The sequence below is a fragment of the Pseudomonas sp. NS1(2017) genome (assembly GCF_002269425.1).
Lineage (GTDB): Bacteria > Pseudomonadota > Gammaproteobacteria > Pseudomonadales > Pseudomonadaceae > Aquipseudomonas > Aquipseudomonas reactans.
Map to the genome: position 1 here is coordinate 4140699 of NZ_CP022960.1, position 84737 is coordinate 4225435.

Annotated in this window: 83 protein-coding genes; 41 read left to right on the plus strand and 42 right to left on the minus strand. The window is 60.6% G+C overall.

Features of this window, described 5'->3' with window-relative positions:
- Positions 1-83: 83 nt before the first annotated feature.
- From CI807_RS19535 to CI807_RS19545, 3 genes are all read right to left on the minus strand, one after another.
- Entirely contained in the window at positions 84-590 is a 507-nt protein-coding gene (locus CI807_RS19535; protein WP_256578545.1) for a hypothetical protein, read from the minus strand.
- A 128-nt stretch (positions 591-718) separates the two neighbouring features.
- Positions 719-3802: an efflux RND transporter permease subunit gene (locus tag CI807_RS19540; RefSeq protein ID WP_095015813.1), complete on the minus strand. Its 3084-nt coding sequence runs from the start codon at positions 3800-3802 to the stop codon at positions 719-721.
- Positions 3803-3804: 2 nt separating this feature from the next.
- Positions 3805-4911, minus strand: coding sequence for an efflux RND transporter periplasmic adaptor subunit (locus CI807_RS19545; protein WP_095015814.1), 1107 nt, complete (start codon positions 4909-4911; stop codon positions 3805-3807).
- A 102-nt stretch (positions 4912-5013) separates the two neighbouring features.
- On the opposite strand from CI807_RS19545, the gene CI807_RS19550 reads away from it, so the two are divergent.
- The 3 genes from CI807_RS19550 (at position 5014) to CI807_RS19560 (ending at position 8670) form a co-directional block, all read left to right on the plus strand.
- Positions 5014-6219 carry a multidrug effflux MFS transporter gene (locus tag CI807_RS19550; RefSeq protein ID WP_095015815.1) on the plus strand — a complete coding sequence of 402 codons (1206 nt, stop codon included), beginning with the start codon at positions 5014-5016 and terminating at the stop codon, positions 6217-6219.
- A gap of 76 nt (positions 6220-6295) precedes the next feature.
- A complete protein-coding gene (locus CI807_RS19555; RefSeq protein WP_095015816.1) occupies positions 6296-7156 on the plus strand; it encodes a pirin family protein in 861 nt (286 codons plus the stop codon).
- 68 nt (positions 7157-7224) lie between these two features.
- Entirely contained in the window at positions 7225-8670 is a 1446-nt protein-coding gene (locus tag CI807_RS19560; protein WP_095015817.1) for a mechanosensitive ion channel family protein, read from the plus strand.
- A 55-nt stretch (positions 8671-8725) separates the two neighbouring features.
- On the opposite strand, the gene CI807_RS19565 is transcribed toward CI807_RS19560, so the two are convergent.
- Positions 8726-9424 carry an SDR family oxidoreductase gene (locus tag CI807_RS19565; protein ID WP_095015818.1) on the minus strand — a complete coding sequence of 233 codons (699 nt, stop codon included), beginning with the start codon at positions 9422-9424 and terminating at the stop codon, positions 8726-8728.
- A gap of 106 nt (positions 9425-9530) precedes the next feature.
- On the opposite strand from CI807_RS19565, the gene CI807_RS19570 reads away from it, so the two are divergent.
- The gene (locus tag CI807_RS19570; protein WP_095015819.1) at positions 9531-9965 is read left to right on the plus strand and encodes a helix-turn-helix domain-containing protein; all 435 of its coding nucleotides are present in this window, start codon (positions 9531-9533) and stop codon (positions 9963-9965) included.
- A 69-nt stretch (positions 9966-10034) separates the two neighbouring features.
- On the opposite strand, the gene CI807_RS19575 is transcribed toward CI807_RS19570, so the two are convergent.
- On the minus strand, positions 10035-10877 hold the full coding sequence (locus tag CI807_RS19575; RefSeq protein ID WP_095015820.1) for an alpha/beta fold hydrolase: 843 nt from the start codon (positions 10875-10877) through the stop codon (positions 10035-10037).
- Positions 10878-11208: 331 nt separating this feature from the next.
- Between CI807_RS19575 and CI807_RS19580 the strand changes: the two genes are divergently transcribed.
- The gene (locus CI807_RS19580; protein WP_095015821.1) at positions 11209-11796 is read left to right on the plus strand and encodes a LysE family translocator; all 588 of its coding nucleotides are present in this window, start codon (positions 11209-11211) and stop codon (positions 11794-11796) included.
- On the opposite strand, the gene CI807_RS19585 is transcribed toward CI807_RS19580, so the two are convergent.
- The 8 genes from CI807_RS19585 to CI807_RS19620 form a co-directional block, all read right to left on the minus strand.
- On the minus strand, positions 11738-12631 hold the full coding sequence (locus CI807_RS19585; RefSeq protein ID WP_095015822.1) for an AraC family transcriptional regulator: 894 nt from the start codon (positions 12629-12631) through the stop codon (positions 11738-11740). The genes CI807_RS19580 and CI807_RS19585 overlap by 59 nt on opposite strands.
- Positions 12632-12694: 63 nt before the next feature.
- Positions 12695-15157, minus strand: a complete 2463-nt coding sequence (locus CI807_RS19590; RefSeq protein ID WP_095015823.1) for a TonB-dependent receptor — start codon at positions 15155-15157, stop codon at positions 12695-12697.
- Positions 15158-15255: 98 nt separating this feature from the next.
- Positions 15256-16206 (minus strand): FecR domain-containing protein, encoded by a 951-nt coding sequence (locus CI807_RS19595; protein WP_095015824.1) that lies wholly within the window; start codon positions 16204-16206, stop codon positions 15256-15258.
- Positions 16203-16715 carry a sigma-70 family RNA polymerase sigma factor gene (locus tag CI807_RS19600; protein ID WP_095015825.1) on the minus strand — a complete coding sequence of 171 codons (513 nt, stop codon included), beginning with the start codon at positions 16713-16715 and terminating at the stop codon, positions 16203-16205. The genes CI807_RS19595 and CI807_RS19600 overlap by 4 nt, the downstream gene beginning before the upstream one ends.
- Positions 16716-16996: 281 nt before the next feature.
- Positions 16997-17422: a GNAT family N-acetyltransferase gene (locus CI807_RS19605; protein ID WP_095015826.1), complete on the minus strand. Its 426-nt coding sequence runs from the start codon at positions 17420-17422 to the stop codon at positions 16997-16999.
- A 69-nt stretch (positions 17423-17491) separates the two neighbouring features.
- Positions 17492-17755 (minus strand): hypothetical protein, encoded by a 264-nt coding sequence (locus CI807_RS19610; protein WP_095015827.1) that lies wholly within the window; start codon positions 17753-17755, stop codon positions 17492-17494.
- Positions 17756-18060: 305 nt separating this feature from the next.
- A complete protein-coding gene (locus CI807_RS19615) occupies positions 18061-18552 on the minus strand; it encodes a GNAT family N-acetyltransferase (protein ID WP_095015828.1) in 492 nt (163 codons plus the stop codon).
- 159 nt (positions 18553-18711) lie between these two features.
- Entirely contained in the window at positions 18712-20127 is a 1416-nt protein-coding gene (locus CI807_RS19620) for a cytosine permease (RefSeq protein WP_095015829.1), read from the minus strand.
- A gap of 219 nt (positions 20128-20346) precedes the next feature.
- On the opposite strand from CI807_RS19620, the gene CI807_RS19625 reads away from it, so the two are divergent.
- Positions 20347-21258: a LysR substrate-binding domain-containing protein gene (locus CI807_RS19625; protein WP_033896676.1), complete on the plus strand. Its 912-nt coding sequence runs from the start codon at positions 20347-20349 to the stop codon at positions 21256-21258.
- Between the two features lie 43 nt (positions 21259-21301).
- On the opposite strand, the gene CI807_RS31330 is transcribed toward CI807_RS19625, so the two are convergent.
- The 7 genes from CI807_RS31330 to CI807_RS19655 form a co-directional block, all read right to left on the minus strand.
- Complete coding sequence (locus tag CI807_RS31330; protein WP_157742045.1) at positions 21302-21682, minus strand: hypothetical protein; 381 nt, start codon at positions 21680-21682, stop codon at positions 21302-21304.
- Between the two features lie 177 nt (positions 21683-21859).
- Positions 21860-22174 carry a hypothetical protein gene (locus tag CI807_RS19630; protein ID WP_157742047.1) on the minus strand — a complete coding sequence of 105 codons (315 nt, stop codon included), beginning with the start codon at positions 22172-22174 and terminating at the stop codon, positions 21860-21862.
- 228 nt (positions 22175-22402) lie between these two features.
- A complete protein-coding gene (gene argE, locus CI807_RS19635; RefSeq protein WP_095015831.1) occupies positions 22403-23545 on the minus strand; it encodes an acetylornithine deacetylase in 1143 nt (380 codons plus the stop codon).
- Positions 23542-24219: a DUF1028 domain-containing protein gene (locus tag CI807_RS19640; protein ID WP_016976114.1), complete on the minus strand. Its 678-nt coding sequence runs from the start codon at positions 24217-24219 to the stop codon at positions 23542-23544. Before CI807_RS19640 ends, argE begins: the two co-directional genes overlap by 4 nt.
- Positions 24220-24229: 10 nt before the next feature.
- On the minus strand, positions 24230-24640 hold the full coding sequence (locus CI807_RS19645) for a RidA family protein (protein WP_016969085.1): 411 nt from the start codon (positions 24638-24640) through the stop codon (positions 24230-24232).
- Positions 24641-24665: 25 nt separating this feature from the next.
- Positions 24666-25997, minus strand: a complete 1332-nt coding sequence (locus CI807_RS19650) for a flavin-containing monooxygenase (RefSeq protein WP_371857985.1) — start codon at positions 25995-25997, stop codon at positions 24666-24668.
- Positions 25998-26081: 84 nt separating this feature from the next.
- Positions 26082-26684, minus strand: a complete 603-nt coding sequence (locus CI807_RS19655) for a response regulator transcription factor (RefSeq protein WP_095015833.1) — start codon at positions 26682-26684, stop codon at positions 26082-26084.
- A gap of 116 nt (positions 26685-26800) precedes the next feature.
- On the opposite strand from CI807_RS19655, the gene CI807_RS19660 reads away from it, so the two are divergent.
- Complete coding sequence (locus tag CI807_RS19660; protein WP_095015834.1) at positions 26801-28414, plus strand: hybrid sensor histidine kinase/response regulator; 1614 nt, start codon at positions 26801-26803, stop codon at positions 28412-28414.
- Here the strand turns inward: CI807_RS19660 and CI807_RS19665 are convergent.
- On the minus strand, positions 28404-28739 hold the full coding sequence (locus CI807_RS19665; protein WP_016976110.1) for a hypothetical protein: 336 nt from the start codon (positions 28737-28739) through the stop codon (positions 28404-28406). The two genes, CI807_RS19660 and CI807_RS19665, sit on opposite strands and share 11 nt — an antisense overlap.
- Positions 28740-28914: 175 nt before the next feature.
- On the opposite strand from CI807_RS19665, the gene CI807_RS19670 reads away from it, so the two are divergent.
- Positions 28915-29385, plus strand: a complete 471-nt coding sequence (locus CI807_RS19670) for a GNAT family N-acetyltransferase (protein WP_095015835.1) — start codon at positions 28915-28917, stop codon at positions 29383-29385.
- Positions 29386-29507: 122 nt separating this feature from the next.
- On the opposite strand, the gene CI807_RS19675 is transcribed toward CI807_RS19670, so the two are convergent.
- Entirely contained in the window at positions 29508-29993 is a 486-nt protein-coding gene (locus CI807_RS19675; protein ID WP_095015836.1) for an HIT family protein, read from the minus strand.
- 91 nt (positions 29994-30084) lie between these two features.
- Positions 30085-31116, minus strand: a complete 1032-nt coding sequence (locus CI807_RS19680; protein ID WP_095015837.1) for an NADP-dependent oxidoreductase — start codon at positions 31114-31116, stop codon at positions 30085-30087.
- 87 nt (positions 31117-31203) lie between these two features.
- On the opposite strand from CI807_RS19680, the gene CI807_RS19685 reads away from it, so the two are divergent.
- Positions 31204-32136, plus strand: coding sequence for a LysR family transcriptional regulator (locus CI807_RS19685; protein ID WP_095015838.1), 933 nt, complete (start codon positions 31204-31206; stop codon positions 32134-32136).
- A gap of 24 nt (positions 32137-32160) precedes the next feature.
- Here the strand turns inward: CI807_RS19685 and CI807_RS19690 are convergent, their stop codons facing one another.
- Together CI807_RS19690 and CI807_RS19695 are read right to left on the minus strand one after the other, a co-directional pair.
- Positions 32161-32628, minus strand: a complete 468-nt coding sequence (locus CI807_RS19690) for a copper chaperone PCu(A)C (RefSeq protein ID WP_095015839.1) — start codon at positions 32626-32628, stop codon at positions 32161-32163.
- A complete protein-coding gene (locus CI807_RS19695) occupies positions 32628-33236 on the minus strand; it encodes an SCO family protein (protein ID WP_016976099.1) in 609 nt (202 codons plus the stop codon). The genes CI807_RS19690 and CI807_RS19695 overlap by 1 nt, the downstream gene beginning before the upstream one ends.
- Before the next feature lie 164 nt (positions 33237-33400).
- On the opposite strand from CI807_RS19695, the gene CI807_RS19700 reads away from it, so the two are divergent.
- The 3 genes from CI807_RS19700 (at position 33401) to CI807_RS19710 (ending at position 35068) form a co-directional block, all read left to right on the plus strand.
- Positions 33401-33784 (plus strand): DUF2946 domain-containing protein, encoded by a 384-nt coding sequence (locus CI807_RS19700; protein ID WP_095015840.1) that lies wholly within the window; start codon positions 33401-33403, stop codon positions 33782-33784.
- Positions 33785-33846: 62 nt separating this feature from the next.
- Positions 33847-34392, plus strand: coding sequence for a putative natural product biosynthesis protein (locus CI807_RS19705; protein ID WP_095015841.1), 546 nt, complete (start codon positions 33847-33849; stop codon positions 34390-34392).
- Between the two features lie 238 nt (positions 34393-34630).
- The gene (locus CI807_RS19710; RefSeq protein ID WP_016976095.1) at positions 34631-35068 is read left to right on the plus strand and encodes a carboxymuconolactone decarboxylase family protein; all 438 of its coding nucleotides are present in this window, start codon (positions 34631-34633) and stop codon (positions 35066-35068) included.
- 3 nt (positions 35069-35071) lie between these two features.
- Here CI807_RS19710 and CI807_RS19715 read toward each other — a convergent pair whose 3' ends face one another.
- Positions 35072-37222: a TonB-dependent siderophore receptor gene (locus CI807_RS19715; protein ID WP_095015842.1), complete on the minus strand. Its 2151-nt coding sequence runs from the start codon at positions 37220-37222 to the stop codon at positions 35072-35074.
- Between the two features lie 85 nt (positions 37223-37307).
- On the minus strand, positions 37308-38204 hold the full coding sequence (locus CI807_RS19720; RefSeq protein ID WP_095015843.1) for a helix-turn-helix domain-containing protein: 897 nt from the start codon (positions 38202-38204) through the stop codon (positions 37308-37310).
- Positions 38205-38344: 140 nt separating this feature from the next.
- On the opposite strand from CI807_RS19720, the gene CI807_RS19725 reads away from it, so the two are divergent.
- Genes CI807_RS19725 through CI807_RS19735 form a run of 3 tightly spaced genes read left to right on the plus strand, consistent with a single transcriptional unit; the run spans position 38345 to position 42105 of the window.
- Positions 38345-39703 carry a glutamine synthetase family protein gene (locus CI807_RS19725; protein WP_038843459.1) on the plus strand — a complete coding sequence of 453 codons (1359 nt, stop codon included), beginning with the start codon at positions 38345-38347 and terminating at the stop codon, positions 39701-39703.
- 24 nt (positions 39704-39727) lie between these two features.
- On the plus strand, positions 39728-40816 hold the full coding sequence (locus tag CI807_RS19730; protein ID WP_095015844.1) for a polyamine ABC transporter substrate-binding protein: 1089 nt from the start codon (positions 39728-39730) through the stop codon (positions 40814-40816).
- Positions 40813-42105 carry an FAD-binding oxidoreductase gene (locus tag CI807_RS19735; protein ID WP_095015845.1) on the plus strand — a complete coding sequence of 431 codons (1293 nt, stop codon included), beginning with the start codon at positions 40813-40815 and terminating at the stop codon, positions 42103-42105. The genes CI807_RS19730 and CI807_RS19735 overlap by 4 nt, the downstream gene beginning before the upstream one ends.
- A gap of 109 nt (positions 42106-42214) precedes the next feature.
- On the opposite strand, the gene CI807_RS19740 is transcribed toward CI807_RS19735, so the two are convergent.
- On the minus strand, positions 42215-43099 hold the full coding sequence (locus CI807_RS19740) for a LysR substrate-binding domain-containing protein (protein ID WP_095015846.1): 885 nt from the start codon (positions 43097-43099) through the stop codon (positions 42215-42217).
- Between the two features lie 113 nt (positions 43100-43212).
- On the opposite strand from CI807_RS19740, the gene CI807_RS19745 reads away from it, so the two are divergent.
- From CI807_RS19745 to CI807_RS19755, 3 genes are read left to right on the plus strand one after another with little or no spacing between them, the layout of a single operon-like run.
- The gene (locus CI807_RS19745; RefSeq protein ID WP_095015847.1) at positions 43213-44217 is read left to right on the plus strand and encodes an aldo/keto reductase; all 1005 of its coding nucleotides are present in this window, start codon (positions 43213-43215) and stop codon (positions 44215-44217) included.
- Between the two features lie 17 nt (positions 44218-44234).
- Positions 44235-45032, plus strand: a complete 798-nt coding sequence (locus CI807_RS19750) for an SDR family NAD(P)-dependent oxidoreductase (RefSeq protein WP_095015848.1) — start codon at positions 44235-44237, stop codon at positions 45030-45032.
- A gap of 29 nt (positions 45033-45061) precedes the next feature.
- A complete protein-coding gene (locus CI807_RS19755) occupies positions 45062-45478 on the plus strand; it encodes an SRPBCC family protein (protein ID WP_095015849.1) in 417 nt (138 codons plus the stop codon).
- Positions 45479-45598: 120 nt separating this feature from the next.
- Here the strand turns inward: CI807_RS19755 and CI807_RS19760 are convergent, their stop codons facing one another.
- On the minus strand, positions 45599-46990 hold the full coding sequence (locus CI807_RS19760; protein WP_095015850.1) for a HAMP domain-containing sensor histidine kinase: 1392 nt from the start codon (positions 46988-46990) through the stop codon (positions 45599-45601).
- Positions 46968-47651, minus strand: a complete 684-nt coding sequence (locus CI807_RS19765) for a response regulator transcription factor (protein WP_010211030.1) — start codon at positions 47649-47651, stop codon at positions 46968-46970. Before CI807_RS19765 ends, CI807_RS19760 begins: the two co-directional genes overlap by 23 nt.
- Before the next feature lie 315 nt (positions 47652-47966).
- On the opposite strand from CI807_RS19765, the gene CI807_RS19770 reads away from it, so the two are divergent.
- Complete coding sequence (locus tag CI807_RS19770) at positions 47967-48872, plus strand: hypothetical protein (protein WP_095015851.1); 906 nt, start codon at positions 47967-47969, stop codon at positions 48870-48872.
- Positions 48873-48970: 98 nt separating this feature from the next.
- On the opposite strand, the gene CI807_RS19775 is transcribed toward CI807_RS19770, so the two are convergent.
- On the minus strand, positions 48971-50182 hold the full coding sequence (locus CI807_RS19775; protein ID WP_095015852.1) for a multidrug effflux MFS transporter: 1212 nt from the start codon (positions 50180-50182) through the stop codon (positions 48971-48973).
- A gap of 92 nt (positions 50183-50274) precedes the next feature.
- Here CI807_RS19775 and CI807_RS19780 point away from each other — a divergent pair, with 92 nt between their 5' ends.
- The 5 genes from CI807_RS19780 (at position 50275) to CI807_RS19800 (ending at position 57713) form a co-directional block, all read left to right on the plus strand.
- Complete coding sequence (locus CI807_RS19780) at positions 50275-51696, plus strand: PLP-dependent aminotransferase family protein (protein ID WP_095015853.1); 1422 nt, start codon at positions 50275-50277, stop codon at positions 51694-51696.
- Between the two features lie 26 nt (positions 51697-51722).
- The gene (locus CI807_RS19785; RefSeq protein WP_095015854.1) at positions 51723-52061 is read left to right on the plus strand and encodes a hypothetical protein; all 339 of its coding nucleotides are present in this window, start codon (positions 51723-51725) and stop codon (positions 52059-52061) included.
- A 96-nt stretch (positions 52062-52157) separates the two neighbouring features.
- Positions 52158-53387: a TolC family protein gene (locus tag CI807_RS19790; protein WP_095015855.1), complete on the plus strand. Its 1230-nt coding sequence runs from the start codon at positions 52158-52160 to the stop codon at positions 53385-53387.
- Complete coding sequence (locus CI807_RS19795) at positions 53380-54558, plus strand: efflux RND transporter periplasmic adaptor subunit (RefSeq protein ID WP_095015856.1); 1179 nt, start codon at positions 53380-53382, stop codon at positions 54556-54558. Before CI807_RS19790 ends, CI807_RS19795 begins: the two co-directional genes overlap by 8 nt.
- Positions 54555-57713 carry an efflux RND transporter permease subunit gene (locus CI807_RS19800; protein WP_095015857.1) on the plus strand — a complete coding sequence of 1053 codons (3159 nt, stop codon included), beginning with the start codon at positions 54555-54557 and terminating at the stop codon, positions 57711-57713. The genes CI807_RS19795 and CI807_RS19800 overlap by 4 nt, the downstream gene beginning before the upstream one ends.
- On the opposite strand, the gene CI807_RS19805 is transcribed toward CI807_RS19800, so the two are convergent.
- Complete coding sequence (locus CI807_RS19805; protein ID WP_010211026.1) at positions 57643-58551, minus strand: MurR/RpiR family transcriptional regulator; 909 nt, start codon at positions 58549-58551, stop codon at positions 57643-57645. The genes CI807_RS19800 and CI807_RS19805 overlap by 71 nt on opposite strands.
- Before the next feature lie 284 nt (positions 58552-58835).
- On the opposite strand from CI807_RS19805, the gene iolC reads away from it, so the two are divergent.
- The 14 genes from iolC to CI807_RS19875 all read left to right on the plus strand — a co-directional run bounded on the left by iolC (position 58836) and on the right by CI807_RS19875 (position 74458).
- Positions 58836-60773, plus strand: a complete 1938-nt coding sequence (iolC, locus tag CI807_RS19810) for a 5-dehydro-2-deoxygluconokinase (protein ID WP_095015858.1) — start codon at positions 58836-58838, stop codon at positions 60771-60773.
- 149 nt (positions 60774-60922) lie between these two features.
- Positions 60923-61810 carry a myo-inosose-2 dehydratase gene (gene iolE / locus CI807_RS19820; protein ID WP_095015860.1) on the plus strand — a complete coding sequence of 296 codons (888 nt, stop codon included), beginning with the start codon at positions 60923-60925 and terminating at the stop codon, positions 61808-61810.
- 3 nt (positions 61811-61813) lie between these two features.
- The gene (gene iolB, locus CI807_RS19825; RefSeq protein ID WP_016975566.1) at positions 61814-62602 is read left to right on the plus strand and encodes a 5-deoxy-glucuronate isomerase; all 789 of its coding nucleotides are present in this window, start codon (positions 61814-61816) and stop codon (positions 62600-62602) included.
- Between the two features lie 29 nt (positions 62603-62631).
- Positions 62632-63447, plus strand: coding sequence for a TIM barrel protein (locus tag CI807_RS19830; protein WP_095015861.1), 816 nt, complete (start codon positions 62632-62634; stop codon positions 63445-63447).
- Between the two features lie 10 nt (positions 63448-63457).
- Positions 63458-65389, plus strand: a complete 1932-nt coding sequence (gene iolD / locus CI807_RS19835) for a 3D-(3,5/4)-trihydroxycyclohexane-1,2-dione acylhydrolase (decyclizing) (RefSeq protein WP_095015862.1) — start codon at positions 63458-63460, stop codon at positions 65387-65389.
- A 19-nt stretch (positions 65390-65408) separates the two neighbouring features.
- Entirely contained in the window at positions 65409-66419 is a 1011-nt protein-coding gene (locus tag CI807_RS19840) for a Gfo/Idh/MocA family protein (protein ID WP_095015863.1), read from the plus strand.
- Positions 66420-66573: 154 nt separating this feature from the next.
- Entirely contained in the window at positions 66574-67602 is a 1029-nt protein-coding gene (locus CI807_RS19845; RefSeq protein WP_095015864.1) for a Gfo/Idh/MocA family oxidoreductase, read from the plus strand.
- Between the two features lie 127 nt (positions 67603-67729).
- A complete protein-coding gene (locus tag CI807_RS31480) occupies positions 67730-67906 on the plus strand; it encodes a hypothetical protein (RefSeq protein ID WP_177004141.1) in 177 nt (58 codons plus the stop codon).
- A 48-nt stretch (positions 67907-67954) separates the two neighbouring features.
- On the plus strand, positions 67955-68884 hold the full coding sequence (locus CI807_RS19850) for a sugar ABC transporter substrate-binding protein (RefSeq protein ID WP_028615865.1): 930 nt from the start codon (positions 67955-67957) through the stop codon (positions 68882-68884).
- Positions 68885-68948: 64 nt separating this feature from the next.
- Positions 68949-70502 carry a sugar ABC transporter ATP-binding protein gene (locus tag CI807_RS19855; protein WP_025999676.1) on the plus strand — a complete coding sequence of 518 codons (1554 nt, stop codon included), beginning with the start codon at positions 68949-68951 and terminating at the stop codon, positions 70500-70502.
- Positions 70503-70528: 26 nt separating this feature from the next.
- On the plus strand, positions 70529-71551 hold the full coding sequence (locus CI807_RS19860; RefSeq protein WP_016975559.1) for an ABC transporter permease: 1023 nt from the start codon (positions 70529-70531) through the stop codon (positions 71549-71551).
- 407 nt (positions 71552-71958) lie between these two features.
- Positions 71959-72363 carry a TraR/DksA C4-type zinc finger protein gene (locus tag CI807_RS19865; protein WP_010564800.1) on the plus strand — a complete coding sequence of 135 codons (405 nt, stop codon included), beginning with the start codon at positions 71959-71961 and terminating at the stop codon, positions 72361-72363.
- A 543-nt stretch (positions 72364-72906) separates the two neighbouring features.
- Complete coding sequence (locus tag CI807_RS19870) at positions 72907-74139, plus strand: methyl-accepting chemotaxis protein (protein ID WP_371858012.1); 1233 nt, start codon at positions 72907-72909, stop codon at positions 74137-74139.
- A gap of 115 nt (positions 74140-74254) precedes the next feature.
- Positions 74255-74458 (plus strand): hypothetical protein, encoded by a 204-nt coding sequence (locus tag CI807_RS19875; RefSeq protein ID WP_010211013.1) that lies wholly within the window; start codon positions 74255-74257, stop codon positions 74456-74458.
- 7 nt (positions 74459-74465) lie between these two features.
- Here CI807_RS19875 and CI807_RS19880 read toward each other — a convergent pair whose 3' ends face one another.
- From CI807_RS19880 to CI807_RS19890, 3 genes are all read right to left on the minus strand, one after another.
- A complete protein-coding gene (locus CI807_RS19880; RefSeq protein ID WP_038848516.1) occupies positions 74466-74702 on the minus strand; it encodes a DUF2789 domain-containing protein in 237 nt (78 codons plus the stop codon).
- Positions 74703-74770: 68 nt separating this feature from the next.
- Positions 74771-75001 carry a hypothetical protein gene (locus CI807_RS19885; protein WP_095015866.1) on the minus strand — a complete coding sequence of 77 codons (231 nt, stop codon included), beginning with the start codon at positions 74999-75001 and terminating at the stop codon, positions 74771-74773.
- Positions 75002-75111: 110 nt separating this feature from the next.
- A complete protein-coding gene (locus CI807_RS19890; protein WP_095015867.1) occupies positions 75112-75387 on the minus strand; it encodes a hypothetical protein in 276 nt (91 codons plus the stop codon).
- Between the two features lie 417 nt (positions 75388-75804).
- Between CI807_RS19890 and CI807_RS19895 the strand changes: the two genes are divergently transcribed.
- Together CI807_RS19895 and CI807_RS19900 are read left to right on the plus strand one after the other, a co-directional pair.
- Positions 75805-76254 carry a hypothetical protein gene (locus CI807_RS19895; protein ID WP_050554011.1) on the plus strand — a complete coding sequence of 150 codons (450 nt, stop codon included), beginning with the start codon at positions 75805-75807 and terminating at the stop codon, positions 76252-76254.
- A 133-nt stretch (positions 76255-76387) separates the two neighbouring features.
- Positions 76388-77404 (plus strand): ABC transporter substrate-binding protein, encoded by a 1017-nt coding sequence (locus tag CI807_RS19900; protein WP_095015868.1) that lies wholly within the window; start codon positions 76388-76390, stop codon positions 77402-77404.
- A gap of 91 nt (positions 77405-77495) precedes the next feature.
- Here the strand turns inward: CI807_RS19900 and CI807_RS19905 are convergent, their stop codons facing one another.
- Together CI807_RS19905 and CI807_RS19910 are read right to left on the minus strand one after the other, a co-directional pair.
- On the minus strand, positions 77496-79622 hold the full coding sequence (locus tag CI807_RS19905) for a TonB-dependent siderophore receptor (protein WP_095015869.1): 2127 nt from the start codon (positions 79620-79622) through the stop codon (positions 77496-77498).
- 95 nt (positions 79623-79717) lie between these two features.
- On the minus strand, positions 79718-80107 hold the full coding sequence (locus tag CI807_RS19910) for a DUF2946 domain-containing protein (RefSeq protein ID WP_016975551.1): 390 nt from the start codon (positions 80105-80107) through the stop codon (positions 79718-79720).
- Between the two features lie 92 nt (positions 80108-80199).
- On the opposite strand from CI807_RS19910, the gene CI807_RS19915 reads away from it, so the two are divergent.
- Complete coding sequence (locus CI807_RS19915) at positions 80200-80637, plus strand: DUF3995 domain-containing protein (RefSeq protein WP_095015870.1); 438 nt, start codon at positions 80200-80202, stop codon at positions 80635-80637.
- Between the two features lie 34 nt (positions 80638-80671).
- On the opposite strand, the gene CI807_RS19920 is transcribed toward CI807_RS19915, so the two are convergent.
- From CI807_RS19920 to CI807_RS19945, 5 genes are all read right to left on the minus strand, one after another.
- Entirely contained in the window at positions 80672-81082 is a 411-nt protein-coding gene (locus CI807_RS19920; protein WP_095015871.1) for a hypothetical protein, read from the minus strand.
- Positions 81083-81187: 105 nt separating this feature from the next.
- On the minus strand, positions 81188-81598 hold the full coding sequence (locus CI807_RS19925) for a hypothetical protein (RefSeq protein WP_095015872.1): 411 nt from the start codon (positions 81596-81598) through the stop codon (positions 81188-81190).
- Between the two features lie 179 nt (positions 81599-81777).
- Positions 81778-82161, minus strand: a complete 384-nt coding sequence (locus CI807_RS19930; protein ID WP_095015873.1) for a hypothetical protein — start codon at positions 82159-82161, stop codon at positions 81778-81780.
- A 999-nt stretch (positions 82162-83160) separates the two neighbouring features.
- Entirely contained in the window at positions 83161-83577 is a 417-nt protein-coding gene (locus tag CI807_RS19940; RefSeq protein WP_095015875.1) for a hypothetical protein, read from the minus strand.
- 7 nt (positions 83578-83584) lie between these two features.
- Positions 83585-84737: RHS repeat domain-containing protein (locus CI807_RS19945; RefSeq protein WP_177409590.1), on the minus strand; the 1153-nt coding region annotated here is incomplete at its 5' end.

Genomic DNA, 84737 nt, shown 5'->3' on the forward strand with positions numbered 1-84737 from the left:
GCGCAACCGGTTGTCATACGCATCGCTGATCGCGGTCAGCACACCGTTGCGAAAATGGTAGAAGCGCGACCCTTGAGACAGGACTAACTCATCAGGCAACGACCCCAAGTAGATCGCCGCTTCCGCCAAGCGTAGGACGCAAACAACGCGTCCACTTGCTCAGTAGAAACGCCCCCCTGCACCCGCACTTGATAGCGCCCGCCCGCCGCGCAGTGGTGCGAGCCTTTGCCTTGTTCATCCAGCATGACCACCGCGGAACTGCCGTCACCCAGCCCGATCACCTCCACCGGGATGTTGCCAATCGGCACGTCATACACCGACTCGAACAGGCTCTCGATCTTCAGCTCGCCGCCCACCGCGCACGGGGCCACGGTCGAAAAGTCGGCATCCGCAATGCTCACCGCCCGCTGCGAATCCCCCATCCGCAACACCCGATCCATCCCCAGCAGCGACGGCATGTCCAGCGCATGGCTCACCGAATCCAGCGCACGCGAATACCACGCGTCCATTTGCTGGCGATAAATCACCAGGCTCTGATGGAAACCATCCAGCTCAAATTCGATCAGGGCAATGTGGGAGGGGTGGGTCATCGGCGCCGACTCCCTGCAGCTGATGCCCAGAAAGCCGACGCACCCGATAGAAAATTCATCTGCAATCCTTCGCACTGTGTGATCAGGCGAAGGACTTTGCAGAGGTTTTCAGGTGATATCTGTAGAGCTTATCTCGCTGTTACGTGGGAGGTTTCAGCAGTTTTTGTGCGCGTTCGCCGCAGCACCAGACTGCACAGCGCCGGCAGGAACAACAGCGTCAACAGCGTGCCCACCAACACTCCGCCGATCAGCACGTAAGCCAGGGACGACCAGAACACCGACAGTGTCAGCGGAATAAACGCCAGCGCCGCCGCCAGCGCAGTCAGGATCACCGGCCGTGCCCGACGGACTGTGGCTTCGACGATAGCCTCTCGAATCGCCATGCCGTGCTCCTGGTTCTGGCGAATCTGGTCAGTAAAGATCAACGTGTTGCGCATCAGGATTCCGCCAATCCCGATCAAGCCCAGGATCGCATTGAAGCCGAACGGCTGGTTGAACAGCAGCAAGGTCGGCACCGCGCCGATCAACCCCAGCGGCGCCGTGGCGAAGACCATGAACATCACGCCGAACGAACGTACCTGGAACATGATCACCGTAAGCGTCAGCAGGATCATGATCGGGAACAGCGCGGCCAGGGCGACGTTGGCCTTGGCGCTTTCTTCCACCGGGCCGCCGATGTCGATCTGGTAACCGGCGGGCAGCTTGGCGATCAGTGGTTGCAGGTCTTTGTACACGGCCATTTCCACGTCGGGCGGTTGCACGCCGTCGATGATGTCGGCGCGCACTTCCACGGTGGTCGCGCGGTTGCGGCGCTTGAGGGTCGGTTCTTCCATCACCGCCTGGAAATGCCCGACCTGGGCCAATGGCACTGAGGTGCCGGCGCTGTTGGTCAGGGTCATGTTGTTGAGGTTGCCGAGGTCTTCACGCTGGCTGCCCTGGGCACGGGCGACGACGGAGACGGTGCGGTTGCCTTCACGCACTTCGGTGATCGGGTTGCCGCTGAGCAAGGCATTGAGCTGGGACTTGACCTCGTTGGGTGTGAAACCCAGCAGGCGCAGCCGGTCTTGATCCAGCACCAGGCGATAACCGCTGGTGCGCTCGCCCCAATCAAGGAAGGCGTCCTTGGTCAGCTTGTTGGCGGCGACCACTTTGCGCACGTCTTCGGAGACCCCGCGCAGTACGTCCACGTCAGGGCCGGACACACGGAACACCACGGGGAACGGCACGGGCGGACCGAACAGCAACTGCGTCACGCGCACCCGCGCCGCAGGAAACTCACCGGCGGCAATGCGTTCACGCATGCGCAGTTTCAACGCGTCGCGAGCGTGGGAGTCCGGGGTCTGCACGATCAGCTTGGCAAACGCCGGGTCCGGCAGTTCGGGGTTCAGCGACAGGAAGAAGCGCGGTGCGCCGCCGCCCACATAGGTGTCGACCAGGGTGGTTTGCGGCTCTTGCAGCAAGGCTTTTTCCAACTGCGCGGCCACCGCTTCGGTGCTTTTGAAGGCGCTGCCGGGCGGCATGTACACCTCAAGAATCAGCTCGGAACGGTCGGAATTGGGGAAAAACTGCTTCTTCACCACGCCCATGCCCAGCACGCACAGCACAAACGCCGCCACCACCAGGCCGGTGACCAGCCAGCGCCCACGCACGCAGGCTTCGACCAATGCCCGCAGTTTCTGGTAATAACGCCCGGCGTAGATTGCATCATGGCCGCCAGGCACTGGCTTGATCTGCGGCAGCAGTTTCACGCCCAGGTACGGCGTGAACACCACGGCCACCAGCCAGGACGCGATCAGCGCAAAGCCGACGATCCAGAAGATGTTGCCGGCATATTCCCCGGCACCGGAGCGAGCAAACCCCACCGGCAGAAAGCCGATGATGGTAACCAGCGTGCCGGTCAGCATCGGCGCCGCCGTGGAACTCCAGGCAAAGGTGGCGGCGTGAATCCGGTCGAAACCTTCCTCAAGCTTCACCACCATCATTTCAATGGCGATGATCGCGTCATCCACCAGCAAACCCAGGGAAATGATCAGCGCGCCAAGGGTGATGCGGTCGAATTCACGCCCGGTCAGCAGCATGATCACAAACACCACCGACAAGGTCAGCGGCACCGCTGCTGCCACCACCAGGCCCACACGGAAACCCAGGGCCAACAGGCTGATCACCATCACCACGGCGAGGGCGACGAAGAATTTCAGCATGAACTCGTTCACGGCCAGGCTGATGTTTTTCGCCTGGTCGGAGACCTTGGCGAAGTTCACGCCCAGCGGCAGGTCAGCCTGGATCCTGGCTTCCTGGGCCTTGAGGCTCTTGTCCAGTTCGAGGCCGTTCCAGTGTTTCTCCATGATCACGCCCAGCATCAATGCCGGATCGCCTTGATGGCGGATACGGTAGCTGGGCGGGTCTTCATAGCCACGGCTGACGGTGGCTACATCAGCGATGCGCAACACGCGGCCATTGACTTCCAGCGGCACGTTTTCGATCAGCGACAGGCTGTCGAACGCACCGTCGATACGGATATAGGCGCGGGCCCCGGCGGTCTCGACGAAGCCCGATGGCGCCACGGCGTTTTGTGCGGCCAATGCAGCAAAAATCTGATCCGGCTTGATGCCCAGGGTTGCCAGGCGCTCGTAGGAAAACTCCACAAACACCCGCTGCGCCTGTTCGCCAAGGATATTGACCTTCTTCACCCCCGGCAGGTTGAGCAAACCCTGGCGCAGGCCTTCGGCCATCTGCACCTGTTGCCGATGGGGCAGGTGTTCGGCTTCCAGGGCGTACAGCGCGAAATACACATCGGAGTATTCATCGTTGAAGAACGGTCCGATCACGCCCTTGGGCAGCTTCGCGGCTTCATCGCTGAGCTTTTTACGGGTCTGGTAGAACAGGTCCTGGATTTCGCTGGGGCGCGTGGACTCCTTGTAGGTCATGCGCATCGACACGAAACCGGGTTGGGCGATGGTCTCGACACGGTCGTAGTAGTCCAATTCCTGCAGGCGTTTTTCCAGGCGGTCGGCCACCTGTTCCTGCATCTCCTGGGCAGTGGCGCCGGGCCAGGCGGCGGTGATGGTCATCACTTTGACGGTGAAGGAGGGGTCTTCCGCGCGTCCCAGTTTGCCGAAAGAGAAGATCCCGGCGGCGAGGATCGCGATGATCAGGAACAGGGTGACCGCGCGATGCTTGACCGCCAGTTCGGAAAGGTTGATACCGCGCATGCTCAGTTGTCCTGTTTGCGGTTGAGGGCCAGTACTTGCGCGGGCAGCAGGCGCACGCTGTCACCGCTGTGCAGCAGATGTGCGCCGAGGGCAACGATGACCTGGCCCGGGGCAACGCCACTGTTGAGCAGCGCGTCTTCCTGGCCGAGGCTGGCGACGCTCACCGGAGCAAAGCTGACTTTGTCATCTGCGCCGATCAGCCACACGCCGGTGCCTTGTCCTGCGTCCTGCAGTGCGCCGATGGGCACGCGGGTTTGCTGGGCCTGGCCGTTGCCTTGCAGGCGTACGGTGATGGTGGAGCCGAGGGCGAAACGGTCGACGGCACCGTGCAGCACGTAGCGGGCGCGGTAGGTGCGGGTGGTCGGGTCGGCGCTGGCAGAGAGTTCGCGCAACGTGGCGGTCACCGCTTGGTCCGGCGCGCCGAAGGGGAAGGCCAGGGCTCTCTGTGAGGCCTGTTCACGCTGGTTTTCCGGCAGGTTGACGATGGCTTCGCGGGCACCGTCATGGGCCAGGCGCGCAACGATCTGCCCTTCGGCGACCACCTGGCCGCGATCCACGCGCACGTCGGTGATGATGCCGTCGCCATCGGCCTTGAGCACGGAGTAGGTGCGCCGGTTTTCGATCTGGCTGGCGTCGGATTGCGCTGAGGCCAGTTCGGCTTCGGCCACACGCAGGTTGGTCGCGGACTGGTCGAAGATCTGCCGCGACACGGCGCCGGTGTTGGCCAGGCGCTGGTAGCGGTTTTCGTCGTCACGCCGCTGGCGCAGTTGTGCCTGGGCGGCGTTGACGCGGTTTTTCGCCGAGCGCAGGGCCAGTTCGAAGTCGCCGATGTCCAGCACCAGCAGGGTATCGCCACGGGATACGTGCTGGCCAGGGTCGACCTTGCGTTCGATGACCTTGCCGCTGACCCGGAAACCCAGGTCGCTTTCGGTACGGGCCGCGACCACGCCGGTATAGGCGCTTTGCTGAGTGCCGGCGGCTTCGACTTTGGCCGCGAGGACCGGGCGCGGTTGAGGGACTTCGGCGGCGGTGTCGGCTTTGCTGTTGCAACCATTGAGGACGATCAGCAGGGCCAGGGGCGTGAGAAGACGCAGGGGAAGAGGGTGCATGGCGGGCTCCGGGGGTAACCATTGGGCAAAAAATTATGGACATAATTTTTTATGCATATTATGGTCGAAATATAAATTAATCCAGCCCCCCGGATGCACCTCATGACAAACGTCCCGGTCCCCTCGCGAAGCCTGCTGTTTTTACTGGTGGCCCTGACGGCACTGGGTGAGGTTTCGACCCAATTGATCATCCCTGGCCTTGGCGCCATCGAGCAGGCATTGGCAGCGCCAGCCGGTTCGGCCCTGATGGCGCTGTCGGCCTTTGTGGCTGCTTTCGGCCTTGGGCAATTGCTGTTCGGCCCGCTGTCGGACCGTATCGGCCGGCGTCCGGTGCTGATCGGCGGCTTGGTGCTGTACGTGCTGGCGACCTTGTCGATGCTGCTGGTCCACGACATCCACCAGTTCATCGCCGCCCGCGTGCTGCAAGGCCTGGGCGCCTGCGCCGCGTTGGTACTGGCGCGCACGGTGGTGCGGGACGTGTGGAAGGCCGAGGCGGGGCCTGCACTGGCCTTGACCATGATCGGCATGCTCTATGCCATTGTGGTGGCACCGATGGTCGGTGGCCTGTTGATCAAACTCTTCGGCTGGCACGCGCCGATCGTCCTGGCGCTGGTGATTGGCAGCGTGGTGTTGCTGCTGGCGCTGCTGTTCTTTCGCGAGAGCAATCACTTCCTGGATCCCAAGGCCGGTCATTGGCGCACCCTCGGCGGGCAGTACCTGGATCTGCTCAAGGGCCGCCAATACCGCGCCTTCGCCGTGGCCTTGGCGTGCACCTATGGCGCGATGTTTGCGGTGATTGCCGGTTCTTCGGCGGTGTTCATCAATCTGCTGGGCTTCAGCGCTCTTGAGTACGGGATCAATTTCGGCCTGATCGTGTCGATGCTCATCGTCGGCTCCACCTATACCCGACGCAACATCATGCGCCTGGGTCCCCAGAGGATTGTGGCGATGGGCGTGACGATGGTGGCCATCGGCGGCGTGTCAGCGCTGGTTATTTATGCGCTGTTTGGCCTGTCGGTACTCGGCCTGGATATTCCGATCGCGCTGGTCACCCTGGGCGGCGGCCTGGTGCTGCCAGGGTCGGTGACGGGTGGCGTCATGCCCAACGCACACCGCGCCGGTCTGGCTGCAGGCTTGATGGGGTTTGCGCAGATGTTCGGCGCCACCTGCAGCGGTGTCTTGTTGAGCCAACTGCGCGATGGCAGTGCCGCGCCGATGATCATCATCCAGGCGTGTTTTGCGCTGGCGGCCTTTGTAGCGTTTCATCTGCTGCGTCAGCGCCAGGTCAAGGGATTGTCCTATACGTAGGACGATCCAGGCCGCTTTTGCCGGCTAGTGCCCAACGGTCAGCAGCCTTATGGTGTATGCACTTTGGAGGTACACCATGAAAAAGCTTATCGGCATCTACACTAGCCCTCGCGGCCATTGGGTCGGCGACGGTTTCCCGGTGCGCACGCTGTTTTCCTACGACACCATGGGCAAGCACATCAGCCCATTCCTGCTGCTGGACCACGCCGGTCCAGCGGATTTCACGCCGACCGAACAACGTCGCGGCGTTGGTCAACACCCTCATCGCGGCTTTGAGACCGTGACCATCGTCTACGATGGCGAAGTCGAACACCGCGATTCCACCGGCGCCGGTGGCACCATCGGCCCCGGCGACGTGCAATGGATGACGGCCGCCAAAGGCATTCTCCACGAGGAGTTCCATTCCGAAGCGTTTGCCCGTCGCGGCGGGGCGTTGGAGATGGTGCAACTGTGGGTCAACCTGCCGGCCAAGGACAAAATGGCCGACGCCGGTTACCAGACGATTGTCGATGGCGACATTCCGGTACTGCCGTTGGCCGACGGTGCCGGGCAACTGCGCCTGATCGCCGGTGAGTTCGCTGGCACCCAAGGCCCGGCCCACACCTTTACACCCATCGACGTGTGGGACTTGCGCCTCAACGCGAGCAAACCCGTCACACTGGGTCTGCACGAAGGGCGTAACACCGCCCTGGTGATCCTGCGCGGCACGGTCTTGGTCAATGGCGAGGAAGTCGCGCGCCAAGGGCAATTGGCGCTGTTTGAGCGTGATGGTCGCCAACTGATGCTGGAGGCCAATGACGACGCCAAGGTGTTGCTGCTCAGTGGCGAACCCATCGACGAACCCATCGTCGGGCATGGGCCGTTCGTGATGAATACCGAGCAGGAGATTCATCAGGCGTTTGCGGACTTTCAATCCGGTCGTTTCGGGCAGATGTAAGCACACCCGCTATACCCTGCAGCGGCATTTCATGCGATCTTCACGGCATTCGCCCTGGAGTCGCCTGGATGCCCTCATTTATCGCTGATCACCCGATGTTGTGCGCCCTGGCGCTGATCTTTATCGACATCGCCGTGTGGCGCCTTATTTCCGTCAACCTCGCCAACTGGAAGCTCGCGGCGCGGTTGGCGATCTTTGCCGTGTACAGCGCCGTGCTGTTCAACGACGGCATGAACCCCATGCAAATGGCACCCTATGCGGACAACACCGCATTGCACCTGGCGGCCACTGCCTTGCAGATCGGCTGGTGGCTGTTCGCGGCGCGTACGCTGACGGTGTTGCTCGGTGCAGTGATGATGCAGCGGGTCGGGCACACCGGGCGCCTGTTGCAGGACCTGGTCGGCGCCGTGATCTTCCTGATCGCGATCATTGCCGCCATGGCCTATGTGCTCGACCTGCCGGTCAAGGGCGTGCTCGCCACTTCCGGCGCGGTGGCGATCATTGTCGGCCTGGCGCTGCAAAGCACGTTGAGCGATGTGTTCTCCGGGATCGTGCTCAACACCACCAAGCCGTATCAGATCGATGACTGGATCTCCATCGACGGCACCGAAGGCCGGGTGACCGACATTGACTGGCGCGCTACGCGCCTGCAAACCTCACAGGGCAGCCTGGCGGTGATCCCCAACTCCCTGGCGGCCAAGGCCAAGATCATCAACTTCTCGCGCCCGGCGGACATGTTCGGCCTCTCGGTTAGCCTACAAGTCAGCCCCCATGCGCGCCCGCAAACCGTGATCGAGGCGCTGGAGCGGGCGATGCAGGGGTGTCGGCCGCTGCTGGGCAAGCCGGCGCCGAGTGTGGCGTTCAAGACCTCGGCCAGTGGTGGCGTCGAGTATGAAATCAGCGGTTTTGTACCGGCCATGGCCCTTAAGCGTGAAGTGCGCAACCAGCTTTACGATTTGGCCTTCCGTCACCTGCAAGCGGCGGGCGTCGGCTTGCTGTCGGCCACTGAAAGCAGCGCACCGCCGGCAATGTCTGCGGCGCGCGCGTTGCTGGAGCGTTCGTCGATTTTTTCCACCCTGCGTCAGGAAGAAAAAGACACCTTCAGCCAGAACATGACTCTGCACACCTACCGTGCCGGCGAGATGATCCTGCCGGCCGGGGAGGTCAGCGACCATTTGTTTATCGTCGAATCCGGGGTGGTCTCGGTGATGTTGACCAAGGGCGGACACAAGTTCGAAGCCGGGCGCATGGGGCCGGGGGAGGTGATTGGCGAGGCGGGTATTCTGTCAGACCAGGCGGCGCTGGCGGATTTCTCGGCCAAGACCTTCTGCACCCTTTACCGCATCGAAAAGGAATACTTGAAGCCTTGCCTGGATGCGCGGCACGACATCAGCGAGGCCATGAAAACCTTGCTGGATTTCCGCCTGCACGCCGCGCAGGCCTTGACTCAGGAAGCCCCGGTGGTGCCCGTCAAGAAGGGCTTCCTGCAATGGTTGCGCAATCGGGGGTTGTAGCCGATCAAGGCGTCATCATCCGCGCCCGCCGGAGCGGGCGCGCATTTTTCGTTGATCAACGGTTGAGGTACACCGGGCTGTCCGTGGACAACGAGGCTTTTACCGCATGGGTCATCTCGGTGATCAACACTTCCTCACGGTCTTCGCCAAGGGCCTGCAGGGTCAGGGCGACCACCTCTTGGGGCGTGCTCTTCGGTGCCTGTACATCGGCCACCATGTCGGTGTCGATATAGGCGGGGTGCACGCCGATCACCAGGGTGTTCTGCTCACGCAGTTCGCCACGCAAACCATTGGTGAGGCCCCATTGGGCGGATTTGGACGTGCTGTAGCCACCGGCACCCGGAGGGCTGAGCCAGCTTAATACCGACAGCACATTGATCAGCGCACCGCCGCCCTGTTTGGCCAGGATCGGCGCAAAGGCCCGGCTGACACGCAGGGTGCCGAAGGTGTTCACCTCAAAATGTTGCTGCAGGTTTTCGATGCTGTCTTCAGCCAGCAACGAGCCGTACTTGAGGAACCCCGCATTGTTGATCACCACGTCCACGTCGCCGCACTCTGCGGCAGCGCGCTGCACGCTGGCCTGGTCGGTAATGTCCAGGGTAACCGGTGTGCTGCCGGGGATGTTCACACTGCTTGGGTCCCGCGCGCCGGCGTAGACCTTGGCCGCCCCCCCTTCCAGCAAGGCGGTGACGAAAGCTTTGCCGAGGCCACGATTGGCACCGGTCACTAATACCACTTTTCCACGAATATCCATGATCAGCTCCAGGCAAAACAATAGGTTTAATTATGAAACCGTTTTTATCTTGTGCCTGTTAGTCCTATAATGCAACCTTATTTTACGAGCGCCTGGAGGGCTGACGATGAAACGCAAATGCCTGGAAGGCGATGGCTGCCCGGTGGCGCGCGCGCTGGACGTGGTGGGTGACTGGTGGACGCTGTTGATCATCCGCGATGCGTTCGCCGGGATGACGCGCTTCGGCGACTTCCAGAAGCACCTGGGCGTGGCGAAAAACATCCTCGCCACGCGGTTGAAGGACATGGTCGAGCAAGGCCTGTTGAAAACCAGTGAAGTCGGCGCACGCAGTGAATACCAACTCACAGACAAGGGCCGTGCGCTGATGCCGGTGTTGGTGACGCTGGCGCAGTGGGGCCAAGCCTACACCGAGCCTGAGGATGTGGGGGCTCAAGTGCTGGATGCGCGCACGCTCAAGCCGCTGCGCAAGGTCGAGATCGTCGCTGAGGACGGACGCGTGTTGGGCATCGGCGATATCGTCACCCAAATGCCCGTGGCTTGAAATGGCTCAGGCGTCCACCAAGCACTGGAACTGTGGGCGCGCGTGAGGCGCGCCCACGGGGTACAGCGTCTATTTGCTGTCGAGGAAGCCCAGTACTGCCGCATTGAACAACGCCGGGTCCTGCAGGAACGCAAAGTGGCTAGTGTTCGGCAGGATCAACAGGCCAGCACCTGGAATGGTCGCTGCCATGTACTCGGTGTGTTCGCGCTTGATCGCTTCGTCATGGTCGCCGTCGGCAATCAGGATCGGCGTCTTGATGCTCTGCAGTTGCGCGTCGGTCCAGTTCGGCTGGCTGGCCCACATATGGCTGATCTGCTCGACAAACGCGTCATACTCTTTCGGCGTCGGCGACAGCTTGGCGTACTCCTTGCCAGCGCGCTCGATAAAGGCGGCGAAGGTCGGATTTTTTTCCACGGCGTCCTTCACACCCGAGGTCTGGGTGTTGGCGGCGAAGGCGAATACTTTACCGATACGGTCCGGGTGACGCAGGGCCAGGTCGATGCCGATGATGGCGCCGTCGCTCCAGCCGACGATATCGGCGCGGGGGATCTTCAGGTGGTCGAGCACGGCCACCACATCGTCGGCCATCAGGTCATAACCGTAGGGTTTTTCATCCCGCGAACTGCGCCCGTGGCCACGGCTGTCGATACTGATCACCGTGTGCTTGGCTGCCAGCGCCTTGACCTGGTTGCCCCAGTAATCGGAGTTGGACAAACCGCCATGCAGCAGCACCACGGGTGAGCCATGCCCGGTGCGGGTGTAGTAGACCTTGATGCCGTTGACGGCAGCGTAGCCGGTTTTCGCGCCCGCCACGGCGGCGGGAGTCGGCGGCAGGGTTTCCCAGCGTTCAGCGGCTTGCGCAGCGGAAAAAGACAGCATCAGGCAGGCAGCTGCCAACAGGCGACGTGACATAGCGGTTCCTTCTTTGCGATGAGTAGGGGCTGAACTCTAGCACCGGCTCCTGCACGGGAAATACGCATTTTTGCCTATCAAAACCGGCAGTTTGAAAGAAAAAAATGCAGTTATATCAATGGAATAAAAGCGTCTAAACGACCTTGCGGGTGATCAGGCCATTGGCACAATCGATCAGGGTCTCGCTGCCGGGCGTGGTTGCCAGCCCAATAGCCGGTGGGCTTTTTCCGGTGAGTCGCTAATCCGACGAGGGTCATTTTGTTCAATACCCCGAGCAACGCGCCGTTTACCGTGGCCTCACCATCACGGTTTCGAATAAAAGGGAATTGCAATGAGCTTGATCATTTCCATGGCCGCCTTCGCTTTGGCCACCTCCATCACGCCGGGACCGGTGAATGTGGTGGCGCTGAGTTCGGGGGCGCGCTTCGGTTTTGTCGCCAGCCAGAAGCATGTGTTCGGTGCTGCCGTCGGCTTCACGCTGTTGCTGGTGTTGATTGGGCTGGGCTTGCATGAGGTGTTGGTACGCTGGCCGATTTTGACCCAGTTGATCCAGTGGGGCGGGGTGGCCTTCCTGCTGTACATGGCCTGGAAACTGGCTGCGGACGATGGCCGGCTGGACGCCGAGGGCGCCGCAACGGCGCCGTCGATGCTCTATGGCGCGATCATGCAATGGCTCAACCCCAAGGCGTGGCTGGCCTGCGTGGCGGGGATGGGCTTGTTTGTGGCGGATGGCGATGCCGCACAGGTCTGGCTGTTTGCGGCGCTCTATCTGGTGATCTGCTACCTGTCGGTGGCGTGCTGGGCCTACGCCGGCACCTTCCTGCGCCGCTACCTCGGCAACCCTCAGGGCGTTCGTGTGTTCAACCGCTCAATGGCCGCGTTGCTGGTGGCCAGTGTGGGTTATTTATTGATGGCTTGAGTCGGTCGCGGTACTGTCCCGGCGTGGCAGCGAAATGCTGCTTGAAGGTGCGCTGGAAGTGCGCCTGGTCGGCAAAGCCTGCGGCCAGCGCGACGTCGGCGATCAGTTCACCCTGGCGCAATTGCGCGCGGGCAAACTGGATACGCTGGTTGACCAGGAATGCATGGGGCGTCAGGCCGTAATACTGCTTGAACGCACGGATCAGGTAGGACGGTGAAAGCTCGGCTGCCACACAGATATCTTCCAGTTTGAGGGCGTCGGTGCAGTGTTCGCGGATGTAGTCGGCGGCGCGTTCCAGCTTGTGGTTGACCTCACGCAACGGCGTGTCGGAGGGGTTGAGGCGCTGTTGAACTTCAGTGAAGTAACTCACCAGCGCGCTCTGTTTTTGCAGGTACTCGGCCTGTTCATCCGCCAGTATCCCGTACAACTCCAACAGGCCGTCGTAGAGCACGGTGTCCCGGGTGTAGGGCGTGCTGAATGGGCGGTAACCCTGGTCCGTGCCGAACCCCAACTGGTGCTGCAAGTCCGTCAGCCAAGGCGTGTCGACGTACAGCATCTGGTAGGACCACGGCTCATTGGCGATGGGGTTGCAGGCGTGTACGTCGCCAGGGTTCATCAACACCACCGTGCCGGCGCTGATCTCAAACGTGTCGGCGCCGTAGTGGTAATAGCTGCGTCCAGTGGTGACCACGCCGATGGAGAAATGCTCATGCGCGTGACGGCTGTAAGTCACCTTGCGCCCATCGGCGATGGTGCGCGCTTCGATGAAGGGCAGGCGCTCGTCGCGCCAGAAGCGCGGCGAGCGTGAGGGGTGAGCGAGGCTGTTCGGCGACATGGCGGCGGGTCCCTCCCTTGGGCGAGTGAAGCGATCATTGCACAGACCTCCACCGTCGTCATCTCAGAAGTCCCACTTGGTCGCCAGTTGCAGGCTGCGGGGTTCGCCGTAGAAACCGGTGCCGAAGTTGCCCAGGCCGGTGTAGTACTTTTTATCGAACAGGTTCTTCACATTCAGCGTGGTGCTCAAGTGCTCGTTGAAGCGGTAGCGCGCCATCAAGTCAACCAGGTAGTAGCTGTCTTGGGTGATGCGCGAGTTGTGGCCGAAGTTGACCGTATCGTTTGGATCGGGCTGGAATACATTGCCAAAGAACTCGCTTTGCCAGTTCACACCGCCGCCCACGGTGACGTTCTCCAGCGCGCCGGGCAGGCGGTAGGTGCTGAACAGGCGCACCACTTGCTGTGGCGTGGTGGTCTGTAGCACCGAGCTGTACACGTAGCCGTTGTTGGCATCGCGGGTGTGCTGGTAGGTGTAGCCCGCGGAGAGGTTCCAACCGTCCAGCACCTCACCCGACAGTTCCGCCTCGAAACCTTTGGTAGTCGCACCGGCAATCGGGCGATACACCGAGTCGGTCTCGAAGCCTGAGACGTACTCGGCCACATTGTCCTGCTCGATGCGGAACGCCGCAAAGCTGGCGTTCAGGCGGCCCTCGTAGAACGCGGCCTTGATCCCCGCCTCGTAGGTGTCGCCTTCGATGGGGTCAAGCAGCTTGCGGTCGGCGTCCTTGCTGTTTTGCGGACGGTAGATCTGGGTGTAACTGGTGTACACCGACCAGGTGTCGTTGAGGTCGTAGACGACTCCGGCATAGGGCGTGACCACGCCGCTCTGGTGATAAGTGGTGCGGTTGTCGGCTTTGCTCGGGTCGTAGAAATCGGTGTTGTCGGTGCCGCTGAAGTTGCTGACGCGGGTGCCGAGGATCACCGACAGGTCATCCGTGGGTTTCAGGCGTGTGGCCAGGTAGGCGCCGGTCTGGCGCTGCACGATATCGTTCTGGCCGCTGCGCGGTATGTCGGGTTTGGCGTATTCGCCGTGCCAGTCGAAGATGCTGCCGCCCACGGGCGGGTACACCGAACCGTACACCGGCACATCCTGTTTGGAGCGAGTGGCCATGAAGCCCATGATCAACTCGTGTTCTCGGCCGAATAGGTTGAACGGCCCGCTAAGGTTCACGTCCAGGGTGTTCTGCACCTGGTCGCCCTTGTACTTGCCCATGAACATGTACATGTTCTCGCCGCTGACCGGGTCTGGGTTGCCGCCGCTGGCGGAGGCGAGCAGGGTGTCGTGCTGGCTGCGCTTGCGGTCGAGGCTGACTTTGAGCGACCAGTCATTCGCCAGCTTCTGTTGCACCGAGGCGAAGATAGTCTGGTTGTTGAAGTCGCGACGGCTCCAGTCGGCGGCCGGGTTGAATGAGCGCGAGAAGTTCGTGCGCGAGCCGTCGCTGAAGTACATCGGGAAACCGGTCCAACTGGCGCCGCGGGAGCGGGTGTCCTGCTGGTCGATACCGAAGGTCAGCAGTGTGTCGGGCGTGAGGTCGGCTTCGAGGATGCCGTAGGCGATGTCCTTGGTGTGCTGGTAGTGGTCCAGGTACGACTGGCGATCCTGGTACACACCGACGAAACGGCCGCGCACGTTACCGGACTCGGTCAGCGGGCCGGAAATGTCGCCTTCGGTGCGGTAATTGTCCCAGGAACCGAAGGTCTGGGTCACTGAGGCTTTGAACGCTGCCGTGGGCTTTTTGCGAATCAGGTTGACCGTGGCCGAAGGATCGCCGGAGCCGCTCAGCAGGCCGGCAGAGCCCTTGATGATTTCCAGGTGGTCGTACACCGCCATGTCGGTGCTGGTGGTGCCATAGTCATACACGCCGTCGTAGGTGGAGTTGACGCCGTCGTACTGGAAATTGGTGATCGGCAGGCCACGGCTGGAGAACTCCCAGCGCTCGCTGTCGTAGTTTTGCACGCTGACGCCGGGGGCGCGGCGCAGGGTATCGGCGATGCTGTTGCTGGCCTGGTCGTCCATCTGCTGACGGGTGATCACCGTCACCGATTGCGGGGTTTCACGCATCGACAGCGGCAGGCCAGTGGCCGAGGCCATGGAGCCGGTGGTGTAGGAATGGGTTTCTTCGGTGGTGGCGCCTAGGTCTTGGCCGGAAATCGTGGTAGCGCCCAGCTCCAGCGCGCCGGTGTTGGCGGGGATCAACTCCAGCACGTAGCCGTTGTTGCCCTGAGGTAGGGCCTGCAAACCGCTGCCCTGCAACAGGCGCTGCAAGCCGGCCGCCGGGGTGTAGGTGCCGTTCAGGCCGGGGCTGGTCTTGCCCGCGGCGAGGCTGTTGTGGCCGGCGATGAAAATGCCTGACTGCTCGGCGAAGCTGTTCAACACACTGACCAGGGAGCCGGCGGCGATGCGGTATGGGCGGGCGGCTTCCTGGGTCGAGGGCGAGTCGGCGGCGTGTACCATCGGTGCGCCGAGGCAGAACAGCGAAGTGGCCAGCGCCAATGGGCGCAGCGCGAAGCGAGCAGGTTGCGACATGGATGTTTCCCTTTGGATCAAATCGATCGGCGAATTCAAAGCGTCTGCAGGGTTAACCGAACGAGTGTTGAAAAAGGGAACTGGCGGTTGAAGATTTTTTATTGCGGCCCGACCGATACCCACCACGGCAACGGCCGGTCGACCCGAATCGGGAGCGCCGCCTGCAACAGGTGCAGGGCATGATCGCTGTCTTTGAGCGGGAACGAACCCATCACCGGCAAATGCGCCACCGCAGGGTCGCACCCCAGATGGCCTGGGCGATAACGGTTGAGTTCGGCGATCAACTGCCCAAGCGGCATGTTGTCCGCCAACAGCACACCACGGCTCCACGCTTCCCGCGCAGGGGAGGCCGTTGTGATGGGCTTGAAGCTGTCGCGGGTGAAGGATGCTTGCTGGCCCGCTTCGATGATGCGCACCTGCCGGTCTTGGGTGGTGACCTGCACGCGGCCTTCGAAGACATTGAGCTGGGTGTGATCTTCGCCTTGCAGCACACTGAAACGGGTACCCAGCGCCTGCATACGCCCGTATTCAGTGTCGACCAGGAACGGACGACTGGCGTCCTTGGCCGTGTCGATCAATACCTCGCCAAAGCGCAGATGCAGCAACCGTTGCCTCGTATCAAATCGCACATCCAGCGCGCTCAATGCGTTCAGCCACACATGGCTACCATCGGCCAGCAGCGCATCGCGTGTCTCGCCGCTGGTGGTTGCATAATCCGCGCTCCAGCCACCCACCAGCCGCGGCAGGGCGGTGTTGCGCCAGCTTCCCCAGGCCAGCGCCGAGCCGCCGCACAGCACCAACAGGGTCTTGAGCGTCTGACGCCGCGAACTGCGCAAGGCCCGGCTGGCACTCTGGGCTTGTTCCTGCAGCGGGGCAAAACGCTGACTGACCCGCTGCACATACTGCCAGGCCGCCAGGTGTTCGGGGTTTTGCGCGACCCAAGCTTGCCAGCGCAGTTGCTCCAGCGTGCTGCCCTGATCCTGCAGGCGCACATACCAGTGTGCCGCCTGCTCCAGGCTGGCGTGACTGAGCTTGCCGGAGGGGGTCATAGCACCAGCATTCCGTCGAGTTCGGCTTCCAGGATCGCGCAATGCAACAGGGCCTGGGCCATGTACTTCTTGACCATGCGCTCGCCCACGCCAAGCTGCTCGGCGATCTGCTTGTAAGGCAGGCCATGCAGTTGGGCGAGCAGGAAGGCTTCGCTGACTTTTTTCGGCAGGCGCGCGAGCATGGCGTCTACCTCCACCAGCGTCTCGACGATGATCGCCCGCTGTTCCGGCGACGGTTGCAGCGCTTGCGGTTGTTCGGCCAGGGTTTGCAGCCACGCGCGTTCGAGCTGGCGCCGGCGCCAATGGTCGATGCACAACCCGCGGGCGATGGTGGCCAGGTAGGAGCGCTGGCGTACGGGGTCGGTTTCGGCCGGTGGGCGGCTGAGAATCCGGACAAACGTGTCGTGGGCCAGGTCGGCGGCATCGCAGCGGTCGTTCAGGCGTCGGCGCAGCAGGCCGAGCAGCCAGCTGTGGTGGGTGCCGTAGAGGTGGGTGAAAGAGGTCGACACACTGCCCGTCCAGCTCAAAAGCGTGTAAATAAGAATTGGTCGCGATTAAAGCAAAGCATGGGGCTGCACGCAAATGATATTGGTTTGCTATCGGGCTAGAGAAAAGGGTCAAAAACCGCTCCGCCAAACGAACGAAGCTTCACTGTAGGAGCGAGCTTGCTCGCGAAGAACGTGAATGATGACGCAGTGCTGTCAGGCTGCCCGTGTCGCCTATTGGTTTTTCGTGAGCAAGCTCACTCCTGGAAACCAATCCGCACCGCTATCGCTGTTGTAAGCGGCTCTCACAGCGGTTTAGACAGAAACACCCGGCTGCTGCCCTCTGGTTCGCAGGGCACTTCACCGAATTTCACCCAACCGTACTTCTCGTAGAACCCTGGCGCTTGGAAGCTTAGGGTATACAGCACCGCATTGCGGCAACCCCGTCGTCGGGCTTCGTCTTCGAAGATTTGCAGCAATTGGCGGCCCACCCCCGAGCCACGCAGGTGTTCAGGCAGGTGGAAGAGGTCGAGAAAGGCCATGCCCAGCGTGGTTTTACCAGTGATGCCGCCGAGGATCTGATCCGTTTCGGGGTCTTTGATCAGCACCATCAGCGGCCTGCGATCGTTGTAGCCGGTGATGCTTTCGTTAAATGCCGCCAGCCCGTTGCCGAGGATGCGCTCGGCTTCGGGGTTGGGTTGGTCGCTTATTTCAATTGAAGGTGCAGTCATCGTTGCATCTCACCAGTTGCTTGTTGAACGGCCCGGGCAAGTGCGCACTGCCTCGGGCCTCCAATGGTCTTACGCCCGCTGCCAGCCTCCCTCGTCATCGGCCTTGATCTCGAAATCTATAGGCTCGCGGTAAGGATCACCAAGGGGCGCATAGTGTCCGTTGCCGGCTGACTGCGTCGGTTGCCAGCTTTGGGTCTTGTGATCGAAGTATTCGGCATCATCTCCCGCTGACTGATCAAGGGGGTTATGCCTGGGTTTGTCGCTATCGATCCCGCCGATTTCGAATGCCTGATACTTCGAAGCGAAAGGGTTAAATCCACCGATTGAAGACATGCGTACACCTCTGTGATGAAGATAAAAATACCCTGATGGGCGCATCGCAGGCTATCGAGCACCGGGAAGGCATTCAATGAGGTGTTTTCACGGGGATGTAACGGGCTGAAACCAGCCTCGGGTCCGTTCACGAAGTCGGTTGTGAGACTGTAGGCCATGTCTTGTTTATCGTGTGTGGACTCAAGTCTGGCGTCAGAGATTGGAGCCGCGCCCCAGCTTTTTTGCGGATTGAAATACATTGATCTCTGGAGCTGTCGCCACGCCTTAGATGTCTCGACACACAACCGGAACCCACCTTCGGTGCTCTAGAGCGCCATCACCATCTCATGCCACGCCATTGCGCCATGGTCGGAAGGGGAGGGTTTGGTGTAGTGGTAGCCCATGCGCTCGTACAACGGCACATGCTGCTCCTTACACATCAAATGAATCGTCTGCTTGCCCATGTCGCGCATGCGCTGCACAAACTCGGTCATCAACAGTTTGGAATAGCCCTTGCCCTGCTGCGCCGGGTCGACCACCACCGACATGATCACCACATTCGGCGCTTCGGCCGAATGGCCCACCAACTCCTTGAACGCCTCGTCCGACATCACCACGTCATAGGCGCAACCGCAGTTGATGAAACCCACGGTTTGGCCCTCGGCCTCCAGGATCAAAAAACCTTGCGGGTACTGCGCAATGCGCGTGGCGATCTTTTCCAGTGTCGCGGCTTCGTCGCCTTCGTAGGCGGTAATCTCGATTTCAAAGCACCGGGCAGCATCGGCGGGGAGGGCATTGCGGAAGGTGAGGGCGGGCATGGGCGTTTCCTGAGGCACTAAGCGAAAGCTTCTATCATAGAGAAACATCACGTGCCTGGCACTGAAACGCTATCGCCGGTAGGAGCCAAAGCACACTCATTGCAACCAGAAAACCCGCCAAAGCGGGTTTCCTTCACAGCTCAATCCAAAACAGCCGGATTAAATCCCCCCCACCAATTTTCCTCCCTCCATCCGGCGCTTATACGCACTGTCCCGGCTCGCCAACCAGAAATACAACGGCGACGTCACCACCAACCCCACCACCCAGGACAAGTCCGCCCCATTGATGTGCTCCGAAATCGGCCCCACATACAGCGGCGTGTTCATAAATGGAATCTGCACCACAATGCCGACCGCATACGCCAACAGCGCCTGCGGGTTGTACCGCCCGTAAATCCCGCCATCCACGCGGAAGATCGAGGCAATGTCGTACTTGCCCTTATGGATCGCGTAGAAGTCGATCAGGTTGATCGCCGTCCACGGCACCAGTACCACCAGTAGCACCAGCACCATATCGACGAAGTGGCCGATGAAGTCCTTGGAAGCAAACACCGCGGCGATCGCACAGGCCGCCAGCACCAGGATCGAGATCACCGCGCGGCTTCTGGCCGTTGGAATCCAGCGGTAGGCAAAGGTCTGCACCAGGGTGATGATCGACAGTACGGCACCGTACAGGTTAAGGGCGTTGTGACTGATCACGCTGAGCAGGAACAGCACCAGCATCAACGGCCCGATGGCGCCGGTGGCGAGTTTGACCGCGTCCATGGTGTCCATGCCCACTGGCGTCGCCAGCACGGCGACGGCGCCGAAGATGAACGACAGGCTGGAGCCCAGGGCCGAGCCGAGGTAGGTGGTCCAGAAGGTGGACGCAACCGGCACGTCAGCCGGCAGGTAGCGTGAGTAGTCGGAGACGTAGGGAGCGAATGCGATTTGCCACAACGCTGCTAGAGACACGGTCGCCAGCACACCTGCGATGTTGAAGCTGCCACGTGTCAGAAAATCCGTGGTCTGCACATGGGTGAAAATGTAGCCGAAGCCCAGCACGATACCGGCGCCGAGCACCCAGGTGCCGATGCGGTTGAGCACGTGGATGAAACGGTAGCCAATGATGCCAATGATCCCGGAGCCGATGGCGCCGATCACGATGCCCACCGGCACCGGTACTGCGTCGACCACGCCGTGCAGGGATTTACCCGCGAGCACGATGTTGGAAGCGAAGAAACCGATGTACATCACGCCGGCGATCACCACCACCAGCAGGGCGCCGAGTGAGCCGAACTGGGCGCGGCTCTGGATCATTTGCGGGATGCCCATTTGCGGGCCCTGGGCTGAATGCAGCGCCATCAGCACGCCGCCGACCAGGTGGCCGACGAGGATGGCGACGATGCCCCAGAGGAGGTTGAGGTGGAACAGTTGCACACCCAGCGCACCCGTGACGATCGGCAGCGGCGCAATGTTGCCGCCGAACCACAGGGTGAACAGGTCTCTTACCTTTCCATGGCGATCTTCCGGAGGCACGTATCCAATCGTGTGTTTTTCGATAAGCGGGGCGGAGGATGTTGCAGTGGTGACCATGACGAACTCCAAGGCAAGGTGAGTACGTTGACGTACTTCGCTGTGCGCCACGTGCGCGGCGCTTTGTTGTTGGAGTGATGATCTGCAATGGACGCAGGGAGGTAAATTAGTAAGTTTGTTGCTATAGACCTTAAAAAATATAGCTCGCAGCCTTGCTGCGCTCCGGTATGTTGCCTACACCTGTTGTGCGGGCGAAGTCCCACGTTTTTGGAGGTCCCGATGGCTGCGTATAATCTGCGCCAACTCAGATATTTCGTCACCACGGCCGAATGCGGCAGCGTCGCCGAGGCCTCGCGCAAGCTGTATATCGCGCAACCGTCGGTGTCTACGGCGATCAAGCAGTTGGAAGACAGCTTTGGCGTGCAACTGTTTATCCGCCATCACGCCCAGGGTGTGTCACTGACCCCCAGCGGCGCACGCTTCTATCGCAAGGCCCTGGAGCTGCTGCGCGTAGCCCATGAGTTCGAGCAGAACGCCCTGGCGGACAATGACGTGGTGGCGGGGCAGATCGATATCGGCTGCTTCGAAACGGTTGCGCCGCTGTACCTGCCGCGCCTGATCGCCGGCTTCAAGGCGCGCTGGCCAGGGGTGGAGATCCGCATACGTGATGGCGAGCAGCAGGAGCTGGTGCAGGCGCTGACGGCGGGCAGTATCGACGTGGCGATGCTGTTCGAACATGACTTGGGCGCGACCATCGAGACCACGCCATTGATGCCGCCACAGCAGCCTTATGCGCTGTTGCCGGCGGATCATCGTTTCGCGCAGCAGGCCAAGGTCTCACTGGCGGACCTGGTGCTGGAACCGATGATCCTGCTGGATGTGCTGCCGAGCCGCACCTACTTTGTGAGCATCTTTGAAGAGCGTGGACTGACGCCGAATATCGTGTTCAGCTCGCCGTCGATCGAGATGGTGCGGGGGATGGTCGGGCGAGGGTTCGGGTTTTCGATTCTGGTGACAAAACCGTTCACCGAGTACACCTACGATGGGCAGAAAGTAGTGTGCGTGCCGTTGGCAGAAACGGTGACCGGCTCAGGCTTGTCAGCCGTCTGGCTTCGCCGCGCACCGCTGACCAAGCCGGTGCAGCTCTTCGTCGACTACTGTCGTGAAGAGCTCGCCCGATTGCTCGGCTGACATGATCGCTCTCATGCAGAACATGGGAACGATCAATAAATGATCAATTTTCGGGGCCGTAGTTTCTGATACCTTCTACGCGCAGCCAATCATCAAACAACTGGGTCGTCTTGTTCACGCTTTCCCGATATGTTGGACTATAAGTACCGTCGGCTTTGTCTGGGTTGAAGTTGAAGCTGAAAGTTTCAGATGTCATCGGCCCATCCCCATAATCCTGGTTGCTTGATGTCGGTTCATGAATCGACACTTGGGTATCATTGCGCCTAGCGGCTTCCGTCAGCAGTTCAATCACCCTAGGGAAGTCTTCTTTCCTTACGGTGATGCGATTGTGTTCATTCAAAGGTTTGTCAGGCGCCCACTTTTCAGGCGTTGCCTGAGGTGGCACAGGGTTTAGGAAAAATGAAGAGGGTTGAATGTTTTGCATAGTGAACTCTTATGGGGTGCTTTAATTATAATGGTCGGACCGCTACTGAAATATGGATCAAATCCGTCCTGAGGATGCGTTGCTTTGCGACACGTGGGGTCAATCAACCTTTATTCTGCGGGGGCGTAATTCCTGATACCGGCCTCATCAAGCTTCTCTTGGAACTCTCGATGGAAATCACTGATTCTCATCTGTAAGGCGGGTGAAAGTGCCGTCAGGGTTGTTGGGTTTGAAGCTAAAATGAAGTGTGTCGTACATACCAACCCCACCACCAAAATAATCCAGATGAAAGATGTCAGATTCTTGTTTGACACCGATGTTTTTTGACCTGGCGAGTTCATTGAAGATCTTTGTCGCGCTGAAGTAGTCATGTGCCTGTATCGTATAACGTATCTCGGTGTTGTGCGGCATATTGTCATGAGTGCGCAAGTACAACGCCTGAGGTGCTCCCTGGAGTGCCGAGGGGCTGGAAGATGAATGGATACTTTGCATAGTCTTTACCTACGAGATGATTAAGGCTGCGCCGTTGAATCGGTCGCTTCAATGTGTGGGAGGCTCAGCACACTCAGTTCCGGGATATTGTTCTACGAGTTAATCGAAATATTTCTTACCGTTAACGGCGAAGTTTCCACACTCAGGGTAATAGCGACTGCAGTACCGCTTCCGGCCACGCTGTAGCGGGGGAACAATCCGGTGCGAAGGCGCGGAGGGAGATGTGCACTACACCATCGTCGCCAGCATCCGCTTGAGCATTTGGTCGCAATCGCTCAATTGCTTCACACTCACAAACTCATCCGGCTTATGCCCCTGGTCCATGCTCCCGGGTCCGCAGACCACTGTGGGAATGCCCACTGCATCAAACAACCCACCCTCAGTACCAAACGCCACCGTGCCGAATTCCCGCGAGCCTGAAAACGCCGCGATCAACTCCGCCGCCTGGCTGCGCTCATCGGTGACCAGCCCTGGGTAGGCCGACAACTCGGTAAACCGTATTGCACTTTGCGCACTCACTGCCTGCATGCGCGGCAACACCTGCTGCTCGGCGTAGGCCTTCAGTTCATCCGCCACCTCGGCCGGGTCCTGCGACGGCAACGCACGCACCTCAAAATCAAACCGACAATCCGCCGGAACGATATTCAGCGCCTTGCCACCGCTGATCACGCCGGTTTGCACCGTGCTGAACGGCGGATCAAACCGCGCATCCTGGGTGTCCCGCAGGCGCTGCCCAATCCGCCCCAACTCGCCAATCAACTCGGCAGCATGCTCAATCGCATTCACCCCATACGGCGCATAGGCCGAATGACACGCCTCGCCATGCACATCGCAGCGCATCGCCAGTTTGCCCTTGTGGCCGAGCACCGGCTTGAGTTCGGTCGGCTCCCCGATAATGCATAGCATCGGTTTCACCGGACGTTGCTCCAGTACCGCGAGCAACGAACGCACGCCCAGGCAACCGACTTCCTCGTCGTAGGACAAGGCGATATGCACCGGTATCCGCAAGGGTGCCTCGACCATCGCCGGCACCATTGCCAACACACAGGCGATATAGCCCTTCATGTCGGCGGTGCCACGGCCAAACAGCTTGCCGTCGCGTTCGGTCAGTTCAAACGGCGGTACGGTCCAGGGCTGGCCGTCCACCGGCACCACATCGGTGTGCCCCGACAGCACGATCCCCGGCAACTCAACCGGGCCCACGCTGGCAAACAAATTGGCCTTGCTGCGATCTTCGTTGTAGACCAACTCGCTGGATACCCCGAAACCGGCCAGGTAATCGCGTACAAACTCGATCAGTTGCAGGTTGGACTCACGGCTGGTGGTATCGAACCCCACCAACGTCTGCAGCAGTTCGCGGCTGGTGTTCATCGGTCGTCTCCGGCCACGCCGTAGCCAGGTGAACGGTCCGGGGCGAGGGCGCGGTCGATGTAGTCCTGCACTTGCGGGCGATAGGCGTCCCAGAGCTTTTGCAATTCAAGGATCGGTTGTTCGTCAGCCCAATCCACGCGCAGGTTGATGATCGGCCAGGTCAGTTCGCCCACCACCACCAGCGCGGCGGAATGCACCGGACCGGCTTCGCCGCCGGCGGCAATGGCGGCGTGCATCGCCGCCAGCAGGCGATCGGCCAACTGGCCTTCGCCTTGCTCAAAGGCGGTGACCATCGCTTCGATCACTGCACGGTCAGCGAGCATATTGCCCGCCGCCACGCACTGTTCGCCCGACACGGCATTGTGTGTACCGAGGGTTTCGCTGCCGCTGAAATGCACGCTGCGGCCCAGGTGATCAATCGCCGTCAGTTGTCGGTACTGGCTGTAGCCGTTGCGCGTCAGGGCCTTGTCGATCGCGTCGGCAGGGGCGAGGCCTTGTTCCAACAAATCCAGCACGTCCGGGCCCAGGGCCGGGAGAGTGATGTTCTGGGTCGACACCGCGCCCACACCAGGCCGCAACCATGGGCAGCGAGCCCCCACGGCAATGCTCGATGAACTGATGGCGATGCCCAGTTGACCGGTTTCGGCGCAACGGCCGACGATTGAAAAAGTCATGTGCGGCTCCTTACTCGGGAATAACGGCGATCACGTCGATTTCCATCAACCACTGCGGCTGGCCAAGCGCCGATACCACCAGCCCGGTGGAAATCGGGAACACGCCCTTGAGCCATTTGCCGACTTCCTGGTACACCGGCTCGCGGTAGCGCGGGTCGATCAGGTAGGTAGTGGTCTTGACGATGTGCGACAGGTCGCTGCCGGCTTCTTCCAGCAGTTGCTTGACGTTTTTCATGGCTTGCTCGGCCTGGGCGCGCGGGTCGCCAAGGCCGATCAGGTTACCTTCGAAATCCGTGCCTACCTGGCCGCGCACGTACACGGTATTGCCGGCACGCACGGCCTGGCACAGGTCGTTGTCCAGGCTCTGGTTAGGGTAGGTTTCCTTGGTGTTGAACATGCGGATGCGAGTGTGAGTAGGCATCAGAAAAACTCCGGCAATAAAGGGATCAGGCGCTGACAGGGGATGGACGAACCACCGTGGCGGTTTCGCGGTATTCAAGGTATTGGCGTTGGATGGCAATGTGGTCGGCCACATACTTGGCGTCGTGCCAAACACCCCAGATAAACGACGAACCCCGGCGCGATTGCCATGGCAAGCCGAGGAAGTAGATCCCCGCCTCGCTGGACACGCCACGCTGGTGCTGAGGCTTGCCGGCTTCGTCGAAGGCGGCGACCTTCAGCCAGCTGTAGTCCACGGCAAACCCGGTGGCCCAGATGATCGAGGTGACACCGGCCTGGGCCAAGTCCAGTTCCAGGATCGGATTTTTGATGCAGTCGGCGTCAGGGAACACGCGACGGGCTTCGGGTTCCAGCGGCAGGTCGACGCCGTTGCGCTCGATATAAGCGTCAGCCGCATCCAACAGGGCCAGGTAGTTTTCATCGCCGCGTGCCAGGTTTTCCACCAGGTTTGGTTGGAAGCGGGCGACGCTGCCATCGAACGCTTGCGTGAGGCCGACCAGGGTCATGCCTTGCTGGGCCAGCTCACGGAAGTCGATGGTCTTGCCGCCATGTGCGCCGCTGACTGCGATGGTCACGTGCTCGCGGCCGGGTTTCATGGCCGCCTGGTCCCACTCGCCCAGTACACCCAGCCACCAGCAAAAGTCGCGGTTGCGGTAGGCGCGGGGCGGGCGGTCGTGGGCGCCGACCGAGAGGTATACCTGACGCCCCGAGCGCTGCAATTCATCGGCGATCTGCACGCCGGAGGAACCCGCGCCGACCACCAGCACCGCGCCGGCCGGCAGTTGTGCGGGGTTGCGGTAGTCGGCGGAGTGGATCTGATGCAGCGTGGTGTCTTTCGGCGCGATGGCCGGAATCACCGGTTTCTGGAACGGGCCGGTGGCGGCGACTACACGGTTGGCCTCGATCACACCTTCGCTGGTGTGTACGGTGAAGCCAGGGCGGCCGACATTACGCACCACAGACAGCACCTCCACGCCGGTACGGATCGGTGCATTGAACTTGCGGGCATAGGCCTCAAAGTAATCCGCCACACGCTCTTTCGGTGCAAACCCATCCGGCGCGACCGTGTCGAATTCCAGCCCCGGAAAGCGGTCATGCCAGGCCGGCCCGTTGGCCACCAGCGAATCCCAACGCCCGGTGCGCCAGCGCTCGGCGATACGGCTGCGCTCCAGCACCAGATGGGGCACACCTTGCTTGCTCAAATGCTCGCTCATGGCCACGCCAGCTTGGCCGGCGCCTACCACCAGCGTGTCTGTTTTTGTTATTGCTTGAGTCATGTCTCTGTCCTTGCGTAATGCAGTTGGATTCAGCGTTTGCATGACTTCAAGGCTAGGGGGAGGGGGGTTATAAATAAAATATTATTAAGCTGGGAAGTGAGCATAAATATCGGATGCAGAGCTCATCTAGAACTCCCCGGAATACTTCACCGCTGCCGCGGCCCGCGACGGCACATCCAGCGTACGCAACAGCGACGACACATGGATGCGCACGGTAAACGGCGAGATATCCAGGGCCTTGGCGATTTCCTTGTTGGTCTTGCCTTGGGCAATCAGGCGCAGCACGTCCTGCTGGCGGGCGGTGAGGGTGTGAGTGTCCAGCGGCAGCAGGCCGGAGGGGGCGAACTTGACCAGCACTTCGCCTTCACGGATGGCCAGCAGGGCCTGGCCGATCTCGTCGGGGGCGATGTTCTTGCCGATGAAGCCATCTGCGCCCAGGGCCATGACCTGATCGATCAATGCCGGGTCATCCACCATCGACACCACGATCAACGTGGTGCGCCGTAGTTGCTGGCGCAGGTCGACCAGTTGGCTCATGCAGGTCAAGCCAGGAAAACGCAGGTCGAGGATCAGGGTGTCGACCTCGCTGCCTTCGCCGATCAGCGCGAGCACCGTGTCCAGATCGCCGGCTTCCTGCACTACAGCGTCCGGTAGCAAGCGCTGCACCGTGCGCAGCATGGCTTCGCGAAACATCGGGTGGTCGTCGGCGATGATGATGCGACCGGTCATGTGGGTGCTCCTTCCTGGGGCAAGGGTGTGCGGTTGCATGCTACCTTACCACTGCGCCCAGGGGCTGCCTGTGGCACATGTTGGATTTGTTGATTGCCGCACAAGGACGTAACCCCATGAGTCTTGAGACCAACTCCGAACTCGACCAGGCCAACCTGCGCATCGTGGTGGCCAGCATCGCAATCGTCTACATCGGCGCCTTGGGCTTCCTGCCCGGACAGTCGGTGGACACCTACCTGCCGGTGATCCTGTATATCTTCCTGTTCCTGCTGGCTTCCATCGTATTGCGCCAGGTGATCGCCCGATGGCCCGGGCATTATCCGGCGCGGCGGATCTTCGGCATGATTCATGACTACACCGGCACCTCGTTCGGCATGGTGGTCGGCGGCGAGGCGGCCTTGCCGCTGTATGCGGTGATGGTGTGGGTCAACCTCGGCAATGGCATGCGCTACGGCTCGCGTTACCTGGCGATTGCCACGGCGCTGGCACTGCTGGCGTTGCTGATCGTGTACCGCCTCACGCCGGTGTGGCAGGCGCAGCCGTTCATGGTGCTGATGCTGATGATCACCAGCACGGTGATCCCGGTGTACGCGCATATCCTGCTGGAACGCACACGCAAGGCGTCCGAGCAAGCCATCGCTGCCAACCTGGAAAAGTCGCGTTTCCTCGCCCAGGCCAGCCACGACCTGCGCCAGCCCATTCACTCCATCGGTTTGTTCACTGCGTGCCTGCGCGAAGCCCGGTTGGGCGATGAAGAGCGGAGGCTGGTGGACAATATCGACCGTTCGCTGCTCAACGTATCGCAACTGTTCCGCTCGATTCTGGACCTCTATACCCTCGACAACGGTCGCCTGCTGCCCAAATACCAGGCGGTGCACCTGGGTGAATTCCTGGCCGATCTGGTGCGCCAGAACGCCGAGGCCGCGCGCTGGGCCGGTGTGGAGTTGCGCTTGCGGCCGTGCGCGCACTGGGTGCTGGTCGACCCGGCGCTGTTGGCAACCATGGTGCAGAACGTGCTGTCCAATTGCTTCAAATATGGCGCGCATCGTCCGGTGCTGATCGGCGTGCGCATTCGCGACGGCGGCTTGGCGGTGGAGATTCATGACCGAGGGCGAGGGATTGCCGAGGAGCATCTGTCAAAGGTCTTCGAGGAGTTTTATCGGGTACGCCACCTGCGTGACAAAGACGTCGAAGGCGTGGGCCTCGGGCTGTCCATCGTCAAGCGCCTGGGGCAGTTGATGGGGGTTCAAGTGAGCCTGCGTTCACGCGTGGGTCAGGGTACTTCCGTGAGCTTGTATGGCCTCACCCTGGCCACCGCGCCGCGAGCAACGGTACCGCGTGATGACACGCGCCAGGCCGGGTTGCTCACCGGTTTGAAGGTGTGCCTGGTGGAAGATGACCACAACGTGCTGCTCGCCACCCAGGCGCTGCTGGAGCGCTGGGGGTGCGACGTGCAGGCGGAGTCTTCGGGGCGTGACCTGGTCAGCGACTGCGACATCATCGTCGCCGACTACGACCTGGGTAACCACGCCACCGGTATCGAATGCATCGACGCTCTGCGCGAGCAACGTGGCTGGGCGGTCCCGGCGCTGATCCTCACTGGGCACGATGTGGAGAAAATCCAGGCCGCGTTGCACGACCGTCAGATCGCCATTCTCTCCAAGCCGGTGCGCCCCGCTGAACTGCGCGGTGTTCTGCGGGACCTGAGCCAGGAGGCGGTTACTGGGTGAAGCCCTGCAGTGGGTTGCCCCGTGCACCTTTGGGCTGGCAGTAGGCGGCAGGTTTCATCATGCCGAAGCTGGCAACGGCAAACATGCCGCCGCTGGCACCGCTGGGCACCGAGCAGTTGTACTCCCCGGATGCCGCACTGGCGACGTAGTAGGTGGTCATCGAGTCGCTGCGCACGTTGGAGATACGCTTGACCGGTTCGCCCAGGTTGGTTTCCGACAGCGTCTTGAGGTGGTCTTCGGTGGGCTTGATGTTGCTGCAGCCGGCGACGCCGATGAACAGGGCACCCAACAGGGTAAGGCGGGTAACAGAGGATTGCAGTTTCATGGTGCTTCTTCCTTGGGGTTGTTATGGTTTTTCCAGCGCACAACACGCCCACGCGCAATAGATGCACGGTGCCGAAGGAGCGTTGGAAGTGCCGGGGAATATAGCGCCGCAGGGGAGTAGGGTCGATTAGCACAAGTGTGCTAATGGCACGATGATTTCATGGAAGGAGCGTGAAATGCTGGAGATAAAACGGGCCACTCCAGAGGATGCCCAGGTAGCGTTCGACATCCGCTTGCAGGCCATTCGAAGCCAATGCATCGGCGCCTACACTCAGGAGCAGATGATGCTGTGGACGCGGGGTAAGGCCGAGGATGGTTACAGCGCGCTGATGGATAAACCGTTTTACCTGGGGTGGGTGGACGGTCAGGCGGTAGTCAGCGGAATGCTTGATCTGGCCAATAACGAGGTGGGGGCGCTGTTCGTCCTGCCGGATTACACCGGGTGCGGCTATGGCAAGGCGATGCTGGATTTTCTAGAGGACCAGGCGCATGAGCGGGGCATCCCCACATTGGTGCTGGATTCGACGCTGAATGCGGTGGGTTTCTACCGCGAGCACGGGTATGCGGGAGATGAGCAGGCGGTCTATCACTCGCCATCAGGCTTGCAGTTGGCCTGTATCCCGATGACTAAACACCTTACGACCTGACACCCAGGCCCTGTAGGAGCCGGCTTGCCGGCGAAAAAATCACGGACGCCGCACTCATCCAGAACACCCGCGTCATCGTTGACGATTTTCGCTGGCAAGCCAGCTCCTACAGTCGAACTGTTTCAATCATCAAAATGTGCCTGTAGGCTTTCGATGACCTGCGCCACCGAGGCTCCGTGGATGACCGGTGGTGTGAGGCTCTCGCCAAACTCACGCCACACAAACAGCGTTAACTCAGCGCCATCGGTCAACGTTTGCGCCGGGGGCTGCGAGCCAAAATCCTGCAGCAACCGATACCGATCATCCCGCCAGAATGCTTCCTCCACCCAGTCGTACACCGGGATGAAATGAAAATGCAGCGGGAATCCCGGCATGTGTCCATAGCGGCTGATGTACAGCCATTTTGGCTTGAGCTGCGTCTCTATCACGCGCTGGGTCTTCGCCAGCAATCCACCCAGTTCCGCTAACGCCGCGTCCGGCATAGCCGCCAGGGAGTGGATCGGTGCCCTGGCGCCCAGCATCAGGTAGCCCGGCAGTGCTGAATCCACATGATGGTTAAGCCGCCAGTGTTCGGTTTCGAGAAGAATGTAGGCCGGGTCGATCTGCATAAGCGTATCCATGAGAGCTGTGTCTGCAGAATACCTGTATATCGGTGTCGACGGTCCCTCGTTCCGGGTGGATAGCCTCAAGCGACTCCGGTTATTGTGGATTGAGGCGCACGATCAATTTGCCGAAATTGCGCCCTTCCAGCAGCCCAATAAACGCCTCGGGTGCCTGGGCCAGTCCGTCGACAACATCCTCGCGCCATTTGAGTTTGCCTTCGGCGATCCACTGCGCGGCCTCGTGCAGGAATGTGTCCTGCTGCTGATCGACAAACTCGGTCTGGATAAACCCACGCACGGTCAGGCTCTTGGCGAGAATGTCATGCATCGTTGCAGGCAATCGGTCCATCGTTGCTTCTTGAAGGGCGCCATCGTTGTAATGAGCGATCAGCCCGCACACGGGTATACGCGCAAAATCATTGAGCAGCGGTCGCACGGCATCCCACACAGGCCCGGCGACGTTCTCAAAGTACACGTCGATACCCTGGGGGCACGCCTTGGCCAACTGCTCGGCAAAGTCGGGGGCGCGGTGGTCAATGACCGCATCAAAGCCCAAGTCGTCTTTCACGAATGCGCACTTGTCCGCTCCACCGGCAATACCCACGGCACGAGCACCGTGCAGGCGGGCGATCTGGCCGACCACTGAGCCGACTGCACCGCTGGCGGCTGCGACGACTACGGTGTCGCCGGGTTTGGGTTTGCCGATATTGAGCAGGCCGGCGTAGGCCGTGAAGCCCGGCATGCCCAGCACGCCGAGGGCGGTGGTCAACGGTACGCCGCCTGGATCCAGGCGGCGCAGGTCTTGCCCGTCAGACAACGCGAAGCGCTGCCATCCCGCGTAGGCCAAGACGATATCGCCTGCGTGCCAATCGGCGTGACGTGAGTGCTTGATACGCGCCACGGTGCCGCCCACCATCACTTCACCGATGCCCACCGGCTCGGCATACGATTTGGCGGCACTCATGCGCCAGCGCATGTAAGGGTCGAGAGACAGGTAAAGGTTTTCCAGCAGCACCTGTCCATCGTTCGGCTCGGGGATCGGTGCGTATTCAAGGCGGAAATCGGTGGTTTTCGGGCGACCTTCGGGGCGAGCGGCCAATACGATGCGCGGGTTCTGGAGGTTATCCATGATGTTTCTACTCACTGATTGAACAGGCTGAGCAGCGTAGTCATACGGTGGCTATCAAGGTAGGCTGATAGCGGTTGATTCAGAGTTATGCCAAACATGATATCCGACGCGTTCGAACCTTATTTGCTGCGCACCTTTGTCGCGGTGTGTCATCACGGCAGCCTCAGTGGCGCCGCGCAACAGGCGGGCAGGGCGCAATCGGCGCTGAGTGCGCAGATTCGCCGCTTGGAAGAGGTGCTCGGGCAACGCTTGTTGCGGCGCACCGGGCGTGGCGTGGTGCCGACCACTGAGGGCGAACTGTTGCTCAGCTATGCCACACGCATCCTGGCGTTGGGCGAAACAGTGGCGACACGCTTGAAGGAGCGTACGGTAATGGGCACGGTGCGCGTCGGCCTGTCGGAAGACGTCGCCGTCTCGGCGTTGCCCGCCGCTCTGGGCCGTTTACGCCGTGCCAGCCCCCATGTACACATGGACATCACCGTGGACCACGGCGATGCGCTCGCTGAACGCTGGCACGACGGTTTGCTCGACGTGGCCATTGGTGTGAGCTCGGTATTTGCTGCCGACCCCGTGCATACCTGGAATATGCCGTTGTATTGGGTGTGCGGGATCGATGATCAAATCGACCCGGCGTTGGCGTTGGATGTCATCGTGTACGCCGAACCTTGCGCGTGGCGGCGCCTGATGTTCGACGCGTTGTTGACCGCCGGCCGCGATTTCCGTGTGACCGTCACCAGCCCGAATATCGGCGTAATCATGGCGGCCGTGGAAAGCGGCCTGGGTGTCGCGTTGCTGCCGGCTGAAAATATTCGCCCCGACACCATGCGCGTAATCGCATTGGGCCCCAGCGGCAGTCCAGTGTTGAGCGTCAATTACGGATTATTCGCGGTACCGCGTCAGACCGACAGCATTCGCGCGACGGTCGAGTTGCTCAGCGAGAGTTTTCACCTGATGACGCAGCCAAGGTCAGGCGGCCTGATCCGTTGCGATACACCCCACCCAACGCTCGCACCCACGTGATCGGCGCCAGCCGCTTGCTGTGACTCAATGCATCTTGCTGTGGTCCATCCCATCCACGCCACGGGCCGGCGCGTTCACTTCAATCGCCTGCTTCTCGCCCTTGGCGTTTTGCACGGTCAGGGTCAGCGGCACCTGGTCGCCTTCCTTGATCTGGCCGGTCAGGCCCATCAGCATCACGTGGTAGCCGTTGGGGTCGAGGCTCACAGCCTTGCCGGCGGGCAGGGCCACGGAGTCCACCGGGCCCATGCGCATGACGTCGTCCTTCATGCTCATTTCATGGATCTGCACGTCCTTGGCCACCGGCGAGGCCACGCTCAGCAGTTTGCTGTCAGTGTCGGCGGTGACGGTCATGAACGCGCCGCTGGACGGCTGGCCCGGCACGGTGGCGCGTACCCAGGCGTCGGTGACTTGCACCTGGGCGCTGGCGTGGGCGGCGAGGCCCAGCAGGGTCATGCCGATGAGGGTGCGTTTGAGGTGTTGAACGGCAGTCATTAGCAGACCTCCATGACGGTGAGCAGGTCTTCTGCGCACTCTTTAGCGGTAAGGGATGCCTGCAGGCCCAGGCGCAGGTTGCCACGGGTGTCGAACACGAAACTGGTGGCGGTGTGGGACAGGGTGTAGGTGTCGCCGGCGGGGATCTTTTCATAAAAGATCCCGAACTCCTTGGCGGCCACGGCGATTTCTTCCGGGGTGCCGTACAGCGCTTCGAAGCTCGGATCGAAAGCCTTGACGTACTTGTCGAGAATCTCCGGCGTGTCGCGTTCCGGGTCCAGGGTGATGAACACCACCTGCATGATTTCGCCGTCGCGGCCCATCAGCTTCTTGGCCTGCGCGGCGCGCGCCAGGGTGGTCGGGCACACGGCCGGGCATTGGGTGAAGCCGAAGAACACCACCGGCATCAGGCCACGGAACGAACTCAAGGTGACGGTTTCGCCGTCGGTGTTCTTGAGCTTGAAGGTACGGCCCATGATCTTGTCGCTCAGGTCCTTGCCGTACTTGAAGTTCAGCTTGGGGCTGTAGTCACAGCCGCCCAGCAGGCTGCCCAGGCCCAGCAGGCCCATTCCGGTCAGCACTTTGCGGCGGGTGAATAAGGTACTCATCAACTGTGCATCCTGTGAAACGCCTGCATTGCTCTGGATCAATACGTCAGGCTTTGAGGGCGCCCAGTCTACCAACCCTGGGAAGTGCACGTAATCTGCGACGTTCTGCCACAGGGGCCTGCGACATTTCATCATTTGGCGGCTCTGGTGGTAGAGTCGCCGCCATGAAATTGAGCCACCCCGACCGTTCCCTGATTGCCTGGGCCCTGTACTTCTGCGTGCTGATGAACCTGTTCGTCTGCGGTTTGGGGCATGGTCAGATGATGGGCCAGGAGCTGAATGGCATCGGCGGGGCGTTCTGTTCGGTGGACGGCAAGCCGGCGCCACTTTCCGACAAAGGGTTGGGCAGCCCGTCTTCCAGCAACATCTCGAACTACTTTGCTTGCCCGGTCTGCAACGCCTTGACGGTTGCCCTGGTGTTTCTGGTCGGCCTGGCCTGGTTGCTGGGCCTGGGGAAAACCCCGCGCCCGGCTCACGAACGGCGCAACAAGGCGCCGCCGCGCTATTCCTGGCCCTCGGCCAACCCCCGCGCTTCTCCCGCATTCTGACGTATGCCTTGGGCCTCCCGTGATCGGGCGGCATTCCCTCGTCATGACTGTGAGTGCGTTTCATGAATCACCTGTTGCCCGCAGGCGCCAGCCGCCTGGTCAGCAAGGCGTCCCGCCGCCTGCACGCGGAACCAACGCCGCCGGAATACCCGAGTAACTCCCGCAGCTTTGTGCACCTGGATGCGCGATTGTTGCCGTATTGGCACACCTTGTTCGATATCTGCCCGGCGCTGCTCAAGCTGGATCCGCCCGAAGGATTGAACCTGTTTCGCAGCTTCATGACCTGGGCCTATCGCAACCGGCCGCCGCTGGATTGGACCTATCACCTGAATGTCTGCCGTTGGCTGCTGGGCTCGCCATATCGGTCGCAGATCGACGACGAGCCGATCGAGGCGTTCATGGCGGCGGCTGCGGCGCGGTGGGTCAATACGGATGAGAGTCAGGCCCAGGGTGTGGCCCTGGCCTGGCAGTCGTCACGGGTGGTCGACTGGAAAGACGCCCGCGCAGTCGGTACCGAACCGCAGGCGTTGCCGCCGTCATCCTGGGATTTCGCCTGGTGCCCGTTAAAAGCGCCGGGCGGTTTCAGTGGGTGGTTGTCGGTGCCTTGAGGTGCTCTCGGATCCATGGTTCGACGCCTGTCACCGCGATGTGGTGTTCGGCATTGAAGGTTGCGGCGGGGTCCCAGGCCACGCCGTTGCCTTGGGCGAATACCGCGCGCTACTGCTTCAGGTTGTTATCGACACTCCAAACCAATTGGTCACCCATTCTTCCCCCAAATTGGATATTCCTCCCCCAAGGCCCGATGACTAACCTAGCCATCAATCCGCACTGCCCTGGAGCAACATCATGCAAACCCGTACTGATTTCTACACCGCCTCCCCAGACGCCATGAAAGCCATGCTCGCCCTGGAAGCGGCCGTTGGCAAACTGTCCATCGAACTGCCCCTGTTGGAACTGGTCCGCCTGCGCGTCTCGCAAATCAACGGCTGCGCCTTCTGCCTCGACATGCACACCGCCGACGCCCGCAAAGGCGGTGAAACCGAACGCCGCCTGTACACCGTCTCGGCCTGGCGCGAAACGCCATTCTTCACCCCGCGTGAACGCGCCGCCCTGGCTTGGGCCGAGAGCCTGACCCTGATCAGCCACACCCACGCCCCGGACGAAGACTTCAACGCACTGGCCGCCGAGTTCAGCGCCCAGGAGCAGATCGACCTGAGCGTGGCCATCGCCACCATCAACAGTTGGAACCGTCTGGCCGTGGGCTTTCGCAAGATGCCGAAGTAAGCTTTAGAAGTTGACCGAAGCACTCAGGCGTGCCGTCAACGGCGCGCCCTGGAACAGATAGTCATCGCCCATGTACTCGCCTGCGTCGCGCCAGTAACGCTTGTCGAACAGGTTGTCGACGCTCAGGCGGAACACCGTCTCATAGCCGCTCACTTTGGTGGTGTAGCGGCTGCCGACGTTCACTACTGCGTAATCCCCCACCTCCACATTGCCGCTGCGGTTGGCGTACTTCTTGGCGCTGTATTGCACGCCGCCGAGTAGCGCCAGGCCGTTCACCCATGGCAATGCATAATCGGCATACACACTGGCGCGCAGCTTGGGCACGTTGATCGCTTGGTGGCCCTCATAATCCGCAGTACCGCTGCCGGTCACCCGCGCCCGAATCGCCGCCACGCTGGTTGCGATCTGCAGACGCTCGGTGGCCCAGCCATTGGCCGACAGTTCCAGGCCGGTGTTCTTCTGTTCGCCTTGTTGCACGTAGTCGAAGTTCCCCGTGCCGTCCGGCTTGGCGTACTGGTAGGCCTGGCGGGTCTGGAATACAGCGGCGGTGAAGCTCATGCGGCGCCAGTCGTATTTAACGCCCGCTTCGATTTGACGTGAGGTGGTGGGGGCCAGGGTTTCGCCGTCGTTGCGGGTTGTCCAAGGTGCCTCACCGCCCAGGGACAGGCCTTTGCTGTAGCTGGTGTACAGCGACACATTTTCCACCGGTTTGTAGATCAACGACGCCTGGGGCAGGAACTCGTATTGCTGGGTGTGACGTTGTTGATTGCCGTTTTGATCGAAGGCTTTTTCATCCAGGCGCACCTCACGGCCGCCGAGGATAGTCTGCCATTGCTCGTTGAAGCGGATGCGGTCCGTTACGAACAGGCCGTATTGGCGGCTGTCGAGACGCCGGTGCTTGTCGTTCAACGGCACGTCGGTGGGGGTGAAGGTTGGGGCGTCGACATTGATGTTGGCGCTGCCGATGTATTCGTTGACCGACTTGCGCTTGTCGACTACTCGGCGAAATGCGCTGGTGCCAACGGTCAGTTCATGGCCCAGGCTACCGGTGTCGAACAGCCCAGTCATGGCCGCCTGCACTTCGTCGTCACGGCGGGTGTCGTCGGGGCTGCGGTAGTCGTAGATGTCGTAGTCGCCGGTGGGGCTGAAGAAAGCAGTGCCGCAATCGGTCACATAGAAGCAGCCATAGGCAAACGAGCTGTAATCATCGATCACCACCTTGCTGCGCGCCGCGCTGACACTGCCTTTCCACTGATCGCTGAAGCGATACTCGAACTTGCCGTTGAGGTTCAGCGAATCAATGCCCACTTGCTTCGACCCACTCTGGTGGCCCAGCAGTTTTTTCGGTGAAGCATCGTGGGGTACTTCGGTGCCGCCGAGCAATTGGTAGCCCGGCACCGAACGCTGTTGCTTGTTCTGGTATTCCGCATCCAGCTGCAACACTGCATCGGGGCTGATGTTCCAGTCGAACGCCAGGGACACAAAATCGCGCTGGCCATTGGCGTGCTCTACATAAGAATTGAGGTCTTCATGGGCCACGTTGGCGCGCAGGCCGAATTGCTGCTCGCTGCCAAACCAGCCGCCCACGTCGGTGGCGATGTAGCCGCTGCCGCGATCGTCGGTGGAGACGGTCACCGAGCGCACGTCTTCCGGGCGCTTGGTCACGTAGTTGATCACGCCGCTTGGCTCGGAAATCCCGCTTTGCAGGCCCGCCAGGCCCTTGAGCACTTCGACCTGCTGTTTGTTTTCCAGGGCGACGTTCTGCTCGCCCGTGATGGTGCGCCCGTTGATCTTGTAGCTGCTTGCCGCGTTCAGCGAGAAGCCGCGCACCACAAAGTTTTCGTAGTAGCCGATGGGTGCGTAGCTGTCGCCCACCGAGGCATCGTTGCGCAGCACTTCGCTGAGCAGGCGCGCCTGCTGGTCCTTGATCAGCGCGGCGTTGATCACTGTGATCGACGCCGGAGTGTCCAGCAGCGGCGCATCATCGAAGCCGGCCACCGAGGCGGTTTCACTGCGATAGCCGGACTCTTCCTGGCCCTGGACGTTCACCGCCGGCAGCTCGATTTCAGCCGCCAGGCTGCTGCCGATGCCGCCGCTGAGCAGCAAGCCGAGGGCGAAACGTGAGGAAACGACGGGACGAAAACGCAAAACCATGGGGCAGGGCCTTAAAGCGCGGGCGGGGGGCGCATAAGCTAGGCATATCGGCCAGGTTTTACAAGGTATTGAGAAGGCTTCTCCGTTAGTGGCGTTGCTTCAGCGTTTCGCTCGGCAGTTCTTTGAACAACGCCCGGTAACTGTTGGAAAACCGCCCCAGGTGCCAGAACGACCAATTCATCGCCACCTCGGCCACGGTGGCGTTCGGTGAGCCCAACAACTCCCGCCGCGCCCCATTCAACCGGCGCAACCGCAACCACTGCGCCGGGCTCATTCCGGTGTAGGTCTTGAAACCCTGCTGTAACTGACGCAACGGCACGCCGGCAATCCGCGCCAGCTCCAGCAGGTTGACGGTCTCATCCGGTGTATCCGCCGCCCATTCGCCGATGCGCGCCATCAGCCGGCGTTCTTCGCTGCGTCGCTGCAACGAATGGCGGTCGAGGCACACGCAGGCGTTGTCGAGGATGAACAGGCAATCGTCCAGCAACTGCTGGGTGAGGGCGTCACGGCTGGCGGGGTCGATTTCGGTGGACAAGCGGGTGAGGGTGCCACTCAGCCAGCGGCTGAACAGCCCATTCTGCTGGCAGGTCAGCGGCGCCATGAACAGGCCTTCGAGTTTCGCCACATCCAGCCCATGGCGCTGCACGAATTGCGGCCCGAACACCACCGCCACTTCTCGGTAGTTTTCCGGGGTGATCCAGGTGTTGTGGCTTTCGCCGTTGAGCATATACAGCGCGTTGTCGCTGCCGTCGAAACAGAACGCCAACGAGCCTGGAGGTGCATTGAAATGCTGCTCCACGCGGGTGTTCATGCACTCCTCGTAAACCTCCACACCCTGCAAGTCCAGATAGCGGATCCGCCCGGCAAAATGCCCTGGGGACATTTGCTGGTACTGCTGCACCCAACCGGGTGTCGCATTGCATTGAGCGGCCACATCACCGGTGGTGAAGGCCTGTACGCGCAAAGCTGTTGCCTGTGTCATGGGTAACCTGGGCGCACTCTATTGGTGCGTTGTGGTTCGTGCAAAGTGGATAGATGCCGCAGGGGCGGCGGCATCAAGATAGACCTCAATGCGCCAGGAGTACAAGCCGGCGCATGCACCCAACCCATGACGAGGTCCTTATGAACGCCCCCTTCGATCAGCTGTCCGCCTGGCTGAAAGAACACAAGATTACCGAAGTCGAATGCGTGATCAGTGATTTGACTGGCATCGCACGCGGCAAGATTGCGCCTACCAACAAGTTCCTGCATGAGCGAGGCATGCGCCTGCCGGAAAGTGTGCTGCTGCAAACGGTAACCGGGGACTTTGTCGACGACGACATCTACTACGACCTGCTCGACCCGGCCGATATCGACATGGTCTGCCGCCCGGTGTCCAATGCCACCTATGTGGTGCCGTGGGCGATTGAGCCCACCGCGATTGTGATTCACGACACTTTCGACAAGCAGGGCAACCCCATCGAACTGTCGCCACGCAACGTGTTGAAGAAGGTCCTGCAGTTGTACACCGACCAGGGCTGGCAGCCGATCGTCGCGCCGGAAATGGAGTTCTACCTGACCCAGCGCTGCGAAGACCCGGACCTGCCGCTGAAAACCCCGGTAGGCCGCTCCGGCCGCGCCGAAACCGGGCGTCAGTCGTTTTCCATCGATGCCGCCAACGAATTCGACCCGCTGTTCGAAGACGTCTACGACTGGTGCGAAGCCCAGGGCCTGGACCTCGACACGCTGATCCACGAAGACGGCCCGGCGCAGATGGAAATCAACTTCCGCCACGGCGATGCCCTCGACCTGGCCGACCAGATCACCGTGTTCAAGCGCACCCTGCGCGAGGCCGCGCTCAAGCACAACGTCGCCGCGACTTTTATGGCCAAGCCGGTGGCTGACGAGCCGGGCAGCGCCATGCACCTGCACCAGAGCGTGGTCGACATCGCCACCGGCAAACCGGTGTTCGTCGACGCTGATGGCAACAAGAGCCAACTGTTCCTTCACCACATCGGCGGCTTGCAGAAGTACATTCCCAAGCTGCTGCCGATGTTTGCGCCCAACGTGAACTCGTTCCGCCGCTTCCTGCCGGACACCTCGGCACCGGTCAACGTCGAGTGGGGTGAAGAAAACCGCACCGTCGGCCTGCGCGTGCCCACCTCCAGCCCCGACGCCATGCGTGTGGAAAACCGCTTGCCCGGCGCTGATGCCAATCCCTACCTGGCGATTGCCGCTAGTCTGCTATGTGGCTACCTCGGGATGATCGAGCAGATCGAACCCAGTGCGCCGGTGGAAGGTCGCGCCTATGAACGCCGCAACCTGCGCCTGCCGTTCACCCTCGAAGATGCGCTGGCGCGCATGGAGGATTGCGACACGGTCAAGCAGTACCTGGGCGACAAGTTCGTGCGGGGCTACGTCGCGGTCAAGCGCGCCGAGCACGAGAATTTCAAGCGGGTGATCAGTTCCTGGGAGCGTGAGTTCCTGCTGTTGAGCGTCTAAAAAAACCAAAAAAGGGGTGTCGATATGCGTCTTGTGAAACAGCTTCTCCCGCTGGCCCTAGTGGCCGCGTTCAGCAGCGCCAGCCAGGCGGCGCAGACGGTCAGCGTCTACAACTGGACCGACTATATCGGCGAGACGACCTTGGCCGATTTCCAGGCCAAGACCGGGATCAAGCCGATCTACGACGTGTTCGACTCCAATGAAACCCTGGAGGGCAAGTTGCTCGCCGGGCGCACCGGCTACGACGTGGTGGTGCCGTCCAACCACTTCCTGGCGCGCCAGGTGAAGGCCGGTGCGTTCCTCAAGCTCGACCGCGCGCAACTGCCCAACTTCAAGAACCTCGACCCCAAGCTGCTCAAGCTGCTGGAAAAAAATGACCCAGGCAACGCGCACTCGGTGCCGTACCTGTGGGGCACCAATGGCATCGGCTATAACGTCGACAAGGTCAAGCAGGTGCTGGGCATCGACCATATTGATTCATGGGCGGTGCTGTTCGAGCCCGAGAACATCAAGAAACTCAACCAATGCGGCGTGGCCTTCCTCGATTCGGCGGACGAGCTGTTCCCGGCGATCCTTAACTACATGGGCAAGGACCCGCGCAGCGAGAACCCCGAGGACTACAAGCAGGCCGAGGCCAAGCTGCTGACGCTGCGTCCGTACATCACGTACTTCCATTCCTCCAAGTACATCTCGGATTTGGCCAACGGTGATATCTGCGTGGCCTTCGGGTATTCCGGCGACGTGTTCCAGGCTGCCAATCGCGCCAAGGAAGCCAAGAATGGGGTGAACATTGCTTATTCGATTCCCAAGGAAGGCTCCAACCTGTGGTTCGACCTGCTGGCGATTCCCGCCGACGCGAGCAATCCGAAAGAAGCCCATGCCTTTATCAACTACCTGCTCGACCCTGAGGTGATCGCCAAGGTCAGCGCCTCGGTGGGGTATGCCAATGCCAACCCGGCGGCCAAGGCGTTCATGGACCCGGAACTGGTGAACAACCCTGAGGTGTACCCGTCCCAGGCCGTGCTCGACAAACTCTATATTTCCACCACGCCGACCCCGGCGACCATGCGCCTGATGACCCGGGCCTGGAGCAAAGTGAAGACCAACAAATGATGCAGTCGACTGACCACGCCCGGTCCTACTACCGGGCCACGGCCAACGCCCTGACGGAGCGCCCCGCATTGGGCGCCGACCTGACCGCCGATGTGTGCGTGATCGGCGGCGGGTTCACTGGCGTGAATACCGCCATCGAACTGGCCCAGCGCGGGCTTTCGGTTATTTTGCTGGAAGCCCGGCGCATCGGCTGGGGCGCCAGCGGGCGCAACGGCGGGCAGTTGATTCGCGGTATCGGCCATGACGTGTCGGGATTTGCCAAATACGTGGGCGAGGAGGGCGTGCGTTACCTGGAGCGTGCCGGCATCGACTCGGTGGCGTTGGTGGGCGAGCGTATTCGTGCGCACAGCATCGACTGCGACCTGCGCTGGGGCTTTTGCGAGTTGGCCAATACGCCCGCGCAGTTCGCTGCATTCAAAGGCGAGCAGGCGCACCTGGCGGAGCTGGGGTATACCCACGAAACGCGCCTGGTGGGTCCGCAGGATATGCGACAGATCGTGGGTTCGGCGGTATATGCCGGTGGTCTCGTCGACATGGGCTCTGGCCACTTGCATCCCCTGAATTTGGTATTGGGTGAAGCGCAGTTGGCCGAGTCTCTCGGGGTGCGGATCTTCGAGCACACTGAGGTGCTTGAACTGAACCACGGCGACACGGTGCAAGTGCGCTGCGCAGGCGGCACGGTACGCGCCGACTACCTGGTGCTGGCCTGCAATGCCCATCTGGAGGAACTGGAGCCGCGATTGAGCGGCAAGGTACTCCCGGCGGGCAGCTACATCATCGCCACCGAGCCGTTGTCGGAAGATGTGGCCAACCAGTTGATCCCGCAGAACCTCGCGCTGTGCGACCAGAAAGTCGGCCTGGATTACTATCGATTGTCCGCTGACCGCCGCCTGCTATTCGGCGGCGCCTGCCATTACTCCGGCCGTGATCCGGCGGACATCGCCGCCTACATGCAGCCGAAAATGCTCAAGGTGTTCCCGCAATTGGCCAATGCCTCCATCGAGTTTCAGTGGGGCGGCAAGATTGGCATCACCGCCAACCGCTTCCCGCAGGTGGGGCGCCTGAAGCAGTACCCGAATGTGTTTTATGCCCAGGGCTATTCCGGGCATGGGTTGAACGTAACGCACTGGTGCGCAAAGTTGCTGGCCGAAGGCATCCACGCCGGACACAGCACGGGCCTGGATATTTTCAGCCGGGTGCCGCACATGACCTTCCCCGGCGGGAAAACGCTGCGCTCGCCGCTGCTGGCGTTGGGGATGTTGTGGTACCGCCTGAAGGAGTGGGTCTAGCACAATCCCCTGTAGGAGCTGGCTTGCCAGCGATAGCGGTGGTTCAGTCGACGCATCCGGTGGATGACCTGCCGCCATCGCCGGCAAGCCAGCTCCTACAAGTGGGGGTTCAATCTGTGAGCACTTTGCGGAAGGTTTCCACCAGTGGCCGCAGGTTGATCCGATGCCACGCTGCCCATAATGGCGTGGTGTAGCTCAGCCACGGCAACTCCCGCAACACCACGCCGGGCGGGGCATTGCGGCTCAGGCCCTTTTGCACCATGGCGACGCCCAGCCCCGACGCGACCAACCCCAGCGCGGTAAAGGGTTCGCCGGCTTCCATGGGGATCTGCGGGGTGAAGCCGGCGCGGATGCAGGCGGCGACAAAGTCGTCGGTCGGGTGCGCACCGGGTTTGCGCTGTACGCCGATCCATTCCTGATCGGCCAGATGCTCGGGCAGCAGCTCGCTTTGGCGTGCCAGTGGGTGGTGTTCAGGCAGGGCCAGCAGCATCGGGTCATCCAACACTTGGCTCGCGATCAGGTCCGGGTCATCGGCGGCCGGTGGTTCGCTCACCAGTGCGATATCCAGGCTGCGTTGGCGCAGGCCTTCCAGTTGTTCGAGAGAGGGTAGGTTATACAGCTTGATATGCACGGTGGGGCGGTCGTCGCGCAGCACGCGCAGGGCGTTGGGCAACACACCGGCATGCATGGCGTTTTCGATATAGCCGATGCACAGCCCACCTTCTTCGCCCCGGCCCAGGCGCTTGCCCAGGGATTCCAGGCGGTTGGCGTGGGTCAGCAGCGCTTTGGTTTCAGCCAGGAAGGTCTGGCCGTCACGGGTCAGGCGGATACGTTGCTGGCTGCGTTCGAACAAGGTTAGTCCCAAACGCTCTTCAAGCTGGGCTATCTGCCGGCTCAGCGGCGACTGGGAGATGTGCAGACGTTCGGCGGCGCGGCCGACGTGTTCTTCTTCAGCGACCACTTCGAAGTAGCGCAGTTGGCGGAGATCGATCATGTTAGACCTTCGAGGACTCAAGTTGGTCGCAGTATGTCTTGGACGGTCCGATCTCTGCAATCTAGGATCTGCTCAACGGTCACAGCGACCCCTGAACCCATTGAGGATCCACCATGAGCTTGAAAGATAAACTCCCAGGCCAGCTCGGCTTCGGCACTGCACCGTTGGGCAACATGTTCCGCGCCATTCCTGAAGACGAAGCCCAGGCCACCGTCGAGGCGGCCTGGAACGCCGGCGTGCGTTACTTCGACACCGCGCCGTTCTACGGCTCGGGTCTCTCGGAAATCCGCCTGGGCCAAGCCCTGTCGCAGTACCACCGCGATGATTTCGTGCTCAGCACCAAGGTCGGTCGGGTGATCCTCGACGAAGTCGAAGACAGCGCCCGTGACCTCGGCGAAAAAAGCGGCGTGTTCGAACACGGCCGCCCGAACAAGATGCTCAACGACTACAGCGCCGACGCCACCTTGCGCTCCATCGAAGACAGCCTGACCCGCCTGAACACCGATCGCCTGGACATCGTGTGGATTCACGACATCGCCCAGGACTTCTACGGCGACCAGTGGCTGGAGTACTTCAACCAGGCCCGTACCGGTGCGTTCAAAGTGCTGACTCGCTTGCGCGAAGAGGGCGTGATCAAGGCCTGGGGCCTGGGCGTGAACCGCGTCGAGCCGTGCGAGTTGACCCTGGACCTGACGGAAGCGCAACCCGACGGCTTTTTGCTGGCCGGCCGCTACACTCTGCTGGACCACGATCGCGCCCTGCAACGCCTGATGGACGCGGCTTCGGCCCAGAACGTCGAGATCGTCGTCGGTGGCCCCTACAGCTCCGGCATCCTTGCCGGTGGCGAACACTTCGAATACCAGAAAGCCAGCCCGGCGATCATCAGCAAGGTCGAGCAGATCAAGGCGATTGCACAGGCGTTCGGCGTCAGCGTGAAAGCCGCCGCCCTGCAGTTCTCCCTGGCCCATCCGGCCGTGGCGGCGGTGATTCCCGGTGCCAGTCGTCCGGGGCGGATTGCCGAAGACGTCGCGGCGTTGTCAGAAAAGATTCCGGCAGCCTTCTGGCAGGCCCTGCGCGATGCCCGATTGATTTCGGATCGCGCACCACTGCCGCTTTAACTTCAGGAGTTTCAACCATGAAAATTGATGTAAGCGGCAAAGTAGCGATTGTCAGCGGCAGCACCGCCGGTATCGGCCTGGGCATCAGCCAGGCGCTGGCGCAGTCCGGCGCCACGGTGGTGGTGATCGGGCGTGACGCGGGCAAAGTGGATGACGCCTTGGCGAGCATCCGCCAGGCCGTTCCCGGTTCTGACCTGCGTGGTTTGGTGGCGGATCTCGGCACGGCCGAAGGCGCAGAAAAACTCTTCGCCGCCGAACCGCGTGCCGACATCCTGGTCAACAACCTGGGCATCTTCAACGACGTGGATTTCTTTGAGGCTCCGGACAGCGAGTGGACACGCTTCTATGAGGTCAATGTGATCTCCGGTGTACGCCTGGCGCGGCATTACACGCCGGGTATGGTCGAGCAGGGCTGGGGGCGAGTGATTTTCCTGTCGTCGGAGTCCGGTGTGGCGACCCCGGCGGACATGATCAACTACGGCGTCACCAAGAGCGCTAACCTGGCGGTGTCCCATGGTTTGGCCAAGCGCCTGGCGGGCACCGGTGTGACAGTAAACGCGGTGTTGCCTGGCCCGACCTTTACCGACGGCCTGGAGCAGATGCTCAAGGACGCCACCGCACAATCCGGGCGCAGTGCGCGGGACGAGGCGGATGTGTTTGTGCGCAACGCACGGCCGACCTCGATCATCCAGCGCGCGGCAAATGTGGATGAAGTCGCCAACCTGGTGGCGTACATTGCTTCACCCCTGTCATCTGCCACCACCGGTGCCGCGCTGCGGGTCGACGGTGGTGTGGTCGACAGCATGGCCATCTGAATTGTTTTTCATTTTCTGGAGTAATTAACGTGGCAACAGCGTCTTCTGTGATTGAAATCCCGGTTTCGGCCGATCAGGTCTGGCAATTGGTCGGCGGCTTCAACAGCCTGCCGGACTGGCTGCCTTTCATTGTCAAAAGCGAGCCAAGCGATGGCGGCCGCGTGCGTCACCTGCAAACCGCCGACGGTGGTGTGGTGGTGGAGCGGTTGCAGAGCTTTGATAACGTTGGGCGCACCTACAGCTACACCATCGAGCAGTCACCGTTTCCGGTGAGTGCGTACCTGGCGACATTGCAGGTTGAGGCCTTGACCGAAACGTCGGCGAAAGTGACCTGGTCGGGTGTGTTCACGCCAGCGGCGGGGACTACGGATGCGGCGGTGGAGGAATTGTTTGCCGGTGTCTACAGCGGTGGGCTGGAGGCGTTGCGCGCCAATTTCCCAGGCTGATACACGTCAACTGTAGGAGCCGGCTTGCCGGCGATCGCGGTAGATCTGTCAACATTTCCAGTGACTGATACACCGCTATCGCCGGCAAGCCGGCTCCTACAAGGTTTTGTGGTGCTTGTGTTATTCAGGCATGAGCTGTTGGCGGCATTCCAGGACTAATCTGGCACCGCCTTGTTCACTGGTACCCACTTCCAACCTGAACCCATGCAAGTTGATGATCGCCGCCACAATCGACAAGCCCAACCCGAACCCGCCTTGCTGGTCGCTTTCATCTACGCGATAGAAGCGCTGGAACACTGCGTCACGTTCCGCCGCGGGGATGCCGGGGCCGGAGTCGTGCACTTCAATGCGTGTGCTGCCGGCGTCGTTGACCCCGCGCAGAATCACTTCGCCGCCCGGTGGGGAGAACTTGATCGAGTTGCTCAACAGGTTGGCCAGGGCTTCGAACAGCAGCGCGCGGTCGCCGGTGATCCACGGCAGGGATTCCGGGGTTTCGAGGCGCAGTTGCAGTTCGCCTTCTTCGGCCAGGGGCAGGTAGAAGTCGTGCAACTCGCGCAACAGCGGCAACGGGTCCATGACCAAAAAACCGGAGCGACGCTGGTGGTCTTCCAGTTCGGAGATACGCAACAGCCCGCGAAAGCGCGCCATCAGCGTATCGGTTTCGGCAATCGCGTCATCCAGTTTCACCGCGTAGTCCGACTCCGCCTCGGCCTCCTGCTTGATCCGGTACAACTGCGCGCGCAAGCGTGTCAGCGGGGTGCGCAGGTCGTGGGCGATGTTGTCGCACACGCCCTTGACCTCGTTCATCAGCTTCTCGATGCGATCCAGCATGGCGTTGACGATGGCCGCGAGCATGTCCAGTTCGTCGCGTCGGTTCGACAGTGGCAGGCGGTGGGTCAGGTCGCCGGCGACGATGGCTTCGGCGCTGGCCTGGATCCCGCGAATTCGCCGCAATGGGCGTCGACGCAGTAAGTGCCAGCCGGCAGCGCCGGGGATAATCGTCAAGGACAACGCCCACAGCAGGGCATGCCAGATGATCCGGGTCACGCCAAACAGCGAACCGTTGGCGCGCACCAGCACCAGCCAGCGACCGTCTTCGGTGTGGGTGGCGACAGCGTCGCAGCTGTCCTTGGGCAACTTGGGATCGTCGGAGTCAACGCAATTGGCCAGGGCGTGGATCTTGCCGTCCAGCGGCAGGTCCGGCGGCACCGCGCGGATCGGCCCACTGAGCGGGCGGAACTGCTCATCGAATAGACCGTAGGCGTCCACGCCCTTCATGTCGAAGGTCATGCTGGTGGTCAGGGCTTCCACCAGTTCCTCGCCGTCGAAGCGTTGGAACAGGTGCTGGCGCTGCATCAGCGAATGGCGCGACAGGTCGCCCAGGTAACCCGACACCTCGTAATACAGCACCCCCATGAGGATGCAGCTCCAGGCCACGAACAACGAACTGTACAGCGCCAGCAAGCGGCTGCTGGAAGAGCGCCAACCTTTAGAGGGGTTCAGCAATGACATAACCGGAACCTCGTACCGTGCGGATCAGCGGCGTGAGGCCCGGTGGGTCGATCTTCTTGCGCAGACGGCCGATGTGCACGTCGATCAGGTTAGTGCCGGGGTCGAAGTGATAGCCCCAGACTTCTTCGAAGATCATCATCCGCGACAGGATCTGCCCGGTGTTGCGCATCAGGAATTCCAGCAGCTTGTATTCGGTGGGCAGCAGGCTCAGGGGCTGATCGGCGCGACTGGCTTCGCGGCTGATCAGGTTCAGCTCCAGGTCGGCCACGCGCAGGGCGGTTTCGAACTCCTGGACCGTGCTTTTGCGCCGCAGCAGCACTTCGACGCGGGCGGCCATTTCATCCGAGGCGAACGGCTTGGTGAGGTAGTCATCCCCGCCGGCACGCAGGCCGCGCACGCGTTCGTCCACGTCGGAGAGGGCGCTGATCATCAGGATCGGCGTCGACACACCAATCGTGCGCAGCGTGGTGACGATGGCCAGGCCATCGAGTTCCGGCAGCATGCGGTCGAGGGTGATAAGGTCGTAATCGCCACTCACGGCGCGGACCAAGCCTTCACGGCCGTTGTCTACCCAATCTACATCCAGTCCATGGCTACTCAGCTCGGCGACGATCTCGCGGGCCGTTACGGCGTCATCCTCGATGGTCAAAATTCGGGTCATGGGATTACCTTTCACACTGGAAGACCGCAATCGCCGGCAAGCCGGCTCCTACAGAAGTACGGGCATTTTGCCAAGAAATGGCTGAACGCTTCCTAAATAAAACTTCATGTTGGCAAAACCGCCAAATTTTCCTTCAGGAATGCATAACGCCCGCCTGCCATTGGCCTTTCTTGCAACTTGCATGGTCCTGGGAAGTTCAAGTTATTTAACCTGTTGAAATATATAGATATTTATTTTTGTGACGACTGGCATGGTGCCTGCACTGTCCCTTTTGAGACTTGTAACACTATTTTTCTGCCTTGGAGCACAACAACAATGATCACATCCTCATCCACGCTGCAAGAGTCGAGCGCGCTCTCCGGGGTTTCCTGGGGGGCGATTTTTGCTGGGGCGGCCGCTGCGGCCGCATTGTCCCTGATTCTGGTGCTGTTGGGCTTCGGCCTGGGCTTTTCGGCGGTATCGCCGTGGGCTGACAGCGGCATCAGTGCCAAAGGGCTTGGCATTTCCACGATTGTCTGGCTGGCATTTACCCAGATCGTCGCGTCCGGGCTGGGCGGTTACATCGCCGGTCGGTTGCGGGTGAAATGGGCGAATATGCACGGCGATGAGGTGTACTTTCGCGACACCGCCCATGGTTTCCTGGCCTGGGCTGTGGCCACGCTGATTACTGCGGTACTGGTGGTCGGTTCTGTGAGCAGTGTCGTCAGCGGCGGCGTGAAAGCCGGTGCCAGTGTTGCAGCCGGCGCGGCCAGCGGCATCACCCAAGCTGCTGGCAGTGCTGCCAAAGGTGTCAACGGCGGCGACTTCGATTACTACGTCGACAGCCTGTTCCGCGACGACCGTCCGGTCGCCGTCAGCGATGACGCCGCCCACGGCGTGGTTGCTCGCATCTTCACCCGCACGTTGGCCAACGATGGCCAACTGGCTCCCGAAGACCGTGCCTACCTGGCCCAGTTGATCAGCCAGCGCACCAACCTCAGCCAGGCGGATGCCGAAGCGCGTATCGACAAAGTCTACGGCGACGCCCGCAAAGCGGTGGAAGACGCCAAGCTCAAAGCCAAACAAGCTGCTGATACCGCCGCCAAGGTTGCTGCCTACACCTCACTGTGGACCTTTGTTGCCCTGTTGATCGGCGCGTTCTTTGCCAGCTTCGCAGCCACCTTTGGCGGTCGCCGTCGCGATGCCGTGGTGTATGTCGAAACCGAACACTTCGTACGTTAATTCAAGGAGAACATCATGCGCTCATTACTGCTTTGGTTCCTCGGTGTGCCTATTCCGGTGATCATCCTGATCGCGATCTTCATGCACTGATTGTTGCGTTACCCAAGCCGCGCCTGAGCAACAGGCGCGGCTTTTTGCTGCAAGGCCAGCCAGCTTGTCACCAGCAACACACTGGCCAGTGCCGTCATCATCACCAATGCTGCCGACGTGCCATCGGACAACAGTCCCGTCGCCCAACTGCTCACAGCCGTCAGGAACATCTGGGTGAAAAAGAACAACCCGGATGCCGTTCCCGCGATTGCACCATAGGGCTGCAGCACCGACAGCTGGCAGGCCGGAATCACCATCCCCACCGACACCATGATCAGCACCATCGGCAGCACGATCGCCAGCCATTCCCCCGGCAGCGCGACGGTCGCCAGCGCGAGAATCCCACTGCCCAGCACGTTCACGGCTATGCCGGCGACGATCAGACGGTCTGCCTCGAAGCGCCGCACCAGCCGACGAAACAGGTTCGCGCCCAGCATGTAGCCGCTGATGGTTGCTGCGAATACCAGTGCGTAAGCAGTCGCAGACAGATGAAACCCCCGTTGCAGCAACGCCGATGACTCGCTGATAAACGGAAAATAGGTGCTGTACACGCAACCGATCGCCAGGGAATAACGCAGGAAGTAACGGTCACGCAGCAGTTGGCCGTAGATGCGCAGCAGCCCACGCGGCGGGGCGGCGGCGACTTCCGGCGGGCGGGTTTCAGGCAGACGGCGATACACCACCAGGCACAGCACAGCGCCGATTACGCCCAGCAGCACGAACAGCCCGCGCCAGTGGATGAACGGCAGCATCAGGCTACCCAGTACCGGCGCGGCCATGGGCGAAATGGCCATGGCCATGGAGATCAGCCCAAGCAGGCGTGCTTGCTCGTTGCGATCGAAGTAATCGCGCACGATCACACGGCCGATCACGGTGGTGCAACAGCCACCCAAGGCTTGGAACAGTCGGGCGATGATCAGCACGGCGAGGTTGTCCGCCAGGGCACAAGCTGCCGTGGCGAGGACATACAGCAACAACCCGGCCAGCAACACCGGACGGCGACCAAAGCGGTCGGTGAGCGGGCCGCTGACCAGCAGCGAAATCGCCGAGCCGAGGGCGTACAGCGTCAGGGTCAGTTGCAACTGGCTGTCGCTGGTCTGGAAGTCATCGGCCATGGCGGGCAGGGCCGGCAGGTGCATGTCCAGGGTGACGCGTGGCAAGGCGATGAGCACGGTCAGCAGTACCAGCCAGAACCCGGTGGAGAGGGCGCGTTGAGTCATGGGACGTCTCGATGCAAAGAGTAGAGCCCGGACTCTAGTCGCATTGTGGTTTAATCATTAGGACCACTTGTGCCTTGTTCGATAGGACCACTATGAGCCGAGGAAAAACCGCATCCGCCCTCGATTTGCCGCGCCCCGACACGCTGGAGGCGGGCAAGCAGCAGGGCGCCTACGAAGCCTTGCGCGGTGCGATCCTGAACCGCCAACTGCCGGCGGGCAGCCGTTTGCCCTCCACGCGGAGCCTGGCCGAACGCTGGCGGGTCTCCCGTGGCACGCTGGAAGCCGTGTTCGACCGCCTGCACAGCGAAGGTTACGTGCAGCGGGTCGCCGGGTCCGGCACGCGGGTGTGCGCGGTGATCCCCGAGCAGTTCATCGCCGCGCCGTTGGCCAAGGACATACCCCGTCGGCCTGTGGAGGCTGATCTGCCGGACAGTGGTGTGCAGAGCCATGTGCCTTTTGTCGCACGGCGCCCGGATGCCAGCCTGTTCGATCTGAAGAACTGGGCCCGCTGTATCACCCGTGGGCTGTTGTCAGTCGGGCCGGGCGTGTTGGAGGCGTCACACCCGGCCGGCCTGCCCGAGTTGCGGGCACAGATCGCCGACTACCTGCGCAGCTATCGCGGCCTGCATTGCGAAGCCGATGAAGTGATTGTCACCACCGGCATCCGCCACGCCCTGGACCTGATCGCGCGCAGCGTGCTCAAGGCTGGCGATAGGGCCTGTGTCGAGGATCCCGGCTACTTGCCGGCACGGCGCCTATTCACGCTGGCAGGCGCCGATGTGCGAGGCATCCCCGTCACCGCCGAGGGCCTCGATACTGCGCAACTTCCCGAGGCAGCCCGCTTGGCCTACGTCACCCCGGCGCACCAGGCGCCGCTGGGCATGACGCTGTCGGTATCCCGTCGTCTGGCGCTGCTGGACTGGGCAGCCCGCGCTGACGCCTGGGTGGTCGAAGACGATTACGACAGTGAGTACAACTACAACACTGCGCCGCTGGCCGCGCTCAAGTCCCTGGATTCGGCCGACCGCGTGATCTACTGCGGCAGCTTCAACAAGAACCTGTTCCCCGGTTTGCGCGTGGGCTTCATGGTGGTGCCCAAGGCGTTGCGTCGCGGGCTGTTGCGTACCTTGCAACTCACCGGGCATTCGGTGGGGGCCACTGATCAATTGGGGCTGGTCGAGTTCTTGCGCAGTGGCGCCTTCGTGCGTCACTTGCGTGCCTCGCGCCAGGCGTACCAGGCCCGTCGCGATGCGTTGCTGGAATGCCTGGGCGGGCGCTGCGCGGTCAGTGGCCAGCAGGCAGGGTTGCATTTTGTGTTGTGGTTGCCGGCCGGTGTCGAAGAGGGCGATTTCTGCAACCATGCCGCCGAAGCCGGGTTGACGCTGCAGCCTCTGGGCAAGTTCTGTCACGGCGTGAGCTTGCCGCCGGCGGTGATCATCGGCTACACCGCGTTGACCCTGGCCCAGATCCGCTATCACGGCCGAGTTCTCACGCAATTGTTAATAGCGGCTTAACCCGCGCTTGGCTAGACTCGCGCCCCATGAGCCGCCTTTTGCGTTTAGTCCTGGTCCTGCTGTTGAGCCTCACGCTTCCCCTGACCGGGATGGCGGGTGTGCCGTCGAGCACCGAACCCTGCCCGATGAAGATGTCGGACATGCAGGTGATGACCGACATGAACCCGGACTGCTGCCAGGACGGCGTCGATCACGGCAAGGCCTGCAAACCCGGCCAGGAATGCAAGACCGGCGGCCTGCTGCAACTCTCCCTGCCGATGCTCAAGGCGCCGTTGACCCTGGCGCATCCGCTGCTCGTCAGCGCTTCTTCGGATTTCATCCCAGACCGCACGCCGTCCGGCGTCTGGCGCCCACCCCGTTCCTGATTCCTGTTGCACCTCAAGACGCATCCCCTGACCGGGATGGCTTTGCTGTGGGCCGCGTAATACGGCGCGCAGCGCAACGGAACAGGAATTTTAAACATGAATCCCTTCTACATGCGCGCCCTGGTGGTGGGCGTGCTGGCGTGGCCGGTGTGGGCGAGTGCGCTGACCCTGGACGACGCCCTGCGCCTGGCGCAGAACAACGCACCGTCGCTCGCCGCTGAGTCGGCCAAGTTGCAAGCCGCGACCCAGGCGGCGATCCCGGCGGGTGAATTGCCCGATCCGAAGCTGGTGGTTGGCCTGCAGAACTTCCCCATCGGTGGCCCCAATCGCGGCACGTTGTATGGCGATGACATGACCGAGCAAATGATCGGTATCCAGCAACAGGTGCCCAGCCGCGACAAGCGCAAGGCGCGTATCGAGCTGGCCGATGCCACGGTGGAGCGCACCGCGGCTGAAGGTCGGATCGAACGCCTGAACGTGCGCCAGGCCACGGCCCAGGCCTGGATCCGTGCCTATGCGGTGGAACGCAAGGAAGCCTTGTTCAAGGACTTCTATCAGCAGAACCGCCTGCTGCAAGACAGCGTGCGTGCGCAATTGGCCGGTGGTCGCGGCCAGCCCTCGGATGCGGTCATGCCCAAACAGGAAGCCGCCGAACTGGCCGGGCGCGAAGACGAACTGACCCAGCAACGCGCCCAGGCCCGCGCGGCGCTCAAGCGCTGGATCGGCCCGGCCGCCAATGAAGCGCCCAGCGGCCAGTTGCCCAACTGGCCCATCGACGGGCGTTACAACCTGCATCAACACCCTGAACTGCAAGCCTTTGCGCCGCGCACCCGCGAGGCGCAAGCGCGGTTGCGCGAAGCCAAGGCGCAAAAGACGTCGGACTGGAGTTGGGAAGTGGACTACCAGCACCGTGGGCGTGAATACGGCGATATGGTCAGCCTGCAATTGAGTTTTGACCTGCCGATCTTCCCCGGTCGCCGGCAAAACCCCGGGATCGCCGCCAAGCAAGCCGAGCTGGATCAGTTGGATGCCGAGCGCGAGGCGGTCACCCGCGAACACACCCAGCAACTGGATGATGACCTCGCGCAATACCAGCGCTTGGACCGCGCCGTGCAGCGCAGCCAGGACAGCCTGGTGCCCCTGGCCGAAGAAAAGGTCGCGCTGAGCCTGGCCGGTTATCGCGCTGGCAAGGGGGACTTGCTCAACCTGGTCAGTGCCCGCCGTGAGCTGGTCGAAGCCCGTTTCAAACAGATCGATGCCCTGGAGCAACGTGCCCTGATCGGCGCGCAGCTGTATTTCGCCTACGGAGAAGCCTCCCATGATTAATCGACTCCTCGCGGTGGCGCTGTTGGGCGGTGGCCTGGGCGCCGGTTACTGGCTGGCGCAGGCACCGGCTCCGGTCGCGGCCATGGCCGACAACAAACCGGCGCTGTACTGGTATGACCCCATGTACCCACAGCAGAAATTCGACAAGCCCGGCAAATCGCCTTTCATGGACATGCAATTGGTGCCGCGTTATGCCGAAGGCGCTGCAGACAGCGCCGCTGTGCAGATCGACCCCCGTGTGGCGCAAAACCTCGGTGTGCGTCTGGCAACGGTCACCCGTGGCGTGTTGGCCTCCACACTGGACCTCTCTGGCATCCTCGCCTTCAACGAGCGCGACGTCGCCGTGGTACAGGCGCGCGCGGCCGGCTTTGTCGAGCGCGTGTATGATCGCGCGCCGGGCGACGTGCTCAAGGCCGGCGCGCCTCTGGCTGACCTGTTGATACCTGAATGGGCGGCGGCCCAGGAAGAGTTCCTGGCCTTGCGCCGTAGCGCGGATGCGAGTCTGTTGGCGGCTGCGCGCCAGCGTTTGCGTCTTAGCGGTATGCCCGCCGGGTTGATCGCGCAGATGGAGCGAAGCGGCCGTGTGCAATCGGTATTGACCGTCGCCAGCCCCATCGGCGGCGTGGTGCAAACCCTCGACGTGCGTGAAGGCATGACGATGGCGGCGGGGCAGAGCCTGGCGCGCATCAATGGCCTGGATCGCCTGTGGTTGCAGGTTGCTGTGCCGCAGGCCCAAGGTGCTGCGCTGGCTGTGGGGCAAGCGGTGGAAAGCCGCTTTGTCGGGCTGCCGGAGCAAACCGTCAAGGGCACCGTCAGTGCCATTCTGCCGGCGATTGCCGGCGACAGCCGTACCGTGCAGGTTCGCGTTGAACTGCCCAATACAGACGGCAGCTTGCGCCCCGGCATGACCGCCCAGGTGCGCCTGGCACAATCCTCCGCGCAATCCGTGCTGCAAGTGCCCAGCGAAGCGTTGATCCGTACCGGTAAACGTACGTTGGTGATGCTGGCCGAGGAGGGCGGGCATTACCGCCCGGTGGATGTCGAGGTCGGCGCGCAAAGCCAGGAGATGACGGTGATCCGCAGCGGTTTGCAGGAAGGCCAGCAGGTGGTCGCGTCCGGTCAATTCCTGCTGGACTCTGAAGCCAGTTTGCGCGGGATTATCCAACCATGATCGCCTTATTGATTCGTTGGTCAGTCGCCAACCGTTTTCTGGTATTGCTCGCGACGTTGTTTGTCACCGCTTGGGGCGTCTGGGCGGTGCAAAACACGCCGGTCGACGCACTGCCGGATCTCTCCGATGTGCAGGTGATCATCCGCACGCCGTATCCGGGCCAGGCGCCGCAGATCGTGGAAAACCAGGTCACCTACCCGATGACCACCACCATGCTTTCGGTACCGGGCGCCAAGACCGTGCGCGGGTTTTCATTCTTCGGCGACAGCTACGTGTATGTGCTGTTCGACGAGGGTACCGACCTGTATTGGGCGCGCTCGCGGGTGCTGGAATACCTTAGCCAGTTGCAGGCGCGCTTGCCCGCATCGGCCAAACCAGCGCTGGGTCCGGACGCCACTGGCGTCGGCTGGATCTACCAGTACGCACTGGTGGACCGCAGCGGCCAGCATGACCTGGCGCAGTTGCGCGCCTTGCAGGACTGGTTCCTCAAGTTCGAACTCAAGACCTTGCCCAATGTGGCCGAAGTCGCGACCATCGGTGGCCAGGTCAAGCAGTATCAGGTGCAGCTCGATCCGCTGGCCCTGGCCAATCGCGGCATCACCCAGGCACAGGTGGTGGAGGCCATCGGCAAAGCCAACCAGGAAACCGGCGGCTCGGTGCTGAACATGGGCGAGTCCGAGTACATGGTGCGGGCGTCCGGCTACCTCAAGTCGCTGCAGGATTTTCGCGGGATTCCCTTGCGGCTGGACGCCAACAGCGTACCCGTCACCCTGGGTGATGTGGCAACCGTTCAACTGGGGCCGGACCTGCGTCGGGGCGTGAGCGAGCTGGACGGCGAAGGCGAAGCGGTGGGCGGGGTGGTGATCCTGCGCAGTGGCAAGAATGCCCGTGAAGCCATCGCTGCGGTCAAGACCAAGCTGGAACAACTGAAAAGCAGCCTGCCGCCCGGCGTGGAGATCGTCACCACCTACGACCGCAGCAAACTCATCGATCGCGCCGTGGACAACCTCAGCCACAAGCTGCTGGAAGAGTTCGTGGTGGTGGCGCTGGTCTGCGGGATTTTCCTGTGGCACCTGCGTTCGTCCCTGGTGGCGATCATCTCGCTGCCGGTGGGGGTGTTGATCGCGTTTATCGTCATGCGCTTCCAGGGCATCAACGCCAACATCATGTCCCTGGGCGGCATCGCGATTGCCATCGGCGCGATGGTCGACGCGGCGGTGGTGATGATCGAAAACGCCCACAAGAAAATCGAAGCCTGGCACCACGCCAATCCGGGTCGTGAACTCAAGGGTGAAGACCACTGGAAGGTCATGACCGACGCGGCGGTAGAGGTCGGCCCGGCACTGTTTTTCTGCCTGTTGATCATCACCTTGTCGTTCATTCCGGTGTTTACCTTGCAGGCCCAGGAAGGTCGCTTGTTCGGCCCGCTGGCCTACACCAAGACCTACGCCATGGCGGCCGCCGCCGGTTTGTCGGTGACCTTGATCCCGGTGCTGATGGGCTACTGGATTCGCGGGCGTATCCCGGATGAACAGCGTAACCCGCTCAATCGCGGCCTGATCAAGCTCTACCAGCCTGCGCTGGAGGCGGTGCTGCGTCGGCCGCGCCTGACCCTGGTGGTGGCGTTGCTGGTGGTCGCCAGCGCGGTGTGGCCGATCTCGAAACTGGGCGGTGAATTTTTGCCGCCGCTGGACGAAGGGGATTTGCTGTACATGCCTTCGGCACTGCCGGGTCTGTCGACGCAAACGGCGGGTGAGTTGCTGCAACGCACCGACCGGCTGATCAAGACCGTACCCGAAGTCGCACACGTGTTCGGCAAGGCCGGTCGCGCCGAAACCGCCACTGACCCGGCCCCGCTGGAAATGTTTGAGACCACTATCGAGTTCAAGCCCCGTGACCAATGGCGCGCCGGCATGACCCCGGACAAACTGGTCAAGGAGCTCGACCGCGTGGTGCAGGTGCCGGGGCTGACCAACATCTGGATTCCGCCGATCCGCAACCGCATCGACATGCTTGCCACCGGCGTGAAAAGCCCGGTCGGCGTGAAGGTGGCCGGTACCAGCCTGATGCAGATCGACGCAGTGACCCAGGCGGTGGAAAAGGTCGCCAAGGGCGTGCCGGGCGTCAGTTCAGCCTTGGCCGAACGCTTGACCGGCGGCCGTTACATCGACGTGGATATCGACCGGGCGGCGGCCGCGCAATACGGACTGAACATCGCCGATGTGCAGTCGATTGTGTCGGGTGCCATCGGCGGGGAAACCATTGGCGAAACCGTGGAAGGCCTGGCGCGCTTCCCGATCAGCCTGCGTTACCCGAAGGAATGGCGCGACTCGGTGACGGCCTTGGCAAACTTGCCGATCTACACGCCGTCAGGCAGCCAGATCACCCTGGGCACGGTGGCCAAGGTCAAGGTGAGCGACGGCCCGCCGATGCTCAAGAGCGAAAACGCTCGGCCTTCCGGCTGGGTCTACATCGACGTGCGTGATCGCGACCTGGCGTCGGTGGTGAAGGACTTGCGCACAGCGATCAACCAGCAGGTGCAACTGCAACCGGGCATGAGCCTCAGCTATTCGGGGCAGTTCGAATTCCTGGAGCGGGCCAATCAACGCCTGAAATTGGTGGTGCCGGCGACCTTGCTGATCATCTTCGTGCTGCTGTACCTGACCTTTCGCCGGGCGGACGAAGCATTGCTGATCCTGGCGACTTTGCCGTTCGCACTGACGGGCGGGGTGTGGTTGCTTTACGGGCTGGGTTTCAACCTGTCAGTGGCCACGGGCGTAGGGTTTATCGCGCTGGCCGGTGTGTCGGCGGAGTTCGGCGTGATCATGTTGCTCTACCTGAAAAACGCCTGGGCCGAACGCAAGGATGGGGATCTGCTGGCCGCCATCACCGAAGGCGCGGTGCTGCGGGTACGGCCCAAGGCGATGACGGTGGCGGTGATCATCGCGGGCTTGTTGCCGATCCTGCTGGACAGCGGCACCGGCAGCGAAGTGATGAGCCGCATCGCCGCGCCGATGATCGGCGGGATGCTCACGGCGCCGTTGTTGTCGCTGTTTGTGATCCCGGCGGCCTATCGGTTGATGCTCAGTCGTCGAAGCCGACCTGCTCATGAATCTCATCCACCTTCAACTCCAACCGGTACGCCACCGCAATAAACAACGCCTGGCACAGGCACAGGGTGGCGCTCAACGAGCGGAAGGCAAACGACGAACCTTCATTCACCAACAGCACCGCGTTCGCCCGCTTGGCCAGGGGCGACAGGTTGCTGTCGGTGATGATCAGGGTCTTGGCCTGGTGGTGCTGGGCAATCCGCAAACAGTGCTGGGTCTCTTTGCCGTAAGGCGTAAAGCTGATGGCGATCACCAGGTCATTGGCACGCACGCTGCGCATCTGCTCGCGGTAGCTGCCGCCCAGGCCTGAGATCAGGTGGATGCGCTTGTTGGTGTGCTGCAGGTTGTAGACCAGGTAATCGGCCACCGCAAAAGAGCGGCGCACGCCGACTACGTAGATATTGTCAGCATTCACCACCAGGTCCACGGCTTTGTCGAACGCCACATCATCCAGCTCCAGCCCCAGACGCTCGATGCCGGACAAGGTCGCGTTGACGCATTCGCGCGCCAGGTCGCCACCGCTGGCCTTCTGTGACTTGTTGGCGATCATGCTGCGGATGCGTTGCTGGTAGTTCTGCACCGGCGTGGTCTTGTGGGTGTAGGCCTCGCGGAACAACGCCTGCATCTCACTGAAGCCACTGAACCCGAAACGTTGCGAGAAACGCACGATGGCCGACGGGTGCACCTCGCACTCGCGGGCGATGTCGCTGATGCGGTCGACCATGATCCGGTCGCTCTGCTGGCTCATGTAGCTGGCGATGCGCTTGAGCTGGCGCGGCAGGCTCTCGTATTCGTCGGTGATCAGCTGCAACAGGCGCTCGGCATTGATCGGAGGGCTGGCGATAGTGTCTTCCAGGGTGGTCTCGGGATCGGTGCGGGACATGGGCAATCCTTCTGGCGTTTTTGTCTGTTGCGCTGATGGGTGGCGCAAGTCTACAGGGTAGGCGCAAAAAAATACCCCGGCATCACGGCCGGCGTGGCCTGCTGAAACGATGCACTGTAGTGGGACTGGCTCTGTACAAGCTTAATGGAAAAAATATTCCAATGAAAAAATATATGGAATAAATATTGATTGGCGTCGCCGGACGTTCTAGTCTGCTCCCACCAAGAGCGTTTGCCGTCGTCACGTCGGCACAACGCAGGCTGATAAAAATAACAGGAGCCAGCATGGGCCAGACTCGTTTTGCCAGTGGGCGTCAATTGGATCTGATTTGCCTTGGGCGCCTGGGCGTCGACCTTTATGCGCAGCAAGTGGGTGCGCGGCTTGAGGACGTGTCCAGCTTCGCCAAGTACCTCGGCGGGTCCTCCGCCAACATCGCCTTCGGCACCGCCAGGCTGGGGCTCAAGTCGGCGATGTTGAGCCGGGTCGGCGACGACCATATGGGGCGCTTCCTGGTGGAATCCCTGGCCCGCGAAGGCTGTGACGTCAGCGGCATCAAGGTCGACCCGGAACGCCTCACCGCCCTGGTGTTGCTCGGCCTCAAGGACCGCGAAACCTTCCCCCTGGTGTTCTACCGCGAAAACTGCGCCGACATGGCCCTGCGCGCCGAAGACATCAGCGAAGCCTTTATTGCCTCCAGCAAGGCGCTGTTGATCACCGGCACGCATTTCTCCACCGACGGCGTGTACAAGGCCAGCATCCAGGCCCTGGACTACGCGGCCAAGCACAACGTCAAGCGCGTGCTGGATATCGACTACCGCCCGGTGCTGTGGGGCCTGGCGGGCAAGGCCGATGGTGAAACCCGCTTTGTCGCCGACCAGAATGTCAGCCAGCACGTGCAGACCATCCTGCCGCGTTTTGATTTGATCGTCGGCACTGAAGAAGAATTTCTTATCGCTGGGGGCAGTGAAGACTTGCTAACCGCGCTGCGTAAAGTGCGTGAACTGACGGCGGCGACCTTGGTAGTCAAGCTCGGGCCGCAGGGTTGCACGGTGATCCACGGCGCTATTCCAGCGCGGCTGGAAGACGGTGCTATCTACCCCGGTGTGCGCGTTGAAGTGCTCAACGTATTGGGCGCCGGCGATGCGTTCATGTCGGGTTTCCTCAGCGGCTGGATCAACGACGCGAGTGACGAGCGTTGCAGCCAGTTGGCCAACGCCTGTGGCGGCCTGGTCGTCTCCCGCCACGCCTGCGCGCCGGCCATGCCGACGCCTGCGGAGCTGGAATACCTGTTCAACAGCCCGGTGCCGATTACCCGCCCGGATCAGGACGTGACCCTGCAACGCCTGCACCGCGTGACGGTGCCGCGCAAGGCCTGGAAGCAATTGTTCGTGTTTGCCTTCGATCACCGCTGGCAACTGGTGGACCTGGCGCAAAAAGGCGGCCAGGACCCGGCGCGCATCAGCGATGCCAAGCAACTGTTTATCCAGGCCATCGAACGCGTCGAGAAAAAACTCGCCGAGCAAGGGGTGGAAGCCGACGTCGGCCTGCTTGCCGACCAACGCTTCGGCCAGGACGCACTCAACGCCGCCAGTGGTCGTGGCTGGTGGATCGCGCGCCCGGTGGAAGTGCAGAACTCACGGCCACTGGCCTTCGAACATGGCCGTTCAGTGGGCAGCAACCTGATCGCCTGGCCCCAGGAACAGATCATCAAGTGCCTGGTGCAATTCCACCCGGATGACGAGCCGATGCTGCGCCTGGAGCAAGAGGCACAACTCAAGGCGGTGTACGAAGCGTCGATTGTCAGTGGCCATGAACTGCTGCTGGAAGTCATCCCGCCCAAGGATCACCCGTCCACCTACCCGGATGTGCTCTACCGCAGCCTCAAGCGCCTGTACAACCTGGGTATCTACCCGGCGTGGTGGAAGATCGAGGCGCAATCGGCCGAAGACTGGAAAAAGCTCGACGAACTGATCGAGGAGCGCGATCCGTACTGCCGTGGCGTGGTGTTGTTGGGCCTGAATGCCTCGGCGGAATTTCTCGCCGACGGCTTCCAGCAGGCCAGCCAGAGCACCACCTGCCGTGGCTTTGCCGTCGGCCGCACGATCTTCCAGGAACCGAGCCGCGCGTGGATGGCGGGGGAGATCGATGACGAGACCTTGATCCAGCAGGTGCAGGCCACCTTCGAACAGCTCATTAACGCCTGGCGCAGCTCCAGAAGTTGATGCCTGACCAATACCTGTAGGAGCGAGCTTGCTCGCGAAGAACCTCAACGATGACGCGGGCATTCTGGTTAAACGCGGTGTTCTTGCGTTCTTCGCGAGCAAGCTCGCTCCTACCGTTGAACGCGACTTGAATAATAAAAGGTGCAGCCATGCCCGCAATCCGAATTGGCATCAACCCGATCTCCTGGAGCAACGACGACCTGCCGGCCCTGGGCGGCGAAACGCCCCTGAGCACCGCCCTGAGCGAAGGCAAGGAAATCGGCTACGAAGGTTTTGAACTCAACGGCAAGTTCCCCAAGGACGCCAAGGGCGTCGGCGATGTGTTGCGTCCCTATGACCTGGCGCTGGTTTCCGGCTGGTACTCCAGCCGCCTGGCCCGGCGCTCTGTAGCTGAAGAAATCGAGGCCATTGCCGGGCATGTCGAGTTGCTCAAGCAGAACGGCGCCAAGGTCCTGGTCTACGGCGAAGTGGCCGATTCGATCCAGGGTTCGCGCATTCGCCTGATCGAACGTCCGCGTTTCCACAGCGAACAGGCCTGGCAGGACTACGCCGACAAGCTCACTGAACTGGCGCGCTTCACCCTGTCCCAGGGCGTGCGCCTGGCGTACCACCACCACATGGGCGCCTATGTCGAATCCCCGGAAGACATCGACCAACTGATGCGCCGCACCGGCCCGGAAGTCGGCCTGCTGTTTGATTCGGGTCATTGCTACATGGGCGGCGGCGAACCTCTCGACGTGCTGCGCAAACACATCGACCGCATTTGCCATGTGCACTTCAAGGACGTGCGCAAACCGGTGGTGCAACTGGCGCGTAACCAGATGTGGAGCTTCCCCGACTGCATCGTCAACGGCACCTTCACCGTGCCCGGCGATGGCGATATTGACTTCGCGCAATTGCTCGACGTGCTGCTGGCCGCCCATTACGAGGGCTGGCTGGTGGTGGAAGCCGAGCAGGATCCGGCGGTAGCCCCCAGCTATATCTACGCGAAGAAAGGCTATGACACTTTGCGCGCGCTTCTCAACGAGAGGACTTGAGTGATGAGCTTGTTGGTCAAAAGCAGCAAACGCGGCCAGACCATGGTCGCCCTGGAAGCCGGGCGCCTGGAGTACGTGGGTTTTTCTGCCTACCGCCTGAGCCTGGGGGAAACCCTGCCGGTCAGTGCCGGTGATAAAGAACTGTGCCTGGTGCTGCTCAGCGGCCGGGTGAACATCGAAGGCGAAGGCTTCAACTGGCAGAACCTGGGTGATCGCCAATCGGTGTTTGAAGACAAATCGCCGTTCGCCGCCTACCTGCCGCCGGGCACCGATGCCCAGGTCACGGCGTTGAGCGACGTGCAGATTGCCGTGTGCGCCGCGCCTGGCAGCGAGGGCTACGAACCACGCCTGATCCGCCCCGAAAACTGCAAGCGCAGCGTGCGCGGCAAGGGCGCCAACACCCGCTACGTGTGCGACATCCTGCCCGACAGCGAGCCGGCCCATTCGCTGCTGGTGGTGGAAGTGCGTACGCCGTCCGGGCATTCGTCGAGCTACCCGCCGCACAAGCACGACACCGATGACCTGCCGCACCAGAGCTTCCTGGAGGAAACCTACTACCACCAGATCAACCCGCCCCAAGGCTTCGTGTTCCAGCGCGTCTACACCGACGACCGCAGCATCGACCAGGCCATGGCCGTGGAAAACAGCGACCTGGTGGTGGTGCCCAAGGGTTATCACCCAGTCAGCGTGCCCTATGGCTACGAATCCTATTACCTGAACGTGATGGCCGGCCCCAAGCGTGCCTGGCATTTTCACAACGACCCGCAGCACAGTTGGCTGCTGGACCTTTAATCAGCGGTTTGGACGGAGAACAACAATAAATGAAGTCGCCTCTACGTTTCGCCCTTAACCGCATGGTTGCCCCCAATCTTTCCCTGCCGGATTTCATCCAGTTGGCCGCAACGCTCAAGTGCGATGCGATCGAGATTCGCAACGACCTGGCCGACAAGCAGATCGAATTCGGCACCCCGGCCAGCCGCGTGCGTGAACTGTGCGCGGTGCAGGGCATTACCGTGCTGTCGATCAACGCGCTGTACCCTTTTGATGTGTGGAACGACGAGCGTCGGGCCCAGGCGATCACACTGGCGACCTACGCCCGTGAATGCGGCGCCCAGGGCCTGGTGATGTGCCCGCTCAATGAGCCGGGCGACACGCGCAACGAAGCCCAGCGTGCCGCCGGTTTGCGCACGGCCTTGAGCGAGTTGGCGCCGATCCTGCGCGACCACGGGATTCTCGGCTTTATCGAGCCCCTGGGTTTTGAAGAGTGTGCCCTGCGGCGCAAGCGCGTGGCGGTGGAGGCGATCAAGTCCATCGGCGGGCTGGATGTGTTCCGCCTGGTGCACGACACCTTCCATCATCACCTGGCCAGTGAACATGAGTTCTTCCCGGAGTTGACCGGACTGGTGCATATCTCCGGCGTGGAAGATCGCGAGGCGCCGCTCCATTCGATTCGCGACGGCCACCGCGTGCTGGTGGGCGAGGGCGACATCCTGGGCAACGCCGCACAGATCGACACCTTGCTCAGCACCGGCTACAGCGGCTACCTGTCGTTCGAACCGTTTGCCGAGAGCGTGCATGCATTGGCGGATATCCAGCAGGCGTTGGGGGCAAGCATCGCCCACCTGCAGAAACGATAAGGGGCGCGAGATGACCACAACAAGACTGACCATGGCCCAGGCCCTGGTGAAGTTCCTGGATAACCAATACATCGAAGTCGACGGCGTGCAGAGCAAGTTTGTCGCCGGGGTGTTCACGATTTTCGGCCACGGCAATGTGCTGGGCCTGGGCCAGGCCCTGGAACAGGATGCCGGCGACCTGGTGGTGCACCAGGGCCGCAACGAGCAGGGCATGGCCCACGCCGCCATCGGTTTCGCCAAGCAGCACCTGCGCCGCAAGATCTACGCGTGTACGGCTTCCGTAGGCCCGGGCGCTGCCAATATGCTGACCGCCGCCGCGACCGCCACGGCCAACCGTATCCCGTTGTTGCTGTTGCCCGGCGATGTGTACGCCAGCCGCCAGCCTGACCCGGTGCTGCAACAGATCGAGCAGTTTCACGACTTGAGCATCAGCACCAACGATGCCTTCCGTTCGGTGAGCAAGTACTGGGACCGCATCAACCGCCCCGAGCAGTTGATGACCGCCGCCATCCACGCCATGCGCGTGTTGACGGACCCGGCCGAGACCGGCGCGGTGACCCTGGCGTTGCCCCAGGACGTGCAGGCCGAGGCCTGGGATTATCCGGATTATTTCCTGCAGAAACGCGTGCACCGCATCGACCGTCGTCCGGCCACGGCTGCGATGATCAGTGATGCACTCGCGGCGTTCCGCGGCAAGCGCAAGCCGCTGATCATCTGCGGTGGCGGGGTGAAGTACTCCGGCGCCAATGCCGCGCTGCAAGCCTTTGCCGAACGCTTTGAGATCCCCTTCGCGGAAACCCAGGCGGGCAAGAGCGCGGTGGTGTCCAGCCATCCGCTGAATGTCGGCGGGATTGGTGAAACCGGTTGCCTGGCGGCGAACCTGCTGGCGCCCGAGGCCGACCTGATCATTGGTATCGGCACGCGCTACACCGATTTCACCACCTCGTCCAAATCGCTGTTCAAGCACGTCGACGTCAAGTTTCTCAACCTCAATATCAGCCCCTGCGACGCCCTGAAACTGGATGGTGTGCAGGTGTTGGCCGACGCGCAGATCGCCTTGGAGGCACTGGCAGATGCCCTCGGCGATTACCGTTCCGGCTGGGGCGGGCAGATCAGCGAGGCCAAGGCGCAGTTGGACGCCGAAGTGGACCGGGTGCATCAGGTCGAATATGCCGGCGACGGTTTTGTGCCTGAGGTCGACGACCATCTGGACCGCGCGGTGCTGCGCGAATTTATCGAGTTGACCGGCTCGTGCCTGACCCAAAGCCGCGTGCTGGGGGTACTGAATGAAACCCTGGCCGACGACGCCATCATCGTCGCCGCCGCCGGCAGCCTGCCCGGTGATTTGCAACGCGCCTGGCGCAGCAAGGGCGTGAACACCTACCACGTCGAGTACGGCTATTCGTGCATGGGCTACGAGATCAACGCCGCCCTCGGCGTGAAACTCGCCGAGCCGAGCAAAGAGGTCTACGCCCTGGTCGGTGACGGCTCCTACATGATGCTGCACTCGGAGCTGGCCACCTCAATCCAGGAGCGGCGCAAGATCAACGTGGTGCTGCTCGACAACATGGCCTTTGGCTGCATCAACAACCTGCAGATCGGCAACGGCATGGACAGCTTCGGCACCGAATTCCGCTATCGCAACCCCGAGAGCGGCAAGCTCGACGGTGGCCTGGTGCCGGTGGACTTTGCCATGAGCGCAGCGGCCTATGGCTGCAAGACCTACAAGGTCAGCACAGTGGAACAGCTGCAAACCGCGCTGGCCGATGCGCGTACGCAGACGGTGTCCACGCTGATCGATATCAAGGTGCTGCCCAAAACCATGATCCACGGCTACCTGTCGTGGTGGCGGGTGGGCGTGGCGCAGGTCTCCACCAGCGAACGCACAAATGCCGCCGCGAAAAAACTCAATGAACACCTGGCGAAGGCCCGGCAGTACTAATCACAAGAGGAGTGTTTGTATGTCTTTGAAGCTCGGTGTCATCGGTACAGGCGCTATCGGCCGGGACCATATCCGTCGTTGCAGCCAGACCTTGCTCAACAGCCAGGTGGTGGCGGTAACCGACATCAACCTGGAGCAGGCCGCCAAGGTGGTGGCTGACTTGAATATCAGCGCCGAGGTGTACGCCGACGGCCATGCGCTGATCAATTCCCTGGAAGTTGAAGCGGTACTTGTCACCTCCTGGGGCCCGAGCCACGAAGAGTTCGTACTCGCCGCCATCGCCGCCGGCAAACCGGTGTTCTGCGAAAAACCGCTGGCGGTCACCGCCGAAGGCTGCCGCAAGATCGTCGATGCCGAAGTGGCCTTCGGCAAACGCCTGGTGCAGGTCGGTTTCATGCGCCCGTACGATGAAGGCTATCGTGCCCTCAAAGCGGTGATCGACAGCGGCCAGATCGGCGAGCCGCTGATGCTGCACTGCGCGCACCGCAACCCGACGGTGGGCGAGAACTACAAGACCGATATGGCGATCACCGACACCCTGATCCACGAACTGGATGTGTTGCGCTGGCTGCTCAACGACGACTATGTGTCGGTGCAAGTGGTGTTCCCGCGCAAATCCAGCAAGGCCCTGGCCCACCTGCGCGACCCGCAGATCGTGCTGCTGGAAACCGCCAAGGGCACGCGCATCGATGTGGAAGTGTTTGTGAACTGCCAGTACGGCTATGACATCCAGTGCGAAGTGGTGGGGGAGACCGGCATCGCCAAGCTGCCGGAGCCGTCCCAGGTGCAACTGCGCAGTGGCGCGAAACTGTCCAACGCGATTTTGATGGATTGGAAGGACCGGTTTATCGGCGCCTATGACGTGGAGTTGCAGGCATTCATCGACAGTGTGCGTGCTGGGCAGGTCGGTGGGCCTTCGGCGTGGGATGGCTTTGCGGCGGCGGTGGCGGCGGATGCGTGCATCGAAGCGCAGAACAGTGAGCAGATTGTGAAGGTGAGCCTGCCGGATCGCCCGCACTTCTACGGCTAACCCAATCCTGGGCAACCCCCGCTCCCTGTAGGAGCCGGCTTGCCGGCGATAGCGGTCTATCAGATTCAGCGGGATGACCTGATGCACCGCCATCGCCGGCAAGCCGGCTCCTACAGGTTTGAATGGGTTTGCAGTTCAAGTAAGGAGTGTATCTATGCGAATTGGACTGGTCGGCTACGGCCACGGAGGGCGCTTCTTTCATGCGCCGCTGATTGCAGCACTGCCCGGCGCTACGTTTGTTGGCGTCGTGACGCGCTCACCCGAGCGCCGCCAGCAATTGAACACGGACCTTCCCGGTGTAAAGGCCTTCGACTCCATCGGCCAGATCGTCGAGGCCGGTGTCGACGCCCTGGTCATCTCCACCACCCTTAAAGGCCGCCCGGCCCTGGTGCTGGAAGCCATCGAACACGGCGTTACCGTGGTCAGTGACAAACCCTTCGCCGCCAACGCCGAACAGGCCCAGGCGCTGATCACCGCCGCTGAGCGCCAGGGTACGCTGCTCAGCGTGTACCAGAACCGGCGTTGGGATTCGGACTACCTGACCCTGCGCAAGCTCATCGATGCCGGCGCCCTGGGCAAGATCACCCGCTTTGAGTCCCGCGTGGAACGCTACAGCCCGCAAGCCGTGGGCAACGCCAGCGGTGGTGGCTGGTTGCGCGACCTGGGCAGCCATTTGGTCGACCAGGCGTTGCAACTGTTCGGTCCGGTGGATCGGGTGTTCGCCCAGCTGCATTACACCGCTGAACACCCCACGGTGGATCACGGCTTCTTTGTCTCCCTGACCCATGCCAACGGCGTGATCTCCCATCTGTGGGGCAACGCCTTGCAAAACAGCCAGGCACCGCGTTTTCGCGTCAGTGGCAGCGCAGGCTGTTACACCGTCGAAGGCCTGGACGGTCAGGAAGAGGCGCTAATGGCCGGCAAGTCGCCGAAAACCGAAGGCGAGCACTGGGGCGCCGAAGAGCATCGACGCTGGGGCTGGTTCGAACAAGGTGCGGAGCGTGAGCGAGTGCCGTCGGAAAAGGGCTGCTGGACGCAGTTCTATCGGCAGTTGCAACTGGCCGTGCAAGGGCAGGGGCCATTGCCGGTGGACGCCTATGACGCCCTGGAAACCACCCGTATATTGGACGCCGCACGCCTCAGCGCCGAGCGTCAGCAGGTGGTTTCAACAAAAATAGAATAAAATTCTAAAACAGGTTGATATGGAAATTATTTTCCAATAAAGTCTTTTCCAGGTTGCATAAAGTACGTTTGGACTCGATCCGGGCGACTCAACAAAAACAAGATCAAAAACAACCAGGTACCGTCAGATGAAAATCTTCAACGCTGTACTGCGAGTTTTACGCCCTGCTAAAGCGCCACGCGGTCTGCCCCGCGCCCGGCCGTTCTACTTCTCCTTCCTTAATGTGCTGTGCGTCGAAAACAAAGGCGCGCTGGTGTGCTGCATTCCAGGCGCACCGGTCGTCCGGCTGCCTGCCGAGCTCTGATAAACGCAACGTCCAAAAAACCAACAAGAAAGTGGAGACAGACCGTTCATGAAGACCCCGATCCGTTTTACCGCGCTGGCCCTGTCCATGCTGCTCGCCAGCGGTGTTGCCTCGGCTGCTGACCTCAAGATAGGCGTGAGCATGTCCGCCTTCGATGACACCTTCCTGACCTACCTGCGCGAAGACATGGACAAGCAGGCCAAGTCCTATCCCAAGGGCGATGGCGTGCAATTGCAGTTCGAAGACGCGCGTGCCGACGTGGTCAAGCAACTGAGCCAGGTCGAGAACTTTATCAGCCAGAAAGTCGACGCGATCATCGTCAACCCGGTGGATACCGCGTCGACCGCAAATATCATCAAGGCAGCCACGGCGGCGAAAATCCCGCTGGTGTTCGTCAACCGTCGTCCTGACAGCGCGACATTGGCCCCTGGTGTCGCGGCGGTGACGTCCGACGACGTCGAGGCCGGCAAGCTGCAGATGCAGTACATCGCCGAAAAGCTTGGCGGCAAAGGCAACATCGTGATCCTGCTGGGTGACCTGGCAAACAACTCCACCACCAACCGTACCAAGGGTGTGAAGGAAGTCCTGACTAAGTACCCAGGCATCAAGATCGAGCAGGAACAGACCGGTATCTGGCTGCGTGACAAGGGCATGACCCTGGTCAACGACTGGCTGACCCAGGGCCGCGAGTTCAACGCGGTGTTGGCCAACAACGATGAAATGGCCATCGGCGCGTCCATGGCCCTCAAATCGGCGGGCAAGAAGGGCGTGTTGATCGCCGGGGTCGATGGTACGCCGGACGGCCTGAACGCGATCACCAAGGGTGACATGACCGTGTCGGCCTTCCAGGACGCCAAAGGTCAGGCGGACAAGTCAGTGGAGACGGCGCGCAAGATGGCCAAGAACGAGCCTATCGAGCAGAACGTGGTGATCCCGTTCCAGCTGATCACCCCGGACAACGTCAAAGACTTCAAATAGCCCTGCATAACAACAATAAGCCGGCAGGGCGGTCTTGGCCGCCCTGCAGATGGAGTACCTCCCTATGCTCGCTCAAGCGACTGTCTCGCAGCCTCCCGGTCTTCAGCCCCAGCCGCTGGAAGAACCCTACCTGCTGGAAATCGTCAACATCAGCAAAGGCTTTCCCGGCGTCGTGGCCCTGGCCGACGTGCAACTGCGGGTGCGCCCCGGCACCGTGCTGGCGCTGATGGGCGAGAACGGTGCGGGCAAGTCGACGCTGATGAAAATCATCGCCGGCATCTACCAGCCCGACGCCGGGGAAATCCGCCTGCGTGGCAAGCCGATCGTGTTTGAAACACCCCTGGCGGCCCAGAAGGCCGGGATCGCGATGATCCACCAGGAACTCAACCTGATGCCGCACATGAGCATCGCCGAGAACATCTGGATCGGCCGCGAGCAGCTCAACAGCCTGCACATGGTCAATCACCGCGAAATGCACCGCTGCACCGCCGAGTTGCTGGCGCGCCTGCGCATCAACCTGGACCCTGAGGAACACGTGGGCAACCTGAGCATCGCCGAGCGGCAGATGGTCGAGATTGCCAAGGCCGTGTCCTACGACTCCGACATCCTGATCATGGATGAACCGACGTCGGCCATTACCGAAAAGGAAGTGGCCCACCTGTTTTCGATCATTGCCGACCTCAAGTCCCAGGGCAAAGGCATCGTCTACATCACCCATAAAATGAACGAAGTGTTCGCCATCGCCGATGAAGTGGCGGTGTTCCGCGACGGCCACTACATCGGCCTGCAACGTGCCGACAGCATGAACAGCGACAGCCTGATCTCGATGATGGTCGGCCGCGAGCTGAGCCAGTTGTTCCCGGTACGCGAGACGCCCATCGGTGACCTGTTGCTGACGGTGCGCGACCTGACACTGGACGGCGTGTTCAAGGACGTGTCGTTCGACCTGCACGCCGGTGAAATCCTCGGTATCGCCGGGCTGATGGGCTCGGGCCGTACCAACGTGGCAGAAACCATTTTTGGCATCACGCCCAGCAGCAGCGGCCAGATCACCCTGGATGGCAAGGCAGTGCGCATCACCGATCCGCACATGGCCATCGAAAAGGGCTTTGCGCTGTTGACCGAGGATCGCAAGCTCAGTGGCCTGTTCCCGTGCCTGTCGGTGCTGGAAAACATGGAAATGGCGGTGCTGCCGCACTACACCGGCAACGGTTTTATCCAACAGAAAGCCCTGCGTGCGCTGTGCGAAGACATGTGCAAGAAGCTGCGGGTGAAAACCCCGTCCCTTGAACAGTGCATCGACACTTTATCGGGCGGTAACCAGCAGAAGGCCTTGTTGGCGCGCTGGCTGATGACCAACCCGCGACTGCTGATCCTCGATGAACCTACCCGTGGCATCGACGTGGGCGCCAAGGCCGAGATCTACCGATTGATTTCATTCCTCGCCAGCGAAGGCATGGCCGTGATCATGATTTCCTCCGAATTGCCCGAAGTGCTGGGCATGAGCGACCGGGTCATGGTGATGCATGAAGGCGAGTTGATGGGCACCCTGGACCGCAGCGAAGCGACCCAGGAAAAAGTCATGCAGTTGGCCTCCGGGATGACGGCAGTCCACTGACGCACAGAATAAGAAGGTGATGGGCTATGAACGCAATAACGGATAACAAACCCGCGACGGTACCCACCAAAAGTCGCCGACGCATGCCCACCGAGCTGAGCATCTTCCTGGTGCTGATCGGCATCGGCCTGGTTTTCGAGCTGTTTGGCTGGATCGTGCGGGACCAGAGTTTCCTGATGAACTCCCAGCGCCTGGTGCTGATGATCCTGCAAGTGTCGATCATCGGCCTGCTGGCAATTGGCGTGACCCAGGTCATCATCACCACGGGGATCGATCTGTCCTCCGGTTCGGTGCTGGCGCTGTCGGCGATGATCGCCGCGAGTTTGGCCCAGACTTCCGACTTTTCCCGGGCGGTGTTCCCGAGCCTGACCGACTTGCCGGTGTGGATCCCGGTGGCGATGGGGCTGGGTGTCGGGCTGCTGGCGGGAGCGATCAACGGCAGCATCATCGCCGTCACTGGCATCCCGCCGTTCATTGCGACCCTGGGCATGATGGTCTCGGCCCGTGGCCTGGCGCGTTACTACACCGAAGGCCAGCCGGTAAGCATGCTCTCGGACTCGTACACGGCGATCGGCCATGGCGCGATGCCGGTGATCATCTTCCTGGTGGTGGCGGTGATCTTCCATATTGCCCTGCGCTACACCAAGTACGGCAAGTACACCTACGCGATTGGCGGCAACATGCAGGCGGCGCGTACGTCGGGCATCAACGTCAAACGCCACTTGATCATCGTGTACAGCATCGCCGGCCTGCTGGCAGGCCTGGCCGGTGTAGTGGCCTCGGCACGTGCCGCCACCGGCCAGGCCGGCATGGGCATGTCCTATGAGCTGGATGCGATTGCCGCCGCTGTGATCGGCGGCACCAGCCTGGCGGGCGGGGTAGGGCGCATCACGGGCACAGTGATCGGCGCGCTGATCCTTGGGGTGATGGCCAGCGGGTTTACCTTTGTCGGTGTGGATGCGTACATCCAGGACATCATCAAGGGCCTGATCATTGTGGTGGCGGTGGTGATCGACCAGTATCGCAACAAGCGCAAGCTCAAACGCTGAAGGCGTCCCTGTAGGAGCGAGCTTGCTCGCGAAAAACGCCAACGGTAACGCGCGGTGTCTGGTTAAACGCGTTGCCCTTGCGTTCTTCGCGAGCAAGCTCGCTCCTACGGTTGGGGGTGAGGTTTCAACCGTTTGTCTTCTATATAGCTCCACAACACTGAATTTCTTGCTATAAACGCACTCCGATGACCATTCGCCGAGCCCGTCCTGGTGCTTTTGGGGGTTATCTCGGAAAAATTGCCTGTCTTTTCAGTTGCTGCGCCCTCAAGTCGGCCTTAGACTGCCGCCCCTCGTAAATTGAGTGCCGGGTGGCGCTTGAAATGGATGGCGCCCTTCCGAGACCTGCAGAGGTCGGCCGGAACGCTCCCTTATTCGCCTTAATGCACGTATTTTTTATAGAGAAATCAATGACAAAGGAAAAGTTGCTGGCCATGCCGGCGGATGACTACATGAATGCCGAACAGCACGCTTTTTTCGAGCAGTTGCTGCAAGACATGAAAGTGGAACACCACGAGCGCATTGAACAGAACCGTATCGCCATTGAAAGCCTGGACACCCCGGCCGACCCGGCCGACGCCGCTTCTGTTGAAGAAGAGCGCACCTGGCTGGTCAACGCCATCGACCGCGACCAGCGCATGCTGCCGCAGCTTGAGCGCGCACTGGAGCGCATCAAGGAAGATTCCTTTGGCTGGTGCGATGACAGCGGCGAGCCTATCGGCCTCAAGCGCCTGCTGATCAGCCCGACCACCAAGTACTGCATCGAAGCGCAAGAGCGCCACGAGCAGATCGACAAGCATCAGCGCCAAGCCTGATGCGGTGAAGCGGGGGATCGCTCTGCGGTTCCCCGGGAAAGACCCGTTACACCCCGTCTATTGATCTGCTGCAAGCCACCCCACTAAAGGCCCATGGATAATGGCCCGATAGTGGCGTTTAATGCAGCGACAATAATGACAAGCAGTGGGGTAACGAAGATGGCTGGAGACGGATCTCTGATGGGCGCAGCAGTGCCACCGCAAGCGGTGGCGCGCGGGTTGTCCGGCTGGCTGACGCCCCTGTTGCAGAGCACCGCCCTGGTGTTGGTCCTGCTGGGCTTGGCGCTCGCCAGCCTGCCGCTCTACCTTTGCCTGGCACTGGCCCTGCTGGTGATCTGGCTGCCTCGATTGAAAAGTCGCACACCTGTTATCGCATCTTCCGATGCCGTCGATGCCATCGGCGAATTAACTCGCGACCTGTCCTACACCACCAGTCATAACGCGTTGTCCGCGGCCGGCGTGGCCTTTTCGGTCAAGCAACTGGCGGCACGTGTGCAGTCGCAGTTGGGTGCGGCCAAGCAGATTGTCAGCAGTGCCGAGGTGATGATCGGCACTGAAAAGATCACCTCCCAGCTGAGCCGCGAAGCGCTTGGCGCCGCCAGCCAGGCGCATCAACGCAGCACTGAAGGCCGCGAAGTGCTGGCCCAGTCGATCACCCGCATGCACCAGCTCAGCCAGCGCGCCAACGCCAGCCGTGAGCTGATTGAAGCCTTGAGCCTGCGCAGCGAGGAAATCCAGCGGGTGACCTTGGTGATTCAGTCCATCGCCAGCCAGACCAATCTGCTGGCACTCAACGCGGCCATTGAAGCGGCTCGGGCCGGTGAGCATGGACGCGGGTTTGCGGTGGTGGCGGATGAGGTGCGTGGGTTGGCGGGGCGTACGGCCACGGCCACCGATGAAGTCGGGGTGATGGTGGCGGATATCCAGCAACGCACCGCCCAAGTGGTGGAGCAGATTCGCCAGCTCTCGGCGGACCTGCATACCGGCGTCGAGCAGGTGGAGCACGCCGGCGAGCAGTTGCAGAGTATCGCCAGCCTGGCGGCCGATGTGGAGGGCCAGGTGAATGAGATCGCCCAGGGCACCGACACCAACCGCACCCAGCTAGACAGCTTGTTCCATGCCGTGGAACAGATGCGCAGCGACCTGGCTGTCAGCGATCAGCAGACACGCCAGTTGGCCGACGCTGCCGTGCAGATGGAAGGGCAGGCCGAAACCATCAGCGAACGTCTGGCGGAAGTTGGGCTGGACGACTACCACCAGCGTATCTACGACCTGGCGCGCGAGGGTGCGAGCCGGATTGCCGCGCAATTCGAAGCCGATGTGCAGCAGAACCGCATCAGCCTGGATGACCTGTTCGACCGCAGCTACACGCCGATCGCCAACACCAGTCCGAGCAAGTACCACACCCGCTTTGATGGCTACACCGACCAGGTATTGCCGGCGATCCAAGAGGCGCTGTTGCCACGCCATGAAGGCTTGGTATTCGCTATTGCCTGCACGCCGCAGGGCTATGTGCCGACGCACAATAAGGCGTTTTCCCACGCGCTAACCGGCGATGTGCAGGTGGATGCCGTGCAGAACCGCACCAAGCGCAAGTTTGAAGACCGTACAGGGATTCGCTGTGGTAGCCACCAGCAGGCGGTTTTGCTGCAGACCTATACCCGTGACACCGGAGAGCTGATGCACGACTTGTCGGTGCCGATCATGGTCAAGGGCCGGCACTGGGGTGGCTTGCGCCTGGGCTATAAACCCGAGGCAGTGAAGGCCGGGCGCTAAGGATTATTGCTGTTTATGCAAAGGAGCTATTCCGGGGATAGCTTTTTCCAACTGGAAGAAAACCGTAGCATGGCCAACATTGTTAGCCAGCTAACTAATGCTGCGGAGAAGCTCCATGCAAAACAAAGTCGATGTTGCCGTGATGATCGGCAGTGGCGTACCCCAAACCCTGCGTGCGCTGGGCCAGAAGGCCTGCTGGGTGGTGTTGCTCAACGGTGAGCAGCGCGGCACAGCCTTCGCCAGTCGTGATGAGGCCGAGGAGTGCAGGGCCGCCTGGCAGGCGCTGTTGCGCCTGGAGCAGTCGGACAGCCTGCATTGATACGGGGCTATTGCGATTGATGCAGGCGTTGATTCAGCTCATCCACGGGAATCGCCCATTCAGCGTCCTCGCGCAGCTCTTCTTTCAGAAAGGCCGCTTGCTGTTCAGACCAGAACGGCGCATCGATCAGCTTCACGTCTTCAGGCAGGGGATGCGCGACGATAAAGGCGTCGATGGCGTCCGGGGTTGAATCCAGGCCCAATTGTTCGAACAGGGTTTCAAGGGTAGGAATTGGCGCGTCCATATCGTTCTCCATGCAGGGTGGTCGTTATGCATGGGAGGGTTGCGGCGCAGCAGAGTTCTATCGGATTGTCAGGAATTAAGAGCCCCGGAATCCACCGCTGCCTTCAAGGCCTTGGCGGACTCTTTTGCAGCGGAGGCCGCCGCGTCGACGGTTTTGAACCAACGGTCTTTTTCCACCTGGTGGGTGGTGACAGTGGTCAGCGGTGGCTTGGCTCGCATGATGATCACTGCTTGAAACTCACCGTCTACTTCCCTTGCGTCGCCATGGATGAAAAATTCGCCGATATCAAATTCCGTCACGTAGAGCCTTCCCTTGGAGATAACTGCACTGGAGAAACCTGGCCCGCAGGGCACAAACTTCAGTGGACGGGCCAGTATGGCAGTTGTTGCGGGTCGGCGGCGCAGTTAAGTTATCGGGCGGACAAAACGACTGCTCCGTGAGAAGCTTGCAACTGGGCTTCAAGCTTTTTGGCCAGTTCACAGGCCTTGACATGGTCGCTACGAAAGCCTTTTATTCGACCGCTGAGTACTTCACGGATATGGAAGAAGTTTCTGCCGGCAGGTACGACTTGGTAAAGAACCGAATCCGAGTACCCCTCGAAGGCACCCAAGCGGTAGTATTGAGCCTCGCCCTGGCATGATGAACGGGTGTGCGAAGACATTGCATTGTAGGTTGATCGTTGCATGGCCTGCTCCTTTCGATCGATCCGGTTGACTTGATTGCAACGTTTTGGGTGGTTTTGATTGGTGATGCTGTTTTAGTATTGTCGTCCTCAGGCCCCGCCTGGTTCCATGCCAGGTATGTTTGTTTGTGTGGGCGCGTCGGAAAACTGCATTTTTAATTGAGTTATTCTCTGAAGTTGGTCGGCCCGTATTCTCGGGCTGTTGAACCTGTGATCTCCTGTGGTGCCTGATGACTTTGCACAAAGTCCATCGCGTACGTCTGTACTAGCCTGATGGCGTGAGAACGGGTTTTTCTTCAGTTTTTTTCAAAGAATGAGTGATGTGATCGTGCCGTAATGGCCGTTTTTTGTGCTGCCCGCTGTGGCGGACAGCGCTCTTTTTGATGTGGGGGCGTTTCCTTGGCAGTCAGTAATCTGGATATGCACGCGTTGTTCGTGCTGGGTGATTTGCGCGCAAAGTTGGTCAAACAGTTTCAATCCCGTTTTGTTTACATCACTGAGCAGACGCCGGAAGGCATCTACATCGCCGAGATTGACACCGAGGCGGCGATGGTCGTGGATGACAAGCCGCGCCTGGAGCTCAAGGTCGGTGATCACTTTCGCGCAGCGGTATTGCCCAGCCGTGAAGGTGGCAAGTTTGAACTGAAGTTCCGCGACATCAAGTTGACCGTCTATGGCCTGGGCGACTACGCCTTTGTGTCCTCGGCCGAAGGCCAGGGCATCGTGTTCAAGGAGGGCCACAGCGTGATGCTGGTGTTTGCCGCCAACGAACAACTGCAGGAAGGCCTGACCAAAACCCTGAAAGCCGTGACCGGCAAGGCCGCTAAATGGCGCAAGGGTGAACTGGTGACTTTCAAGGCCAGCGAATAACCATCAAATTCCGCGAACACCCGTTATCTCCCGGAACCTCTACTACAGTTGAGTTGACTTAACTATTCAGAGGCTTCGCGCTTACGCAGCAAAGCCGTCCGCTATTGGCTGCGATATTGCGAGGTGCAAGGGCATGAAAGGATTGAGAACGCTGTTGGCTGCGTCCCTGGCGACGCTGGGGCTGTCAGTGACGACATTGCCGGTTTCGGCCGCCGAGGCTCCGGTACATTTCGCCGATTTGAACTGGGAAAGCGGCAGCTTCATCACCGAAGTGCTGCGGGTGATCGTCGAAAAGGGCTACGACCTGCCCACCGATACTTTGCCTGGTACCACCATTACCCTGGAAACCGCCCTGGCGAAGAACGACATCCAAGTGATCGGCGAAGAGTGGGCCGGCCGCAGCCCGGTGTGGGTCAAGGCCGAAGCCGAGGGTAAGGTGGTCGGCCTGGGCGATACGGTCAAAGGCGCCACCGAAGGTTGGTGGGTGCCGGAATACGTGGTCAAGGGTGACCCTGCCAAAGGCATCGAGCCTCTCGCGCCGGAACTCAAGAGCGTGAAGGACCTGGCGCGCTACAAGGATGTGTTCAAGGATCCGGAATCCCCGGGTAAGGGGCGCTTTCTCAACAGCCCCATCGGCTGGACCTCGGAAGTGGTCAACAAACAGAAGCTCAAGGCCTACGGCCTGGACGACAGCTATGTAAACTTTCGCAGCGGCTCGGGCGCGGCACTGGATGCCGAGATCGCCTCATCGATCCGCCGGGGCAAACCGGTGCTGTTCTACTACTGGTCGCCGACGCCGTTGATGGGGCGCTACAAGTTGATCCAGCTGGAAGAGCCACCGTTTGATGCCGAGGCGTGGAAGACGCTGACGGATGCGGATAATCCTGATCCGAAACCAACTCGCTCGTTGGCGTCCAAGTTGAGCATCGGGGTGTCGACGCCGTTCCAGAAGGAGCACCCGCAGATTGCGCAGTTCTTCGAGAAGGTCGAGTTTCCGATTGAGCCGCTGAACAAAGCCTTGGCGACCATGAGTGAAAATCACACGGCGCCACGGGAAGTGGCCCAGGTGTTTCTGAAGGAACATCCGGAAGTGTGGAAGGCTTGGTTGACCGAGGATGTGGCGCAGAAGGTTGAAGCCAGCCTGAAATAACCTTGCGTATGTACTGTAGGAGCCCGGCTTGCCGGCGATGGCGTTCTATCGGACGCCATCGCCGGCAAGCCGGGCTCCTACGCTCAGGTGTTTAGAACCTGGTTTGTACTGCCAGCTCGAATGTTCTTGGCGAGCCCAGGTAATACGCCGGCGACACATGCGCAAACTCGGCATACACCTCATTCGTCAAGTTGCGTACCCGGCCCGTCACCGAGGTGTGCGAGTCCACTTTATAGCGCAGGAACGTGCCGAACAGTGTGTAGGCCGGCACCGTCTGGGTGTTGGCGTTGTCGGCGTATACCTCGGCCACATAACGAGCATCCACCCCCCCTTGCCAATCCTCGGCAAAATCATAGGTCAGCCACAGGTTTCCCACGCGCTTGGGCACGTTGGTTGGTGTATTGCCTTTGCGCGAGACCACTGCGCCACTGGCGATTTTCTCGTTGAAGTCGTCGTACTCGGCGTCGACCCAGGCGAAGTTACCCTCCGCCAGCAACCTTGGCGTGATGCGCAGCGAACTGGCCAACTCGATGCCTTTGGATGACTGCGCCCCGACCGGAATGCTGTTGGTCGGGTCCTGCGGATCGGTTACGGCAAAATCCTTGCGCTCGATCTTGTACGCGGCGACGGTGGCTGAGCCACGGCCGTCCAGGTAATCGAACTTGCTGCCCACTTCCCACTGTTTGCCCGTCGAAACATCAAACACTTGCGTGGTGGTGTTCGGCTGCTCGGCGGCGGTGCTGTATTGCACATACACATTGGCCGACGGGATGAACTGGTAAGTCAGGCCGACGCGGCCGGTTACCGGCTCCCAGTTACGCTTGAAGTGGTGGGGATTGGTGGCGGTGATCGCACGGTGGTTGGTGACGTCCAGGTCGATGGCGTCGTAACGCAGGCCGGTCAGCAGCGAGAGTTTGTCGGTGAGCCCCAGGCGGTTCTCCACGAACAGCGCCTTGGTGGTGACCTCGTTGGTCTTGTCCTTGCCGAACTTTTCACGGGTTCGCGGGATGTCGTAGAAGTGTCCAGGGTTGTAGTTGTTCGGGTCCACGCTGCTGTTGCCCGGCACATTCAGCGGGGTGTTGGTGGTGCTGTTGACCTTGTATTCGAAACCGCCAGACCACGTGGTCGACAATCCGAACATACTGTCATCGTGGCGCAGCTCGAACTGGTTGCCGTTCTGTTCGCCTTGATGGCGTACCTGATAGGCCGTCGAGCGGTTCACCGCGCTGTTGTCGGCGTTGTACTGGTAGGTTTCCAGGTTGCGGTAATCGCGTTGGCTGTCCAGGTGGTAGAGGGTGTTTTTCAGGGTGGTGCTGTCGTTGAGGCGGTAGTCGATGATCGAGCGTGCCCAGATCGTGCGCTGTTCGTAGCGACCGTCAGCAACGTTGTAGTTGTTGAAGCGGTTGTGCTTGTCGATCTTCAGCTCGCCCACCTTGGGGTTGAGCACCGGCGTACCCCAGTAGGGGCTGTCTTCATGCTCATCCTGGTATTCCAGCGCCAGGGTGTGAGACAGGTTGGGCGTGAGGTCGCTGAGCAGGGAAAACGCCAGGCTCCAGGCCTCGCGCTGGTCGCGGTCGATGTAGCTGTGATTGGTGTTGCGGCTTACATCCAGGCGCACGTAGTGCTGCACATCGGCGCCGGGTTCGGTCAGGGCGTGATTGACGCCAAACGCCATGCCGGCGGTGTCATAGCTGCCATAGGTGAGCTGGCCTTCGGCGGCCTGTTCCTCGCGGGTAGCCAGTTTGGTCACGTAGTTGAGCGAACCGCCCACGGAGCCGGCGCCGTTGATCAAGGAGGACGGGCCGCCTACCAGCTCCACCCGGTCATAGATCCATGCATCTACCGGCCGGGCCAGGCCGGTCGCCACATTGATCCCGTTGAACATCTGGGTGATCTGGCTGCTGGTAAAGCCACGGTAGGAGACAAATCCGCCAAATCCTGGCGGGGCGCTGGCATTGACGCCAGGCAAGGTGTTGGCAGCGTCGCGGAAGGTCTTGGCGCCGTGGCGCTCGATGTCATCGCGATTGGCGATCGCCACCGACGCCGGGGTTTCGCGCACGCTCAAACCCAAGCGCGAGGCCATGCCGCTGGATTGATCCAGGGCCAGGCCAGGCTCGGCGGTTTGTTCGCCATCAATGGTGGTAGGGGCCAACTCAAGGGCCCAGGCGCAGACAGGCAGGCAGCCGAACAGGCCCGCCAACAGGGGTAGATGTTTCATGGTTGAATCCTGAAAAACTTGGCTTGAAAACAACGCACAGCCGCCCGTACGTCCTCGCGGAAACGGTGCTCAGTGCAGATCGGAAAGCGAAGGGATCAGGCGAAAGCAGGCGGTGCGCGCGGATTAGCCGCAGGCCAGGTAAAGCGGGCAGGAATGTCAGCAGCCAGGACAATGGCCGGCGGCGGCGCATGGGGCTGTGGCAACACCGCCACATTCAGGCTGGAACTCAGCGCTGGGCCCATGCCGCCGGTGGAACACAGCGGGCAACCAAACGCCTTGGACAGCGTCGGCAGGTTCTCTTCAGTGGAGTTGGACGGCTTGGGCGCCTGGGTGCGCGGGTCCACTGTACAAAACTGACCGCCGATGCCATTGAGCTGCATCCCGACCATCTGCCCATGACCGATACTGCAGGCGAACACATTGAACAGGACGCAGCAATAGAGCATCCAGGCAATGAGCGAGCGGTCGGCGCGGGCGATTTTCATGGGGCGGCACTTTACCATCAGCCGCCGACGAAATGCCTGCAAAAAATCTCCGGGCGACTATCCTCTTTCGCACCTTTAAGGGAGAGCCAGCCATGAGCTTTGTTGTCGCGCGATGGATTGTCGGCATTTTCACCTTCATCAGCATGGTGCATTTGTACTGGGCTGCCGGCGGCAAACTCGGCTTCCAGGCCGCTATCCCCCAATTGCCCGGCGAATTCGCGCGTGGGCCGAAACCGGCGTTCAAACCCTCGGCTCTTGCTACCTTTCTAGTTGCCCTGGGGTTGGTGGGGATTGCACTGATGGTGTGTTTTCGGGCCGGGCTATATTTCTCGGCGGTGTCCCACGGGGCCTTGCAGTGGGGGATCAGCGCGATTGCGGTGGTGATGTTTGCCAGGGCGATTGGGGATTCGGAATTGGTGGGGTTTTTCAAGAAGGTCGGTGGTTCGCGGTTTGCGAGGTTGGATACGTATTTTTATTCGCCGTTGTGTCTGGTGTTGGGGGTGGGGTTGTTGGTGGTGGCGTGGGGGTGAGGGCCTGATGGCTCATCAGGCCGGGTAGTCATCGTCATGATTGAATGAAGTACAAGTTGGACATGGAACCAGGGATTTTTTTGGCTTTTCCCAGTTTCAGGTACTCGCCGAGTTCATGCGCCAGGTACTCTTTGTCGGTATATTTCTTGTATTTTTGCGGTAGCTCACAGGCATAAATATATAATCGCCAAAGGTCAAATCCGTCGACCCTGTCATCAGGGCCGTAGTCAAAGTCGATGTGTAGGCCTGATAGGCAAACGCAACAACCAATGCCGTGCAATTCGTAGGTTACGTCATCGGTGACAGTGCCTTGCTGCGGAATTTTATTGGAGCGCCATAATCCATGAATGTTTTTGGTTCCGAACGATCGCTTGAGTAATTCCGTTGCTTCATCTACATGCCTCAGATATTCCGATATCAGGGTTTCTAGTGTATGGATTTGCATTGTGCTACCCTTTCCAGGCTGAGGAATTGTCTTTGTTTGGGGTGGTGAATATATAGCTGGATATCGCTGGGATATGTCTGTTTATTAGAAGGCTTATTTGGAAAGTTAAAGTTTGGAAAAGTAGATGTAACCTTCAAAGGATATGCCCGCTATCCAATCCAAACTTTCTTGAGTTATGTAGGTGTGTTGCGGGATCGTCGAAAATATCCCAAGTGCTGGTGAGAGATGTTTGATGCCTATTGAATAGGCGTCATCAGTGGTGTCACCTATGATAATGACGTCAGATTCTGTGGTGAGTTTGATTTTTTCTACAAGTGCATCCATTGATGTTTTTGATGTTGCTATACCCAGGTAGATACTATTTTTTAATAAGCTCCATGCTATGTTGGTCACAGAGAATGGAATGCTCTGACTCATTTTTTCTACCATTAGGTCATGTTTGATTTTTGTTAGGGTAGTGATTTCCGTATTGTTTTTTTTAAAATATTCAATTATCTCGTCGTCAAGGTAGCTCATTTTTTGCGAACCTTTTAGTTAGCTGGATCACCATTTTTTCGTTTCCTTCAGATGTAAAATGTGGGCCATTTTCTTTATGGGTCCACACGTTGATATGTGCGCCACTGTTTTGATCATGTTCAACACGATAGCCAGTTTTTCTGTCGGGCTTGTGGTGAGTAGGCGTTCATCTATGTGGGTCACGTATTCGTTGGGTATAAGAAGACTCTGATCGCCCTCAAGTCAACGCAGCCAGATTGTTGAGTAGTGGGGCCGTCTAACTCAACTAGTAGTACAGAGTCGCCGAACTGCAGTGCTGCACAATTTTCGTTTGTGATTTGAATGAGCTCAGCTGTTATTCGAGTGATACCGTTTATATGAGAAATGTTGGGGCTTTTACCTGTGGAGGGCGTGAGGTTCTTGCCCCAGGTGAACGTTTCATCTAGGCCAAACTCTACATCCATCTCATCACCTGTTTTTGGCTCGACACCTACCCACACAGCTTTGCCGCTACCAGCAGATGAGTGAAAATTCACAAGTAAGGTCTCCGTATCAGACAGTATCTCGGTTATTCGTATCTTCATTTATTTTTCCGGTTGTGAGACCTTGCTAGTAGTGTTGGCTGTACCATGTTGGGGTGAGGTTTTACAGGCTGCTATTATAGTGTTTCGTGCGGTTTATGAAGTGGTGGATATCTTCGGGTGTTATTTTTTTACACTGGTCTCTCGTTTTTTCTAAAATGGTTTAATTTTCGTGGATGTTTTTATAGATAATCTGAGCTACGGCATGTGTTTCTGAATCGTAAAATCTGCATAGCAATACATTGGTTTGAGACTCCAGGAAAGTACTGATTTTCTCGGGAGTGATGAGTCTTTCAAAGATTGTCATTTTGAGCCAGAGTTCGTCTATTTCAGTTTCAAACTCTTGAGCTACTAAGATAGCATCCTGTGAGCCTTCAAAGACTGGGTTTTGTATTTTTCTAAAGCTTGTTGGGAGATTCTTAATTGTGGAGTAGATATTGCTTATTTTATTTTTTTTACATAGATCCCCAGTATTTAGTGTTTTGGCGATATTTTTTTTGAATAAAATTCTTCGGATTTCGAATTGAAGTCTACATCTGTTGTTGATGTCCACTCTATTTTAAACGGCCATTTTTCTGATAGTTGATCCATTATGCCGCACCATGACTCCCATACGCTGGTGAAGTCGTGAGCCAGTAATGTCGTAGTGGTGAATTTTGCATCATTGGTCGGGTGTACGCTTTCCCATGGTTTTACACCAAGTTTATTTATATACGCGGTGTTCATTTTGTTATCTCTTAAAATGGTGGAGAGTGTTGTGCCGCGGGTTTATCTGCTTAGTCGGATGATTATGGAGTTTTCGAAGCAGTGATTTTTCGCTGATTCACATCTTTTTGTGGTGAGCAGACTTGTCCTGTGTTGGGTTGCATAGCGGCCCCAAAACAGACAATGTCGATTTGCTTGGACATCCCAATTGCCTGGAGTGGGGCCGCCGTGCGGCCCAGCGCGAGCAAGTTCGCTCGCCACAGGGGGGCGGTGCTGGCTTTAAGAGCGGTGTCGGTCTTACCAAGTTGTCTGGTCTTCGAGGCTGGCTTTTTGAAGGTCTTCTTTCCAAACCTCGTTGGCTAGTCGGTATATGTCGGCGAAGAAGCTTCGGGGGTCGGTTATTTCTGTTTCATTCCAAGCCATGGTTATGTACTTGTCGTAATCGTTCTCAAATTCTTTAGAAAAGTCAAAATTGGGATTGTCTAGTGCATCTTTGAGAACGGAAATCAATATAAAACGATGCCTGTAGGAAAGGTGCATAAGATCTTTAAGGATAAAAGAAATTATGATTTTTTCCCTATCTTTATGGTTGTTAGGGTCGTGCTTCCATAGCTCTATTCCAACCGTTTCCTCAAGGTCGTATATCGATAAAGCTCCTAATAAATGAGAGATAGTAGGAGTGTATGGAGTGTCCATGAATGGCGATTTCAGCATGGTCTGCTCATTTCGGGAAAGCGGTGAATGGTCGAGTCGGATTGTTTCGATCAAATCTGATTTCTGCTCTGTCCATGTTTTCAATGTATCTAGGGTTGTTCAAGTCCCCGCCATTAGGTTTATAGCCTCGTCCGGCCCCAGGCAGTTCGACCACGACCACTGGGTTGCCTGCGTTATCCAAACCTGTGGGAGATGGCGAATCGCCCTGCATCCTGCCCTTGGCTTTGTTTATAGCGTGGAGTTGCATTTTCCAAGAGTTAAATTGGGAGCTGGAGCTAATAGGTCCTCTCTCCCCAGTCGTTGGATTTGTTCCATCAATAGATCGTTGTTTTAACGCGCTATCAGGTATCTCCGGGCCGTGCTTTTCAACGGTATGCATATGGTATTCCTCCTCCCAGCCCAGCACCCTTCGTTTCGCATTTGCTTCTGTCAGTCCATCTATTTTCGACTGTCGATTAGCTCGTGGCAGTTGAGGTAGAGCGGGCGCGCCTTCATCAATGCTAGGCCTCTGAAGGGTAGGAGTAATGCTAGGTTTACACTCGTCGCCAGGGCAGCTATTCAAGCCCAGCGGATCTACCCACCCGGTAGGATTGGGTACGTACTGGTACGCATTGATCCCACCCGTCAACTTCACCGGATCCGGCGTCAGGTAGCGACCAATATCCGGATTGTAGTAGCGATGGCGGTTGTAGTGCAGCCCGCTTTCTTGATCGAAGTATTGGCCCTGAAAGCGCAGCGGATTGTCGACTTGTCCTATGTCGAGACGGCTGATTTCGCCGTAGGCCCGATAGTGTGCGGACCAGACGATTTCGCCATCGGAGGCAGTGAGTTCCTGCGGCGTACCAAGGTGGTCGAGTTGGTAGTGGTAGGGCTTGGTTTCTTTTGGGCCGAAGCCTTCGAGCAGGGCCAGCGGGCGGAAACTGTCGGGTTCGTAGAGGTAACTGCGATGGCGATCCGTCTGATGCTCGGCGATGAGTCTGTCGCCCTGCCAGAAAAACTCTGTAGTCACGCCCTCCACGGTTTTGCTGATTCGCCGCCCGAACGGGTCGTAGCGATAGCTAGCGATCTGGCCGTTGGGTTTTTTAATGCCGATCAGGCGGTGCTGGCAGTCGTAGCGGTATTCGGTGACGAGTTGATGGCCTTTGCCGCGTCGTTCGCGG

Bases quoted from the DNA above. Each gene is read 5' to 3' on its own strand.
- CI807_RS19535 (WP_256578545.1), bottom strand. From the start codon at position 590: ATGACCCACCCCTCCCACATTGCCCTGATCGAATTTGAGCTGGATGGT.
- CI807_RS19540 (WP_095015813.1), bottom strand. From the start codon at position 3,802: ATGCGCGGTATCAACCTTTCCGAACTGGCGGTCAAGCATCGCGCGGTC.
- CI807_RS19545 (WP_095015814.1), bottom strand. From the start codon at position 4,911: ATGCACCCTCTTCCCCTGCGTCTTCTCACGCCCCTGGCCCTGCTGATC.
- CI807_RS19550 (WP_095015815.1), top strand. From the start codon at position 5,014: ATGACAAACGTCCCGGTCCCCTCGCGAAGCCTGCTGTTTTTACTGGTG.
- CI807_RS19555 (WP_095015816.1), top strand. From the start codon at position 6,296: ATGAAAAAGCTTATCGGCATCTACACTAGCCCTCGCGGCCATTGGGTC.
- CI807_RS19560 (WP_095015817.1), top strand. From the start codon at position 7,225: ATGCCCTCATTTATCGCTGATCACCCGATGTTGTGCGCCCTGGCGCTG.
- CI807_RS19565 (WP_095015818.1), bottom strand. From the start codon at position 9,424: ATGGATATTCGTGGAAAAGTGGTATTAGTGACCGGTGCCAATCGTGGC.
- CI807_RS19570 (WP_095015819.1), top strand. From the start codon at position 9,531: ATGAAACGCAAATGCCTGGAAGGCGATGGCTGCCCGGTGGCGCGCGCG.
- CI807_RS19575 (WP_095015820.1), bottom strand. From the start codon at position 10,877: ATGTCACGTCGCCTGTTGGCAGCTGCCTGCCTGATGCTGTCTTTTTCC.
- CI807_RS19580 (WP_095015821.1), top strand. From the start codon at position 11,209: ATGAGCTTGATCATTTCCATGGCCGCCTTCGCTTTGGCCACCTCCATC.
- CI807_RS19585 (WP_095015822.1), bottom strand. From the start codon at position 12,631: ATGTCGCCGAACAGCCTCGCTCACCCCTCACGCTCGCCGCGCTTCTGG.
- CI807_RS19590 (WP_095015823.1), bottom strand. From the start codon at position 15,157: ATGTCGCAACCTGCTCGCTTCGCGCTGCGCCCATTGGCGCTGGCCACT.
- CI807_RS19595 (WP_095015824.1), bottom strand. From the start codon at position 16,206: ATGACCCCCTCCGGCAAGCTCAGTCACGCCAGCCTGGAGCAGGCGGCA.
- CI807_RS19605 (WP_095015826.1), bottom strand. From the start codon at position 17,422: ATGACTGCACCTTCAATTGAAATAAGCGACCAACCCAACCCCGAAGCC.
- CI807_RS19610 (WP_095015827.1), bottom strand. From the start codon at position 17,755: ATGTCTTCAATCGGTGGATTTAACCCTTTCGCTTCGAAGTATCAGGCA.
- CI807_RS19615 (WP_095015828.1), bottom strand. From the start codon at position 18,552: ATGCCCGCCCTCACCTTCCGCAATGCCCTCCCCGCCGATGCTGCCCGG.
- CI807_RS19620 (WP_095015829.1), bottom strand. From the start codon at position 20,127: ATGGTCACCACTGCAACATCCTCCGCCCCGCTTATCGAAAAACACACG.
- CI807_RS19625 (WP_033896676.1), top strand. From the start codon at position 20,347: ATGGCTGCGTATAATCTGCGCCAACTCAGATATTTCGTCACCACGGCC.
- CI807_RS31330 (WP_157742045.1), bottom strand. From the start codon at position 21,682: ATGCAAAACATTCAACCCTCTTCATTTTTCCTAAACCCTGTGCCACCT.
- CI807_RS19630 (WP_157742047.1), bottom strand. From the start codon at position 22,174: ATGCAAAGTATCCATTCATCTTCCAGCCCCTCGGCACTCCAGGGAGCA.
- argE (WP_095015831.1), bottom strand. From the start codon at position 23,545: ATGAACACCAGCCGCGAACTGCTGCAGACGTTGGTGGGGTTCGATACC.
- CI807_RS19640 (WP_016976114.1), bottom strand. From the start codon at position 24,219: ATGACTTTTTCAATCGTCGGCCGTTGCGCCGAAACCGGTCAACTGGGC.
- CI807_RS19645 (WP_016969085.1), bottom strand. From the start codon at position 24,640: ATGCCTACTCACACTCGCATCCGCATGTTCAACACCAAGGAAACCTAC.
- CI807_RS19650 (WP_371857985.1), bottom strand. From the start codon at position 25,997: ATGCAAACGCTGAATCCAACTGCATTACGCAAGGACAGAGACATGACT.
- CI807_RS19655 (WP_095015833.1), bottom strand. From the start codon at position 26,684: ATGACCGGTCGCATCATCATCGCCGACGACCACCCGATGTTTCGCGAA.
- CI807_RS19660 (WP_095015834.1), top strand. From the start codon at position 26,801: ATGAGTCTTGAGACCAACTCCGAACTCGACCAGGCCAACCTGCGCATC.
- CI807_RS19665 (WP_016976110.1), bottom strand. From the start codon at position 28,739: ATGAAACTGCAATCCTCTGTTACCCGCCTTACCCTGTTGGGTGCCCTG.
- CI807_RS19670 (WP_095015835.1), top strand. From the start codon at position 28,915: ATGCTGGAGATAAAACGGGCCACTCCAGAGGATGCCCAGGTAGCGTTC.
- CI807_RS19675 (WP_095015836.1), bottom strand. From the start codon at position 29,993: ATGCAGATCGACCCGGCCTACATTCTTCTCGAAACCGAACACTGGCGG.
- CI807_RS19680 (WP_095015837.1), bottom strand. From the start codon at position 31,116: ATGGATAACCTCCAGAACCCGCGCATCGTATTGGCCGCTCGCCCCGAA.
- CI807_RS19685 (WP_095015838.1), top strand. From the start codon at position 31,204: ATGCCAAACATGATATCCGACGCGTTCGAACCTTATTTGCTGCGCACC.
- CI807_RS19690 (WP_095015839.1), bottom strand. From the start codon at position 32,628: ATGACTGCCGTTCAACACCTCAAACGCACCCTCATCGGCATGACCCTG.
- CI807_RS19695 (WP_016976099.1), bottom strand. From the start codon at position 33,236: ATGAGTACCTTATTCACCCGCCGCAAAGTGCTGACCGGAATGGGCCTG.
- CI807_RS19700 (WP_095015840.1), top strand. From the start codon at position 33,401: ATGAAATTGAGCCACCCCGACCGTTCCCTGATTGCCTGGGCCCTGTAC.
- CI807_RS19705 (WP_095015841.1), top strand. From the start codon at position 33,847: ATGAATCACCTGTTGCCCGCAGGCGCCAGCCGCCTGGTCAGCAAGGCG.
- CI807_RS19710 (WP_016976095.1), top strand. From the start codon at position 34,631: ATGCAAACCCGTACTGATTTCTACACCGCCTCCCCAGACGCCATGAAA.
- CI807_RS19715 (WP_095015842.1), bottom strand. From the start codon at position 37,222: ATGGTTTTGCGTTTTCGTCCCGTCGTTTCCTCACGTTTCGCCCTCGGC.
- CI807_RS19720 (WP_095015843.1), bottom strand. From the start codon at position 38,204: ATGACACAGGCAACAGCTTTGCGCGTACAGGCCTTCACCACCGGTGAT.
- CI807_RS19725 (WP_038843459.1), top strand. From the start codon at position 38,345: ATGAACGCCCCCTTCGATCAGCTGTCCGCCTGGCTGAAAGAACACAAG.
- CI807_RS19730 (WP_095015844.1), top strand. From the start codon at position 39,728: ATGCGTCTTGTGAAACAGCTTCTCCCGCTGGCCCTAGTGGCCGCGTTC.
- CI807_RS19735 (WP_095015845.1), top strand. From the start codon at position 40,813: ATGATGCAGTCGACTGACCACGCCCGGTCCTACTACCGGGCCACGGCC.
- CI807_RS19740 (WP_095015846.1), bottom strand. From the start codon at position 43,099: ATGATCGATCTCCGCCAACTGCGCTACTTCGAAGTGGTCGCTGAAGAA.
- CI807_RS19745 (WP_095015847.1), top strand. From the start codon at position 43,213: ATGAGCTTGAAAGATAAACTCCCAGGCCAGCTCGGCTTCGGCACTGCA.
- CI807_RS19750 (WP_095015848.1), top strand. From the start codon at position 44,235: ATGAAAATTGATGTAAGCGGCAAAGTAGCGATTGTCAGCGGCAGCACC.
- CI807_RS19760 (WP_095015850.1), bottom strand. From the start codon at position 46,990: ATGTCATTGCTGAACCCCTCTAAAGGTTGGCGCTCTTCCAGCAGCCGC.
- CI807_RS19765 (WP_010211030.1), bottom strand. From the start codon at position 47,651: ATGACCCGAATTTTGACCATCGAGGATGACGCCGTAACGGCCCGCGAG.
- CI807_RS19770 (WP_095015851.1), top strand. From the start codon at position 47,967: ATGATCACATCCTCATCCACGCTGCAAGAGTCGAGCGCGCTCTCCGGG.
- CI807_RS19775 (WP_095015852.1), bottom strand. From the start codon at position 50,182: ATGACTCAACGCGCCCTCTCCACCGGGTTCTGGCTGGTACTGCTGACC.
- CI807_RS19780 (WP_095015853.1), top strand. From the start codon at position 50,275: ATGAGCCGAGGAAAAACCGCATCCGCCCTCGATTTGCCGCGCCCCGAC.
- CI807_RS19785 (WP_095015854.1), top strand. From the start codon at position 51,723: ATGAGCCGCCTTTTGCGTTTAGTCCTGGTCCTGCTGTTGAGCCTCACG.
- CI807_RS19790 (WP_095015855.1), top strand. From the start codon at position 52,158: ATGAATCCCTTCTACATGCGCGCCCTGGTGGTGGGCGTGCTGGCGTGG.
- CI807_RS19795 (WP_095015856.1), top strand. From the start codon at position 53,380: ATGATTAATCGACTCCTCGCGGTGGCGCTGTTGGGCGGTGGCCTGGGC.
- CI807_RS19800 (WP_095015857.1), top strand. From the start codon at position 54,555: ATGATCGCCTTATTGATTCGTTGGTCAGTCGCCAACCGTTTTCTGGTA.
- CI807_RS19805 (WP_010211026.1), bottom strand. From the start codon at position 58,551: ATGTCCCGCACCGATCCCGAGACCACCCTGGAAGACACTATCGCCAGC.
- iolC (WP_095015858.1), top strand. From the start codon at position 58,836: ATGGGCCAGACTCGTTTTGCCAGTGGGCGTCAATTGGATCTGATTTGC.
- iolE (WP_095015860.1), top strand. From the start codon at position 60,923: ATGCCCGCAATCCGAATTGGCATCAACCCGATCTCCTGGAGCAACGAC.
- iolB (WP_016975566.1), top strand. From the start codon at position 61,814: ATGAGCTTGTTGGTCAAAAGCAGCAAACGCGGCCAGACCATGGTCGCC.
- CI807_RS19830 (WP_095015861.1), top strand. From the start codon at position 62,632: ATGAAGTCGCCTCTACGTTTCGCCCTTAACCGCATGGTTGCCCCCAAT.
- iolD (WP_095015862.1), top strand. From the start codon at position 63,458: ATGACCACAACAAGACTGACCATGGCCCAGGCCCTGGTGAAGTTCCTG.
- CI807_RS19840 (WP_095015863.1), top strand. From the start codon at position 65,409: ATGTCTTTGAAGCTCGGTGTCATCGGTACAGGCGCTATCGGCCGGGAC.
- CI807_RS19845 (WP_095015864.1), top strand. From the start codon at position 66,574: ATGCGAATTGGACTGGTCGGCTACGGCCACGGAGGGCGCTTCTTTCAT.
- CI807_RS31480 (WP_177004141.1), top strand. From the start codon at position 67,730: ATGAAAATCTTCAACGCTGTACTGCGAGTTTTACGCCCTGCTAAAGCG.
- CI807_RS19850 (WP_028615865.1), top strand. From the start codon at position 67,955: ATGAAGACCCCGATCCGTTTTACCGCGCTGGCCCTGTCCATGCTGCTC.
- CI807_RS19855 (WP_025999676.1), top strand. From the start codon at position 68,949: ATGCTCGCTCAAGCGACTGTCTCGCAGCCTCCCGGTCTTCAGCCCCAG.
- CI807_RS19860 (WP_016975559.1), top strand. From the start codon at position 70,529: ATGAACGCAATAACGGATAACAAACCCGCGACGGTACCCACCAAAAGT.
- CI807_RS19865 (WP_010564800.1), top strand. From the start codon at position 71,959: ATGACAAAGGAAAAGTTGCTGGCCATGCCGGCGGATGACTACATGAAT.
- CI807_RS19870 (WP_371858012.1), top strand. From the start codon at position 72,907: ATGATCGGCACTGAAAAGATCACCTCCCAGCTGAGCCGCGAAGCGCTT.
- CI807_RS19875 (WP_010211013.1), top strand. From the start codon at position 74,255: ATGCAAAACAAAGTCGATGTTGCCGTGATGATCGGCAGTGGCGTACCC.
- CI807_RS19880 (WP_038848516.1), bottom strand. From the start codon at position 74,702: ATGGACGCGCCAATTCCTACCCTTGAAACCCTGTTCGAACAATTGGGC.
- CI807_RS19890 (WP_095015867.1), bottom strand. From the start codon at position 75,387: ATGCAACGATCAACCTACAATGCAATGTCTTCGCACACCCGTTCATCA.
- CI807_RS19895 (WP_050554011.1), top strand. From the start codon at position 75,805: ATGCACGCGTTGTTCGTGCTGGGTGATTTGCGCGCAAAGTTGGTCAAA.
- CI807_RS19900 (WP_095015868.1), top strand. From the start codon at position 76,388: ATGAAAGGATTGAGAACGCTGTTGGCTGCGTCCCTGGCGACGCTGGGG.
- CI807_RS19905 (WP_095015869.1), bottom strand. From the start codon at position 79,622: ATGAAACATCTACCCCTGTTGGCGGGCCTGTTCGGCTGCCTGCCTGTC.
- CI807_RS19910 (WP_016975551.1), bottom strand. From the start codon at position 80,107: ATGAAAATCGCCCGCGCCGACCGCTCGCTCATTGCCTGGATGCTCTAT.
- CI807_RS19915 (WP_095015870.1), top strand. From the start codon at position 80,200: ATGAGCTTTGTTGTCGCGCGATGGATTGTCGGCATTTTCACCTTCATC.
- CI807_RS19920 (WP_095015871.1), bottom strand. From the start codon at position 81,082: ATGCAAATCCATACACTAGAAACCCTGATATCGGAATATCTGAGGCAT.
- CI807_RS19925 (WP_095015872.1), bottom strand. From the start codon at position 81,598: ATGAGCTACCTTGACGACGAGATAATTGAATATTTTAAAAAAAACAAT.
- CI807_RS19930 (WP_095015873.1), bottom strand. From the start codon at position 82,161: ATGAAGATACGAATAACCGAGATACTGTCTGATACGGAGACCTTACTT.
- CI807_RS19940 (WP_095015875.1), bottom strand. From the start codon at position 83,577: ATGCTGAAATCGCCATTCATGGACACTCCATACACTCCTACTATCTCT.